This window comes from Peribacillus sp. SIMBA_075 (assembly GCF_046534585.1).
The window spans coordinates 1-115,343 of the sequence record NZ_JAWRYN010000005.1 but is presented as its reverse complement, the minus strand read 5'-3'; the positions used below and the strand labels follow the sequence as shown (position 1 = coordinate 115,343).

The window sequence follows — 115,343 nt, the reverse complement described above, 5'->3', positions numbered from 1 at the left end:
TAATGTCAAGGCTGCCTTTTCGGGAATCAAAGCAGCCTTCGCTAAAACAGGAAAAGATGTGCCTGTCATCATATCAGGTACGATCGAACCGATGGGCACGACACTCGCTGGCCAGTCCATAGAAGCTTTCTATTTATCGGTTGAACATATGAAGCCCGTGGCTGTCGGCCTGAATTGTGCAACAGGTCCGGAGTTCATGATAGACCATATCAGGACACTTGCAGATATAGCAAATAGCGCCATCAGTTGTTATCCGAATGCTGGGCTCCCGGATGAAGAGGGTCACTATCATGAGTCACCGACTTCCCTTGCGGAGAAAATGAAGCAATTTGCCGAAAAGGGATGGGTCAATATCATTGGGGGCTGTTGTGGTACGACACCAGAGCATATTAAAGAACTTTCCAGGGTCCTCGAAGGCATTCAGCCCCGTGCTATTACGACCTCAGCCCATGGTCATGCCGTATCAGGCATAGAGCCGCTCATTTATGATGATTCAATGCGCCCTTTATTCGTTGGTGAGAGAACGAATGTTATCGGATCTCGAAAATTCAAGGAGCTGATTCGTGGAAAGCATTACGAGCCAGCTGCTGAAATTGCACGTGCCCAGGTGAAAAAAGGTGCCCATGTCATTGATATCTGTCTTGCCGATCCTGATGGGGATGAACTTGGCGATATGAAGGAGTTCGTAGAAGAGGTCGTCAAAAAAGTGAAAGTCCCTTTGGTCATCGATACTACAGATGAAGCCGTACTTGAACAAGCATTAAAACATTCACAAGGAAAGTCCATCATTAATTCCATTAATCTTGAAGATGGTGAAGAACGCTTTGAAAAAATTGTACCATTCATCCATCAATATGGTGCTGCCGTTGTCGTAGGAACGATTGATGAAATTGGGATGGCCGTCGATGCTGAACGGAAATTGGAAGTGGCTACACGGTCGGTGGATTTGCTTGTCAATAAATATGGTCTAAACAAAAGTGACATCATTTTTGATCCGCTGGTATTTCCTGTAGGGACGGGAGATGAACAATATATCGGATCTGCTTTAGAAACGGTGAAAGGAATAAAGGCGATCAAAGAAAAGTATCCAGAATGCTTAACGATACTTGGCATTTCGAATGTTTCATTCGGTCTGCCAGCAAGGGGAAGGGAAATTCTAAATGCCGTTTTCCTTTACCATTGTACAAAAGCAGGTCTCGATTATGCTATCGTTAATACAGAAAAACTTGAACGTTTCGCTCTGATACCTGAAGAGGAAGTGAAATTGGCTGAGGCACTCCTGTTTGAGACATCTACAGAAACTTTAGGTATCTTTACCGAGTTCTATCGTGGTAAAAAAGCGGAGAAGAAGGATAATGGTGTTATCCTGCCATTGGACGAACGTTTAGGTAACTATATTATCGAAGGAACGAAAGAAGGATTAATTGATGATTTAAATAAAGCAATTGAGCGCGGTGATACCCCATTGGAAATCATCAATGGACCATTGATGGATGGGATGAGTGAAGTGGGTCGGTTATTTAACGACAACCAACTTATTGTCGCAGAAGTGCTTCAGAGTGCAGAGGCAATGAAGGCGGCTGTATCTCACCTTGAGCCGCTAATGGAAAACTCTGAAGATAGCGCTAAAAAAGGAAAGATCCTCTTAGCTACTGTCAAGGGGGATGTACATGATATCGGGAAAAACTTAGTGGATATCATCCTATCCAATAATGGCTATGAAGTCATTGATTTGGGTATCAAGGTCGCACCGCAACAAATCATTGAAGAGGTTCGAAAACATGAGCCAACCATCATTGGCCTATCTGGGTTACTGGTTAAATCAGCACAGCAAATGGTTTTAACCGCACAGGATTTAAGGCAGGCGGGAATAGATACCCCTATTTTAGTGGGAGGGGCAGCGCTATCCCGTAAATTCACCGATTTTAAAATATCACCAGAATATGAAGGACCTGTTTTATATTCCAAAGATGCGATGGATGGTTTAGCTGTAACGAATATTTTACATGACACTGACAAAAAAGTGGTGTATTTAAAAGAGTTAGTCGAGAAACGAGAAAAATCGAAAGTCAATGCCGCCATTGCTGCCACGATGGAAAAACCTGTTCGGAAGCAGTCCGCAGCTGCGCCTTTGAGTAATGTGCCTGTTCAAAAACCGCGTGATATCAAACGTCACGTCCTGAAAAACTATCCATTGGATGTAATCCAGCCATACATTAATAGGCAAATGCTGATTGGACATCATTTGGGCTTAAAAGGTAAGCTCGCCGAATTGCTAAAGCAGGGGAATGAAAAAGCAGTGCAGCTGAATGCGCTTGTTGATGAATTGATCGAATTCTTAAAGACGGAACCCGACTACGGCTTGCATGCAATTTATCAATTTTTCCCTGCTCAAAGTGAAGGAGACAAACTATTGGTTTACAACCCGGAAAATCACCTGGAGATATTGGAGACTTTTGACTTTCCTAGGCAAGATACCAATCCGCACCTTTGTTTAGCGGACTTCGCGAAACCGGTTTCCTCCGGACAAATGGATTATGTTGGTTTCTTCCTGGTAACCGCCGGAAAAGGGATCAGAAAATGGGCAGAAAAACTAAAGCTTGAAGGTGATTTCTTGAAAAATCACGCCCTTCAATCACTTGCTCTCGAAACGGCTGAAGGGTTTGCCGAAAGAATTCATCAATTAATGCGTGATGATTTAGGTATAAGCGATCCGATTGAAATGTCTATGAAAGAGCGGTTTGCCGCTAAGTACACCGGGCAAAGATTTTCATTTGGTTATCCAGCTTGTCCTAATCTGGAGGACCAGGAAAAGCTATTCCGCCTGTTACAACCTCAGGATATTGGCGTGGAATTGACTGAAGGATGCATGATGGAACCTGAGGCTTCCGTTTCAGCCATAGTTTTTGCACATCCGGAAGCACGTTACTTTAATGTCGATCGGTAAGCATATGGATAAGGCAGCGGTATTTTTTACCGCTGCCTTATTGCGCATGAAACCTCTTGAATGGTACATCTTAATGGTCAAAAGGAAGGGGATGCAGCATATGAAGAATCCGCTTAAATTATTTCTCACCATAGTATGTTCTTTCATTATTTTTTTGTTATTGACGGATGTGCTGGCCATTCATGTACATGCAATGGTTCCCGAAGAGATGGAACCGATCCTAAAAAGTAAGGAAAATCAGAAAGTCGCTTATTTGACTTTCGATGATGGACCTTCTTTGAATACGATGGAGATATTAGATATTTTGGACCGCTATCATGTTAAGGCCACATTCTTCGTTAAAGGTAACGAAGAACCATACGCAAAGGAATGCTATCAGGAAATGATTTCCCGAGGTCATGCGATTGCCCTTCATTCTTATACACATGATTATTCCATCGTTTATCGATCGACCGAGAGCTTCTTTCAAGATTTGAATAGGCTTGAAACCATGCTGCAAAAGGAGTTTGGGGTTAAAAGCCGTATTGTACGCCTTCCTGGCGGTTCCAATAATCGTCTTAGGCATCAGGCTGCAACTAAACCCATCATTAATGGAATCCTTCAACAACTAATGGAAAAAGGGTATATTTATTTCGATTGGACGATTGATTCGACAGATGGGATCAGTCCATCAATAAGTGAACAACAAATCATTACTTCCGTACAAAAAGGCACGAAAGATCAAAAGCAAGTTAATATCTTGCTGCATGATATCAATAGTATGAAAAATACAGTGAAGGCATTGCCTGATATTATTGAATATCTTAAAAAAGAAGGGTATACCTTTGATACTATTGACGAGACAACCCCAAAAATACAATTTAATTGATGAACACATTGTTTATGTTAAGTAATTTAAGGTATAAGATAAGAGATTAGATTACTTTTGCGAAAGGATTTATCGTTTCTATGATGCCATCATTGTTTTTATCACATGGAACACCTTTATTAGCTCTGGAAAAAAATGGCTACACCTCTTTTTTGAAGGATTATATGAAGGGTATGGAAAAACCAACTGCCATCGTTATTTTGTCAGCACATTGGGAAAGTGAAGATCAGATGATTTCAGCGGTAGGGAAGCATGAAGTCATTTATGATTTTGCAGGGTATCCTGAAGAAATATTTCAGATAACATATCCTGCTTCGGGGTGCTTGGAGCTGTCCGATCGAATTTTAACCTTATTGTCAAGGATAGGTGTATGGGGGCAACTTGATGAAAGGCGCCCCCTAGATCATGGAGCATGGGGGCTTTTGCACATTATGTATCCTGAAGCTGACATCCCGATCGTATCTATGTCCATTAATCCTGCACTTCCATTGGACAAGCAGTATGAAATCGGGAGAACATTGAGGGAATTAAAGGAAAGTAATGTTTTAATCATCGGGAGCGGTGGAATTGTCCATAATTTCACCCATATTCAGAAGGATATGCATGTTGCAGAGGGGTGGGCAATCAACTTTGAAAACTGGGTTGAAGAGAAAATCATGAAATGGGATTTGGAATCTTTGTTTAATTATGCAAAAATCGCTCCTTATAGTACAGATGCTGTGCCTTCCAAAGAGCATTTCATTCCATTGATCATCGCAATGGGAGCAGGAGATATCAACAAAAAATCGGCTCTCCTTCACAGAACATTTCAATATGGCAATCTGAGTTTAACAGCTTGGAAGTTTGATTGAATTGTAAGGGTTTTCAGTCTAGTTAAATATACCTGAAATATAAACGATATACAAAAATACAAAAATCTTTTTTTAGCGAAAAAAAGGCTTAAATGAGCAAAAAAGTCAATTTAAAGCGTAATTTGACGAATTAAACAAAAATATAGTTTAAAAAAGGTTGCATAAAGTTGTTTAACCTTTGGATATTTCGACAAAAACATGTTAATATAACATCTGAAAACGTTTTATCCTTTAAAATTTTATTATTCAATAACCAAAGTTGTTAATTATATATCATATTTTTGGGGAAAATTTAGAAGAAAGAATTTGGGGATAGATAAAACGAAATGCAAAAAATTATGAGAAAAATTTGGGGGTTTACAAAATGACCATCAAGGACGCTAAGGCATACGACCCATGGAAAACTTTTTCAGGTCCAAACCTTGGGTATGTCATGGAGCAATACGATCTATTTCAAGCCAACCCGGAAGAAGTAGATCCGGAACTGAAAAACTTTTTTGAAGTATCAGGTCCTCCTTCATTCGATGTATCGGCTGAAACAACAATCGGAAGTGCACCAACTGTACAAACTAGAGAAGTTCTTCCAATGAAGAAAATAATGTCTGCAGTTACGTTAGCAGAAAACATCCGTGCATACGGACATCTTGCAGCAAATATTTATCCTTTAAAAGAAGAAGCTCTAGATACGGAACAAATTCACTTTGAAAAATATGGATTGACCGCAGATGATTTAAGGAAAATACCGGCTGACTTAATTTGTCCAGAATCACCTGAAAACGTGAAAGACGGATACGAAGCCGTTCAATACCTAAAACAACTTTATACAAAAACGATAGCCTTTGAATTTCACCATGTTAATGACTTGGACGAAAAGCAATGGCTTACTGATATGGTCGAATCCGGAAAAATGTTCCCGGAAGTGGCTAAAGAGAAAAAAGAACTATTACTTAAGCGATTGAATGAAGTTGAAGGTTTCGAGAAATTCCTTCACCGCACATATGTGGGGCAAAAACGTTTCTCCATTGAAGGACTAGACGCCCTAGTGCCGATTTTAGATGAAATGATTTCACAAACTGTTCAAAATGGAACAGGGAATGTGAATATTGCCATGGCTCACCGGGGACGTTTGAATGTGCTTGCACACGTACTAGGAAAGCCATATGAGGTCATTTTCTCTGAATTCCAACATTCACCTAATAAAGATTTGGTTCCTTCCGAAGGTTCAACAGGCATTAACAACGGATGGACTGGTGATGTTAAATACCATTTAGGTCTGGATAAACAGATTACTAATGCTAACATACAAAAAGCAAGGGTTACACTTGCCAATAACCCAAGTCACTTGGAAGTAGTCGGTCCAATCGTGGAAGGGTATTCTCGTGCGGCACAAGAAGACCGTTCAGAAAAAGGATTCCCTGTCCAAGACATTTCCAAATCACTTGCAATCCTGATTCATGGTGATGCAGCATTCCCAGGTGAAGGTATTGTTCCTGAAACGTTTAACTTAAGCCGTTTACGCGGTTATCAAGTTGGCGGCGCTATCCATATCATCGCCAATAACATGATTGGTTTCACAACGGAAAGTGAAGATTCACGTTCAACTCTATATGCCAGTGATTTGGCAAAAGGCTTTGAAGTGCCAATCGTACATGTGAATGCAGATGATCCAGAGGCATGTATGGCTGCGGTGAACCTTGCAAACCTATATCGCGAAAAATACAATAAGGATTTCTTGATCGACCTGATCGGTTACAGACGTTTCGGCCATAACGAAATGGATGAGCCATTGGTGACTCAACCTGAAATGTATGCATTAATTCATAAGCACCAAACTGTCAAAGAGCTTTATGGGAAGAAACTCATTCAATCTGGTGAGTTCACTGAAGCTGAAGTTAAAGCAATTGCTGAGCAAGTGGATACAAGGCTTGCGGATGCATATGCGAAAATTTCCGGAAATAAACCGGAAGCTTCTAAGGAATGTAATCCTCCTGGGATTATTGAAAGAGGACTTCCAGCCATTGAAACGGCTGTTCCGAAACAAGAACTGGTTTCAATTAACGAAGAACTTGTTAAGTGGCCGGAAGGATTCACTCCTAATAAAAAGTTAGGTAAGATTTTATCACGTCGCTTGGATTCCTTTGGTGCTGACGGTAAAATTGATTGGGCTCATGCCGAGACATTGGCATTTGCATCCATATTGAGTGACGGTACTCCAATCCGTTTGACAGGACAAGACTCAGAGCGTGGAACATTCGCTCAACGTAATATCATGTTACATGACAGTGTTAATGGAAAAACATATTCACCACTTCACACACTTGAAACTGCTAAAGCTTCTTTCGCTGTTCATAACAGCCCGCTTACTGAAACGGCAGTCCTAGCTTATGAATATGGTTATAATGTATTTGCTCCAGAGGCACTAGTATTATGGGAAGGCCAATTCGGTGACTTCGCAAATACAGCACAAGTGATCTTTGACCAATTCATTGCGGCTGGCCGTGCAAAATGGGGTCAAAAATCAGGTCTTGTCATGCTGCTTCCACATGGTTATGAAGGACAAGGGCCAGAGCACTCAAGTGCACGCCTAGAACGTTTCCTTCAATTAGCGGCTGAAAACAACTGGACAGTTGCTAACTTAAGTTCGGCAGCTCAATACTTCCATATCCTTAGAAGACAAGCTAAGATTTTGGATCAAGAGCAAGTTCGTCCGCTTGTCATCATGACACCGAAGAGTATGCTTCGTAATCAAGTGATGGCTTCTACAGCTGAAGAATTCAGTGAAGGCTCTTTTGAATCATTCGTTGAAACTAAAGCTTTAGGCAAAAAACCTAAATCGGTTGAACGCATTGTTTTTGCATCAGGTAAATTGGCGGTTGAACTTCGTGAAAAAGCGGCAACTGAACAAAAAACGGACTGGTTGCAAATCATCAGTATCGAAGAAATTTATCCATTCCCGTTCACTGGCGTTCAAGAAGCTTTGAAAAAATATACAAATCTTAAAGAAATCTTCTGGGCTCAAGAAGAACCTAAGAACATGGGGGCTTGGACATTTGTTGAACCTCGCCTTAATGCAGCGGCTCCTGGGAATCTTTCAGTGACATATATAGGAAGGAAGCGCAGATCAAGCCCGGCTGAGGGAGATCCGCTTGTCCATAAAAATGAACAACAACGGATTATGACTCAAGCAATTACACGCAATAATGAGGGGGAGAAATAAAATGGCTGAAGTAAAAGTACCTGAATTAGCAGAATCAATTTCTGAAGGATCTATTGCGCAATGGTTAAAACAACCCGGTGATCATGTTGAAAAAGGCGAATATGTCCTTGAACTTGAAACGGATAAAGTAAACGTGGAAATCATTTCAGATTATACGGGTACTCTTTCGGAACAATTAGCAGAAGAAGGCGATACTGTCCAAGTTGGACAGGCTATCGCTATCGTTGATGAAAATGGGTCAGCTGCAGCAGCTCCAAAAGCGGAAGCTCCTAAGGCTGAAGTAGCCAAAGCAGAACCAGCTAAAGCGGAACAAGCTGCTCCTGTTAAAGAGGCTCCTAAAGCTGAAACGAAAGAAGCATCATCCAATCAACAAGTCATTGCTTCACCAGCTGCAAGGAAATTGGCTCGTGAAAAAGGAATTGACTTGACTCAAGTGCCTGTAGTCGATCCACTAGGTCGTGTACGTGTACAAGATGTTGAAGCAGCAAATAATGCACCTGTGACACCTGCTGCAGCTCCAACACAAGCTCCTGCAGCTAAACAAGCAGCAGCTCCTGTTGAAGTGAATGATGATCGCATTGAAGTGGTTAAGATGACTCGCCGTCGTCAAACCATTGCCAAACGTCTAGTTCAAGTACAATCCGAAGCAGCCATGCTTACTACTTTTAACGAAGTCGATCTTTCTGCAGTCATGGAATTGCGTAGCCGCCATAAAGATTCTTTCGTGAAAACAAATGATGTTAAACTTGGTTTCATGTCATTCTTCACTAAAGCGGTCATTGGCGCATTGAAAAAATATCCGTTATTGAATGCAGAAATCAAAGGCGACCATATCCTGAAAAAGAACTTTTATGATATCGGTGTAGCCGTATCCACTGATGAAGGTCTTGTCGTTCCGGTGGTAAGGGATGCTGACCGCAAAAGCTTTGCTGAAATCGAAAAGAACATTTCTGATTTGGCTGTTAAAGCGCGTAACAACAAACTGGGACTTTCAGATTTATCTGGTGGTACTTTTACCATCACAAACGGAGGGACTTTCGGTTCCCTATTATCTACACCAATCTTGAATGCCCCTCAAGTTGGGATTTTGGGCATGCATACAATTAAGACGCGTCCAATCGCTGTTGGAGATCAAATCGAAAACAGACCAATGATGTACCTTGCATTATCTTACGATCATCGTATCGTTGATGGAAAAGAAGCGGTTGGTTTCTTAGTAGCTATCAAAGATATGCTAGAAGATCCAGAACAACTTTTACTTCAAGGCTAATAAATCATGAAAACCCCCCATGTCATAATGACATGGGGGATTTTTTTTGTGAATGAGTTTAACTGAAAGGCATATTTTCATTGAAAAAAAGATAATGGGGTCATGCAAAGGGTTTGTCTCTGTTGTGAATGTTTTTGGAGGTATTTTTGAATGTATTTGAATATTTTTAAACGTTTGTGATTGATTATTCCTTTGTTTTCATATATGATGATGATATTAAAGTGAGGTGGGATTGATTGTTGACAACAGAAAGGCACCAGTTCATCTTATCGATCCTTAAAGAACAGGGAACGATTAAGCTTCAGGAGCTTGTAGATCAGTTACATGCTTCGGAGTCGACCATTCGGAGAGATTTAGTGCAACTCGAAGAAATGAAGCTCTTGAAACGCGTGCATGGCGGGGCCTCTTTACTTCAAAGAAAAGGCCTTGAACCAACGACTATAGAAAAGCAAAACAAAGCAATAGCTGAAAAACAACTGATTGCAAAGCTTGCGTCTTCATTCATAGAGAAAAATGATTGTATATATCTTGATGCAGGCACAACCACTGCAGAAATGATTCCTTACTTAAAGGATAAGAATATAACGGTCATGACAAATGGTCTTATGCATATTCCAAAACTTATTGAATTGGAAATCAAAACAGTCTTAGTGGGCGGAACGATTAAATTCTCGACAAATGCGGTTATAGGAAGTAATGCTGTACAATTTTTGAATGAATACCGTTTCGATAAATGTTTCTTGGGAATGAACGGCATCCATCAAGAATTGGGTTTCACAACACCAGATCCGGAAGAAGCTCTACTGAAGAAGATGGCATTACGACTCTCTAACGAATCCTACGTGCTTGCTGACAGTACAAAATTGAATGAAGCTACTTTCGCTAAGGTGGCAGATGTAAGCGATGCCATAATCCTTACTGACAGCAATGATGAAGAGGCTGTTGCTCAGCTCCATAAAAATCCAAAGGTAAAGGTAGTGACCATTTAATGATTTATACAGTGACACTTAACCCATCCATCGATTATCTGGTCGAGGTGGAGAGTTTTAAAATGGGCAAGGTGAATCGAACTAGTTATGATGCCAAATTCCCTGGAGGGAAAGGGATTAATGTTTCCCGGATGCTTAAAAGGCTTGGAAATAGTACGACAGCTTTAGGTTTCATAGGTGGACAAACAGGTGAATTTGTAAAAAGGTTTTTAAGACAGGAAGAGATTTTCACGGATTTTACAGAGATAACAGGAGATACAAGAATAAACATTAAATTGAAAACAGGGCTGGAGACTGAAATCAATAGCCAAGGGCCAGTTATTTCAAAAGGGGATTATCAACAATTATTTAGTCAGATTGAACAGTTGAAAAATAATGATATTCTCATTTTGTCAGGTAGCATCCCTCCAAGCGTCCCTTCGGATGTATACGAAGCTATGGCAAAGTCTTGTTCTGATAATGGCATTAAGGTGGTGGTGGATACGAGTGGGAGGGAATTACTGAGTGTCCTTCCGTATCGGCCATTTTTGATAAAGCCTAATCACCATGAATTGGGTGAACTTTTTTCTACTGAAATTAGAACGGTTGATGATGCTATCGAATACGGTTCTAAATTGGTTCAATCAGGAGCACAAAACGTTATCGTTTCAATGGCAGGACAGGGTGCTGTACTTTGCTCCGGTGGTGAGTCATATTCCGCTAATGTGCCAAAAGGGAAAGTCCTCAACTCAGTGGGTGCAGGTGATTCGATGGTGGCCGGTTTCATCGGGACATATGAAAAGACAGAGGATATTTTATCTGCTTTCCGATTCAGTCTTGCAGCAGGAAGTGCTACAGCCTTTTCATCAGATCTTGGTACATTGGATAAAATCGAAGAGTTATTACCGCAAATTGATATCAATCAACTAACAGGAGGCTGACTTTATGAAAATTACAGACTTGTTGAAATTGGATACAATCATAATCAATCTACAAAGTGCTACAAAGCAAGCTGTCATTGATGAACTGTCAGGGAAGTTAGCCGAGGCTGACAGGTTAAACGATGTGGAGGCTTTCAAAGCCGCTATCTTAAAACGTGAACAACAAAGCACAACAGGGATTGGTGAAGGGATAGCGATACCACATGCTAAAACAAATGCTGTAAGGACACCTGCCATCTGTTTCGGAAAATCGGTTAATGGAGTGGATTATGAATCGCTTGACGGTCAGCCAGCTCATCTGTTCTTTATGATTGCAGCAAGTGAAGGAGCGAATGCGGATCACTTGGAAACCCTTTCCCGGCTTTCTTCATTACTGATGGATGAAAAATTCAGAGACCGATTGATCTCGTCTTCTTCTGGTGAAGAAGTGTTAGAGATCATCAATCAAAAAGAGATGGAAGCAGATGAAGAAGAAAAAGAAGAGCAGCAATCAAGTGATGCTGCCAGCGGTAACAACAAAGGGAAAATCCTTGCCGTTACAGCTTGTCCAACAGGAATTGCCCATACTTATATGGCTGCTGATGCATTAAAGGCCAAAGCGAAGGAAATGGGAATCGATTTCAAAGTGGAAACAAATGGATCGACAGGAATCAAAAATGGTTTAACCGCTGCAGAAATTGATGAGGCGGATGCGATTATCGTTGCAGCGGATAAGCAGGTGGAAATGGATCGTTTTAATGGTAAACACGTCATTATTGTCCCTGTTGCCCATGGGATCCGGAAGACCGAGGAGCTGTTAACCAGAGCCATGAATCAGGATGCACCTGTTTACAAAGGAACTGGAAATGATAAAAGTGATGAGGGTGATTCAGCAAAAGGAGGATTGGGGATTTACAAGCACTTAATGAATGGGGTAAGTAATATGCTTCCATTTGTCGTCGGTGGCGGAATCTTGGTTGCGCTTTCTTTCTTTTTTGGGATCCAGGCAGCCGATCCGGCAAATCCTGATTATAATCCCATTGCCAAAGCATTAAGTGATATTGGCGGGGGAACTAGTGGTGCATTCTTCTTACTTGTCCCAGTCCTTGCTGGATTCATTGCTTCAAGTATAGCCGACCGTCCTGGTTTTGCTCCCGGTATGGTAGGGGGATTATTGGCAGCACAGGCTCATGCCGGTTTTCTTGGCGGACTAATCGCCGGTTTCCTTGCAGGTTATGTCGTCTTATTTTTACGAAAGCTGTTTTCTAGGTTACCGCATACACTAGAAGGCATTAAACCGGTTTTACTCTATCCTGTATTCGGCATGTTAATTACAGGCTTAATCATGATATTTGTTATAAATGGGCCAGTAACCGCAGTTAACACAGGCTTAACCAACTGGCTACAAGGTTTATCAGGTACGAATGCTATTTTGCTTGGATTGATTCTAGGAGGTATGATGGCTGTAGATATGGGTGGACCCCTGAATAAAGCAGCTTTCACTTTCGGACTTGCAGCTATTGAAGCTCATAGTTTCGGGCCTCATGCTGCCGTCATGGCAGGTGGAATGGTACCTCCGCTCGGGATTGCCTTTGCAACTACATTCTTTAAAAGCAAATTCAGTGAAACGGAAAGGAAATCTGGATTCACAAATTATTTCATGGGTGCTTCATTCATTACAGAAGGGGCCATTCCTTTTGCGGCGGCGGATCCATTGCGCGTTATCGTCAGCAGTGTAGTAGGGGCAGCGACAGCAGGAGCCCTGTCAATGGCTTTTGGTGTAACTCTGCCAGCACCACATGGAGGAATTTTTGTCATCCCCCTTGTCAACCATCCTTTTCTCTATTTGCTGGCCATTTTAATAGGGTCCCTCATTACCGCTTTAATGTTGGGATTCTGGAAAAAGAAACAACAATAATAAATAATGAAGAAAGCGGGTCCAATTTTATGGACCCGCTTTTATTATATCCATTCCAAAATTTCAATCCGATTGCCGAAGGGATCGGATATATAGATGCGGTTCGCCCCAGGTAACCTTTTATCTTCTGTAAAAGAAACACGATTAGTTATTAAATGTTGTTTAAAGTCTCTAAGATTTTCTACTTCAAGCGCTGGATGGGCTTTTCTCGCGGGAATGAACTGATCTTCCGTTCCAACATGAATTTTGATCGATCCTGATTCGAACCATACTCCGCCACTTGACTTTAAGGATGCAGGCTTATCCACTTCCCGAAACATTAGAATCTCTTTGAAAAACTTCCTTGATTGGTCCTCGGTATTTTTGGGAGATGCTAATTGGAAATGATCGATTGCTTTAAAAATGAAACCCACTTTTTTCTACCCCCTCTTGGCTACTTATATATCCAATATTAAAATAAAAAAATCAATAAAAATAGCTTATTTTTTAAATCGCTATCGATCGGTTTTGCTTATCGTTGGTTCTTGAATCGTGTATTAAAGCATAAATGTCATGTTTATGGGTAAAGGAGTTTTAAAAGGATAAAGGAGTGGACGTACATGCTGAAGAAAAACACCTTAAAAACAACTAAAAGGGATGATATGATTGATGTTACGGCAGAAGTGCAAGCATTCATCAATGAAAACGGGATACAACAGGGGTTAGCTCTTATATATTGTCCGCATACGACAGCAGGGATCACAATTAATGAAAATGCAGATCCCGATGTCAAAAAGGATATGCTAAGAAGATTGGATGAGCAATACCCATGGAATCATACATTGGATTTACATAAGGAAGGAAACACGGCTGCCCATTTGAAATCAAGTACGGTTGGTTCTTCACAACAGGTGATCATCCATAAGGGAAGTTTAATTCTTGGTACATAGCAAGGGATATACTTTTGTGAATTCGATGGTCCCAGAGATAGGCAATATTTTATTAAATTATGTGTCGACCGCTAAAACAGGGGGGGACATACTGGAATAAGTGGGGGGAAGAGGATTGGACGATGTTTGGATTAAAGGAAGAAAAGTAATATTGAGGAACGTTAAACAAGCCGATTTAAAACGTTTATGGAGCCTGAAATATGGAGAAGTCAATCCAGAATGGAAAAAGTGGGATGCACCTTACTATCCTATTGAACTCATGGATTACCATACGTATATCGATAAAGAAACGAAGCACAGAACCAATGATGGAAAAATGGGGGCTTACTCCGAGCTATTAATGGAAAAGAACGATCAAATAATAGGTTCTGTTGTATATTACTGGGAACATGAACCCTCTCGTTGGCTGGAAATAGGGATCACGATTTTTGAGCCAAAGTATTGGAATGGCGGGTATGGAACAGAAGCGTTAATGATGTTCATAGACTATTTATTCGAAAACTTGGAGATTGAACGGGTTGGACTGACGACATGGTCAGGTAATGAACGTATGATGGCTGTTGGGGAAAAGGTAGGCATGCAAATAGAGGGAAGAATGAGAAAATGCCGTTATTATGATGGTTATTATTATGATTCAATCAGAATGGGTATACTACGTGAGGAATGGAGTGGGAATCTTCAAAATTTCTAAGTTAATTGACCCGTGAAAAATTTTCCTTGATTTCCTTGGGAAAAATTTAGCACTGTTTTCTCCCATATGGTCTGTTATCCTAGGAAGATGCTTAACGAGGAGGTTACAAGATGAAATTATCAGTATTAATAACCGTGATAATGACTCTAAGTGTCATCGTACTTGGGATAGCTATTCCTAAGGGAACGACCAGTATGGCTTCTGATGGAGCAACCAAACATGTCATTAAACAAGGTGAATCGATATGGGATATTGCAAAGCGGTATGGTGTCCCAATCAAAAAGTTAAAAGAAGTCAATAATAATGTAAATAATGTTGCAGAACCTGGTAAAACATTGATTATTCCACATGTAATGAATGAAAAAGATAAAGAATTATTAGCAAGGCTTGTGCATGCAGAAGCCAAAGGGGAGCCTTATAGAGGAAAGGTCGAGGTGGCAGGAGTAGTTTTGAATCGCCTTGATAGCAAAGAATTCCCTGATACGGTCCGGGAAGTGATCTATCAAAAAAACCAATTCTCGCCCGTTGCTGATGGCAGTATAAACAAAGCAGCCGGAGATGATGCCAAGAAGGCTGTCAATGAAGCATTGGCAATTCATGGCTACACAAATGATGCCTTGTATTTTTGGAATCCCAGTATTTCGGACAGCAAATGGATGAAACAATTAGAGGTAATCAAAATCATTGGTGGCCACCATTTTGCCATATAAATTACATTTCAAGAACCGGTCTCACCAACTAGGGAGGCCGGTTTTTCATGTTTAAAACTAACTCTTAAATGATTTCAGCCCACATCTCGCGGGGATTCAGTTCATAAATGCTGTTTTCCCGGTACATGATGCTTCCGATAATGAGTTCACGTCTTATCGTTGCGTAATCATCATGGAATGACTGGATGAATTCATTCAATTCTTTTTCTGGATATTTACGTCCCTTTTCCAAAAGGCCTGCAATATGATGAAGAACGATCATTTTCTTCTTTCTTTGTGCTGGTATGGTTTTAAGTCGACCATCTTGTGTAAAGAAGTTTTCAAGGATCTTTTTATGCTCTAAAATCAGCTTTTGTTTATCCAATTTACTGGAGTCCCCCTTATTTGAAATGATTTTAGGTAATGCTGAAGAATAATGCTCTAGGACATCTTCATTCAAAAAATAATATACCGTATTTTTTTCTCTCCGATCCTTCACTAAATTAATGTCCTTCAATTTCGTTAAATGGTGTGAAATGGTTGGGGCAGTCAATTTTAATATTCCCGCAAGAGCCTGTCCGTGTTTTGGACCGTTTGCCAGAATGGATATAATCCTAATCCTGGTCACATCACCAAGCGTTTTATGGAAAGCGACCAACTTTTCTAATTGCACTTTTATCCCCCTAACTAATTAGATTATTATCTAATTAGATGATAATCTAATTAGTGGTGTTAATCAAGCTATATTCACTTTTCTATATTGCTTGGAAAATATGATGTATAATTTAGGAGAATGTTGAAAATTTTTATCTGGATTAAGGAGCTGTAATATGGCTAATACACATGTTTATACAAAAAAAGAAGAAGTGGTCAATGCGATAACCCATGGTGTTGGTGTTTTGTTGAGTATCGTCGCTCTTGTGTTTTTAATAATATTCTCAGTCCAAAAAGGATCGCCTTGGCATGTAGTCATTTCAGTCATTTATGGCGCTTCCATGCTTCTTTTATATGTCTCATCCACATTAGTGCATAGTTTTCCAGAGGGGAAAACAAAGGATATATTCGAAATCTTTGATCATTCAGCCATATATATATTCATTGCAGGAACATACACGCCCATCATGGTCCTTGTGATTCAAGGCTCACTAGGCTGGACACTGCTTGGAATAATTTGGGGAGTTGCAATCATCGGCGTCGTCTTCAAAGCTTTCTATGTTAAAAGGTTCCTATTCCTTTCGACGCTTCTTTATATTGCGATGGGGTGGATGATCGTCATCGTTTGGGGACCTCTTACAGCAGCGATGCCCTCAGAAGGTATCCAGTTACTGATAGCAGGGGGCTTGCTTTATACGTTTGGAGCTATCTTTTATGTATGGCGCGGTTTTCCGTTTCATCACGCCGTTTGGCATGTTTTTGTGCTTGGGGGTTCTGCCACCCATTTTTTTGCAGTATTGTTTTATATCCTTCCTCTGTGATCACTTCTAGTGATTCTTTACTTGATCGATCTTATGATACCTGAAAGATTCCTGTAGTTTTGAATGACCCCTTTTAGGTAATCAATAAGTATACAGATGATTAGGGAGGAATGGCTAATAATGAGAAAATCGATCAAAATATTATCTGTTCCGTTTGCCGCCATGCTTGTTTTGGCCGGGTGTGGGGGAGAAAACGATGAAGTGAAAAATCCACCGGTTCAGGAGAATGAAAATCAAACGGAAACAAATCCTGAAACAAGAACGGATAATAATGAAAAGGTGCCTTTCACTTTCAAGGATTTTCAATTAGAAGTTGATTATGTGGGAACTGATAACGAATACGAAGCTGAATATGATACCATGGGAGCCCAAACAGAAGCTTCAATCGAAGATAAATCAAACAAACATGAAGTTCACGGTGATGAAGCAATGAAAGAATTAATACCGATTTTAGATAAATTGACATTCACCAAAGATTCAACAGATGAACAAGTCATTCAAGAAGTGACAAGTGTTTTTGATTTGAAGGATGCCTATGAAGAATTCGATTTAGAGGTCGTTTTCGATGATGGTACGAAAAAAGAATATAAAGTGAATAATAAATAACTAAATCCATTTATTATATTATCTTAAGTTATAAATGGTAGCCTTTTCACGATTCTTCAATAGTTGTCAAATTGCGGTAACTATAGTAAAATGATTACGGTTAGCAAAGGGGATAACATACATTTGCTTTTCATATTCGGACTTATGGGGATAGGACCGTAATAAATACTTGTAAAAAAAGAGTCTTTTTCTAAGATTCTTTTTTTGTGCAAGTGATTGAAAATGATGGCTGAAAAAGTAACAAGATGAAAGAGAGGGTACCGCAAGCGGCACCCTCTCTTTCATTTACCCATTTGCATCATTGGGAAAGTGGTGTATTTTTTTTTGGGAGCATATTAGCTGATGCTAACCTTGAACGGATCGTAATCCCAAGCCAAGATGCAAGGAATGCTTTTAAAATGCCTACGATTATAAATGGGGCAAAACCGCTGGCAAATGCAACTGTCCATGATAATGAGCTCATATATTTCAACCAAATCGTACCGATGATCAACGTTATGAACATCCCGATTATATTTGCAAGGAAAGCCATTGCAACTGAGAAACGTGTTTTTTCCAATATCAGCCCGGTAATATAAACTGTCGGGATATAGGATAATAAATAACCGCCAGTCGGACCGAATATCTTAGCTAGTCCTCCAGACATTTCAGCGAACACTGGTACTCCTGCAGCTCCTATGAACAAGTATAATAAAACGGAAGAGGTTCCATAACGTGAACCTAGTATAGTGGCTGCCAGCCCAACAGCTAGAGTCTGTCCTGTAATCGGTACTAACGGCAGTGGAATTGTAATTTGGGCAAGGATCCCTATAAGTGCTGCAAATAAGGCTGTAACCATCATCATTCTTAATTTCTCGTGACTTTCCCTCATCGTACTTCCCCCTATTGTAAACCTGGTTATCAAACGAGTTAACATATAAAGAATTTTAATATGATAAGTAAACACTGTCAATGATATTATGAATTTTATTTTATAAGGGCCTAGTTGTTGCCCAGGTTCGTAAAACCCGGAAAAAAAATGAAACTTTCTGTAACGTCATTCGTATTAATGGTAAGTGAAGTAAATGGGGGGGATCATTGCCATATGTCTTTCAAAAGGTAGTTAAAACGCTTATCCTAGGTCTTAATAGTAGTAAGCGGTAAAGAAAAATCAAATTAAAAGGATGAAAGAGATGGAGTTATTTGGAGTTCCATTAGAAACAGTCTATTTATATGGATTAATTATATTCGGGGGGCTAACATTCCTATTTATCTTGTTTAATGATATATTTTCTGGCCTGGAATTACCGGATATATTAAATCCAACCCTCATTTTTAGTTTTTTGACCGTATTTTTTTCGTGTGGTTTTTTGCTTGAATCGCTTACAGGACTTAATGATGTGATGATTGCCGTGATTTCCCTGCTCATTTCATTTACAATCGTCACCCTATTGAATGTATTTGTGTTGATTCCCATCTCATCGGCGGAGGAAAGCTTAACGTTTCATGACAATGACCTGAGAGGCAGGGTTGGCAGGGTTCTGACATCAGTCCCGGTTGATGGGTTTGGGGAAGTCTTAATCGAAAGCATCAGCGGGAGCATTGCGAAGACTGCGGCCAGTTATAAGAATGAAGGAATTGTTTCGGATACAAAAGTCTTGATCATCGAAGTTAAAAATGGGGTTGTCTATGTCATGCCCCATGAGAATGAATAAGAGGTAGGAGGTCATTTATGTTTAGTTTAATTTGGATTGTTGTCGCCATTGTTGCATTTTTATTAATCGCACTTATTGCTGTGTTTGTTACGAAATACCGTACTGCTGGTCCTGATGAGGCCTTGATAGTGACTGGAAGTTACTTGGGCAGCAAGAATGTCCACATCGACGAATCAGGAAATAAAATAAAAATCGTCCGCGGTGGAGGTGCTTTCGTTTTGCCAGTGTTCCAACAAGCGGAACCATTGAGCTTGTTGTCAAGCAAACTTGAGGTCTCGACTCCTGAAGTATATACAGAACAAGGTGTTCCTGTCATGGCTGATGGTGTATCGATCATCAAGATTGGCGGTTCAATCACCGATATTGCCACAGCAGCAGAGCAATTCCTTGGTAAATCGAAAGATGACCGTGAACAGGAAGCGCGGGAAGTATTGGAAGGACATCTTCGCTCAATCCTTGGTTCGATGACAGTCGAGGAAATTTATAAAAACCGTGAAAAGTTTTCCCAGGAAGTACAGAGGGTAGCCTCGCAGGATTTGGCTAAAATGGGACTCATCATCGTATCGTTCACGATTAAAGATGTTCGTGACAAAAATGGATATCTTGAATCGCTAGGTAAGCCAAGGATTGCCCAAGTGAAAAGGGATGCCGATATAGCTACCGCCGATGCCGAGAAAGAAACGCGAATCAAGCGAGCCGAAGCTTCGAAGGAAGCCCAGCGTGCCGAACTTGAAAGGGCAACAGAAATAGCCGAAGCCGAAAAAATCAACAAGCTAAAGGTTGCGGAATTCCGTCGTGAGCAGGATATTGCCAAGGCACGGGCTGACCAAGCTTACGATCTTGAAACTGCGAGATCTAAACAGGATGTAACCGAACAGGAAATGCAAATCAGGATCATCGAACGGCAGAAGCAGATTGAGCTGGAAGAAAAAGAAATCCTTCGCCGTGAAAAGCAATATGATTCAGAAGTGAAGAAAAAGGCGGATGCCGATCGTTATGCGGTAGAGCAGGCAGCTTCCGCAAACAAAATGAAACAGATTACAGAAGCGGATGCCGATAAGTATAAAATTGAAGCCATGGCCAAAGCGGAAGCGGAACGTGTTCGAATGGACGGTCTTGCTAAAGCGGACGCCCAAAGGGCACAAGGTACGACAGAAGCGGAAATCATCAGGTTAAAAGGGGTAGCAGAAGCAGAAGCCAAGCAGAAAATAGCTGAAGCTTTTGAACAGTTCGGGCAAGCCGCCGTAATGGACATGATTTTGAAAATGCTGCCTGAATATGCAAAACAAGTTGCTAGCCCGCTTAGTAATATAGACAAAATCACTGTAGTGGACACAGGCGGAAGCGGTGCAAAGGGCGGGGCTAATAAAGTGACAGGATATGCAACGGATTTAATGGCAACATTGCAAGAGTCATTAAAGGCATCTTCGGGAATTGATGTCAAAGACTTGCTTGAGAATTTCTCAGGAAAACGAAATTTACCATTCACCCCCATCAGCCAGGAGAATGTCGAAGCGAGCATGAATATGGCAGCAAGCAAGGAAGAGTAACGGTGAAGAATAAATGAAGAAAGGTAAGGGCACAAATATGCTCTTACCTTTTTTTTTGAATAGGAGAATATTTTATTTCCTATACTAAAGGGACAAAAAGAACATTTAATTTTTATTATGATAAGGCTTCTTATGGAGCACCTATGGTTAGTGGAAAAGCGATTTTTCACCCTTGTCAAAAGCCAGTTGCTGTTCTCGAAAAAATAATTGCAACTCATACATATCCACCTATGATTATAAAAAAATTGAAATTTTATCCAAATCAGACGAGAATTTAATGCCGATTCACTTAAAATTCATTTTTTTTATGGATTTTTACCATTTCCCATCCAGCTCCAATTTACCTAAAATATCCCAATGCTCAAACCTTCACAAATTGTTCACAACAACAATGAAAACGCTTACGATTTTCATTGTATAATATACATATCCTAATTGATTTCATAGTATAGCACCACTTATCATACAATTTTAATAAATAATTGAATAGACAGAAGGGAGATAATCAGATGATCTTGAAATCGTTGAAAAAAAAGGGCATAACGACCATCATTTATTATAAAGAAGGAGTATTAAAAACATGCAAGGGTCAATTCCATAAACTTAACCTTAATGAACAAACCCTTTCCTTAAAAGATGAAAATCAAAAGATTTACTCTATTCGTTTATCTCGTATTATGGAAATCTATTAATTTAATTGCTTTCATTTAACATATTAAAATTACAAAACATTTATTAATCCCGAATCTTTAGTATATTACTAGAGGTTCTTTTTTCATATATGGAAAGCTGGTCAGTTTAGCATTCCTGTAGTTAGTAATTTTTCAGTTTTGAAAAAAATAGGGCCCCTCATTTCCAGATTGATAAAAGTTTTAATACTTTATAGATGGCAGTATCCTTCGTGCGGAATTCCTCAATATGGCGTTCGTAAGAAAGTATGGGTGCGATTAACTAAATGTATGGAGTGATTACATAAAAAATTAATATTTTTAAGTGATAATTTTGGGTTTTGTTTCCCCAGGAAATAATCGTCTTTAATGTATAGTTTTATATAATTACCCAAATCAAACCCAATTTATTTTACATGAGCAGAGTAGTTGGGTTTCGTTCTTATTTAATTCCAATCACTAATCTAGTTCCTACAGCTTCAGTAATAATGGATGTCAGATTATTAATTTTGAGATTACGTACGTTCAATAAAAGCCTAATTGCTTCCACTGAAGAAATTGGACTATCAAAGAATCGTTAAAATTAACGATACGGCGAAGACGCTTAATTGTTTCATTAAACTTTAAAGTGGTAAATAGATAGTATCAAACTAGCAGGGAGGTATTAAAATGAGAGTTCTGGTAATAGGAACAGAGGACATGACCGGAGAGCACGTTGTAAAACAGCTGGCAGACAGGCACCATAACCCGGTAGCACTGGTAGGGGCAGAAAATAAAGTTGAGGAAATGGTTAAACTTGGAGCACGAGATGTAGTTTCTTTGGAAAAAAGGGATTTTTCCAGTGCTTTTTCAGGCTGTGAAGCAGTGATCTACCTGAGTAGTGCCAGTCCCCGGACTGGGGAAGGCAAACCAATACTGGTGGACCATCAGTCAGTAATAGACTCAGTTGAGGCTGCTAAGAAACATGGGGTGAAGCGCTTTGTTCTGATGAACACCATGCGAGCAAAAGAAATGGAGAGCAAGAATTCTAGTACAAACGGTGTCAAGTACCACTCAGAAGAGCTATTAAGACAGGAAAAGCTTACATATACGGTCATACGGACAAGTATGCCTGTGGATAAGCCGGGAATAGGTAAAGTTGAAGCTGGACAATCAATTGTGCATGACAAAGGCGAGATACCAAAGGAGGATATTGCTTCTGTATTGGTCAAAGCGCTGGATACTAAAGAAGTATATAATAAAACGTTCCATGTAACTTCTGGAGAAATTCTGATTGATGAAGCACTCCAAAGATTATAGATTACTCGAGTAACTTGCACAAAAAATAAGAAGCAAAGGGTGATAAAATGTCCAAATTAAAACATTACCTTCCTACAGTTTTAAAAGGATCTGCCGTTTTAGGGACAGTTGCGGCCGCAGCGTACTTGTACCGAAAGGATGATACACAAAAGCAACATTCAATCCTGAGGAATTTCCCCCTAATAGGCCGAATTAGATACATGACAGAGCAAATAGGACCTGAACTTAGGCAATATTTATTTGAAAATAATAATGAAGGCACCCCTTTCTCAAGAAAGGAATTCGAGGATGTTGTAAAAGCAGGAAAATATAAGGAGCGTTTAATCGGATTTGGATCGGAACGTGACTTCAATGAGGCTGGATACTATATTCGAAATAGTATGTTTCCCAATCTTCGGGAAGAATTGAGAATAGATAATAGCCAAAAAATCAATACAAAGGTATATGAAGTAGATGAGGAAGGTCTATTGACCAGAAAGGAGAAGCGGGAAGATAGACAAATAGAACCGTACTTTTTACGAGACGAGGATGCTATCATAATCGGAGGGGACACATGCCGGAATCCCTTTAAATTAAAGGGGCTCGTAGGACAATCTGCAATGAGCTACGGTGCACTCGGTGAGAATGCCATCACTGCACTGTCGAGAGGATTAGGGCTTGCAGGAGGAACATGGATGAATACTGGTGAAGGTGGTCTTTCCAAATATCATCTCTCCGGAAATCCCGACATCATAATGCAAATCGGTCCGGGACTGTTTGGAGTAAGGACAGCAGGTGGGGAGTTCTCCTGGGAAGAATTCAAGAAGAAAAGTGAAATCGAGCAAGTAAAGGCATTTGAAATTAAGCTGGCACAAGGTGCCAAAATCAGAGGTGGGCATATTGAAGGGCAAAAGGTGACAGAAGAAATTGCCCAAATCCGCCTCGTGGAACCTGGCCAAACGATCAATAGCCCTAACCGGTTCTATGAATTCAAGAATTTTAATGAATTGTTCGAATTTGTGGAAAGAATGAGGGATGTAGGCGGAAAGCCCATCGGTATCAAAATTGTTGTGGGGGATCTTGATGCACTTGAGGAAATGACGAAAAACATGAGAGATACAGGTAAAGGGCCTGATTTTATCACGGTGGATGGCGGAGAAGGCGGAACTGGGGCAACCTATCAGGAGCTTGCAGATGCAGTCGGACTCCCAATTATGTCAGCCTTGCCACTTGTAGATGAGATGTTAAAAAAATATGGTGTACGTAACAGGGTCAAGCTGATTGCATCTGGCAAGCTGACTTCTCCAGATAAAGTGGCGGTCGCTTTAGCGATGGGGGCAGATTTAGTCAATATAGCCCGCGGTTTTATGATTAGCGTTGGCTGCATCATGGCTGAAATCTGCCATACAAACCATTGCCCTGCAGGAGTAGCCACAACTGATTCAAAGTTGCAGGATGGTCTGGTTATTGAGGAAAAACAATACCGAGTCGCCAATTACGTGATTTCCCTTCGCGAGGGGCTATTTAACCTTGCAGCTGCCGCAGGTATAGATACTCCGACCAAATTTGAACGAAAACACATCGTTCACAAGGATGAGTGGGGAAGAGTTTCCCCTGTCCGGGACATCACCCTAACTCCCGAAAAAGTGGAGAAGTTAAGAAATAAGGAAAAAGTGGAGAAATAGAAAGTTGTTTTTAAAAAAATGTTGAAGAAAAACGAAATTTGTAGCGATCATTGGTATGTTAATGATTGTAGGAAAAGGCGTGAGTGCATCCAGATCAGATGATATTATTGGAATTTCCTTTGGATTAATCGCAGCTGCATTTTATGCAGCGTTATTGCTTTTAAATAAATTTATTAAAAATATGGGAAAGTTAGAGCTGACCATCATTCAGCCTGGAACAACCACATTACTTCTAATGCCATATGTTTTCCTGACTGAAGGCTTTGGTATTTTTGAAGTATCAAGTTCTTCCACTCCTTTTATTTGAATTTTAGGGATCATCAATACAGGGATTGGATTTTGGTCATTTTTCCCTGGTATGGAAAAACCAAAAACGCAGAGTATAGCTATACTAAGTTATGTAGCTCCATTTGTAGCTATATTGATTTCTGCAATTATCTTGCTAAATCAAATGACAATCGTTCAAATGCTGGGTGGGATATTACTATTAGGCTCTACATTTGTTAGTGAAATTAGATCAGTCAACTTATCAAAACAATTAATGAAAACACCAGCTGAACGTTAAAAACAGTGGGAAGCATTCATTTCCCACTGTTTTATATTTTAGGCTCTTTTCGTAAAGATTGTTGTTTTTAAAACGAAACTATTTAAGGTTGATTGGAGCGGAAGTGCGAGACTCCTGCGGGAGCAGCGGGACAGGTGAGGCGTTTACGCCGAGGAGGCTCACCGCCCGCACCAAGGAAAGCGAGCATCTGGAGGGGAAATCAACCACAACTCACTACCTGGTAAATAGCAACATAGTATGTGAAAACAGCCATATTTTAAAATGTTTTTAGATAAAGGGTCTAATTTTTATGGATATTTCAATATTATTTTCAAATCCTTCTTTCTTTTCCACTCAACAGTTTAATGCGATTTTCTAACAAATACTTGCTTATTCGCAGGATTTCATAATCTTTGTTTTAGGGATAATGATAGCTCGATTGTATAACGGCCTTTAGTAAGGCAGATTTTAGAAAGGACTTGGAAAAGTTCAATATACCTACTCTTATTATTCACGGTGACTCTGATGCAACTGTACCTTTTGAGTTAAGTGGAAAACGTACATTTGATTCCATTCCTGGTAGTAAGCTCGCTCTAATAAAGGGTGGTCCGCATGGATTAAACGCAACTCACCCCAAAAAGCTGCTAACATTTCTAAAAGGTTAATATAGAAGAAACTCGTCAAAAAAGGAGCCTTTGCCCAAAGTGACAAAGGCTTACTTTTATATTTATTTCCCATTTCCGGGCAGCCAGTCAAACTTGAATTAACCGGGGTGGGATTTCTATGGCCCTCTCAGGTCTAATGATTGTCCTTATTTCATCTGCTGATCGCCAAAAGGTGGATTTTTATTGCAGACTGGCCTTTCATTTTGGCCATCCTTCCATGGGGGCTGCACTTGCAGCAGCTGTCCTTGTTACAGGAGGCATCGCCTTCGTTTGGCTCAGGGCTCCGCACTTTGCAAGAGCTCTGGTCGGATTTCGAAATCAGCTCTTCCTGCCGGTAGCGAATCTGATCCGCGCCTGGCTGCTGCTTCTGGCAGATACCATCGGAAGAAACATACTTGAACCCAAAGGTATACCTGCGGGGATTATGATCGCTTTAATAGAGAAGTAGGAGAAAAAGCACAATTTTTGTAAAAGCTGAAGATGTCTTCAGCTTTTTTGTTTGCCTCATCTTCTTCAAATCTCTGGCGCAGCGCAGATTGGAACATAATATAAGCCCGAACTGCGATATATAACGATACATGCACTTACACAAATCCTACTTAAGCATGATTGACTTGGTTTTTTGATTTGATATAGTTTTAGGATGCTAAAGTGAGAAGATAAGATCAGACTAAAAAAAGAGCCTTCTGCGAAAGGGGGTGCCTCCTGTGAAAAGTATACAAAGCCGTTTATTGATCATGCTGCTGATTTTCATCGTTCTGCCCTATTTCCTGTCCGTTTTTTTCATCTACACTTATACAAAAAACAGTGTGGAGCAGTATGAACTTGAAAACAGCCGGGAGCAGCTTCAGAAGAATGCGGATGAACTGGAGCAGTATTTTGACGACATGATTGATTTTCCATATATTCTGTACCGCAACCCAGATCTGTTTCGGATTTTTAATAATGGCTTCGAAGACTCCATTTATTTCAGCCCTATGACCATGAAAAAGAGTCTCGAAACCTTTTTTCTAATGAGAAAAGAATTCCGGCAAATCCGTTTCTATATTGCTAAAAACAATGAGTCATTTACTGTCTATAATGCAATGATCAGCACACACAGGTATCAGCCGAATTTTCTTAACCAGGACCCGATCAAACAGCTGTATACATCTGACTCACAATATTTGATTGAGCCGCCCCACACTCTTGAGAATTACAATAATGCAGCCATTGTTCCAAAATCGGACAAAACGATGGTGATGACTTTTCACCACAAAATTATAGACGTTCTTTCTAAAAAGTTTCTTGGGATGATTACAATCGACATTGATTTGGGCGAGTACGCCCGCATTTGCAATAACCTTGTCCAGGGAGACGAATCTTCTGTTTTGCTTATTGATTCAAAAGATCGCGTCATGTATGCGAACGATCGAGCCCTGATTGGAAAACCTCTTCCTACCGATGAAAAGCAACGTCTTGAGGGGAATAGGAGCCGGCATGATGACGATATTATCTTATCAAAGGAGTTATCAGGGTCACTGAACGGCTGGAAATTGATTAAGGTCATGTCGAGTAAGGCTTTATTTGAAGATGTCAGGAAAACCGCCTATACCAATATCCTTGTCGGCATCGGCGTAGGAATACTGGGTTTGCTGATGATATGCATTATCTCAAATAGGATTACCCGTCCCATTACGAGGCTGAGCAGCAAAGTCCGCTCCATTGAAGGCGGAAATATGAATGTCCCCTTTGATGATACCAAAAGCGATGAAATTGGCCATTTGGAGTCACACATGAAGGACATGATGAACCGGATCAATTCCCACATTGACCGAGAATATAAGCTTGAAATTGAAAACAGGAAGAACCAGTTCAGGGCGTTAAAATCACAGGTTAATCCTCATTTTTTGTTTAACGCTTTACAATCCATCGGCGCTGTTGCCCTCAGGTCGAATGCACCAAAGGTCTATCAATTGCTGACTTCGCTGTCCAAAATGATGCGCTACTCAATGCAGGCAGATCAATGGGTAAGGGTTCGGGATGAAGCTGAGTATACAAAAGCGTACCTCTCCCTTCAAACAGAGCGTTTTGGTGAAAATGTAAGTTACTCGGTCAATATCGATGAATCCATTTTGGACATGACAATTCCAAGTATGATTCTGCAGCCCCTAGCAGAGAATTACTTTAAACACACGTATGAGGAAGGTTACAGCAACGCTCATTTATCCATTAACGGGGAAAAACAAGGAAACGATCTGTGCTTTACTGTAGAGAATGATGGTCCGGGTCTGACGGAAGAAGAGCTTCAGACTCTACGGGAACATATCTATACACCCCCTTACGAAGGGACTTATTCGCATGAACATATAGGCCTGAAGAATATTCGTGACAGGCTGCTTCTAGGGTATGGACCAAGTGCAGAAATGAAAGTAGATTCTAATGACGGACAAGGGGTTTCCGTCAGCATGAGGATCCCGATAAAGACCGACCTTGGGAATGATAAAGACTTACTTCGGGAAAGGAGATGAACACGGTGAAAGCACTGATTGTCGATGATGAATTCAATGTGCGGGACGTCATACGCCATTTAGGCAAGTGGGAAACTTACGGCATCACCAAGCTATTGGAAGCGAAAAATGGCCATGAGGCAAAATCACTGATTGAGAAAGAACGCCCTGAGATTATCTTTACAGACGTGAAAATGCCCGGTATGGGCGGAATCGAACTGATTGAGTGGCTGGATTCCATTTCCTATCCGGGGAAAGTTATTTTCATTACTGGATATAACGATTATTCCTATATGCGGAAAGCCATTCAGCACAGCAGCTTTGATTACCTGCTGAAGCCGATTGAGTATGAGGCGTTCAATCATATTCTGGAAAAATCGGTACAAGCCTGGAAGGACGACTTTGAACATGCTGAAGTGCTGGAAGATGTGAAAAAACTGCGGAGAAACCAGTTAGCCACTGCGATATGTCTGGGGGACCGTTCAGATGCAATCAGCCTTGCCGAGTTTCTTCCTGAATCGGAGGGCTATAAGCTGACACTGCTCTCCTTTTACCAGATGCACAATCCGGATCTCTATATTCAAAAGCTTTCAGATGAACTTACGGACCGCAAATTAGGAAATGCGTTTTCTCTGCAGACGGATCTTAACCTCTGCCTTGTTATCACCATTCACAATCAATGGCTCTCCGTTGAGGAATGGATCAGCCAGGAGTTCGATATCCCTGTAAGGCTCGTAACTGAAGAGCAGGTCGAAACTTTATCGGATATCAGGACCTCGTTTCAGGCTCTGCAGAAAAAGCTCGAGGAACAAAACTTCCGATCCATCCACCGTCTGGATGAAATAGATGCCGCTCGCCGCATGGAAGACATGGTTTCCTATGTTGACATGTATTATATGGAGGATTTGAGTCTGGAAAAGCTGTCGAATGTTTTCTTCTTAAGCCGCGAGCATATCTCAAGAAAGTATAAGCAAGAAACCGGAATGACCCTGTCCAAATACATCACGGAGCTTAGAATCAGACAGGCAAAGTCGTGGCTGCAACAAAAAGACAAAAGCATTTACTCCATCTCGACCATGCTTGGCTATCAAGATGAAATCTACTTTTCAAAGCTATTTAAAAAGGTCGTCGGCCTGACGCCTTTTGAGTTCAGGAATAAGAACGATCAACATGAATCTAAAGGGGTGACATGATGAAAAACAGGTTTTTATCCCTTTTGTTAATCGGAGCCGTCAGCCTGTCTCTTTCTGCTTGTCAGGACGAAGCCCCACCAGAAAAAACGGAAAAGATAGAGCGGAAAATCACGCTGGATTTAAGGAATCCGAAAGTGGAAATCTCCACTCAATTTGAAGAAATGACGCGTGCTTATGAACGGGAAAATCCTCACGTCAATATCAGGGTACATACTGTTGGAGGCGCAATGGATGACCTCGCCGACCTAAAAGCCGAAATGGCGACCGGCACTGGTCCGGATATCTTTACAAACAGCGGCTATGAAAATGCCAAGCTATGGCGGAACTATCTGGAGGATCTCTCAGGGGAGCCCTGGATTAATCAAGCATACAAAGAAGCCCTGACGCCGGTCACATTGGACGGGAAAATTTACGGAATGCCGGTTAACCTTGAAGGGTATGGCTTTATCTATAATAAGGATCTATTTAAACAAGCCGGCATTACTGAACAGCCCGCCACTCTTTCTGAACTGACAGCAGCTGCCGAAAAGCTGCAGAATGCAGGCATTACTCCCTTTGCAACAGGCTACTATGAAGACTGGGAATTGGGCGACCATCTAATGAATGTTGCTTTTGCCCAGCAAAAGGATACTGATGCTTTTATAAGAAATTTAAATAACGGAACGGAAAAAATCAGTACCAATCAAACATTCAAGGATCTCCTTGCACTGCTGGATCTCACCATAAAGTACGGAAATGATAATCCACTGTCAACGGACTATACAATGGAAGTGAATCTGTTTACCTCCGAAAAAGCAGCCATCATTCAGCAAGGCAACTGGATTCAGCCGATGATCGATCAAGCTTCGCCTGACATGAACCTTGGTTTTATGCCGATTCCGATTAATGACCGACCTTTAAAGGAAGCCCTTGTCGTCGGCGTTCCAAATTATTGGGCCGTAAATAAACAGTCCATTCCTGAAAAGAAAAAAGAAGCCAAGAAGTTTTTAAATTGGATGGTGATGTCAGAACAAGGAAAACGGTTCATGACGGAAGAATTCAAATTCATTCCTGCGTTTAAGAACATTAAAACTGATGATATAGGGCCGCTCGCAGAAGAAACTCTTCGAAATTACAAAGATGGAAACACCGTCCCATCTAACTGGTCTCACTTCCCTGTTGAAATTAGAGAGGAATTCGGAGCCGCGACTCAGCTCTATGTCGGGAAACAGCTGAACCGCCATCAGCTGCTCAATGAATATCAGAAGTCCTGGGAGAGGTTTTCGAAGGAATAGCCTCTTGCCGGGGCTTTTTTTGCCTTCCGCAATTACGATATCAATATACGACTAAATTCCAATCAATATGTGGCATACCTCTCTTTTCAGGAATCGCCTATAATTCTATTGTACTAGCAAACACATAAAACGAGGAGGAAGACTTATGAACTTTAGCAGGCTTGCCAAACAGGCAACAGCAGGAATACTCAGTACTGGCATTCTATTAAGCGGTACTGTTACCCAATCATTTGCAGCTTCAAAGGATCCGGCAGATTACAAGGAAACGTACGATACTTCACAAATCACTCGATCAGCTATGAAAGATATGATTAATCAGCACGGTGATACTAGATATGCCGTTCCTAAGTTTGACGAATCCACAATTAAAAACATCCCTTCTGCAAAAAAAGTAACGAAATCAGGCGAAACCATTGATTTAGATGTGTGGGATACATGGCCATTGCAAAACGCTGACGGGACTGTTGCAGAGTACAAAGGATATCATATCGTTTTTGGATTAGCAGGCGATCCTAAAAACGCGAGCGATACGTTCATCTACATATTCTACAAAAAAGTGGGCGACAACTCCCTTGATGCTTGGAAGAATGCTGGAAGAGTATTTGATGACAATGATAAAAACGTTCCAAATGATCCTTACCTAAAAGAGCAAGCCGAAGAGTGGTCAGGTTCTGCAACCTTCACTGAGGACGGGGAAGTTCGCTTATTCTATACAAACCGGGAACCGTATATACCTGAGTCAGGAAACTATGGTAAACAAACCTTGACAACCGCTCAAGTAAACCTCTCAGAGCCAGATTCTGAAACATTAGAAGTGGATGGTGTTGAGGATTACAAATCCATCTATGAAGGCAAAGACAGCAAGTACTATCAAACTGTAGATAAATTTGTAGAGGACGGAAATTCCGCTGATAATCATACCTTCAGAGACCCTCACTATGTAGAAGACAACGGCCGCAAATACCTTGTATTTGAAGCAAATACGGGTACAGAATATGGCTACCAAGGCGAAGAATCGCTATACAATCGAGCTTATTATGGCAACAGCAATAATTTCTTCCAAGGTGAAAAAAACAAACTTTTGCAAAGCCCTAAAAAAGAATTAGCTGAACTTGCAAACGGTGCAATTGGAATTATTGAAGTAAACGACGATTATACATTGAAAAAAGAAATGAAGCCATTGATTGTTTCAAATACGGTCACAGATGAAATCGAACGTCCAAACATCTTTAAAAAGGACGGCAAGTGGTATTTATTCACAAGTTCAAGAGGATCAAAAATGACCATTGATGGAATCGGTAATCAAGATATTTACATGTTAGGCTACACGTCAAATTCCTTAACTGGCCCATATAAGCCATTAAATAAAACGGGCATCGTCCTGCATCAGGATCTAGATCCATATGACATCACTTGGAACTATGCACACTATGCGATCCCGCAGGCTGACAGTGATAATGTTGTAGTGACTAGCTACATGACAAACAGAGGTTATTTTGAAGACAATAAATCTACCTTTGCCCCAAGCTTCCAGCTTAACATTAAAGGGGAAAAAACATCAGTAGTAAAAGACAGTATTCTTGAACAAGGCCAGATTACGGTTAAGTAATTACCAGTGAAAAGAAAAAGAAAAAGAAAATGTCAGGAAAACTTGGCATTTTCTTTTTTCTATTTTAAAAGAGGAAAGTGGTGAGTTTAAGTGAACAAAAAGAAATATAAGATGGTTGGATTATTCGTTCTTGGATTATGGATGGTTATTAGCACAGGAATTTTGATTCATTCATTTTATAAAACAAACGAAGCTAATCAGCCAAATAAGGTAGAAAAGCACTCTTACCGGGCTGCCTATCATTTTACTTCTCCTGATCATTGGAAAAACGATCCACAGAAGCCCGTTTACTATGAAGGAAATTATCATTATTTTTACCTCTATAATGGAGATTACCCGGATGGCAATGGTACAGAATGGCGACATGCCACCTCTAAAGATTTGATTCACTGGAATGATGAAGGAATTGCCATTCCAAAATATACGAATCAAAATGGGGATCCATGGACAGGGTCAGTCGTTATAGACACGGAAAATACAGCTGGGTTTGGAAAAGGGGCTTTTGTGGCGATCGCAACACAACCTTCTAAGGATGGCCAGAAACAAGAACAATTTCTATGGTACAGCACGGACAAAGGAAATACGTTTACCTCTTACAGTGACGAGCCTATTATGAAAAATCCAGGAACGAAGGATTTTAGAGATCCAAAAATCATCTGGGATAATACAAATCAAAAATGGGTCATGACCTTGGCCGAAGGATCAAAAATAGGTTTTTATGAGTCTAATAACCTGAAAGATTGGCGCTATACGAGCAGCTTTTCCACTAAGAACATTGGAGTTTTAGAGTGCCCTGACCTTTACCAGATCCGCGCTGATGACGGGACAGTAAAGTGGGTGCTGGGCGTCAGTGCAAACGGAAAAGCAGCAGGGAAACCCAACACCTATGCATACTGGACAGGAACGTTTAATGGAACGGAATTTCTTCTAGATAACCATGAACCCCAATGGCTAGACTACGGTTTCGATTGGTATGGCGGAGTATCGTTTGAAGATGGCAAGGCAAGTGACAAATTAGACAAACGCTATGCCCTCGCTTGGATGAATAACTGGGCCTACGCCAACAATACGCCGACATTAAAAGAAGGGTTTAACGGAATGGATTCGATCGTCCGTCAAATTGAACTAAAGCGTGAAGGAGAGAACAAGTATTATCTTTCTTCACAACCTTCAGAAGCATTAAAAGAATTGACAAGCTCAACGAATTCTTTTGATAAAATCGAAGTGGATGGCTCGGAAACACTTGATGTTAAAGGAGATGCCTATCAAATAGAGGCAGATCTCTCATGGTCGGATTTTAAGACTGCAGGATTTAGGCTCAGGGAGTCAGATGATCAAAAACGCCACGTTGACGTAGGCATTTCTGCAGAAGGAAATTACTCTTATGTCAATCGGGTATTCACAGATCAACCTGACGAAACGAATCAGCTGGTTGAAAGTACTGCACCATTTGATGTCAGTAAGAAGAAGGTTCATTTAAAGATTCTCGTCGATAAAACGAGTATTGAAGTTTTTGTGGATGATGGAAAGGTTGCTTATTCAAACTTAATATTCCCTCATGCTGAAGATAAAGGAATTACTCTCTTCTCCGAGGGCGGCAAAACGATCTTTAAGAATATGAAGGTTACACATTTTGATCCGATTAATTGAACCTCATCTTGGCAGATACCTTTCATATGAGTACACATACATTCTTTTATAAGAAATGACTCCTTCAAATATGTACATTTACTAAAAGGGTACCACCACATCGCCATCAAGCTAAGCGCGCAAGAGATAATATAAAAGTGTGTTCTCTTTAATTTGCTAAGGTAACACTAAAAATGCTCATGACAAAAAAACCATCAAATAGTTTTTTTAAAAAAATATTAGGCAGCTTTAAGTTTTTGTGACAGACGTAGAAAAACTTTTGATAATTCTTTGGCGTCCTTTTATAATCCTTGATAAAACAATAAATAATGGTCTTTTATCATATAGATGGATTTATATTCACTTAACTCCTTCTTTTTCTTATCTAAAAGTAACTGACGCATTCTAAACATCGTAGATGAACAGAGTAAAATGCTAATAAGTTGCCCATACAAGTGACACTCTAAGCGTTCCCTCTTAATCTCTATGCACTTGTCAATTTGAAAGAAAGAATTTCAATCTGCCAACGTAACGAATACAGTTCATGAATATGTTCCGTTAGAACGTCTTCTAAAGAAAGATTTGTAATAATATGTTCATTCCACTTAATCGTTTGCTTCGGTCTTTATAGGTAATGCCCTTCTTCTTTTCTTTTTTTGCTTGTTCTTTCAATCTTTTCTCTGTTTGTACCTCAGTTAGTTTATTAATAATCACTCGGGCGGGTAGTTTTTGAACCCTGTACAGAGAATGTGTGAAGTATTAGAAATCCCAAGAAGCAGCCATTATCAGTCTCTTCAACTTGTCGTATCCAATCGCGAACAGGAAAACAAAGAATTAACGAATAAAATGAATCTCATTTACCTGGAAAGCAAGGGACGATATGGTGCTCCTAAGATACATCAAATCCTATTAACCAAAGGATTTTCCCTCAGTCTAAAGCGTGTTCAACGCTTAATGAGCAAGGCGAGTATTCGTTCTATCACGAAGAAAAAATACCGTCCTTAGCCATCTAAAGAAAAAGTTATTCAGTTAGATAATTTGCTTAAACGAGACTTTACCACCCAAACCATTAATGAGAAATGGGTAGCTGATATTACGTATATCCACACGTTAAAAGACGGATGGTGTTATTTAGCTTCTGTATTGGATCTTCATTCAAAGAAAATAGTTGGGTATTCCTTTTCACGTTCTATGACGACAGAACTGGTCATAAAAGCTTTCGATAACGCTACTCTTCACAAAAGCCCTCGGAGGGCTTAGTTCTTCATACGGATCTTGGCTCACAATATACAAGCAGTGAGTTTACTCAACATACCCAGAATCATCATATTAAGCAATCCTTTGGTAAGAAAGGTTGCCCGTACGATAGTGCCTGTATTGAATCCTTTCATGCGATATTAAAAAAGGAAGAAGTCAACCACGTCCAGTATCTAGATTACCAAACAGCTAAATTAGCGATATTCCAATTTATAGAAGGTTGGTATAACCGAAAAAGAATTCACAGCAGCTTAGGATATAAAACTCCACAAGCTATTGAAGACCAAATTAGAAATGCAGCTTAAGATTTAATTTTTTTGTGTCCAAAATATTGACTCAAATCCATTCTTTAGCTAATTGTTGTAGAGAAGATGGAGATAAGTAGTTTTGAAGTTCTTGAGAAAAGAGATTCATTTCGTCTGAAACAGAAAAACTCATAGAAAACGCCATTCTTCCTGTATATTTCTACAAAAAGAATAGCGTTTTTTCGTTATGATGATACAAATTCACCTTAGCTTGTTGGCGGTACCCCTAATATAGTTCTCACATGTCACTGCAAAATTCTATATACTAAAATTAATTAAACTAAAATACACGAAGAACCTTTAAATAGAAGTTTAATACGAGGAGGAGATATCATGCTTATTACGGAACGGCATCAATTAATTTTAAAGCTGTTAAAAGAAAAGGGGAATGTTAAGATTCATGAGCTAGTAGAATTAACAAATACTTCAGAATCTACTTTGCGTCGTGATCTAGATCAATTAGAAAAGCAGAACTACTTAAAACGAGTACATGGTGGAGCTTCACTATTACATAGTAAACGAGACGAACCAAGTGTGTTTGAGAAAATAACGCAGAACCTTGAGGAAAAAGCTAAGATAGCAAAATATGCGGCAGAACTAATTTTGGACGGCGACTGTGTTTATCTTGATGCTGGAACAACAACGTATCAGATGATCAAACATTTAAGGCAAAAAGATATCGTTGTCATTACAAACGGAATTGATCATTTAGATGCATTACTTGAAAATGAAATATGTACATATTTTATTGGTGGATTTGTTAAAAGGATTACTAAAGCAACAGTTGGACGTTATGCATACGAAAGTATAAAAAAATACAGATTTGATAAGTGTTTCATGGGTGCGAACGCTATTCATTATAATTTTGGATTGACTACCCCAGATCCAGAAGAGGCGCAAATAAAAGAAAGAGCCATTTTCTTGTCACGTGAGGCCTTTGTATTAGCAGATCATACAAAATTTGGAGAAGTATCATTTTCTAAGTTTGCAGATTTAAATCAAACAAAAGTTATTACGAATGAAGAAAGTACAATAACGTTAGGAAAATATAAGGAGAAAACGGAGATAATTATTGTGAGGGATTAAAAACTAAATTTGCTATCGTTGAAGGAAAGCTGGTATTCAAACTGTCTGATTCAGACAGTTTGAATACCAGCTTTTTTGAAAATTCTGAAATTATTTTATTGGAAATTTCCCCCTTTGTTTTATCAATATAATAAAGAATGCTTGATTCATTGTAATGTGATCAATTAACAATGAGGGAAAATCTGCTCCATCTATTAAACATTCCATTTGAGAGTTTAATATTTTATGTTATCAATATATTTTTTGCAATAATTGGTACCATTGACAATTACAAACAGCTTTAATATAATCAAAATCAATCAAAACCAACCAAATTCATTCATTTGTAATTATAATGTGTAATGGGTAATTATATTGTTTTACAAGGGATGAAAGCGTTATCAATAAATAGTCAATGTGAAAAAACTATCAAAATCAACCATATCTCCATTATTTCAACCAAAAATATTCATTTAAGGAGGTGATCTAGTTTAAGAGATTGAGAGCGGTAACAATTTCTCGTTCTGTAGCTAATTATTTTCATCTTCAAAAACTAGGGGGATTAATATGAAAAAATATGTAAAAATTCTAGGAATACTAGTTTTGACTTTTGTAATTGCCGCGATGACGGCATGTAGCGGGGCTAGTGAATCATCAAATGGATCAACAGATGGTAACGAAGGACAAAAAGGTAACAAACAATTAACGATCGGTGTAGCGGTGGGGAGTTTAGCAAACCCTTTCTTCGTCTCCATGGCTAAAGGTGCTGAAGAAGCAGGAAAAGAATTAGGTGCTGAAGTTCTAGTTGAAAGCGCTGAATATGATCTAGCAAAACAAGCAGCTCAAATTGAAAACTTTATTACGAAAAAGGTAGATATCATTCTTTTAAATGCTGTTGATACAAAAGGAATTGCGGCGGCTGTTCAACAGGCCAAAGCTGCTGATATTCCAGTAGTTGCTGTAGATACTAATGCTGAAGGTGGTGTCGATGCAACTGTTACTTCAGACAACTATCAAGCTGGTAAACTGGCCGGAGAATATGTGATTGAAAAATTAGGTGGAAAAGGAAAAATAGTTATTATTGATGGACCTCCTGTTTCGGCTGTATCTGATCGTATTCAAGGATTTGAAGATGCAATAAAGGATTCCAAAATTAAAGTTATCGCGAAGCAAAATGGAGAAGGGAATCGCGAAAAGGCATTAACGGTGATGGAAAGTATTTTACAAGCTAATTCATCAGGCTCTATTGACGCGGTATTTGCGATTAATGATCCAGCAGCAATTGGTGTTGAAATTGCTCAAGAGCAAGCGAATCGTAAAAATGAATTTTTCATTGTCGGTGTGGACGGTGCTCCTGAAGCCACAGAAGCAATGGCAAAGGAAGGAAGTACAATTGCTGCAACTTCAGCTCAGTCACCTAGTAACATGATCAAAAAAGCTGTTGAAATCGGGATGAAAGTGAAAAATGGTGAAGAAGTTGAGGAGCTTATTAAAGTTCCAGTTGAGATTGTAACTCAAGATACATTAGATTCTTACCAAGGTTGGTAAGCTTCTTTCAATAAATAGGCTGATAAGGATTCCTCCTTTAATCAGCCTATTCAAATCAATATAAGGGGTGAGATAAAGGTATGGCTGTCAATGAAATGTCGCTTAAAGGCCAACAAATTCTAAAAAAGCCAGTGTTGAATATGGATGGGATTAGTAAAACGTTCTCAAGTGTAACCGTATTGAACAATGTGAGAATGGAACTTTATCCAGGTGAAGTACATGCATTAATGGGAGAGAATGGCGCTGGAAAGTCAACTTTCATGAAAATCCTCGCAGGCATTCATACACCTGATGACAATGGTGGGAAAATCTACTTGAAAGGTCAACCAATTTTATGGAAGGATCCTACTGATGCAAGGAACAAAGGAATTAGTGTTATTCATCAGGAGTTAAACCTTTCTCCTAATTTAACAATAAGTGAAAATATCTTAATGGGTTCGAATTTTCCTAGAAATGGTTTAGGAATGGTGAAATGGGATGAGGTCCATGAACGTGCCCAAGAGGTGTTAGATTCAATGGGGTCGAATTTAAATCCACGCCAATTGGTTTCGACCTTAAGTGTTGCTAAACAACAAATGGTCGAGATTGCCCGAGCATTATCCTTTAATGCAGAGGTACTCATAATGGATGAACCAACCGCCTCTTTAACAGATAAAGAAATAAAAAAGCTGTTTGAAATTATTGATGATTTGAAAAAGCAGGGAGTTGCTATTGTATATATCTCTCACAGAATGGAAGAAATCTTTAAAATTTCTAATAGGTTCACTGTATTACGTGACGGCGAATGGATTGCAAGTGGGCCGATTGAAGAGACAAATCCTGATCATCTCGTAAAGCTGATGGTAGGAAGGGATTTAAAGGACTTGTTTAATCGGTCAAAAGCTTTTGGCACAAAAAATCCAAAGGAAGTTTCACCTGTACTTGAATTGAAAAATGTTTCTGATAACACAATTGTAAAGAATGTATCTTTAAAAATTTACCCAGGTGAAATTGTTGGTTTAGCGGGGCTTGTTGGTGCAGGCAGAACAGAATTGGTTAGGGCTATTTTCGGTTTGTCCGAGTTGAAAAGTGGCGAAATATTGGTTGATGGTCAATCTGTTAAAATCAAATCCTCAATAGATGCTATTGCTAATAGGATTGCACATGTACCTGAAAGCAGGAAAGAACAAGGGTTATTTTTATCAATGTCCGTAAAAGAGAACATCATAATGGCTGAATTGAAAAAACACGCTAAAGCAGGAATTGTTAATTGGAAGCAAGCAAATGAAAGCGCTAACCAATATATTGTAGACTTAAATATAAAAATAGCTTCCCCAGAACAGCAAGTATCAAACTTAAGTGGTGGGAACCAACAAAAGGTAGTGATCGCTAGGTGGCTATCAATTGCACCAAAGGTATTACTGCTTGATGAGCCAACACGAGGTGTTGATATAGGTGCCAAGACTGAAATCCACAAGATTGTTTCAAAGCTTGCAGATGAAGGATTGGCCGTTTTAATGATATCCTCTGAACTTCCTGAAGTATTGGGGGTAAGTGATCGAATACTTGTCATGAGTGAAGGAAGGTTAACAGGCGAGCTTTCGAAGGAAGAAGCTACACAGGAAACAATTATGCGTTTAGCTACCAAAGGGGGGAGAGAGAAATGAGAGGGAATACGCAAACTATTACACATTCACAACGCCTAAATATAGGAAATGTCCTTTATTCTTTATGGAATAGGCTTGGCATGATCATGATTTTATTATTATTGTGTGTAGTACTTTCATTTACAGCACCAAATTTTTTAGATACAGCCAATTTATTGAATGTATTAAAACAAGTTTCCATTATTGCTATTTTAGCTGCTGGGATGACAATCGTTATTTTAACTGGTGGTATTGATTTATCAGTTGGTGCAACAGTTGCTCTATCTGGCGTTATCTCAGTCATGGTCTCTTCTGCAGGAGTTAATCCTTTTATTGCGATGTTATCAGGCGTACTAGTAGGGTATGCAGTAGGACTGATTAATGGTTTTCTTACAGCCAAAGCAAAGTTACCAGCATTTATTGTTACACTAGGCAGCTTCACATATGTTCGTGGACTCGCTTATGTCATTAGTGGCGGTTATCCAATTGTTTTACAAAACGAAACATTTAAATTCATCGGTGGTGGAAGTATTTTCGGAATCCCCACTCCTATTTATATCATGTCTTTAGTATATGTTGTGATGTTTTTTGTTCTTAAATATACGATGTTTGGTCGTCATATTTATGCGATTGGTGGCAATGAAGAGGCAGCTCGGTTAACTGGAATTAAGGTTGAAAAGTCTTTAATCAATGTGTATTCGATCAGTGGTTTACTAGCTGGTTTAGGAGGAGTCGTTTTAGCGGGAAGGTTGTTTTCTGGACAGCCAACTGCTGGTCAAATGTATGAATTAGACGCAATTGCTGCTGTTATTCTAGGAGGAACAAGTTTAACAGGTGGAAAAGGGAAAATAATAGGAACAATTATTGGGGTTTTAATTATGGGGGTAATCAGTAATGGGTTAACTCTAATGGATGTCAACTATTATTGGCAGTTAGTTGTAAAAGGTGGAGTCATTGTGGCAGCCGTTCTATTAGATCGATTGCGCGGAAATAGTCCAGCATAACGATCACATGTCATTTTAGATTTTAAAAAAGGGATGTGAAATAAAGGTGAAGAGGATTATTAGTACTCTACTAATATGTTCAACTGTCACTTGTTTACCATTTAATAGTGCATATGCAGAAAATCCAGGGTATTATAATGAACCATACCGTAATCAATTTCATTTTTCTCCTGAAGCTAACTGGATGAATGATCCGAATGGTATGGTTTTTTATAAAGGTGAATATCATTTGTTTTATCAATATCATCCGTATGGAACGACATGGGGACCGATGCATTGGGGGCATGCTGTCAGTAAAGATCTTGTTAATTGGGAGCATTTGCCGATTGCTTTATCGCCGGATGAAAACGGCCAGATTTTCTCGGGGAGTGCTGTTATTGATTGGAACAATACAGCTGGCTTTGGAAAAGAAGCAATGGTTGCCATCTTTACGCATTCAGGGGATAAGCAAGTCCAAAGTATAGCGTATAGCCTAGATGAAGGAAGAACTTGGGAAAAGTATAAAGGGAATCCCGTAATGCCAGACCCTCCTTTACAAGATTGGCGCGATCCTAAAGTATTTTGGCATGAAGAATCAAACCAATGGGTTATGTCGTTAGCGGCTAAGGATAAGATCATGTTTTATACCTCACCTAATTTAAAAGAGTGGGAGTATGCAAGTGAATTCGGCGAAGATGGTGGAATACAAGCAAATAGCTTAGACAGAACTTCTTATGCCATGTCATCCCAGACAGGTGAATCATTTAGCTATGAGGGAGATATTACGCTTAAAGAGAAGAATGGGAGAGAAGGGGCAGGCGGTTTAGTTTTTCGGTCAGATAGGAGTGCGAAGAACGGCTATGTTGCGAGCTTAGATGCCAAAAACGATGTCATAACATTAAGTAAGAATGTAGATGGAACAAATGAGGAAATTGCGAGAAAACCTTTTACCCTCAAAACTTCAACTACCTACCATGTGAAGGTTGAAACAGAGGGGGATCAAATTCAAGTCTCTGTAAACGATCAATCTGTTATAAAAAAAACAGATATAGAATTCGATTATGGATACTATGGATTGTCAGCGTGGAATTCAACGGCTGCCTTTCGAAATGTGGAGTTCAAGAATACATCTGACTTTGAAACCAATTTATCAAAATGGACCGATGTAAACGGTAGCTGGGAGAACACGATGGATGGAAAAAGTGGAACCTCTACGGAGGATGCTTTTGTAATTAGTGGTCAAACAGGGGATAACTTTTTTTATGAAGCAAACATTGAGATATCTGGGGAAAAAGGTGGAAACGGAGCTGGCTCGCTCGTTTTTCGTGCAGATCCTAATGCAACAAACGGTTATATGGCGAATATCGATGCTTTAAACGATACAATAAAAATCATGAAAATCGAAAATGGAGACATATCCATTCTAGCTGAAAAAACAATAAATCTAGATACAGATAAAAGGTACCATTTAAAAGCAAGCACCCATGGAAAAAATATTAAAATTTCTTTAGATGGCAATCTCATTCATGATGTAAATGATTCAACTTTTTCATCAGGGCATTTTGGCTTAAATGTTTGGAATTCATCCACGTTATTCCAAGATGTTCAAGTTGGTAAGAACATCATGACAAATGAGAAGGAAATTATTAATCATGATTTTGAGACAGGTGATCTAACTGGGTGGAGTACAATCGAAGGTAATGCTTTCACAAAAGATCATGTGACAAATGTATCATCATACTGGGGAGGGGATTTCGGCCACCAAGGAAACTACCACTTATGGGGGTTTACTGATCTTCAAAAGGGGGAGGACGCAACAGGAGAACTGCTCTCCTCATATTTTAAACTAGATGGCTCTGGAGAAATCAACTTACTGTTGGGCGGTGGTAATGATATCAACACCCGCTATGTTTCGTTAGTGAGAGCCTCTGATGATCAAGAATTAATTCGACAAGCCAATACCAAATTTAAAGAAGAAAAATATCAAAAATACGTCTGGGATGCTTCTAAATACATTGGAGAAGTGTTATATATTAAAGCTGTAGACCAAGCTACAGGTGGTTGGGGTCATTTAAACATGGATGATGTTAATGTTTATAATGAAGGGGCCATGCCAAATGAAGTAGACCAAGTTGCCAAAGAGCCTGAGAAAGACGATTCGAAAGAAAGCGGCATCCTTACAGACTGGTCTGCTGTTTCTGGAGAGTGGATACCTTCTACTCATGGTAGTAACGAAGGGGTTTGGGAATGTCCTACTCTCATCGAATTACCAATTGATGGTGACCCTTCAAAAACAAAATGGGTACTACAGGTAAGCATTAATGATGGCGCTCCTGCAGGCGGGTCAGGTATGCAATATTTTGTAGGTACCTTTGACGGGAAAACGTTTAAAAATGAAAACCCTTCCAATCAAGTGTTATGGACTGACTACGGGGCAGATTATTATGCCGCAGTAGATTGGAGCGGAATTGAGGGTAAGAATGGCGAAAAATATTGGATTGGCTGGATGAGTAATTGGCAATATGCAAATAATACACCAACTTCGACTTGGAGAAGTTCAACGACATTACCAAGAAAGATGGAGCTAACTCAGACAGAAGAAGGTTTACGTTTAAAACAAACACCAGTTTCTTTAAAAACCATTCGAGATAAGAGTGAAAAAATTTCATATAAAAATAAAGTCATATCTGGTGAAAGTAATCTCCTATCTAAACTATCAGAAGATACATTTGAAATGATAGCTGAGTTTGATGTAGATGATATAAAAGCAACTGAATTCGGCTTTCAAGTTCGTAAAGGAGCAACTGAATATACGACTATTGGCTATGATGTTGCCACCAAACAGTTATTCGTAGACCGTTCAAGTTCAGGAAGCTTTGATTATGGGAACAATGTAGTCGGTAAGCATGACGGACCGTTAAATGCATTAAATGGGACTGTGAAAATGCATATTTTCATTGACCGATCTGCTGTAGAAGTGTTTGGAAACAAAGGTGAAACGGTTATTTCTGATCAAATTTTCCCGGATCCATCAAGTAAAGGATTACAAATTTATAGCAAGGGTGGAGAAGTTACATTAAAGTCTTTGAAAATATACCCTTTAAAGAGTATATGGAAAAGATAAAGACTAAATTTCAAGCCTATTAAAGAGGGGTTGATAGTAAGAGTTTATGAAGGCTGTCGAAAATGATCGATAGCCTTTCATTTTACCTAAATCACAAGAATGGAGAGTGTAATGTAAATGAATAAAACAAACCGCGCAGTCATATGCGTTGGGGAGCTTTTGATCGATTTTTATTGTACAGATATTGATGTTAATTTAATGGAAGGTAATCATTTTCTAAAGAAAGCAGGGGGTGCACCAGCGAATGTCGCAGCTGCTATTTCAAAGCTAGGTGGGGAAGCGAGTCTTATTGGAAAAGTAGGAAATGACCCATTTGGATTATTTTTAATAGAAACGATGAAAGAGGTGGGGGTTGATACATCGATGATTGTTACTGACGATTTAGCACCAACTACTTTAGCATTTGTTTCTTTACAAGCAAATGGTGAAAGGGATTTTGTATTCAATAGAGGAGCGGATCGAAATTTAACAGAGGATAACTTATACCTAGATAGATTAAGTGGTGCAAAGATCGTTCACTTTGGATCTGCAACTGCATTTCTGGAAAACCCTTTTAAAACAACTTATTTAAAGGCAATGGAATTTGCACAAAATAGGGGGATATTTCTATCGTTTGACCCTAACTTCCGACATGATTTATGGAAAAATAGAGTGGCTGAATTTATTAGTTTAGCCAGAAAGGGTATATCAATGGCTGACTTTGTAAAAGTTAGCGAAGTAGAGCTTGAACTAATCACGGGAAAAAGGGATAAATATGATGGAATAGCAATGCTCCATCATTTAGGGGCAAAAATAGTGGCTGTTACCCTTGGATGGGAAGGCACTCTTCTTTCAAATGGAAGTGGAATGAGTGTAATAAACAGCGTCGAAGTAAATTCAATTGACTCAACTGGTGCTGGTGATGCATTTGTCGGTGCTGCTTTATTTCAATTTGCAAATCTTGAGTCCTATGACACAATTCTTAGTGATTTTAGTAAACTTAAAGAGATCATTCTTTTTGCAAATAAAGTAGGTGCCGTCGTGTGTACGAAGGTAGGAGCGATTTCTTCTCTACCAAACGAAGAGGATATATATAAGATTTAGTCTTCATCGTATTGTTTCGGAATGTGAAAAAATCGCGGTACACCTGGCTTAGGGAGTCTAGGTGCATCGCGATTTTTAGTTTATATAAGCGGTTGTTCAAGAAGGAACTAGTCTTTACACATTTAATGAGAAGTGGCGAAACAAATTACAAGACCTATTCGGCAAAAACCAATGACTGTAAAGTCTGTCATCTCAGAGTGGAATGCTTCGGGAAAACAGCGACCATAAGAACCATATCACGCCCCATCGCCCATGAACTATAGAAAACATGAAAAGGACAAAAACAAGTGGTTACAAACTGGTTCAAAAACTAAGAAGAATCTGGTGTGAAGGCTCATTTGGCACCATGAAAATAAAGCACAATTTATATAAGACATATAAGAGGGGCATTCAAAAAATCCATGAACAATGCCTCTTTTCGGCGTTGGCATTAAACTTAAAACGAATGATAAAAGTAATGAACTAGCTACAAAAAAGTGAAGAAAAATAATAAATAAACAGCAATTAACGATAAAAGTCAAAATGGGGAAGGAGCAAAAGCTCACCCCCCATTTTGTCAACAGCCCCCTTATCCGGGTGAGTATGGACGGGGGTTTCTATGAGTAAGAATATATACTGAATTTCAGATTAAAGAACTTGAAAAGAATCCAAATATCATTAGTGCTTCCGAGCGATCTATTTCCTATAGTCCGGAATTTAAAACAAAAGCTGTTAAGGAATATAAAAAGGGGAAAGCCCCCTCTCAAATTTTCATTGACCAGGGAATTAATCTCGAAATAATTGGAAAGAAACAACCCAAACGTTGTCTACAGCGCTGGCGTAGTACCTTTGAAAGGTTTGGTGAGGAAGGCTTCCTTACGGAACGCCGTGGAAAAGGAAGTACATCACGCCCCACTTCTAAGCCACAGTCTGCAGAGGACCAACTTAGGAAGGCAGAGGCGAGAATCAGATTCCTTGAAGCAGAAAATGACTTCCTTAAAAAACTGGAAGAGCTAGAAAGGGAGGCTCTGAAAAAGAAATGATTTTAACTGCTGCTGAGAAGTTCGTTGTTTAGAATTTGAAAAATTAAAGGTGGCAAGACAATTTGAAAAAATGGGAAAATGTAGCGTTTGGTAGTTCAATTTTTATTGTACTAACTTTCCTTCCTCTGTACCTTGATAAAATTGGTATTTCCCTTTGACTTAAATCAGTAAGTACTGTACTTTTTGGTGTTTTTTGAATGGTTTTCGCTAATAAAAGGCATGATCAGTTTATCTGGCCTTATATACTTAACAAATATGTTCGTCATAGTCTGTTTTCAAGTAATTCATCATCGTTTGTTTTTGGTGGGAATAATGAAAACAATTGAAGTAAAAGGAAAAGTCGTCAAAAAAGAGTGGGTTTTTATCATCGAAGCCATAAGTATGTAAAAAATCCGAAATTATTTTTTCTTGATCCACTAAGTCGAACAATCCGGATACATAAAATTGATAACTGAATTTATTATATAAAAAAAGGTATCCTGTATCCTCAAAGATATTTTTCACTAAATGACCATCCAATTTTAACTCACTCCTTTCTTACCAATATACCTTGTTATCCATTAAATTATTCAGTGTTCATATTTCGGGGAATATCAGTATATTTATTGCAGACTGTTTTTTATACCTTTAATGCATTAAAGGCTGGAAACAACTGTAGGAAAGATCGCAAACGAAAAAAGCACATCCCATAAGGATGTGCCGCATATAACAAACTTCTTATTTATACATTTCTGCCACTTGTTTTTGCAATTGGCTATTTTCAAGGTACTCATCATAACTAATTTGCTTATCGATTGTTCCTTTTGGTGTAAGTTCAATGATACGGTTCGCCACAGTTTGGATGAACTGATGATCATGAGAGGAGAAGATCATCGATCCTTTAAAGCTGATCAAACCGTTGTTCAGCGCCGTAATCGACTCTAAGTCTAGATGGTTAGTAGGTTCATCAAGCATAAGGACGTTCGAACCGCTTAACATCATTTTAGAAAGCATACAGCGGACTTTTTCGCCCCCTGAAAGGACACTTGCCTTTTTGGTGACTTCATCACCAGAGAATAACATTCTGCCCAAGAAACCGCGCAGGAAGCTCTCGCTCTGGTCATTAGGAGAATATTGACGGAGCCAATCGACTAGTGTTAAATCGACACCTTCAAAGAATTCGGCATTATCCTTAGGGAAATATGCCTGAGAGGTCGTAACGCCCCATTTGAATGAGCCGCTATCCGGTTCAATTTCACCTGCCAAGATTTTGAACATGGTTGTTTTAGCAATCTCATCTTTACCGACAAATGCAATCTTGTCGCCTTTATTCATCGTGAAGCTGACGTTATCCAATATTTTTATGCCATCGATCGTTTTCGAGATTCCATCTACACGAAGCAGGTCGTTCCCGATTTCACGCTCAGGTGTAAAGCCGACATATGGATAGCGGCGCGAAGAAGGCTGTATGTCATCCAAGCTGATTTTGTCCAATAATTTCTTACGGGATGTCGCCTGGCTCGATTTGGATGCATTGGCACTGAAACGGGCGATGAAATTTTGAAGCTCTTTGATTTTTTCTTCTTTTTTCTTATTGGCATCTTGAGTCAGTTTAAGGGCAAGCTGGCTTGATTCATACCAGAAGTCATAGTTCCCGATATAAACCTTGATTTTACCGAAATCGAGATCCGCGATATGTGTACAAACTTTGTTAAGGAAGTACCGGTCATGGGAAACTACGATAACAGTGTTTTCGAAGTTGATTAAGAACTCTTCCAGCCATTTGATCGCTTTTAAGTCCAAGTGGTTGGTAGGCTCATCCAGTAAAAGAACATCCGGTTTACCGAACAGTGCCTGGGCAAGCAATACTTTAACTTTGTCCCCACCGTTCAATTCGGCCATTTTCTTTGTATGAAGGTCTTCTGCAATGCCAAGGCCCTTTAAGAGGATGGAAGCTTCAGGTTCAGCTTCCCAGCCGTTTAATTCGGCAAATTCACCTTCAAGTTCGGCGGCTTTCATTCCATCTTCGTCCGTGAAGTTTTCCTTCATATAGATGGCATCTTTTTCTTGCATGACTTCGTATAATCTTTCATGTCCCATAATGACAACTTTAAGGACTTCTTCTTCTTCAAAAGCGAAGTGATCTTGTTTTAGAACGGCAAGGCGTTCGCCAGGCCCCATATGGACATCACCGGATTGTGCTTCAACTTCACCGGAAAGGATTTTTAAGAACGTCGATTTACCCGCCCCATTTGCACCAATCAGACCGTAGCAGTTACCAGGCGTGAATTTTATATTAACATCTTCAAACAGTTTACGATCGCCATATCGTAAACCAACATTATTTACAGTAATCATTTATTTACATTCCTCCAAAATCTTTTGTTTCAACGTTTCCAACACTTTGTTGCACTAGTTTTACGCTGATTCACTCAAACAGCAGTTTATATCCATTAATTTATTAAATGCCGTTCATTAAATTGTATCTTATTTCGTAGGAAAATTAAAGTTAGATTAGCAAAAACAAACGTTTATAAGCAAAAATTACTCAGGAGTTTAATATTGAAGAACAAGTATTGGCTGTAATGTAAGTTCTATTTTTTTGTAGAAAAAAATTATGAGTATAAAGGCTCATTACATATTAACCTTATAATTGGTAATATAGGTAACTGTAACTAATGCAAAAGGAGGGGGATATATGAGCGATTCAGTAGGGTTTTGGAAACGTTTTTTAGCAGGATTTTTGGATTTCTTAATAGTATCTGCACCAGTAGCGATAATTTTCGGGTTAATTACCAGTGATTGGGAAAACGAAAACTTTTCAACGTTTGTCAACTTTCTTTACTTGCTGATTGCCCCGATAATATGGTATGGCTATACAGTGGGTAAAAGGATATTGGGTATACGCATAGTAAGGGTGGACGGTAAAAAATTAGGCATAGGCACAATGCTAATGAGGAATTTTGTTGCTACTTTAGTTTATGCCGTTACATTAGGGATAGGGTATATTGTCAGTGCATTCATGGTTGGATTAAGAAAAGATCATAGATCCATACATGATTTCATAGCTGGTACATACGTGACATCAAATAAACCATAAAGATTGATAAGCAGTTTAATAGCTGCTTTTTTTAATGCGAAATTACAAATTCAAACGGATATGATTTTTCATGGGAAACCCTTGAATGAACTCTAGATGTATTTTCATTCAATATAAAACAGGGCAAAGGAATTTACTGATTGTATTGGTGGGGAATTACATAATGAGGAATAAATATTACATTGGAAACCACGTTAGAATATCTAATGGCAGTTAAGGTGTTTTTTAAGGTCATGAATACGATCATTTAGCACACATGTCAGTGGAGTAATCGGGTGTTGTTCATACATTGTAAATGTAAAGGAACAGAAAAGCACTTTACCTATATGGTCAAGTGCTTTGGTTATTCAGAACTTCTCTATTTTGATTAATGATGATTTTATTCCTTAAAATCATTTCCTTATTATTAAGTCCAACATTCACTTCTTTGGTATTATTCACCTTTTCTAGCAGTGATACTACAGATATTTCTAATAATTCAGGGATAGACATATTTGTTTTAGATGATAAAATTTCAAGTTCATGGATTAATTTAGGGGATAGTATTGGTTGTCTCTCATTTATTTCCATGACGGTACCCACTTTCGTAAGAAAATTATTTAATTGTAATCTAAGTATATAACATGAGATTCCAATGAAACATTAAATTATCGTTATTTATGTTAAGAATTGATGACCTTTGTGGAAGAAAGGTCTAGCTGGGCACTTCCCCTATTAGGGGAAGTGCTTTTTTGTGTTGACTAATTACTTGGTAAGGTCATTTCCCTGAAAATCATGATTGGCCCATTAAGCATTAAACCTTAATGCACGATCAGGGATCGCCTGATTGATGGGTCTAATATCTTTTTGATATACAATAAATACACTGCATATCATAATGAATAAGAGAAGAGAATTGTCCAGAGGAAGAAATGAAAATAAACTTCCTACTTCCAGAATGGAAATGACATTTTTAGAGATGTAATAATTAAATATGTCTATTTCGTATTTTCTGAAAAGCATTCAGATTTTCCTTCTAAAAAAGTTAATTTCAACTATATAATTCTATGTGTCCACATTTGTCAACCATTGGGTTTTCTGATAGTATAAATGTCCATTTCATCTTAGCATCGGTTTTTAAAAATAAACGAGGAAGGGAGAGTGGTTATATTGGGAAGTCACCCTGATTTTGAACTGGAACGACAGCGGCTGGATTTTACCAAACGTTACATAGATGTAGTCATCAAAACATCAGAAACAAGCAAAGATCAATTTCAGCGGAATATGCAAGAAGCTTTTGGTGATGCCGATTGGTCTGAATCCGGCTTATATTCTCAATTGTTGACGACAGCCAACTTTTTTGAAATGTCCAAAGCTGAACTTGAAAGTTTACGTAAAGCAAGTAAAAAGCCCTACTTTGCAAGAGTGGATTTTGAAAGGAATGATGGTGAAAGAGGGGAAGTGCTTTATTTCGGAAAAACGTCCCTTTATCAGAGGGAAAGCCAGGAACAGATCATCGTAGATTGGCGTTCACCAATTGCAAACCTTTACTATGAGGGACGGATTGGTGAAATTGAATATGAGGCGGAAGGGGAAACGTTTAGCGGGAACATCACTTTAAAGAGACAATTAATGATTGAAGAAGGTGTCTTGGAAGAGGTAAGGGACATTGATCTAACAACGACGGATGAATTGTTGCAGGAATCTCTCTCTAAAAGTTCCAGCAATCGGTTGACAGATATCATTACAACGATCCAGGAAGAACAAAATAAAATCATTCGTGCAGATTTGAATAAACCTATCATTGTTCAGGGCGCAGCGGGCAGTGGTAAAACGACAATTGCTTTACATAGGATTTCTTATTTCATTTACCACTATAAAGACTTGTTCGATCCGCGACAATTAATGATTCTTGCCCCCAGCCGGGTGTTCATTGATTACATATCTGAAGCATTACCTGAATTAGGTGTTGAAAAAGTAAAACAATTCACATTTTCCGAATATGTGCAGGCAGCGATAGGAAAGCAAGTGAAGCTTGTGCCTGATGATAAACTAACTCGAATGCTGGAAAAGGATGATGAAGAAATAAAGTCCGCTGTCTGGATATCAGGTCTAAAGGGCTCCCCCGTATTTAAATATATTTTGGACGAATATGTAAAGGATATTTTCAGGGGTTTTCATCCGGATGCAGATTTCTATTGTGATAAATATCGCCTCTATTCCGCTAAGAAGTTCATTAGATTATTGGAAGAGGATTATTGGTATTTACCGTTATACGGCAGGCTGGACAAACTGAAGGCCATTTTACAAAATGAAGTTAAATTGAAAAAGAAAATAATGCTTGATCGTGTTCTTGATTTTTATGAGGCTAAAATTGAGAAGGCTCTCATTAAGAATATAGATCCAGACATACGCAAGGAATTTGTTACAAAATGCCTCGATAAAAAAGAGGAAAGGATCGGACAGATCCAAAAAGCGATCCGTTCTTCTGTAAAAGGCTATTTTAAGCAATTCAAAAATAAAGATCTTCTACATTACTATCAGGAATTATATCAAGATCCGGAGCGGTTGGCCTCGTATAGTAATGGTAAACTTACTTTTGAAGATGCAAGTGCTTTATGTGAGTATAATCATAAATTATTTTCTGATAAAAGCTATGAGATGGAGGACTTAGGTGCATTATTATATCTTCAGGAGCGGCTTTTTGGTGTCGACAAAGAAAATAAAGCAAAAAATGTCGTCATTGATGAGGCTCAGGATTATAGTTTCATGCAGTTACAGGCACTCAAAACAGCAGTGGATACGGATATGTTCACACTAGTAGGTGACCTGGCACAAGGCATCCATTCATACCGGGGGTTACAAACATGGGATGAGGTCCACCATCGTATTTTCCCGCGGGCGACGTACACTGAATTACAAAAAAGCTATAGAACCACTGTTGAAATAATGAAACAAGCTAACCGGGTTCTTCAGTTGTTAACCTACGATTTCCCGGAAGTTGAACCTGTAGTCCGTCATGGCAGGGATCCGGAATTCATTTCCATTGAAAAGAAAGGGTGGGAAGAAGAGCTAATCGAACTTATTGAAAGCCTTAAAGGAGAGGGATTTAAAACGTTTGCCGTTATTGCCAAAACGATGAAAGATTGCAAACTGGCAAACGAGAAACTAGGTGCATTCCATCAAAGCTTTCATTTAATAGATGAAGCGGGAAACATTCCTAAAGATAAAACATTAATTGTTCCTTCATATCAAGCTAAAGGCCTGGAATTCGATGTCGTATTTGCAATATCCCTGGAAGAAGCGTATCGCCGTGAAAATGAGCTTGATATTAAACTGCTATACGTAACAATGACAAGACCATTGCACCGACTTTATTTTTTGGGTAATGAGAAAAATGCTTTCTTAATTGAGACATGAGAGGTGGAAGATGGGATGTAACCATCCTCCGGGTACGCTCACAAATGCAAAAGGATATCCTTAATATCTTGCCATCCAAAACCGACCTCGATGAGCTCGATGCCAGCCATTTTAACAGTTTTTTCAGCTATTACTTGACCGCCGAGCGCCTTGTAAAAACCGCATGAAGGATTATCCTTTAATGCCCAGATTATTAAATTCTTATGTTCCATTTTAATAAGTTCATGTATGACCGCTTTTATCATTTTTCGGCCGAATCCCTTCCGTTGATACTCTTTTAAAATATAGACGGCATATACTTCACCTTGAATATGCGGATCATTCGTTTGTTCAGGTCCGCCCGCAGCGAAACCGATGATTTCCCCATGGGCATTTTCCGCAACAAAAGTGGCATTATGCAGCATCTTTAAATTTCTTAACCAGTTTTTCCTTCTGGCTTCCAGATTCAAGGAAGACAAGTATTGATCCGGGAGGATGCCTTTATAAGTCGTTTGCCAGCTGTTTATATGTACATTTGCTATTCCATTTACATCTTCTTCTATGGCTCTCCTGATTTTCATTAAAGACACCTTCTGGTTTTAGTATTTTTTTCTAGAATATCATGGAAAAAGTGAATAAGCATTTAATTTATGTTTATAACTTCATGATAAAGGATAAGAAATAAAAGAGAGATTCAAGCAGATGAAGGGAAGGATGAGAATGATGAAATTGAAAGTTGGTTTTTATTTTCCGGGAGGCAAAGAAATAGAGCATGAGGTAGAAGGAGATGACTCAACTCAAATGATTTCAAATATTCAAAAGCACCGTTATTATAATTTGGTTAAAGGCGATTGCCATTATGTCATAGATACGGAAAAAGCAGCTTATTTTTCTGTAACCGAAATATTCGATTGAGAATAAACTGCATTGGACTTTTGTTCCATTGCGGTTTATTCTTTTTGGTGTAAGGAACCGGAAAAGGGGTTAATGGACAATGAAAATCAATTTTACCAAGAAACAGTTTGAAACATTATTCAAAATGGTTCAGTACGGATATTGGGTTGCTTCCGATACTGAAAATAATAAAGAATTCAGTGAGGTTGAACAGTATCTCAATTCCTTTGCCAAAGATTTCGGCATGGAAGGAGTCCAGTTTTTGAAGGAATACGAAATATATGATTTAAGCAGGGAATTGGAGGATCAACTTCATGAAGTCATAGATGAATATGAAGAAGGAGTATTCAGGGATAAGCTTGCCTATCATTTGGCAAGAAAAGAGTTTGCCGAAGAATCGCAAAACCATGAATATAATCAGGAGGAAGCCTTTAAACGTATCCTGGAGCTCGAAGAAAAATATCATATTCATATTGAAGAACAAGGGTTACGGAAATTAAAGATAGAAGTATAAAAAGAGAGAGGGCACAATTTGTCCTCTCTCTTCTAATTCTGAAAAAAATAAATTCTGTGTTCTTCACGAATGGGCATCACCCATATCGCAGAGGTTTTATTCACCTGAATTTTGGCCTAATCTTTCAACTGTGTATTGGTAAAATGCCATTAGGTCATTTTGTGACGCAAAACCTGCTTGTGCAGTCTGTTCGCTCCCTCCGCCTTTCCCATTATACGAACTGAGTTCAGCTTTAAAATATTTTCCGCAATGTAAGGGGAAGGACCCACTGTGCGAAAGAATCACCTTTTGCTCCTTACGTGATGCTAATAATACGGTAACCTTTTCCTTTTTTACAATCGTACCTGCAAGGTAAAGCAGATCTTTCATTGGGCTATCTTCGAATATATGAGAGATGAATCCCTCTGCATTTTCTGCAATCAAAGAGTCAGCAAGAAAGTTTGCATTTTCAAGTTTTAAGTTTTCATTTACCGATAGTAGCTTGTTATAGTCATTCTCCAGTTTCTCCACCCTATTCAATATCTCTGTACGTCCGGTATTGAATTTATTCGATAAGGCTGAAAGAATACCAAGACTTTCGGAAAATTCGTTCAATGCCCTGAAGCCGCACTTAAAATAGAGGCGGGTATTATCTTTCTGCTTCTCCGTTTTGAAAATCTTTATTAAGCCTATCTCACCGGTTCGAGCTACATGGGTTCCGCCGCAAGGGTTATACTCAATCCCTTCTATTTCAACAATACGGATATTTTCGGACACAGTAGGCATTTTAACGACAGGAAGTGTCTGTAATTGCTCCTTTGTCACGTAATATGCATGTATTTCGCGATTCTCAATAATATATTGATTAGCCTGCTTTTCAACTGCCGCCGTATGTACTTCAGTCCATTTAAATTCGGACGTTATATCGATCGTTAAATAATCCTTTCCAAGATGAAAGCTGACCGTATTCGAGTCAAACAGTTCGACACAGACTGCAGAGAGTAAATGCTGGCCGCTATGCTGTTGCATATGATCGAAGCGGCGGGGCCAATCCAGCTCACAGTGAACTATCTCTGAACTTGGCCGTCTCTCAGTCTTATGAAGGATCTTCCCATCATTGCTTTTTATAATATCCAGAACAGTGATTCCTTCTATTTTGCCAGTATCTGAAGGCTGTCCGCCCCCTTCTGGATAAAAAGCGGTTTCTTCAAGAGTGATGTAGTAAAAGCCATTTTCTTCAACGGACTCCCGGATATTGGTATCCCATTCGGAAGTCATGGTGGACGTGTAATACAATTTTTTTGTCATGAATGTTTTCTTTTTCCTTTCAGTTAATCAATAAATTATATCACCGAAATACCTAAGTATGAAATTATGGGAGTAAAAGCTTAACCGGCTAATTATGACTAAGGTTTTGGGACAATTTTGGTTTATCGTGATATTGCAAAAGAAGATGAAGTGGATCAAATGAAGTCCGAATTTGTCAGTACAGTTAGTCATGAATTAAGAACACCGCTTGCAAGCGTCCATGGTTTTACCGAATTGATGCTGACAAACCCATGAAATCCGAAAGACAGACAAAATATGTACAGACAATCTACAATGAAGCAAGAAGACTTACCGCACTTATCAATGATTTCCTGGGTGTTCAAAGGATGGAGTCCGGTAAACAGATATATGAAAAAAATGTAGAAATCATACCATTAATTCAAAAAGTAATTGAACATTTAGAAATAAATACAGTACAACATGATATCCGACTCAAAATCGAAACCAAGGATATAATGATCTTAGGTGATCACTTAAAAATTGAACAAGGCTTTTTCAACCTTTTTTAGCAATTCAATCAAATATTCGCCGGATGGGGGCAGGGTCTCTATCCGTGCATATAGCTGGGACGATATGCTTTTCATTGATATCAAGGATGAGGGGCTTGGCATCCCAAAAGAATCACTGCCGCATTTATTCCAGAAATTTTATAGGGTCGATAATTCAGATCGCCGGATGATTGGGGGAACTGGCCTTGGATTAGCCATTGTTGATGAAGTCATAAAGTCACACGGCGGATATGTTACGGTGTTTTCCCAATTACGGACATGGAAGTACATTTACCATATCATTGCTAGAGTAACCCAGAAAGAAGTGGGTCTCAACAATGATGGACAGTCATGAAAACTGAGCTATGATATTATGGTCATTGAAGATGATAATAACTTTGGCGGAACTGCTCAAATATGATTTGATGGAAAGTGGCTTCCAAGTTAGCTATTTTAATAGTGGAAGAAAGGCATTTCAAAAGCTAAAAACCTCACCTCCGGATGCCATTGTACTAGATATCCTTCTTGAAGAGGGAGAAATGGACGGCTGGGCAATCCTGAGGGAGTTAAAGGATCTAGTGACTAGAATGAGCTTCCCGTTTTTGTAACGACGGACTTGATGAAAGGGAAAAGGGTATTTCATTGGGATTTAAGGGTTTTTTAGTTAAACCATATAAACCGAGGCAATTATCCAAAGTAATTATGCATACCTTGTTCAGTAATGGTAACAAAGGCAGATTCTGGTCCCTGTGATGCCTTCCACGAAGATGACATGGGTTAAAAAATAAAAAACCGTAATGGGTATACAGAACAACAAAAAAATGATAAATTCAAATATGTTGGAAAAATAAATAATTGGGTACAATTGTAGGTAAAGGTAAGTTACAGGAGGATTTATATACATGCAAAAAATTCAGGCCGGTTTGGCTGTAGAGTTAGAAGTGGAACGTAAGGCTGATTTCGGATGGTTTTTAACTGATGGTTCAGAAGATGTCTTACTTCATCATAGTGAAATGAATGAAGGAACGGAACTTGAGCTTGGTGATGAAGTTACTGTGTTCATCTACCACGATAAACAAGCAAGGCTAACAGCCACAATGAAGATTCCCGAAATTCAGATTGATCAGTATGGTTGGGCGGAAGTTGTCAATGTGAAAAGGAAACTTGGTGTTTTTGTGAACATCGGCCTTTCCAAAGATATACTTGTATCCCTTGATGACCTACCGAATATTGATCGTTTATGGCCTGAGATTGGTGATCGTCTATATGTATCCCTTAAGACAGATCGCAATGACCGCCTGTTTGGTAAACTTGCTACGGAAGATGTAATCCAGGAGATTGCTGTAAAAGCTCCTTTAAAAGGAGTCCGTAACACCACTGTTAAGGGAAATGTCTATCGTTTGCTTATGGTTGGGTCTTTCTTTGTTTCCGAAGAAGGATATCGCTGCTTCATTCACGAAAGTGAACGCAAGGAGGAGCCACGTCTTGGTGAATTAGTTGAAGGGCGCGTCATTGATAGTAAAGAAGATGGAACGCTAAACGTTTCTTTATTTCCCTTTAAACAAGATTTAATGGGGGAAGATGCTGATGTCATTTTCACTTATTTAATGAATCGTGGCGGTGCTATGCCTTATGGTGACAAAACACCACCTGATGATATCCAGTTTCACTTCGGTTTAAGCAAGGGAGCGTTCAAACGTGCTCTCGGCAAACTGATGAAAGAAGAGAAGATTTACCAGGAAGACGGATGGACATATTCTTCAGACCGTAAATGACAAAAAGGCAGCGGAAGCTTTTCCGTTGCCTTTTCTATTTGAATTTTATTAAAAAAACTTTTTTTTCCCTTTGTCCTCTTTTAGGATTTCTACAGCTTCCCTGAACCTCATGGAATGTACAATCTCTCTTTCCCTTAAAAATCTTAGTGAATCATTGATATCCGGGTCATCTGAGATGTCAATCAACCATTGATAGGTTGCACGAGCTTTCTCTTCAGCGGCAATATCTTCATATAAATCAGCAATAGGATCGCCTTTAGCTTGGATATATGTGGCTGTCCATGGATCGCCTGCTGCATTTTGATAGAAAAGTGCACCATCATGATTCGCATAATGTTCGCCAAGACCTGCTGCAACCATCTGCTGTGGTGTGGCGTCCTTTGTAAGCTTATAAACCATGGTGGCAATCATTTCTAGGTGAGCGAATTCTTCTGTTCCGATATCCGTAAGTAATCCGATGACTTTATCGGGTATTGTATATCGTTGATTTAAGTAACGGAGTGCTGCAGCCAATTCACCATCAGCCCCTCCGTATTGTTCTATTAAATATTTTGCCAATCTAGGATTACAGTCTCTTACTTTAACTGGATATTGCAGTTTCTTTTCATACACCCACATAGATATCTCTCCTTATACCTGCCAGGGCCAAGGGCCTTGGCCCCATTCCCATTTATTTTCACCGCCTGGACTGTTTCCAAAACCCAATAAGGGACCGTATTTAGGCTCAAAAACCGATTTCAATTGTTTGGAATATTCATGAAATTGATTGAATTGCTGTAATGCTTGCTGGTCATTAGGATGTGTATCCAAATAATGAGTCAACTCGACAAGTACGAAATCCGCAGCCTGTATTTGTTCAAGCAGCTGATAATATTCATCATCCAGTTTCTTATTCATTTACGTCTCCCTTTCCCGATATGGATTATCATAGAAATCATAAAAGAACTTCCAAAGTGTACCGTATTTCAAAGCTTCCTCCGGTGTGAACTGCTCCAAATTCGGCGGTTGAAAATTAATATACAAATTAGGAGGTGTCCTGAAATACTTTCTCCCAATAGGCGGGCACGGATCGAATTTACTATGGAAAGGTTTGTATGATTTAACTAAGGTAAAAGTCTTTTCGCGAGTCAAAAAAATACCTCCTTTGTATAGATGTAGCCTCTAATTATTATGCTTGGGTAATACATAATATGACTCCATTAGTATGATGTGGGAGATAACTGGGAAAAGATGTGTTTTCAGAATATTAAAACACCTTGTTATAGTCCCGTTATCTTCCTGTGATGTTTGTCATCTATTCTTTATCTGTTTGTTCTTTGTATAGAAAAAAACTATGTTAAGATTGAACTCGTTAGCTTATAAAGCAGCTCACAAGGAGGTAACAACATATGAAAAAATCAATCTTATCGTTAGCGGCAGCGGCTGCAATATCCGGTGCTTTCACAATTCCGGTTCATGCAGAAGATGTCAAAGTGAAAGATGGAGACACATTATGGGGGATATCTCAAACATATAAAGTATCAATAGAAGATATTAAGTCTTGGAACGATTTGTCTTCAGACATGATTTATGCCGGAGGAACCTTACATATTTCTCAAGAAGAGCATTATAAAGTCAAGTCAGGAGACACATTATCGGAAATTGCAGACAAATATGATGTAGCAGTAAATGATATTAAATCCTGGAACGGTTTAAATTCAGATACAATCCATCCTGATCAAGAATTGGTCATTAAACCAGCGGCTAACAAAGTCGAAGCGGCGAGTGTTGGGCCTGAGCAAAAATCAGAGCAAGCTGCACCAGCAGAACAATCAAAGCCAGCAGAACAATCAAAGCCAGTTGAACAATCAAAGCCAGAAGAACAATCAAAGCCAGTTGAACAATCAAAGCCAGAAGAACAATCAAAGCCAGTTGAACAGTCAAAGCCAGAAGAACAATCAAAGCCAGCAGAACAATCGGAACCAGCTGTAACAAACAATGAATCCAAGGATCAAGCAGGAATTAAAAAAGAGATAACTGTTAGAGCAACTGCCTATACGGCTGATTGTCAAGGCTGCAGCGGTACAACAGCCACAGGGGTCGACTTGAAAGCTAATCCAGATGCTAAAGTAATTTCCGTGGACCCTTCAGTCATTCCACTTGGATCGAAAGTTTATATAGAGGGTTATGGCTACGCAACGGCAGCAGATACGGGCAGTGCTATCAAAGGAAATAGAGTGGACATTTTTATACCTAACGAAAAGGATGCCGTGAATTGGGGCGTTAAAAACGTTAAATTGCAAGTCTTGAATTAATTCATCCATGCAAAACATGTTTATATATCGAAAAGAGTAGACACGGAGATTTAATGTGTCTACTCTTTTTGTCCTTTTGGTTCACGGGAAAAGCAGGTACAATGAAAGAAATAGATCCTTACCGATCCTTACAAGGTAAATAGGAGGAGTAGTAAATTGATGGAAAAAGCACGTGAATATTTACAGGAATATTTTGGTTATGAGTCATTCCGAAAAGGTCAGGAACAGATTATCGAACAGGTGTTGGGAGGAATAAACACAGCGGGAATCATGCCTACTGGCGGAGGTAAATCAATATGTTACCAAATCCCGGCCCTCTTGTTACCTGGTGTAACACTCGTGATATCCCCACTTATTTCCTTGATGAAGGACCAAGTAGATGCCCTCGAACAAAACGGGATTGATGCCACATTTCTTAATAGCTCCATTTCGGGGTTAGAATCATCCAATAGAATGAACGATATTAAGCAAGGAAGATATAAGTTGGTTTATGTGGCACCGGAACGTTTGGAAAATGCTGCATTTCAACAGGATTTATTTAATGTGGACATTTCATTGGTGGCCATTGATGAAGCCCATTGCATATCTCAATGGGGCCATGACTTCAGACCAAGCTATTTAAAAATCAAGACCTTATTGAAAAACATGCCATCAGCTCCTACTGTACTGGCATTAACGGCAACAGCCACACCGCATGTAACCGATGATATTTGTCAGTCGCTCGGAATATCAGGGCAGCATACAATATCAACGGGATTTTCAAGAGATAACTTGTTCTTTTCCGTTGTGAAAGAAGAAAACCGCGGACGTTTTTTAATGCGCTATATAGAGAAAAACAAGAATGAGTCGGGTATCATATATGCAGCCACTAGGAAAGAAGTCGATTCGTTGCATGCCAAGCTTAATAAAGCCGGATTCAAGACAGGTCGATACCATGCTGGCATGAATGAACAAGACCGTTCGGAACAGCAAGACCAATTCATTCGTGATGACGTTCCTTTAATGGTAGCGACATCTGCATTTGGGATGGGAATCGATAAGTCTAATGTCAGATACGTCATTCATTACCAAACTCCAAAGAACATGGAGAGTTATTATCAGGAAGCAGGTCGTGCAGGAAGGGATGGTTTGGAGAGTGAATGCATCCTTTTGTATTCCCCCCAGGATATGCAGATTCAGCGTTTTCTGATTGATCAATCAAACCCTTCCCAGGAGTGGCAATCACAGGAATTGAAGAAGTTGAACAAAATGAAGGATTATTGTTTTACTGAAGGGTGTTTGCAAGCCTTCATTCTTCAATACTTTGGAGAGGAAAATCCTGAGGATTGCGGTCATTGTGAAAATTGTACAGATAAACGTGACTCTATTGAAGTAACTACACAAGCACAGATGGTCCTTTCATGCATGTTGCGAATGGGTGAGCGATTCGGTAAAACGATGATCTCCCAAGTGCTTACGGGATCACGAAATAAGAAAATTGAAGAGTTCGGCTTTCAGAAGCTTTCCACCTATGGAATCATCAATAATCAATCTGCAAAGGATGTAGGTGATTTCATTGATTTCCTTACAGCAAAACAGTATATCGAAATGACCGGGGGCCAATTTCCAGTCCTTAAAGTGACCAATGCTGGAAGGGAAGTGCTGTTGGGACAGAAAAAGGTCCTGCGTAAGGAAATAAAAAAAGTAAGCAGCATCAGTGTAGATCATGGGTTATTCAATGAGTTGAGACAGTTAAGAAAAGAATTGGCAGGTAAGGAAAATGTACCACCATTCATTATTTTTTCCGATGCATCTTTGAAGGATATGGCCGTCAAACTGCCGAAAACAGAGCAGGAATTCCTAGAAGTAAAAGGGGTGGGCACCCAGAAGTTCGAACGCTTCGGCGCCGTGTTCCTAGAAGGAATTTCCCATTATGTACAGGCACATCCTGAATTAGAAACGAATAAAATGGTTACAAAGGAAGCAGTAAAGAGAAGCAATACTCCATCACATTTAGAAAGCTATCGCTTATATCAGGAAGGCAAATCAATCAAGGAAATCGGGACAATGAGAGGTCTGTCTTCCATTTCAATTGAAAATCATTTATTAAAGTGTGCAGAGGAACATTTGGATATCAAATGGGAAGGGATTTTCTCGGATAAAGAGTATGACCTTGTATTGGAAACTGCGAAACAATTGGATTCTGAAAAACTAAAACCGCTAAAAGAAGCCTTACCTGAGCACTTTTCCTACTTTATGATTAAAGCGATCTTGGTTAAAGCAGGATTGGAAAACGCATAGGTGATTAGGCTTTTGGAATATTTTTTCAATGAATAAATAAGAATTTGGTTTAATGCGTATACTAGGAATGATAAAAAGGTGGGATTTCGCGCCTTTAATCAGAGTCTTTATATAAAAAAGAGGAGGTTGCTCATGTATTTTGGTAAAAAGAATTCAGAGGAACCAGAAATCGTTATGGAAGATACGATAGTATATGCGTGCGGATCAGCAGATTGTAATGGTTGGATGAGAAAAGATTTTGCATCGGAAAACTATGATTGCCCAATGTGCGGTAGTCAATTAGTCGAGGAAGTCAGGGAACTCCCAAAAATTGAAAATGAGTATAATGCATTTAAATAAAAGAGGTGAATTATGCCTCTTTATTTTTTTTGCTTGAAAGAAATATGCCAGAGTGAGTATAATCTGGTTTAATGCTTTACATATATAAATATATATGATAAGATATAATTTCAGTGTTGTTAAGAAAACGCTGGAGGGTAATTTAAAGTAACATTTTTATTAATAAAATAATTTTCCATCATTTTCATGATGGAGTAGAAACAAGTTAAACACATCTAGAAAAATGAAATACATCTTATTACCAAGTATTTTCCTCGATCCATTTCTGTTCTTCATTAACTTACTTCTATGTACCATTTATCTTTTGGAATTTAATTTTCCCAATTGGAATTACGGACGGTTTTAATTAATAAACATGTACTTACAAGCTTTTATCTGATTCTCGCAGGCACGGTCTAGGAACCGTATGGATGGGAGAGAGGCAGGGCTTTCATTGTTTTAGGTTTTGGCACTAAAATTACTCTCATGCTCGATTCGCTTTGAATTGTTTATCCGATCGAGCAGGAAGAACCATATGGAATGGATTCTTGAACAGCGCAGCCTCTATTATCTTGAAGGGTAAGTCAGGGGCTGTGTTTCATTTAATGAGATTTAAGGAATCATTTCTACTTTAGAATCTTTACTCAAATATAAAAAGCATATATATGATATAATGGTTACTGAGATATTAAAAATTCATGTCGTAATCTTAAGTTCTTCCCACTCGGAAAATTTGGGTGTAGTGAACAATAATCAATGGTTAAGCGAATGGGTATTTACTCACTATTTAGATTAATCGCCATCTATTCTTCTTTTATCTTTATGGCTTGTGATCTGTTATGCATGACGAAGTCAATTCAATTCTAAGGAGTGAGATACATGTATAGAAGAAATAATACGGAAGAAATCATTCCTGAAGAAACAAAGGTGTGGGAATGTACATCAGAAGATTGCAAAGGTTGGATTCGCGATAACTTTACAAGTAATGATGAACACGTTTGTCCGTTATGTAGCAGCGAGATGAAACCCGGCACCAGAATGCTTCAAGCAATCAACAATCCAAGAAACTATTAAGACTGTATAAAAAAAGCTGAAGGGGATTATCCCTTCAGCTTTTTTTATCTTTTTGCCAATTGTTTGAAGCAAAAAGCAGGTGAATGATTAGTGAATATCTTTTTTCTTGAATCGGCCGCCCCGAACTTCCGCGATATCCCCTACGGCAAGAAATGCAGAAGGGTCAAAGCTTTTGACTATATCTTTAAGTTTAGCTTCCTCAAGCCTGTTTATTACACAAAAGATGACTTTTTTATCATCACCAGAATAAGCACCTTCGCCAGCTAAAAATGTTACGCCGCGTCCAAGGCGATTCATTATGGCGTCGCCGATATCACCAAATTCATCACTGATAATCCAAACAAATTTGGACTCATCCAAACCAGCGATGACGATATCCATCGTTTTATAAGCTACGAAGTAAGCTATGATCGAATACATGGCGCGATCCCATGAGAAAACGAAGCCTGCACTGCCAAGGATGAATAAATTAAAAAACATGACGATCTCCCCAACGGAAAAAGGGATCTTCTTGCTAGCGAGTATAGCAAGTATTTCTGTACCATCCAATGAGCCGCCATATCGAATGACCATTCCAACACCAATGCCAAGAATCATTCCGCCAAAAGCGGATGCTAGGAGGATATCTTGAGTGAAAGCTGGTACGTGATGAAGCAATGCAGTGGTAATAGAAAGGACTAAAATCCCATACAGAGTAGATAATGCGAAGGTTTTTCCAATTTGTTTATAACCGATAAAAAAGAAAGGAAGATTCAAAACGAAAAGAAAAATACCAAGTTTCCATCCCGTAATGTAAGACAACATAATCGATATTCCCGTTATGCCTCCGTCGATTACGTTATTCGGCACTAAAAAAATCTCGAGGCCGACAGCCATTAAAACGGCACCGATCGTAATTAAAAGTCCTCTTTGTAATATTTGTCTCAGTGTTAATTTTTTATGCTGGGTCTTCTTGTGCATAATTTCTGTTGTACTTGCACCTGCCAGGTCTGACATAATCATGCCCCCCCACTCCCTTCTCTCTATATACGTTCTATTTAATTATAAACCTATAGGTATAATTAAATAAAGAAATTAACATTCTTAATTAATATATTTCTGAATAATTCTTTTTGTTATTCTTGAGTATGTCATGCGATGATGAAGCAGGTTGTGAATGCTTGTCATTATCATGTATTTTTATTTTACTCTATACAAAAGAATAGTATTTCTCATTTTATTGAATTTATGAAAAAAACTCCATTTTCATGTGATGTGTGGGACACCAAAGATTTAGTGTGTAAATATATAGGAATAAGGAAATAAAAAACCTTGGAGGTACTATGAATTTCCATTACAATATAGGAGAATAGAACGGTAGAGGTGATCAAGAAAAAAATGGGACAATCAATTGTGGCATCAAATCCTGTCCTCTTTATGATTGCGGTACTTTTGTTAATAATGGCGTGTTATACGGCGTTGGATTTACTGACATCGTTACTGACGACCGAGAAATATAATCGCCTATTGTATATAGGGAGCAGCTGCTCTATGGGAGTGGCTATTTGGATGCTTAACTTTGTTGTCATATTAACCCTTGATAATTCTGGGGTGGCAGCATTCAACTTTTTTACAATAATTTTTTCATTAGTTTTAGCGATTGCTCTCGCAGGGGTTGGGTTATTGGCGATATCATATAAAACACAAATACTGCAAATCGTTTTTTGCGGTTTCATGTTCACTATGGCAATATTGTCCAATTATATTATGGGAACGTCTTCTTTAAACCACTCTTTGCAATTTAGCATATTGTTGGTCGCCAGTACGCTTTTCAGTGTCTTTAGTTTATTTGTAGCAGCCCTGGCAATATTATTTTATTTTAATAAATTAAGTCAATCCTCACTAAAGCCAGTCAGTACCCTCATGATGAGCGGGGCAATCATTGAAGGGTACTATCTTTTTTTGAGAGTGTTACCGATGGATGGTAAAAATGTAACAGGTGAATTTGTTCCGCTCACTCCTTTTATGCTTTATCTAACTTGCTTTATCTCATTGTTCATCCTTGCCAGCTTGATTGCTTCAAGCACGATCGTAGGCCGGAGGTTGGCAAGAAGTGATAATACTGTGAGCGATATCCGTTATGCTTTAGATCTATCGGCGATCGTCGCCATCACGGATGCAAAAGGAATCATTACATATGTTAACGAAAAATTCCTGGAAATATCTCAATATGAAGAACATGAACTAATAGGGAAAAACCATTCCATCATCAATTCGGGTTATCATGCAAAAGAATTTTTCACTGACTTATGGCTAACGATCAGCCAGGGCAAAACATGGAATGGTGAAATATGCAATCGGGCTAAAGATGGTGATGTTTATTGGGTGGAAACAACAATCGTTCCTTTTATGAAAAGGGGCAAACCCTATCAATACATTTCCATCCGTTCGGATATTACCAGTCGTAAAAAAGCAGAAAATGCTTTAAAGGGTTCAATCAAGGAACTAAAGGATATGCATTATGCCATCAACCAATCCTCGATAGTGGCGATTACCGATGATAAAGGGGTCATTATTGAAGTAAATGAAAAGTTCTCGGAGGTTTCCGGCTACAAGAAAACTGAATTGATCGGCCATACTCATAATTTGGTTAATTCCGGATTCCACCCAAAGGAATTCTTTGATGAAATGTGGAAGACCATCCATCAACGCAAGGTTTGGAAAGGTGAAATTAGAAACAGGGCGAAAGATGGCAGTTTTTATTGGGTCGATACAACAATTGTTCCATTTTTCAGCGAAGAAGGTAAGCCATTTCAATTTTTGGCACTTAGACATGATATAACTGAGCGTAAACAATCGGAAGAAATGCTCCATCGGCAGGATAAATTGGCTGCCGTCGGTCAGCTTGCTGCTGGTGTTGCACATGAAATACGGAATCCGCTGACCTCCATGAAAGGGTATACAGAATTTTTGCAATTAGATGAAACAGATGAAAATAAACAAGAATATCTAGAAATTATTATGGATGAAATCAATCGTGTGAATGAGATAGTTGAAGAATTCTTACAATTGGCCAAACCACAGTCGTTGATATTGGAAACGAAGAATATTATACCAATCATTCAAAACGTGTTATCTTTGACGGAGTTTGATGCAAGAAAGAAGAAAGTCGCACTGGTTTGGGATTGTTTTTACGAAAAAATCCTCGTACAATGTGATGAGAATCGTTTAAAACAAGTCATATTGAACTTCATTAAAAATGGTATGGAAGCCATGCCTGACGGCGGGGTCATAAAAGTCATTACTGAGCTTAAAGAGGATAAAGTGCATATCTCCATAAGAGACACAGGAATCGGGATACCGCCAGAGCAGCTTAAGAGATTGGGAGAGCCATTTTTCACAACGAAAAAATCCGGTAATGGGTTAGGTCTCATGATCAGCTTTAAAATAATAGAAAGCCACTTGGGAAATGTCTTTGTCGAAAGCGAGGTTAATAGGGGTACAGCCTTTAATATTGTGCTCCCTGCGAAATAAGCCTTTTCTTAGAAGGCAATGAAAAAGTTGCAGGGATATAATGAAATGCAGAATTTGTGGAGTTATATGGTGGTTTAGTAGATACAGCATGGGGGAAACTGGATTTGGAAAAACAAAAGCATGCTAATATTTTTAGCTTGAAGGTATTTTACCTATTTTCATTTTTTGCAGTGGGAAGTTTAACACCGCTATTAAGCGTTTATTTAGCCAATGAGGTAGGTTTGTCTGGTATTGAAATAGGTATGATCATGTCTGTTGGACCGATAGTGATGATCGTTTTTCAACCCTTTTGGGGAATTGTCTGTGATTGGAGCGGAAAACCAGCAAAAATACTTGCAATTACATCGTTGCTTGCTGGGGTATTAGGGTTAGGTTACTTGCTGTTTGAGCACTATTTACTTATAGTATCCGTCGCAATTGCCCTGGCTATCTTTCAAAGCGCCATTATACCAGTTTCAGACAGCATCACTCTTCAATATACAACAAGAATTAAATCGAATTATGGGAAAATCCGTTTATTCGGTTCACTCGGTTACGGTGTGGCCGTGTTTGTAATGGGAAAGTTATCGGAATCCTTCATTGGTCCTTCCGTTATATTTTATGCCTTTTTCTTCGGTCTATTGATCGCAGCTAGTCTTGCTCTTCGTTTGCCTGAAGAGGCTCCTGGAGAAAAGGGAAAACTTTTCGGTGGAATGAAAGAATTGATCACCATGAAACGTTTCCTTATCTTTCTTGCTATAACGTTCTTGATTTTTGGTCCAAACCTTGCAAATAATGTTTACTATGGTTTGTTTGTAGAGGCAAGAGGCGGGACATATACAGGAATTGGCATTGCGTTCCTTTTAGCTGTATTGTCGGAAATTCCATTTATGAGAATGGCAGGTACCTGGATTCATAAAATGGGCCTGCTGCCAATAACCTTATTGGCTGGAACGGCTTCATTGGTTCGCTGGGTTTTGTATTTTACAGAACCAAGTTTGGCTACCGTATATGTAACTTCGATCATTCAAGGGTTTTCACTTGGCCTATTCATTCCTGCGGCATTACAATATATTCGGGAAGTCGTCCCGGCCCGCATAACAGTTACAGCAATAACGCTCTATTCCGCTATTGGCAATGGATTGGGAAACTGGTTCAGTACCTTCAGCGGCGGGATAATCTTGGATAAATCAGGGATATACGCAGTGTATTTATTTTACGGTTTACTTACACTGATTGGGATGCTGCTCACGGTATGGCTCATGAGGTTAGATAAAAACCTAAAAGTAATGAAGAAAACCACTGGTATATTAGAAAAATAATAGTATTAAATTTTTCCCTTATTGAAAGCAAGAGGCCTTTTCATCTTAAATGGTGAAGAGGTCTTTTTTGCTCGTCCATGAGAGGGAGGCCTCAGTTCCCAATTGTCAGAATTAATTGTTATTTTCTGAATATGAAGTATAATCTAATTATAAATTAGAAAAGGTGGTCTACTAGGGATTATGGATAAGTTAGCGAAAATAAGTAAGGCAGCTGGAAACTCTTTTGCCATTTGGGTTCTCCTATTTGCTGTGTTAGCAATGATTTTTCCGGATGCATTTAAATGGATTGCTCCATACATATCCATTTTACTTGGAATAATAATGTTTGGGATGGGACTCACTCTCTCGTTTAGTGATTTTAAAGCTGTATTGAAGCAGCCGATATCCGTTTTTATCGGTGTGGCTGCACAATTCATCATCATGCCTGGTGTGGCATATCTCCTAGCAACTAGCTTGGAACTTTCACCTGAAGTGGCTGTCGGAGTGATCCTTGTTGGATGTTGTCCGGGAGGTACAGCGTCAAATGTAATGACATTTTTAGCTAAAGGAAATACGGCATTATCAGTGGCGGTCACTTCTGTATCCACTTTGCTTGCACCGTTTTTAACGCCGGCACTAACCTATTTACTTGCTAGTAAATGGCTGCCGGTTTCAGGAAAAGATATGCTATTTTCTATCTTCCAGATCGTTTTGGTCCCTATTTTATTAGGGCTCCTTGTAAAATTCATTTTTAAAGAGAAAGTAAGTCAGGGAACTAAAGCACTTCCATTGATATCCGTTGTGACAATCGTGGCAGTCGTCGCTGCAGTTGTCAGTTCAAATAAAGACAAGATACTTGAATCAGGGCTGGCTATATTCGGGGTGGTTGTGCTGCATAATTCATTTGGATTATTACTTGGATTTCTTGCAGCTAAAGTGTTAAAACTTCCATACGAAGATCAAAAAGCGATTTCAATTGAAGTGGGCATGCAAAACTCAGGTTTAGGTGCTGCATTAGCCACAGCTCACTTTTCGCCACTGGCGGCCGTCCCGAGCGCAATCTTCAGTGTTTGGCATAATATATCCGGTCCTTTGCTTGCGACCTACTGGTCAAAAAGAGCACACAAAATCAAAGGGAGTTCCATGACGGGGCAGGAATCATTGAAACAGTAATACAAAAAAAGGCAGAATGGGACAAATGAATCCCGTTCTGCCTTTTTTAATGATAGAAGTGGTAGGGTACCGTTTAAAGAAAGATAGGATGTTAACATCAGGAGATGGGCTACCTGGATTTTTGGTATCAAGAGCAATCAGTTTTTTATTTTTGGAAATAATATGATTTAATGGAAGGTAGAGAATGAATGGAAGGATGAGTGTTTTTGAGCAAATCAAAAGTATTGGCCGCTACCATTGTATCAGCTCTTATCGGACTGTTTTTTTTATTATGCCTAGGATGGGCAATTATTGACCATTATGGAAAAAGGACTTCTGATATGGAAACAATAGAGGAATCCCCCATTAAAAATGATCTGCCTGATGATTTTACGGTTGTGGCGTTAGGTGATTCATTGACGCGTGGTACAGGTGATGAAACAGGCAAAGGCTACGTCGGACTTGTTGTGGAAGAGTTGGAGAGTGAATATAATAAAAAACCGCTCATCCATAACCTGGGAATTAATGGACAGGTATCTAAAGAATTGGCGCAGCAAGTCAAACAACCGGAAGTGAAGCGCCAAATCCAAGCGGCTGATGTTATTTTAGTTACGATCGGCGGAAACGATTTATTTCAAAAAGGCCAGACCCTGCTTGATTATGATAGTGAAGCCACATCTGATTTGAAAAGGAATTATTTGAAGAATTTACATGGTATTTTTAAAGATATCAATAATGTCAATGATACAGCTACCATATTATTGCTTGGCCTGTATAATCCATTTATAGAGTTGGATGAGGACTTTGATACTAACCGCATCGTACGGGACTGGAATAATGAAACGGCAGAAGTCGTGGCTCTTTATAAGAATGCAATTTTCGTCCCAACATTTGATATATTTCAATTGTCGGTAAATGAGTATTTGTATTCAGATAAATTTCACCCTAATCAGAAGGGTTATCGTTTGATTGCTGATAGGGTTGCTCCTTTAATAAAATGGGAGGATGAGGATCGATGAAACAGGTGACATTGTCTGTCAAGGGCTTGAAAAAAAGGATTGGCAAAAGGGAAATTATTAAAGGAATAGATTTTGAGCTGAATGAAGGTGAGGTTTTTGGCTTTTTAGGACCGAATGGAGCCGGTAAAACGACAACGATCCGCATGTTGGTCGGTTTGATTAAGCCATCCTCCGGTTCCATCCATATATGCGGGTATGATGTTCGTCAGGAATTTACGAAGGCAATGAAGCAAATGGGCTGCATTGTTGAAAATCCAGAGTTATATCCATTTTTGAGCGGGTGGAATAATTTGCTCCACTTTGCAAGGATGTTACCTGAAGTTGATGAAAAAAGAATGATCGAGGTTGTAGAACTCGTCGGTCTGCAAGCGAGAATTCATGATAAAGTGAAGACCTATTCCTTAGGTATGAGGCAGCGTCTAGGAATCGCGCAGGCAATGCTTAATAGTCCTAAGCTGTTGATTTTGGATGAACCCACTAACGGTCTAGATCCTGCTGGAATCCGTGAAATGCGACAATTCATTAGAAAGTTAGCTGAAGAAGAAGGCATGAGTGTTCTAGTTTCTTCTCACTTATTAGGTGAAATACAACAGCTTTGTGACCGCGTCGCAATTATTAAAAGTGGGGAAATTATCAAAACGGATACAGTGGAACGCCTATTATCCACGCAAGAACGGATGATTTGGAGGGTAGAACCTTTACAAAAGGGAGTGGAAATCCTTAGTGGTTTCACCGATATTACCTTAGATCAAAAATATATCATTACAGCTTATGATGAATTCGAAACCCCCGAATGGAATGCTGCACTTAACCAAGCAGGGGTGAAGGTACATGAAATGAACCGAAAGCTTCCGGGACTGGAAGAGTTATTTTTACAAGTGACCGGTGTCGGAGGTGGAAATATTGAATAACTTGATCCAAAATGAAATGATGAAGTTGTTGGCAAAGAAACGGTTAATCATAATAGGTATCATCGTCGGAATTTTAGTGTTGATGTTCACGTATGCACAATACAAACAAGTGGAAGAGCAGCGGGAGAAGCTGGGAACTGATGATTGGCGTGCAGCTCTTCAGCAACAGATCATTGATACTCAAAATCGGTTGGGTTCAAATAGGATGTTGGATGAGTGGCGTGAACAGCTGGAAGTAAGTCTCAAACAGCAGCAATATTACCTGGATCATGACATTAACCCGACAGAGCCAGGAGCCGCTACTTTTACTCGCATGTTTTTGGAAAATGCAATTGATTTGTTCATTCCGCTGTTGATCATGATAGTGGCAAGTGATTTGGTTTCTTCCGAAAATAGTCAAGGCACGATCAAGCTTCTGCTGACACGGCCAGTTGAGCGCTGGAAAATTTTATTGAGCAAATATGTAACATTAATTTTGTCAGTTTCGATTATCGTGGCGATGACAGCCTTTTTGGCGTATTTTTTATCGGGGATCGTTTTTGGGTATCAAGGTTGGGGGGCACCCGTAATAACCGGATTCGAATTAAAGGGTGCTGATGTGGATGTCAGTCAAGTAAGGCTAGTGGAACAATGGAAATTCCTTATGATGGATTTGGGGCTTGTCTGGCTGGTTGCAGTAGTGGTAGGTACCCTTTCTTTCATGCTTTCGGTTTTGGTGCGAAGCACCCCTGCAGGCATGGGCATTATGCTGGCTGCATTGATTTCCGGAGCTATATTGAACAATATGGTTTCATCATGGGTGTCAGCGAAATATTTTTTTATGGTGAATTTGAAATTGACCGCCTATATTAGCGGGACGGCTCCTCCGATAGAAGGGATGACCTTATTATCCTCCGTCATTACATTGCTCGTTTGGTGGGTGCTTGCTTTACTTATTTCTTTTACAGTTTTTACACGCAGGGATGTTTACTGAAAGACAGCCTATATAAATTATAGGTTGTTTTTTATTTTCTTTTACAGGGTATCCTTAAAAAAACAGTAAGTTTTATTAGGAGGTCTATAATGGATGATAATCATTTGAATGAAAAATTTCTGCCAATGACTTCAGTTTCCAGTGGAGATGTTCAGATTGTAAAAGAGGATATATACTGTCTGCCCGTACAAATCGTTAATGTAATTTTTATAGGGTCCCCCAAAGATGAAAAATGGGTATTGATAGATGCAGGAATGCCACGTTCAGCAGAGATGATAAAGAGAGCTGCCGAAGAAATATACGGACCACATCATCCACCTGCGGCCATCATTTTGACACATGGACATTTCGATCATGTTGGTGCATTGATTGAGTTAATGGAATATTGGGAAGCTCCTGTTTATGCCCACATTAAAGAAATGCCTTATTTAACGGGACAGGAAAATTATCCTGAGCCAGATTATACTGTCGAAGGGGGGATGGTTGCTAAGATTTCTTGGATGTTTCCGAATGAGGGAATCAACCTGGATGAAAAAGTTCAACCCCTGCCTGATGATCACAGTGTTCCCGAGCTTGGCGATTGGAAATGGGTTCACACCCCGGGCCATTCAAAAGGACATATTTCACTATTTCGGGAAAGTGACCGAAGTCTGATAGCTGGAGATGCTTTTGTGAATGTCAGGCAAGATTCACTATACAAGGTCATCACTCAGGAGAAAGAAATAGCAGGGCCGCCACGGTATTTGACAACCGATTGGGAGTCTGCCAAGGAATCGGTAAGGTTATTGGATAGTCTGAATCCTGCTGTAGCAGTAACGGGGCACGGGTATCCTATTGAAGGGGAAGAATTGGAAAGGGGATTATCAAAGTTGGCAAAGGAATTCGATTCTTTAGCTAAACCGGATCATGGGAAATATGTGGAATGAAATGTGTTAGGGTTTGATGAATAATTTCTCTTGAGCAGTCAACAATAAACAAGCAACTAATGAAAAATGGAGGTAATATCCGTGACTACATTAAGAGATATTATGACAACAGACGTGGATTGTTGCACTGTGGAAGATAATATATATGAAGCAGCAGTCAAAATGAAGGATGATGATGTTGGAGTCATTCCTGTATTGGAGAATAACAAATTAATTGGTGTCATTACAGACAGGGATATCGTTATCCGCTGTGTTGCCGAGAAAAAGCCGAATTCGACTAGAATTACCGATGTTATTTCCACGAATCTTGTAACAGGCACCCCTGATATGTCAGTGGATGAAGCTGAGGAGTTAATGGGGAATGAACAAATCAGAAGGCTCCCTATAATTGAAAATGACCAGCTGGTCGGAGTCGTGGCGTTGGGTGATCTTGCTGTGCATCATCAGACAAATTCAATTGCGGGAAATGCTTTAAGTTCAATTTCCGAGGACAGAGATCAAATCCAACATTAAAAACAAAAACTCTGTTAGCGAAAGGCTAACAGAGTTTTGTTTTTAAAAATATTTATTGAACCATCCTTTTATTTCTTCTACATGTTGCAGACGCATTTTTGGAGATCCGCTTCGGGATACTTCATGAGTCTCATCTGGGAAGGAAACAAGTACCGCTTCTTTTTTTTGCCGTTTTAAAGCGACAAAAAATTGCTCGCTCTGTTCAATGGGACATCGGAAATCCTTTTCACCGTGAAGTAAAAGTAAAGGGGTATTCACATTGGAAACATATTTTAAAGGTGAGTGCTGCCACAATTTTTCAGCAGAGTTAACGATATCGCCGCCTACTTCCCATTCAGTAAAATAATAGCCAATGTCGCTGACGCCATAAAAGCTAATCCAGTTACTAATGCAGCGCTGAGTAACAGCGGCCTTGAAACGGTTGGTATGACCGATGATCCAATTTGTCATGAACCCGCCATAGCTGCCGCCGGATACTCCCAAATTTTCATGCTCTATAAAATCATACGTCGCTAAAACATGGTCAACGCCCGCCATTAAGTCCTGATAATCCATGCCTCCATAATCCCCTCGGCAGGCATTTACGAAGTCCTGACCATAACCCACACTCCCACGTGGGTTAGTGAACAAAATAGTATACCCTTCATTAGCCAAGGTCTGAAATTCGTGAACATAGGTATTGGCATACATCATATGCGGACCGCCATGGATTTCTAAAATGAGTGGATATTTTTGATTTCCATTAAAATTGGTCGGTCTCATGATCCAGCCGTGTATGGTAAGTCCATCAACAGATGGAAAAGTAATGGGTTCGGCTATGGACAAATGTTTATCCTTTAAAAAATCTTCATTAATAAAACTAATTTGTTCTTTATCCCCATTTGTAAGGTTATAAACAAAGAGATCACCGGGATGAACGGGGGTACTAATGGCCACGACCGCACGATGGCTTTCGGGATCTATAGTCAGGCCGTATATATGCTGCGGATCAAGTATAGATGGATACATGGCTCCTTCAATCGAACCATAATATACGCCAGTATTTCCATAATCGCTTATTAAAAAGTAAAAGCCTTGGCTATCGTTTGTCCATAAAATACCAGGGTCGACTGCTCCGACTTGGAAATCACCGATTGCAGAATCCCCAATTTGGACGTCCCATCCATCGGTTAAGCACTGAATGGATTGATCGAATATGGAGTATAACCAGATATTTGAAAAGGTGGCACCGGCAAATTCTTTATAATGGCCAATGAATGAAAGGTATTCACCATTTGGAGACCATTTCGGATCTCTAAAGAAACCTGTACTATCCGTTAACTTACGTGAAGAATTCGTTTCTAGTTCCATGATGAAAATATCAGAAAAAAGTTCATCATCACTCTTTTCTGCATCCCCGCTTATGAATGCAATGTGCTGACCGTCAGGGGACCACGCATTCGGGTGATGATCAATATTATTTTCCGTCAGCAATATGGCTTCGTCATTTAAAATCTCCACGATGACAAGCTGCTGAAATAACTGATCAAAATAGCCTCTCCCATCCCATTTATACTTAATCCGGTCATATCTATGAACATCTTTGGAAAAATCATTTTCCTTAACCGCATTGAGGCATTCCCCCTCTTTTAACCCTGTAGAAAGCAACAACTTGGTGGAACAAGGAGACCATATAGGTTTTGTTACACCGTTAACGAAATGGGTCAATTGGCGTGCTTCCCCTCCAATGCTCCCAATAATGTGCACTTGTTTTTTTCCAGATCTGTCCGATATAAAGGCGATATGCTTTCCGTCGGGGGACCATGCAGGTGATGTATCACGATTATCCCCAAACGTCCATTGCTTTGTTTCATTCGTAATCAGGCTGAACATAAACAGATTGGAAATGTATTTTTCTGTTTTTTCATCAATTCTGGTTTGGACATACACCGCCATGCTGCCATCCGGCGATAGCTTTGGATCGGTTACTGATTTCAAGTGAAATAAGTCTCTTGCTGTTATACCTATTTTGTTCATCCTTTTCACCCTTTCATTCTCATTGTTATGTATTTCGCTAAAGAGAAATATAAATCCTTTAGTAAATGGTAAACGCGTAGTGTTTATTTATCAAGAAAGAATGAAATGAAAAAATCCGGCCTTTTATCAGGACGGATTATCATGCTATATAGGCAAAGAACATAGAATTACTTATGCGTATGCCCTGTATGTGGGCGATGCGGCGATATTTGAAAATTATGTTCTTCCATCATTTTATAATGTTTTTCAAAATGTGAAAACATTTTATCGGCGTCTTCTTTTGATAGCGCACCATATTCAACATATTTTTCGATCAACTTCTTTTTGTCCGCAAGTATTTGCTTGTGTATCTTTGCGATTTCCGATTTTTGAACCTCAGTGAATTGTACACTTTCCGGTTTTGCTTTAGTTTCATGTGCAGACGGGTAATCCATGTTAACTAAGAATAGGGAACAGGCTGTTAAACAGATGATTAAAAACTTTTTCATGGATGAACGACTCCTTCTTTTGTTTTTGCCTTTTCTTATAAAAGATCTGCAGAACCATAAAAACTTGAAAGGCCTTCCTTATGGTGAATGTTTTCAATATGGAAGATTCCTCATTCATTATTATCTTTTACAGATTTTACAGTTTTATGTAATTTTTTTTGGTTTACCCACAAAAGGGTTTGTTGCAGAAAGATAAGGGTAATTTAAATGTAAGTTAAACATTCTGAGGAAACTTCTCATTAAGAAAGATCCATTATGAGAAGGGAAGGAAGGGGGATTATAATGCTTTGGACAATTATTGGCGTAATAATATTATTATGGGTTCTTGGTTTAGTCTTTAAAGTGGCTGCAGGCTTTATACATATCCTGCTTATCATCGCGGTCATTCTCATTTTGGTTAAAGTTTTTAAAGGTAGGAAGCGAACGTAGATTAGATGTGAAACGAAGTCTTACACAGAAGATTTTTATAAATACGATTGCAAAGGGCGGCCTGGTGAACAGGTCGCCCTTTTAAATTCCCGTAGGTGTTAATCATAAGGAAGTGGCTGGCCCAACAGTCTCTTATGAATCCAAATCGCGGCTTGGGTCCCATCCCCCATCGAAATAGTGACTTGTTCGGAATGGGCAACAAGGTCACCGCCGGCCCAAACTCCTTTAATATTCGTTTCTTTAGTGCGGGGATGAATCACGACATGATTGTTTTCGTTTACATGTACACCTAGTTGTAAGGCGAGGCCATTATTAAGTTTGTTCCCTTTAAACGCCGTGAATGCCTTTTCGGCTTCAATTATTTTACCAGATACTAATTGTATTGCGGTTAACTGCTGTTTGGCATCTACTAGAACCTCTTCGACTTCTTCTTCGAATACGGGAATTTGATTTTCCTTTAACTTTTCCCTATACTTTTCATCAATTTTTGATTTCAAGTGATTGACGTAAATGATATCCTTTGACCAATATAATAAAGTAAGGGCCATTCCTGCACCTGCATTTCCGCCTCCAAGGACCACGGTTTGTTTATCCATGATCTCATACCCATCACAGTCAGGGCATATATATGTGGATGTCCCAAGGGTTGTATAGATGTTTTTGATTGGAGGGATGTTATCGGTAATACCGGTACCTAGAAAAATCATTTTTGCTTGATATTCCATGCCCTTCTTTGTGTGGATAAAAAACTTGTCCCGCTTTTTTTCAAGAGATGTCACTGTATCTTCCAAAAATTCAACATTGAATTTTTCTGCGTGCTGTCTGCCCAGAGTCCTTAATTGGTGCCCGCTTACCCCATCTGGCCATCCAAGAATGTTATGGTAAGCCTTGGCTATGGAAGAACGGCCTTGAGCAGAATCAATGACAATAATATCATGTTTATATCTTCCGAGCTGAATGGCTGCCTGAATACCAGCTATACCACCACCAACAATAATGCAATCTGCTTGCTTCATGAATACACCGCCCATACAATTTTGGAATAAACCTAGTGTTATTCTAACTGTAAAAAATATACCACTTGTCGCAGGCACCTAAACAAATGCTAGATATAAAAAAAGGGAAAGTCCGCCAGCTGGCGAACTTTCCCCGATTTCTTCTAATGCCTATTTTATTGGTTCTGTATTGGTTCGAGCCATTCTTGTGCCCAGTTTTGAATTTCTTTCATTACCGGTGCAAGGGCCTTGCCTTTTTCAGTTAAAGAATATTCAATCCGGACTGGTGTCTCTGGATATACGTCCCTTTTTACAATACCTTCAATTTCCAAGTCCTTTAAACGTTCAGAAAGAATCCTGCCGCTGATCGGGAAGGCAGATTCAATATTACAAAACCGTTGAGGGCCATTAAGCAATTGATTGACAATCAATCCAGTCCAGCGTTTACTCAAGATTTGCATTCCTTTTTCAAATCGTGGACAAAGTGTCGTATTATTCATCATATCACCCCATTATTATTATATTATAATGCATTTACCTCTTATGTAACAACTTTACCGAATATTATTTAGTTACTAGAGATGTTATAGTATAAGAAATTTATGAACTTACTTTAAGTATCATGAATAAAATTTTCGCCTCAGAATTGCCACATTTTAAAAGAAATGCTCTTTTAAAACTGCGTTCCTTTAGAGATACTATGAAAAATATGTTACTTTATTATTGAAGTCAAAGAGTTGAAAATGGAAGGATCCGTGGGAAAAATGAGTGATTTACTTCAAGAGGCCGAATCCTTTATCAGGACAAGTTACCCGGAATTATTGAAAACGAAAGAGGACATAAATGCCAGGATCGAACAAATCAAAAAGGAATTAAATGAAACAGGCAGATATGAACATACATATGAAGAATTGGTTTATGGTGCTAAATTAGCTTGGCGTAATAGTAATCGATGCATCGGGCGCTTTTTTTGGGAGTCGCTGAGGGTGATTGATAAAAGGATGATTCAAAGCGAGGAAGAAATAGTATCGGCTCTCTTTGAGCATATCGAATACGCTACGAATAATGGAAACATCAGGCCTTTGATTACAATTTTCAAACAGAAAGATCATGATGTAAAAGTGGATATTTGGAATCATCAGCTTATTCGTTATGCAGGATATGAGACAGAGCATGGTGTAATTGGCGATTCAAGTTCAATAGAATTCACAAAGCAATGCATGGCATTAGGATGGGAAGGGAAATTTGGACCTTTCAATCTTTTACCCCTTGTAGTCCAGTTGGACGGAAAAACCCCTGAATTTCATGAAATTCCTGAAAGTCTAGTTAAGGAAGTTCCAATCACCCACCCTGAGTTTACATGGTTTCAAGATCTTCAAATCAAATGGTATGCAGTTCCAATCATATCTGGTATGAGGCTAGAAATTGGCGGTATTACTTATTCAGCTGCACCATTTAATGGGTGGTACATGGGAACGGAGATTGGCGGCAGAAACCTTGCTGATGAAGATCGCTACAATATGCTTCCAGCAATAGGGGAGAGGATGGGCTTGGATATTAAACGTGATTCAAATTTATGGAAAGATCGAGCCTTGATCGAACTGAATGATGCAGTCCTCCATTCGTTTAAAAAACATGGGGTCAGCATTGTTGATCACCATACGGCAGCAAAACAATTCAAGAAATTCGAAGAAAAGGAAACTTCATGTGACCGAAAAGTAACGGGTGACTGGACCTGGTTAATTCCACCGGTGTCTCCAGCTACGACACACGTATTTCATCAGCCGTATAACAATGAAATAATGAAACCTAATTTCTTTTATCAAAAGCCTCCATATAAATAAAGGTTTACATCAACGGGCATTGGGTATATATATATTAATCCAATAATAAGGGGGAAGGTAATGATGGCATTAGGAAGAAACGTAGTATTACTAGGAGTCGGAGTTGCCGGAGTCTCATTTTTTTCAAATAAAACGAACAGAGGAAAAGTGAAGGACATGTGGTCCAGTGCAAAAGATAAAACATTAAGTTTTTGGAATAGGAAGGCTTCAGAGCTGGATCCTGTAATTGAAAAGGCAGGTCACCCCGATCCATATGATCATGAAGATAATAAAATGGTAGATGAAGGCGCCATGTATGGTGTTCACTATTATAATAATGCTAAGCATGGATAACGTAATAAAAAATCGCTTGGAGATTCCAAGCGATTTTTTATGGCTTTATTTGATCTTTTTTTAAATCGTTAAATTCAGATGATTGCGAATTTTAAACGGGGTGTTCAAGGTGGTAAATTCGTTATTGTGCTTTAAAAGAATAAGGATTAAGATTAAAGAATCGAAAGGAAGTGGATACGAGTGAGCAGCAGTTCTTATGATCCTGAACCCAGTAAGCAAGAGGAAGCCAATATGATGCTAGAAGTCGAGACTGTTATTCTCCCTGAGTATCTGCTCGAAGAAGGTAAATAAGGCTTTCTCTATAGAAGAGGAGGTCATCAAATGATTGAAATCTACAAGACGAATGAAAACCGGCACCTAAACAATATCGAGGAAATGACAAAAGGTTCCTGGGTGAATATTGTCGCGCCGACAGAGGCCGAAATAGATTATATATGCACGACTTTGAAGTTACCGATTAATTTCATGAAAGATCCGCTGGACGATGAGGAAAGGCCCCGCATAGAAAAAGAAGATGATAATGTTTTAATTATTGTCGACTTCCCATATTTGACTCGGGACGAAGCCGATTTACCCATCTTTGAAACGATTCCCATAGGGATGATCTTTACCAAAGACTGTTTTATTACAGTATCTTTGAAAGAAACCCCAATTTTAGCGAATTTCAAAAACAATAAGATTAAAGGATTTTTCACCAATAAGAAAACAAGGTTTGCTTTACAAATATTATTTGAAATTTCATCCTATTATTTACGGTACCTTAAACAGATTAACAAGATGACTAATGAAGCGGAACGTGAATTGCATCAGTCAATGAAAAATAAAGAACTATATACTTTTTTGGCTTTGGAAAAAAGCCTGGTTTATTTTACTACATCATTGAAATCCAATCGGGTAGTACTTGATAAGATCCTCCGTTTTAATTATTTGAAAATGTATGAAGAAGATAAAGAATTGCTTGAGGACGTAATCATCGAAAATGCACAGGCAATCGAAATGGCAGAAGTGTATCTCTCGATTCTTAGCGGGATGATGGATGCATTCGCTTCGATTATTTCGAATAATGTCAATAATGCCATGAAGTTTCTAACCTCAGTGACAATTATTTTAACGCTTCCGACGATGGTGGCAAGTTTTTACGGAATGAATGTGGAACTGCCATTTGAACATAATCAGTTTGCTTTCATCTTTACATTATTAATTGCCATCACTTTAGCGGGGACGACGGCATTCATTTTTTGGAAGAAGAAATATTTTTAAGAGAAACCGGCTTATTAAGCCGGTTTTGTTTTATTCCTCAAAAAAATCAGCAAATCCATCACTGTTGATTCTATCGGAATAGGGGTTCTCATCATTTACATTCTTTGCATCCAAATTTGTTTCGATGACTAAACGGGGACTCTGTGATGGCTCCCTGATGATACGGTCGTTCAGCTCTTTAAAATCCGGTGCATTCTTATTGCCGGGTTTGTTTGGTTCCAATAAAACCACCTCCATTAGTATCTTTGCAATAAATGATGTGGTGTATTCATGAATATTCTTTGGTTTGGGAAAGATAAAAGGAATGAGGAGGAGATCATGATGACCAAATGGAACGAACAAGCCGCTCCCAATAATAATTTAAAGGTAAGTGATTTTAACCAGGATGAAGCAGAAAAAGCAAAAGTGGGTTCAAAAACCATTGATGGGGATCAATTGAATGATTTAAAAATCCAACGGGAAATCAGGAAACAAAATATATAAGAAAAGAGCTTCCTGGGTGCGGTACAATTAACATTGGATTATGCAGTGGAAAAACGCTTGGCGGTTAAACCAAGCGTTTTTTGTCCAAAATGAAAGCGGAATTCCATGATGGGATTCATTTTGATCATGAACGCTTTTGCTTTTTAAGTGAAGATGGTTGAGTGAAGGACCCGGTTTCTTTTGTAGTGGTACCTTGCCCCTCAACCTGAGAAGAACCTAAACGGGTTTGTGATGCATCTTTCTTGTGTTTTCCATTCATGTTTATCACCTCGATATTACTTTCCCTATTTCCTTTGCATCCTATACATATATTGAAGGTGAAAAGGACAGGTTAGAAAGAAGAGGAGGTGTGTGTTGATGTCAAAAATCGGTGTTGAAGAATCATTAACGAATATTCAGGAAGCACTTCGTGAAAAAGGTTTTGATGTTGTGGAGATTAAACAAGAAGCTGACGCAAAAAACGTGGATTGTTGTGTGGTAACAGGATTGGATACTAATGTGATGGGAATTAGTGATACTTCATTAAAAGCGTCTATCATTGAGGCAAATGGTTTATCGGCTGATGAAGTGTGCCGCGAGGTTGAAAATAAAGTGAACGCAATTCAATAGTTCAAAAAGTGCCTAACCTTTACCGGTTTAGGCACTTTTTTCCTGTTTAAGGATGTTGTGCAATGGAAATTGCCGCGTTCAATTCCACAGCTACATTACCTTTGATCGCTCTTGAAATCATACAAGAAGCTTCAGCTTTTTCAGCAAGCTTCCTCGCCTTTTCAGCCGCTTTTTCAGATGTATCCGGTGCTAATACAAGTGTAGGGCGATGAATGATCTTCTTGTAGGTGAATACACCATTCGTAACATCCACTATGGCTTCCGATTGCATGGTCAAGCTGGCCTTTTTTATATGGGCTCGCTCTAACATGGCAGCAAAGGTAATGATATAGCAGGTCGAGGCCGCTCCAAGCAGCATTTCATCGGGATTTGTGCCGATCCCTGGCCCCTCCATTTCCATAGGGATACTTATCTGTGTTTGAAGATTCCCTGATTGAATCATGCCGATATCATTTCTGCCGCCGGGCCATTCTGCGGTTAAATGAAAGTGATGTATGGTCATTTTAAAACCTCCTTACTATTCTCTAGTGTAAACGATTAAATAGTTCAAGTATTCGATTTTGCTCAATCGGCCGAATAAAGTGCCCGTTCGGTCTAATTATCACCGATTGGGACATAAAAACCTGCCGAATAATCTAAAGGAATCGGCCCATTAAAAGCTTGGTAAAACAAAAGGCAGAGGCATTAGGCTATTTTAAGCACAATATTGGATAGGCTTTTCTATAATGATATAGATAGTTCTATATAAATAATAATTCATTACGGAAGGGCTGAAAAGTTGACTACATTGAGCAATATGTTCGATTTGACTAATAAAACGGCAATCATTACCGGAGGCGGAAGAGGATTGGGCAAACAGATTGCTATGGCTTTGGGTGAGGCTGGCGCTAATATAGCCATTGCTTCACGAAATCTTCCTGTATGTAAGGAAGTATGTGAACACTTGCAATCAATGGGTGTTAATGCCATTGCCTTTGAATGTGATATAACGAATGAGAGTGACATTGATCGTGTGGTACAGGAAACGGTTGCTCAATTCGGTACGATTGATATTCTCGTCAATAATAGCGGCACGTCCTGGTCAGGTCCATTTGTGGATCTTCCCAAGGATAAGTGGGAAAAAGTATTGAATGTAAATGTTACAGGTACATTCTTGTTTTCACAGGCTGTAGCGAAGGTTATGATACAGCAAAATTCCGGAAAAATCATTAATATCGCATCCGTGACAGGTCTTGGCGGTACGTTTCCTGAGGTATTGGATACCATAGCTTATAACACCAGTAAGGGTGCCGTCATTACAATGACTAAAGATTTAGGAGTTAAACTTGCAAGATACGGCATCCAGGTCAATGCGATAGCACCTGGATTTTTCCCGACCAAAATCACAAAGGGAATTCTTGAGAAATCCAATTATGACATACTAGGTAATACTCCGGCTCGCAGGTTTGGCAATGAAGATGATTTAAAGGGAGCCGCCGTATTTTTAGCCTCACAGGCTTCTGACTATATGGTTGGTCATGTTTTGATCGTTGACGGGGGAACATCGGCATTAGCATAAATGGAGGAGAAAGGAAGGAAAGATATATATGGCTAAGGAATCAAATTTTTATGAAGGGCTTAAACTACTAGGAGTACAAAAAGAGCAAGAGCTGAATCAAAAATTTCAAAATCTGCTGAATAACCGGGAATTAATTGAAACAGTAAGCGACAATGCACAATTGCAGATTCCAAAAATAAATAGGATGCAGGAAGCCTCAGAAAGAATGTCCATCATCATGAATTACCCAACAAAAAAAGATGTAGCGAGTCTTGCAAAATTAGTCATCCAGCTCGAAGAAAAAATTGATAGGTTAGAAGAGTTACTTATGGATAGGGACGGGAATGTCAGAGGGAATTCTTCATTTCGTAATAAACGGAATCCTTATTCATCGCGTAAAAAGTTAAAGAAATCAGGATGGGAATCCAATGAAATAGAAGGGAGTAAAAAAAGGTTAGTGGATTTTATGAATGAGTCCTTATTATTAAGTGCCCAGTTGCCTAAATTCGATTCATTTGGACAGGGGAATTCAAATGTCTAAACGGAAAGTGCAGAAACATCAGTCCGAACCCATATCTAAATGGAAGCATTTTTTGGATATTCCCAATCAGCCTATGCCTGAAGTGGGTCTGACGTCGAAAAAAGAGGTGTGGAAAAAAAACAAATCAACGCTCTGGTATTATCCGTCGGCACAAAAAAAATATGATGTGCCGGTTTTTCTTATATATTCACTAATCAATACTCCATTGATTCTTGATTTGTCCCCAGGGAATAGTTTAATAGAATCTTTTGTAAATGAAGGTTTTGATGTATATTTGCTTGATTTCGGAAGCCCGGGTTTTGAGGATGGCGAGATATCGATCGAAGATTATATCGTCGATTATATTCAAAAAGGAGTGCAGCGTGCATTACGTCACTCTGGAGCATCAGAAATTACAGTTATGGGGTTTTGTCTCGGCGGTACGTTAGCAGCGATATATGCTGCCATTGCCGACGAGCCGATCAAGAATTTGATCCTCTCCGTTACACCGGTAGATTTCAGCGCCTCAGAATTTTTTGATCAATGGCAGGAAGCAGTAAAAGAAGGGACCGTGGATTTTGACGAGACGATTGATATTTATCAAACGATCCCAGCAAGTGCAGTTAAATATGGAATCCGTTTAATTACATCTCCTATATATATATCACCCTATTTATCTTTATTGAATAAAGCGGATGATGCTGAATACGTTCAAAATTGGCGCCGTTTCAACGCGTGGACCAATGGGCATGTGCCATTATCAGGAGCAGCTGCAAAACAAATAACGAAGGATCTTTTGATGAAAAATCGCTTGGTTAATGGTGGTTTTAAGGTTAGGGGGAAAAAGGCGAAACTTTCGAAAATTGATGCTAGTGTTTTGGTCACAGCAAATAAGTATGATCGTTTGGTCCCTCAGGAGATGATTTATCCGGTAATGGAGCATCTAACATGTAAGGATAAGACATACAGACTATTGAAAAGTGGACATGCTGCTAAACAATATTCCGGTGGACTCCCATATTATTTGAAGGAATGGCTGCCAGGGCGTTCTTCACCAATTAAATAAGTTACTGGGGGAAGTGAAATGTACGTATTGAACGACAGTGAGTATATTAAAATCATGCCGGTTTTGGCGTATATAGGCTTTGCATCACTGATATTTTCAAAATTCTTTGCAACATTACCGGATTATTAAAGTGATAAATGAAAGGGCTGGCTCGGCAAATAGAGCCAGCCCGTTAATGTATTATCGCTACTATTTTACCCGTTCTTCAAGAGGTGAAAATTCTTTACCCCCAGGTTCTGCAGTGGGTTTTCCAAAGGGCATATGTACGATGGGTTTCCAATCCCGAGGAATATCCCATGACTTCTTCACTTCTTATCGATTAAGGGATTATAATGCTGAAGGCTTGCACAAAACCCCTCGATTTCCAATGAAGTCCATACGCAAATTGTAAAATGCCAGATGTTTGGTTCGACCAAATCGGAAAGTTATCGGCATACGTTTTGAATTGTTCTTGAAGCCCATCATATGGCTTGGTCTTAAAAGAATAAAACCATACCAAAACCATTTTTAAATGACTTCTTTTTTTCTACCGTTTTTCCAAAATATCACACCTCCATTAATTATACCGACTTATTTTGACCTGGTTTTAATATTTTATTATAAGTGAATGCGGGTGAAATATTTAAATGAAAGAAAGGTTGACAAATAAATCACTATCATTTATCTTTAAATCAAGATATTTTTATTAAAAGTAATTTACCTCTAGTTGGATATCTCGAATTCGAGATATTATTTTCGGATAATTCATCTCCGTAAGGGGAGATTTATAAAGATAGGAGTGGTACAGATGGAATTAAAAGGATTACATCATGTTTCAGCGATTACAGCTAAAGCGGGAAACAACTTTGAATTCTATACGAGAGTGTTAGGGATGCGATTAATTAAAAAAACGGTGAATCAAGATGATGTTCGTGTGTATCACTTATTTTATGGAGATCAAATTGGGTCACCGGGTACAGAACTGACGTTTTTTGAAATTCCCAATGCTGCCCGCACTCACGAAGGAAACAATAGCATTTCAGAAATTTCTTTAAGGGTTAGGGATGATAGAGCACTTGAATATTGGAAAAAACGGTTTGTAGAATGCAATGTTGAGCATGATGAAATATCGACCCGTTTTAAAAGAAAGGTGCTTTCTTTTAAAGATCCTGAGGGGCAAAGGCTTCTTCTGGTTTCCGATCAGGGTAGTAACGGAATTCAAGTAGGTGTACCATGGGATGGAAGCCCGGTACCGCAAGAGTTTTCCATCATTGGATTAGGACCAGTAAAACTCACTGTACCCAATATTGACCAGACACAAAGCGTACTAACGGAGGTGTTGGGATTCCGGAAATCAGGAACATACCCATCTTCTTTAAGGGGGCAAAATCCGATTGTCGTTTACGAGACAGGTGAGGGGGGAACAGGAGCGGAAATCCATATCGAAGAGAGGAAGGACATCCCTCGAGAACGATTGGGGAGGGGCGGAGTGCACCATGTTGCCTTTCGGGTGGATAATGAAGGGGAACTGAGAAAATGGATAGAAAAAATTAGTGAATCGAATTTTGTGAACTCGGGTTATGTAGACCGCTTTTATTTTCGTTCCCTCTATTTCAGGGAGCCGAATGGCATATTATTTGAACTAGCGACAGATGGGCCTGGTTTTACTGTGGATGAAGCAGAGCAGCACCTAGGTGAAAACCTTGCCTTACCACCTTTTTTAGAATCGAAAAGACAGGATATTGAATCGAATTTAAAACCGCTGAATACAAAATCAACAAATTAATCACCGGGAAAGGAAGTAATCGGCATGCAAAAGAAAACCGCGGGAATACATCATATAACAGCAATTGTAGGCAATCCTCAAGAGAATGTGGATTTTTATGCTGGGGTATTGGGAATGCGCATGGTCAAGAAAACCGTCAATTTTGATGACCCAGGAACCTATCATTTATATTTTGGGGATGAATCAGGTTCACCAGGGACCATCATCACTTTCTTTCCTTGGCCTGCGGCATACCAAGGGAAAATTGGCTCTGGACAAGTGGGGATTACAACATATGCGGTTCCGGAAGGTTCAATGGATTTCTGGGAAATGCGGTTGAACAGGTTTAATATAGTATTCGAGAAAGTTTCACGTTTTGGAGAGGAATATCTAGAATTTCAAGATCCCCATGGTTTGCAACTTGAACTGGTTGAGCGTAAAGAAGGGAAAAATAGCGAGTGGTCATTCGGCGGTGTACCAGCTTCCAAGGCGGTCAAGGGATTCGGCGGTGCCGTATTATTGACGTCAAAACCGATCAAAACGATGGAACTATTAGAGAAAGTGATGGGCCTGCAAAAAATTGGGGAAGAGGGCGATTACATCCGCTTCAAATCCACATCGGACATCGGAAATTTGATAGATGTTAAAAAAACGGTTTTGCCAAATGGGAACATCGGAGTGGGAACTGTCCATCATCTTGCATGGCGTGCAATCGATAATGAAGATCATAAAGAATGGAGGGAGCATATCGCCAACCATGGCTATGGTGTGACACCCTTTACAGACCGTCAATACTTCGATGCCATTTATTTCAAGGAAGATGGAGGTATACTTTTTGAAGTTGCCACAGATCCACCTGGCTTCGCTCATGATGAAACGAAGGAAACGATGGGTAGTAAATTAATGCTGCCGCCATGGCTTGAAGAAAAAAGGGGAATCATGGAGAAAACGTTACTGCCGGCAGTGCCGAGAGTACTTGAGGAGGATAAATGATGAAGCATATTTTTCAAAAAGGAAGTAATCCAGAAGCGCCATTGCTTTTGCTTTTACATGGCACTGGAGGAACGGAAACAGATCTCTTGCCATTAGCGGAAATGGTTTCACCGGGATCATCCGTATTGAGCGTACGGGGAAATGTACTTGAAAACGGAATGCCCCGTTTTTTCCGCCGGTTATCCGAAGGGGTTTTTGATGAAGAAGATTTGATCTTTCGTACGAAGGAGCTTTATGACTTCTTGGAATCAGCGTCCAAAAAATATGACTTCGACCGTGAAAGAGTGGTAGCATTAGGTTATTCCAATGGTGCAAATATAGCGGCAAGTTTGCTGTTCCATTTCGAAGGGGCACTACAAGGGGCGATTCTTCATCATCCCATGGTGCCTAGACGAGGGATTGCTTTGCCGTCCCTTTCGGGTATACCTGTATTTATTGCTGCAGGTAAAAACGATCCGATTTGCCCGACAGCAGAAACTGATGAACTTAATCAACTTTTACTGCAAGCTGGTGCTACAGTTGATGTTCAATGGGAAAATTACGGTCATCAGTTAACACGTTCAGAGGTTGAGGCAGCGGGTTCATGGTTTCAAAAGAACTTTTTATAAGAATGAGAGGGAATGAAGATGATTTCTGTTAATCCTGAAAGTCTTACTGAACGGGATAATTATAAGTTTTTGACTGGAAGCATTATACCGAGACCTATAGCCTTGGTTACGACACAATCCGAAACCGGTACAATCAATATAGCGCCGTTCAGCTTTTTTAACATAGTCAGCTCAAATCCTCCAATGATTTCCATTTCTGTTCAACGGAAAGAAGGAGTTTCAAAGGACACGGCTCGAAATGCAATTCAAACAGGTGAATTCGTTGTTCATATCACTGATGAGAATAATGTGGCTGATGCAAATCGAACGGCGAAGGAACTCCCATCTGACGAAAGTGAATTGGGTCTTACCAATTTCACGCCGGCTGTCAGTGATAAGGTATCCGTACCAGGATTGCAAGAAGCAAAGGTACGCTTTGAGTGCATATTAGAGCATGCGATACCATTGGCAGGTTCCCAGAAGAAACCCGGTTGTGATTTATTGATAGGGAAAATAGTCTGCTATCATATAGAGCAAGATATTTACCATAATGGCCGAATAGACCAGAATGGGCTAAAACCTGTAGCAAGATTAGCGGGTCATACCTATACAAAACTAGGAGAATTATTTGAATTGGAACGTCCTTAAGAATTGTGGCGACACCTTTAAAAAGATGTCGTCTTTTTTTCTATCTTCCGTTATCTCCAAGTCTTGAGCGACTTGCCCGCAAAAAAGCAAGTCTTTACAATTCAAAACAAATACTTGACAATTTTTTCATAGATTGATAAAGTAATAAAAAATAAATTTCTTATCCAGAGAGGTGGAGGGACTGGCCCTATGAAACCTCAGCAACAGGTCTGCTACGACACTGTGCTAATTCCAGGGGGTGAAACCCTGATAGATGAGACCCTACGTTTTTATTTGTCAGTAACGCACTCTTTTTAGAGTGCGTTTTCGTTTTTTCTGGATGCAGGATGAAGGGGAGTATGAATGGAGAACAAAATGAAGCATGAATTTCAACGGGAAATGAAAGCACGGCATTTAATCATGCTATCGCTTGGGGGGGTGATTGGAACTGGTTTATTCTTAAGTACGGGTTATACGATTCAACAGGCTGGCCCGTTTGGCACTATCCTTTCGTATCTGATAGGGGCACTAGTGGTTTATCTGGTCATGCTATGTTTAGGTGAACTGGCAGTACATATGCCCGAGACAGGTGCGTTTCATAGCTATGCAGCCAAATACATTGGACCTGGGACAGGGTATACAGTAGCCTGGTTGTATTGGCTAACCTGGACTGTTGCACTAGGTTCGGAATTCACGGCCGCTGGATTGTTGATGCAAAGATGGTATCCATCAATCAATGTCTGGATTTGGAGTGCTCTATTTGCCATTTTGGTTTTTGTATTAAATGCGCTGACTGTCAAGTTTTTCGCTGAATCTGAATTTTGGTTTGCGTCAATAAAGGTAATTGCGATCGTGATATTTATTATTTTGGGAGTTGCTGCAATGGTAGGTTTTATACCAATGACTAACTCTCAATCAGCACCGCTATTTTCCAATTTTATAAGTGCAGGGTTATTTCCTAATGGTGCTTTTGCCATTATCATGACGATGCTTGCAGTGAATTTTGCATTTTCTGGAACTGAATTAATCGGAATTGCAGCTGGAGAAACTGTGAATCCAGAAAAAACGATACCAAAGGCAATTCGACTGACATTGTGGAGATTGATTATCTTTTTTGTAGGAACCATCGTTGTATTATCCGCATTATTGCCTATTTCGGATGCAGGCGTATTAGAGAGCCCCTTTGTGGCCGTTCTTGAACGAATTGGAGTGCCATATGCAGCGGATATTATGAACTTTGTTATTTTAACTGCCATTTTGTCTGCTGCAAACTCAGGTCTATATGCCTCTTCCAGAATGCTTTGGTCACTTGCAGATAAGAAAACCATATCACCAATATTCGCAATATTAACAAAACGAGGTGTTCCGATATATGCGGTCATTTTCAGTATGTTGGGCGGTGGTTTAGCCCTATTCTCTAGTGTTATTGCACCGGATACTGTATATATAGTGCTTGTGTCCATTTCGGGTCTGGCCGTGGTTGTAGTTTGGATGAGTATTAGCGCTTCACAGTTCCTATTTCGGAGACGATTTATAAAAGAAGGAAATTCAGTAAATGACTTGGCTTATCGTACACCATTATATCCGCTTGTACCAATCATTTCTTTCATGCTTTGTCTTGCTTCTTGTATAGGAATTGCATTTGATCCTACACAAAGGATTGCGCTTTATTGTGGTATTCCATTTATTTTGTTTTGCTATGGAAGTTATTATGTAACACAAACTTCAAAGAAAAGAGGCGTAGATCTTGAAGAATAAAATTAACCCAATTGACGCTATTTTACGAGAACATCCAGTCATGATTCTGGACGGAGCTTTAGCTACAGAGCTTGAGCGGTATGGGTGTGATTTGGACGATCCGCTGTGGTCTGCCCGTGTATTACTTGAAAATCCAGAGGTGATTTATCGGGTTCACACTGACTATTTCCGTGCAGGAGCGGACTGTGCGATAACTGCAAGCTACCAAGCTACTGTTGAAGGTTTCTCCCTGCGTGGAATACAAGAAAAAGAGGCCCTGAAGTTAATTCAGAAAACGGTGTTTCTCGCAAGAAAAGCGAGAGATGATTTTTGGAAGGAAGAGACGCAAACGAATAGACCTAAGCCATTGGTTTCTGCATCAGTAGGACCCTATGGGGCTTACCTCGCTGATGGTTCAGAATATGTAGGAAACTATGGTGTTTCAGATGAAACTTTAGCAGAATTTCATCGAATAAGAATATCAGCTTTGATTGAAGCAGGTGCTGACCTTTTAGCATTTGAAACGATTCCATCCCTGCAAGAAGCAAAAGTATTGAATTCATTATTGAAAGATTATCCAGAAGTATATGCTTGGCTATCCTTTTCCTTGAAAAATGAGAAAGCAATAAGTGACGGTACATTGCTGGAGGATTGTGCAAAGTTCTTTGAGGACAGTGAGCAAATTGCAGCAATCGGTATTAACTGTGCACCAGTATCAGTTGTCACGGACGCCATCAAGGTGTTAAGTGCGAACACAAAAAAACCAATTATAGTTTATCCGAATTCTGGTGAAACCTATGATCCACAAACTAAAACATGGCATGGTCAAGAATCATGTAACACGCTCGAACAAAAATCTGAAGAATGGCACCATGCTGGGGCACGTTTAATCGGAGGATGCTGCAGAACGGCACCCCATCATATTGAAGAGATTTCCAGAAAGTGGCGACCTTCCGAAGTGGTATCCTCATAGCTTTATTCCTATATCAACTGTTTTTAATAATCATTATATAAAAAACAGGGCTTTGTAAAGTGGTATTGTTGTTTTCAACTATAAAATTTGGGAACGTCCGATTTGGACGTTCCCGTTCTTATTCCATTAAAGCCCCCCTATAATGGAATAACTGTAAAGCTAATGAAGCTTTTTTAAAAGCTGCGTTTCGCTGCCCAAGCACCTTGCATTTTACTAAGGAATACAATTTGCCCAATATGATATGCGTCGTGCATTGCTAAACTCTTTAGTTCAAGCACTAATGAATTATCTCCTGGAATCTGTCTATACAAATCTTCATGTTCTGATTTTGCTAGTATTTTTCCAAGTTCACGATGAACATAAAAGTATTCTTGTTTTGTTTCCTTCCAATTTTCTAACGTCTCAGTAGGTAATCGAAATGTAGAGTCATTATTTTCTGCCTGTGGTTCATTCGCTGTTTCACCAAGAAATCGCATCAGATATCTCTTTTCAAAGAAAAGTAAATGACAAACTAATTCCCAAATGGAATTCATTGCCCCATCAGCTGGTTTCCAAATTGCCTGTTCAAAAGTGATGTCCTCTAGCACTTTTTCAAGTGGTGGAAACCAGTCTTCTTCATCTAAGCAGCTTGCCCATTGTTGTAACAAAAGTGTCTTTACATCCATTTTCTATTCCCTCCAATTTAATCCCTTTAATAGATATTCCCTTTGGTCAAAATTCATTTGCGGCGTGTTGTAGAAAGCTCACTAATTAAGGTGTCATGCCAATTCCTTGTTCAATTAAACTGGCCCTTTAACGGAACAATGAACGTTCTGTCATTCGGAAAATTCTGGTAATGTCAGTTTATCATAAGTTGTGTTAACTGAGAAAGAACAACTGTCTAAAACCATTTTGGTTATCGTAAAGTTATCTTTTAGATGTTTGATGGTGTCTAAGAATTGGAACCAGCTCAAATAATGGTCTAGATACATCATTCAAACGCTCCATCCAGCTCTTTAAACGGCTGTGATAACTATTTACATTCTGGATGTGATAAATCCCTTTAACTCGCTCCAACCATTTGCTTTTATAGCGATTGACGCTCAATTCCTTTTTCTTTGGCATAAGTCATAAACGCCCGCCAAGCAAATAGCTTGGAACCTAACGCTTCGTCCAAAATTTTTTTATAATAACCCTTTTCCTATTGTTTTGGAAAACGTTCTCTTTTGGCGGTCTCTGGCTATAAGAACGCATACTTGGTCCGTACTTATTCCTCTAAACTCCGAACTACCACCGCGTAAATTTGGTTTTCCAACTTGGATATTCCGTTTGCCTTTCTCGGAATAGAGGAAATAGGTTTCATTCTTTTCTACTATGCCATCGAAAAGTTCAAAATCCATCTGTTTCAATGCAGTTAGAATTTTATGCCTCCAATAAAAAGCGTCACATAATGAGCAACAATGGGTTTAGCTGATTTCCGAAGGGAATACCCTTCAATCATACATTCGATGAACTGAAGCCATTTACTAGGCATATGAGTTCTGTGAAGAGGAGTGTTCGTCATATCGTGAATGTTTCACCGCACTCTTTGCAGCGGTATCTTTGACGAATCAATGGTATTGATTGTAGTTATTACCTGATATTTACCGAAGCGAATGACATTAGTGGATTGACAATGGGTGCAGGTGTAGCCGTCTTTGTGTTTTTGTTCTGATACATCAGTGAATACAGACTCTGTTTCTCCCGCACTCCCTATGAAGAACTCCTTCAATCGCTGCTGTTCTCTTTGGCTTAGATTTTTGATTAGGTTAATTATGTCCGCTTACCGCCATTAAAACTCACTCGCTCTCAGTAATTTTAGTTCAATGAAGAACGAATGTTCGATCGAATCGAATAACAACATTATTCTTTAACAAAGCCAAAAACAAAAAGAACAGGAAGCGTCTTTATCAGGCGGTACCTGTTCTTTTTGGTCTCTTTTTTCAGGTTCAGTAATATGTAAAGAGACCGGGACCAGCCGCCTTGCTTATTTTTGTCTAGTGCCTTTAAAAAAAGGCGTGTAAGATCGGGATATAAATAATCGCTAAGATATGCTGTTCGGGTCCTGACCGGGTTTGCTGTGAGTTTACGATGGGAGCCGTTTTCGACAAATATTGATGGTCCAGTCGTCAACTCACTGACACTGGGGCTTACTTGATTTTGCAGCCATGTTTTGGATTCACATGTTCATTTTAAGTCGAAATGCTTTGTGACAACGTTGAAAAACATCCTTTATGTAAGTCGGGCCAGCATGAGCAGTTATTAACGAAAAAGTAAAAAGTGAAATTAAATCATATTTTTTTTTTGCTTGGGAAAACTAAACAAACAAGAATAGGAAGGAGAGAATGAGTATGAGTCGTGGTAAAAATTTTAATCATAAAGAAAAAGGTCACCCTGGAAATTTACCTAATAATAGAATAAGCGAAGAGAAGGAACACAGCCGACAGTATGAACAGATTGAGGATATTGTCACACATGAAGCTTTTAAAAATCGGGAAAAAGAAGACGAGATGCCTTAAACAGGGAAGCAGAATGTAGGTGGGGACATTATTAAAAGTGAGATTAAGCAACTTCCGATGCCGTTAAAAATTCACTTTTAAAGATTTCATTGCTATGTTATGGGGGAAACCATGAGCTTTGCTATGGTTTTTTCTTTCATTGCAAATAAATAAAAAGGAAAAGCCGGAGTATTAAACCGATATTTCTTATGTTTATATGTCTTTCCGTTCCATTTTATATCGATATGAAATTGGATGATCTGATCTTTGAATAAGACGACTTTCTTCTATTAATTAATAAAAACTAAATTTTATTGAAGAGCTACAAACCTGTAAGTAATTTTTACTCATTCTTAATTGCGGTGAGAGTCACAAACGTGAAAACTCAACATTAATCATAACAAGGACGACTTACCTGATTTTTTTTTAGTAATGGAGTTCATGAACTTAATAGCCTCCTTCTCCCGGAAGTTCCCAACTATAAGGGAGATAGTGAAAACAATTCCAAACCTTCAAAAATACTAATGACATGAATAACTTTAAGGAACGCTGATGCTGTATGGCCGGTACCTTTTTAATGCTACAGAATATGATAGTCTATACTCAGGTTTCGTTTATTTGCTGCCGAGATTTATATCAGAAGTCCAACTTATCAGATTTCAGCACAATGTCTTGTTGCTTCATTTTGTTTATTGCGATTTACTTCCAATTCTCGCTTAGATCTAATAAAAGCAATAAATTGAATCATTTCTTCTTCAGAAAGAGAGGTTCCATCGACAGCTAGCTCCATGTTTGGGAAATCCGTTAATTCCATGACTTGATTGGACTCTGTGGCATTTCCAGACTGAAAAACTGGATAATCTACTCTACCTAGAATGTAATCGGTGGATGTTTCATATAAGCCGGCTAATAAATTAATTGTTTCTAATGAAGGGCGGCGGTGCCCCGATTCGTAACCTGCATAGGTACTCTTAGCGATTCCGAGTCTATCAGCCGTATATTGCAAAGACCACCTTTTGCCCTTCCTTAATGCAGTTAATCTATTTAAAATCATCTTTATTACTCTCCTTTTATATATAAAACTATTATAACATCATATTACAATGAAGTGTACGCGTAATGAATAACTTACGCTTGATTTCACAGTGGAACATGACTATAATTACATATGTTGTACGCGTAATAGACATTCACAAAGTACATCCTTTCTGAGATGCTTAGAATGATTGGTAAACAGGGAGGCTCTATAGGGGGTAGTATATTGGAGAAGTTGAAGTCAAAAATTAAGAAGTTGATGTTGATTACTACCGGTGGTACAATTGCTTCGTTAGAAGGGAAAAATGGACTGGTACCGGAGATGAAGGCTGACGAAATTTTAGGCCACCTACCGGGATTAGATTTACAATGTCAGATTGATAGTAAGCCTTTGATGAATATTGATAGTACGAATATGCAGCCCGAGGATTGGACAGAAATGGCAAAATCCATCCATGAGTACTACCATGATTACGATGGCTTTGTCATCACCCATGGAACAGATACAATGGCTTACACTTCAGCTGCACTCTCATATATGTTACAAAATTTAGGGAAACCGATAATTATTACTGGTTCTCAAATCCCGATCGCCTTTAAAAAGACGGATGCCAAAAGAAATATCTCTGATGCGATTCGGTTTGCTTGTGAAGATATCGGAGGAGTATATGTAGTTTTTGATGGTAGAGTCATCCAGGGTACTAGGGCCATTAAATTGAGAACGAAAAGCTATGATTCTTTTGAAAGTATTAATTATCCTTATATTGCTTCTATATATGAAGATAAAATTGAGTATCTTAAGCCAGTTCATTCACTAAAGAATAAGGAACCTAAGTTAGATGGATCCCTTTGTACTGATGTTGCTTTAGTTAAGCTGCATCCCGGAATTAAGCCGGAATTCTTTGATTTTCTGAAAAATCAATATCGGGGAATTGTTATTGAAAGTTATGGAAGCGGCGGTATTCCATTTCAAGGAAGAAATATTTTAGAGAAATTGAATGAGTTGGTCGAATGTGGAATATCCGTTGTCATTACTACCCAATGTTTAGAAGAAGGGGAGGATATGGATATATACGAAGTGGGACGAAAAGTAAATAAGAATGTCATCATTCGTTCGAGAAATATGAATACAGAAGCCATCGTTCCTAAGTTGATGTGGGTATTAGCAAAAACACAGGAACCCAAAAAGGTGAAGGAAATGATGGAAACACCGATTGCAGAGGACATTACATTCTAGAACATACAAAGGGGCAAGAGGAAATGTTAATAGATGAAAAAACATACCGAATTGAAAAAGACTTTCTTGGGGAAAAGGAAATTCCAGCAGATGTTTATTATGGGATACAAACTTTACGAGCTGTAGAAAATTTTCCGATTACAGGTTACAAAGTTAATGAAGAAATGATTCGTGCACTTGCTATGATTAAAAAAGCAGCCGCTTTAGCGAATATGGACACGAAACGGTTATATGAAGGTATTGGAAGCGCTATCGTTAAAGCTTCAGATGAAGTGATTGATGGAAAGTGGCATGAATATTTCATCGTTGACCCAATTCAAGGCGGCGCGGGTACATCGATGAATATGAACATCAATGAAATCGTTGCCAACCGTGCGTTAGAACTTATGGGACACAACAAAGGTGATTATGCACATGTTAGTCCAAACAGTCACGTTAACATGTCGCAATCAACAAATGACGTATTTCCAACTGCCATTCATTTATCAACACTAAGACTATTAGAGCAATTGATACAAACAATGACAAAGATGAGTACGGTCCTAAAGAATAAAGCAAAACAATTTGATCATGTTATCAAAATGGGACGCACACATCTTCAGGATGCAGTGCCAATTCGTCTCGGTCAAGAATTTGAGGCCTATAGTCGCGTATTAGAGCGGGATATCAAAAGAATTAGTCAATCACGTCAACATTTATATGAAGTGAATATGGGAGCAACCGCAGTTGGAACGGGATTAAATGCAGATCCGCGCTACATTGAAAATGTTGTTAAGTATTTAGCTGAAATCAGTGAATTGCCACTTGTAGGAGCAGAACATTTAGTAGATGCAACACAAAATACGGATGCCTATACTGAAGTGTCAGCTTCATTGAAAGTATGCATGATGAATATGTCTAAAATTGCTAATGATTTACGTTTGATGGCTTCAGGACCAAGAGCGGGATTAGGAGAAATCACACTTCCAGCACGTCAACCAGGTTCATCGATTATGCCCGGAAAAGTAAATCCGGTAATGCCAGAATTAATTAATCAAGTTGCTTTCCAAGTGATCGGGAACGATAATACAATATGCTTAGCTTCAGAAGCAGGGCAATTAGAATTGAACGTAATGGAGCCAGTGCTTGTATTCAATTTACTACAATCTATTAGCATAATGAATAATGCATTCAATGTCTTTACAGATTATTGTTTAGAAGGTATTGAAGCGAATGAGCAACATTTAAAAGATTATGTTGAACAAAGTGTTGGTGTGATTACAGCAGTCAACCCGCACCTTGGTTATGAAGTGGTTTCACGTATTGCGCGTGAAGCGATTTTAAAGGGGAAATCAGTTCGTGAACTTTGTTTACAGTATGATGTGTTAACAGAAGAAGAACTGGATTTGATTTTAAATCCTTATGAGATGACAAAGCCTGGTATAGCGGGAGCGTCTCTTTTCAATCGGGAATAACCAGTAAAAGATAATATTAATCTATATAATGATGGAATAACTATGCCTTTCGGACCATTGGTTTAAAGGCATAGTTATTTATTTGTAAATAATATTCTAATGTGAAATTTTCACTCAGTCATCCTCGGTAATGCAATCGTCAAAGGTGTCATTAAGCCACCGTTAAATCGTTTGTTCCCCTCTTGAAACGAAATAGCTGCTTACGGCTAGGCCCGGCTCTCCAATTGTTTACACTTCCTTCCTTCTTTCTGTATTTGTTTAAATCGAATTCTTCGCCCAGTTTCCAAATGGCAAATAATTGTTTATTCCAAAAAAATATCACCTTTTTTGAAAATATAAACGTCCTTGGAGGTGGTATTATCAACTATGATTTGGCTGCCCACACCGGATCTCTTGATTAGGCAGATTATGGGTCCCGATAATCCATTTATACTGAGTACATAACACGATACAAAAAGGATGGTTTCCATTTCAGAGGGGCGATTCTTTGAAATGGTGAAGATATCTTTTATTAAGGCTCTTTTCGTAAAGATTGTTATTTTTAAAACGAAACTATTTAAGGTTGATTGGAGAGGAAAGCGAGCATCTGGAGGGGAAATTAACCACAACTCACTACCTGGTAAATAGCAACAAAGTATGTAAAACAGCCTTTATTAAAGTTATGAGCTGATAGTGTACTATCTTTAAAGAGTTTTTTTAAAGACAAATACGACAGTAATATTGTGAAAATTTGTTTCGGAATCTAATTTGCTATCCGGTCTAATCTTTATTGTTCAGCCATATGTTAAAAAGATGTAAGTAAAATGATTAAGGGGGAAGTGCTTTGTCAGAAGGATTGCATAGTATCATTTTACCGGTTCCGATAAGAACAGTATGGGGTTTTGTTAGTAGCATAGATCGTTGGGCACCTCTTGTCCCAGGGTATATCAATCATGAGATGATAAATGATGGGACACTTATATGGGAGTTTAAAAGCGATTTGGGACTAATGAAAAAGAAAATTAAACTTGAAGTGAATATATTGGAATGGAACGAACCCGATAAGGTAACATTTAAACTTAAGGGGCTAAATGAAAAATTTGAGGGCCATGGCTATTTTTTAGCAGAACAGTACGGCAGTGGACAGACTAAAATGACTGGCTGCCTGGCGATAACGGCAAAAGGTGCTAAAGCCCCGATTGTCAATGCTTTGTTAAAAACCTACGTTCCCCAAATGATAATCGAGTTTTCTGAGGCTATTGCACAAAGTCTGCTTGTACAAAAATAGAAATTACATATGGATTTAGGAATATTGATCATTGGCACTTGACAATTATACCTAAGTGGTATGTATTATAAATTGTAAGATTTTTATTCAAGCTTCACTTCAAACTGAACGGGTTTTATGATGAAGTCTGGATAGGATTCAAAAGTAATTGGCAGGTAGGAGGCAGACCTCACATGGAATATGATAAGCAGATGAAGAATAGAGTGAAGCGAATTGAAGGGCAGCTTCGTGGGATATTGAAAATGATGGAGGAAAACAAAGATTGTAGAGATGTGGTAACGCAGTTATCTGCCACTAGATCCGCAATCGACAGGACAATTGGGGTAATTGTAAGTTCCAATCTTGTAGATTGCGTTCGGGAGGCTAATGAAACCGGAGAAAAGAATCCCGAGGAACTAGTCAAGGAAGCTGTGAATTTATTGGTGAAAAGCCGGTAAGTCAATTTACATTTATGTTAATGTTGAGTTGGGATTATTAAGAGAATGATTATAAAACAATCTGTTCATACTGGGGAATATTGGTGGGGAAGTGGATTTTTTTATTAAATGGGTCTCTACAGGAGGAGGCCTATTTTTGTGAATTCTCTGTTTTCCTTTTATAATAAGCAAATCCTTTGATATAAAGAATTTGCATGTTATCCTTAAGGGGATAAAAATTGAGTGAGGGTATGCTATGGAATTTACGCATGTTACATCGGTTTTGCTCGGCCTTGTTATCATTCTTAATATATTATTTGCCACGATTGTCATATTTTTCGAAAGAAGGGAAGCGAGCACGACCTGGGCTTGGTTATTGGTGTTATATTTTCTGCCTGTAGTTGGTTTTATTTTATATCTTCTTTTTGGAACGAGTTTAAGGCACGCCCATTTGTTCCAATGGGAGGACAAGAAGAAGGTCGGGATTGAAGAAATCCTTGATAAACAGATGGAAGAGCTTTCTACAAATCATTTTCCCTTTCGAAATGCTTCTTCGAGTAATTATCGTGATTTGATTTATATGCACCTCCGGAACAATGATGCCGTTCTTACGGAAGATAATCAAGTCGATATTTTTACGGAAGGAAAAAAGAAGTTTGACCAGCTTTTTCAAGATATTGAAGAGGCTGAAAACCATATACATATACAATATTACATCATCCAAAGGGACGGCCTTGGTAAGCGATTCATTGAGGCTTTGACTAAAAAAGCTAATGAAGGCGTCAAAGTGCGAATTCTTTATGACGAGTTGGGATCTAGGGGAATGACTAAAAGTTTCTTCAGGGAATTTAGGCAGGCAGGAGGACGAGTGGAGGCATTCTTTCCATCCAAGTTAAAATTTATAAATTTACGTTTGAATTTCCGTAATCATCGAAAGCTTGTCATCATAGATGGAAAGGTAGGGTATGTTGGCGGCTTTAATGTAGGGGATGAATATTTAGGGCTTAACCCAAAATTCGGTTATTGGCGTGATACACACCTTCGAATAAGGGGTTCAGCTGTAAAAGCCATTCAAACCCGTTTTATCCTGGATTGGAATCAGGCATCAAAGCACCATGATATAACATATCAGCCTCATTATTTCCCTACTTTAGAGCCTCAAGGCAATATAGATTTGCAAATTGTGACAAGTGGGCCGGATTCTGAATGGGAACAAATTAAAAATGGCTATATTAAAATAATTTCTTCAGCAAAGAAATCGATTCTCATTCAAACACCTTACTTCATACCGGATGCAAGTTTATTGGATGCACTCAGGATTGCCAGCTTGTCTGGATTGGATGTAAAAATCATGATTCCGAATAAACCGGATCACCTTTTCGTTTATTGGGCTACAACTTTCAATGCAGGGCAATTATTAAGAGCGGGAGCTAAAATATACATCTATGATAACGGCTTTATACATGCGAAGATGATTGTCGTGGATGAAGAGGTCTCTTCGGTGGGGACAGCTAACATTGATGTCCGAAGTTTTAAATTGAATTTTGAAGTCAATGCCTTCATTTATGATGAAGGAATGGCCGAAACACTGACAAGCATTTTTTATAAGGATATCCAAGTCTGCAGGCAGCTTACAATTGAAGAGTTTGAAAAGCGATCAAGATGGATTCGTTTTAAGGAGTCCATTGCAAGACTGGTATCGCCCATTTTATAATTTAAAAAGAAGCGGCCCATTACTATGTGGGCCGCTTCTTTTGGTACAATAGAAAATGATCTATTAAAGGGGGAAATGCCGTGAAAACTTTTATTATCACAGGAGCTTCTAAAGGTTTAGGTGCTGCCATTGCCAAGCGATGTATGCGGACGAGTGATCATTGCATTTTAGTTTCCCGTACAGCCCATCCTGAAATGGAGAGGCTGGCTGGAGAATTCGGGACGAAACTTACATTCATTTCGATGGACTTGAATGAGACTGATAAGTTACCTTCCTTAATCATTGAGATTCTTGCTGCTGTCGATGAAAAAAGTGACATTTACTTCATTAATAATGCAGGTGTCATAGAACCGATAAAGCCGGTAGGGAACCTTGGTCAGGTAAATTTGGAAACAAGCATGCGGGTGAATTTCATGGCACCCATCGTATTGACCGATGAATTTGTTAAACTAACCCGGGACTGGAATAGAAAGAAGGTAGTGGTTAACATATCTTCAGGTGCAGCAAAAAAACCCTATCATGGCTGGGCTGCCTACTGCAGTACTAAGGCAGGGCTAGAAATGTTCACGCGGGTTGCAGGGTCGGAACAGGGTAAATTACCTTTCCCTACGTCTCTCATATCTTTTTCACCAGGTGTAATGGATACGGAGATGCAGGGAACAATCCGGTCAGCGGACGAACGGGACTTTTCCAATCGAGACAAATTCCATGAATATAAAGAGAAGGGTATGTTAAGGAGTCCCGAATTTGTGGCAGAAAAACTATTGCAGCTAATTGAAGTGGAAGATTTGGAGAATGGGAAGTTTTACGATATTAAGAATTTACTTTGATGTATGTAAGAATGGGTAAAACGGAAAATCAATTGATGGCTCATATTGAGGGGTGTCCTTTTGGACATCCTCTTTTTTATTAAGCATTCCTTTATTCCACTTCGTAAAAACCCCATCATTTAAATATCGCATGGGATACCATCATTATGGAAATGAGATAATTCGTTCTATCTATTAACCTGAATAACATAAACTTTTTGGAGGGGGTTTGGAGGGTTTTGAATGACGATCATTGTTGTGAAAAAAGGTGACAGTCTTTGGGAAATCGCCACGAAAAATAAAGTTGACCCATCGAGGATAATTGAAGTCAACGGATTGGAATCAGCAGCTTTGGTTCCTGGTCTGGCATTGTATATACCTAATCAAAATGTGGTGAATCGAAGGTATCTTATTAAAAATCAGGATAACCTTTCTGAAATAGGCAGTCGTTTTGGAACAAGTGCTGCGGCAATCATGAAGGCCAATCCAGGAATTGTTGCGAGCTCGCTAAAGGTTGGCACAGAAATTTCGATTCCGTCTCCTTTCAAAAATCAATTGATTACGCTGGGGTTTGCCTTCCCGACTTCTAGTGGGGTAGTATTTGAAACACTTGAGGAGAATGGTGATAAATTATCCTACTTAGCCATTGTAGCCTATTCCTTTACCGAGGAAGGCTTTGCATTCATTGACGGTGATGACCTCCCCCTAATCGCGAAATGCAAGCAAGCCGGGGTGACGCCGCTATTGATGATCCGGAATTTCCAAAAGGGGGATTTTAATGCTGACTTGGCTGGTGATGTTCTCACTAATTCAGGATTCAGAGCGAATTTAATCAATAGTATGCTGAATTTCGTAAGGGAGAAAGGCTATGGGGGTGTCAGTATGGATATCGAATTCATCCCTCCTGCACGACGTTCAGATTATGTGCTTTTTTTAAAACAATTAAAGGCGGGGTTGAACGAACTGATCCTCCATGTGAACGTACATGCAAAAACAGCAGATAATCCCGATAATCGAATTGTAGGCGGTCATGATTATCGGGGGATTGGAGAGGCAGCCGACCTAGTTGCCGTGATGACCATTGATTATGGGTATCCAACTGGCCCGCCTGAACCAATTTCCCCTCTTTGGTGGATGGGCGAGGTTATCCGTTATGCTTTGGCGAATATACCAGGAAGTAAATTACAGTCTGCATTTCCTATGTATGGATACGATTGGATAGTGCCTAGCCATGAGACTAAGGCTTTATCAGCGCAAAATGCCCAAAATCTAGCGATTGCAACTAGTTCTGAAATCACTTTCGATACTTCCGCGGCATCACCTACCTATTCTTATAGAAGAGAGAATTCGAAACATGTCGTTTGGTTAGAAGATATTCGTTCGATAAGCGCTAAATATGAATTGATTGATGCATATGAACTGATAGGGGCTACTTATTGGCAGATTGGTTTGCAATTCCCTCAGAATTGGGCGTTTATGGAACAGAATATCTTGATAATAAAATAAAACGAATTTGGGAATAGAGGAGGAGAATTTATTTTTTTGTCTGTTTATTTGTGTGACTTTCATCAGGACCAAGACAATCACACCGGGATTTTAATGTGATTCTATCGTGTTCGTGGCCTTCTAATCGCTAAAAAGAAAGGGAGCCATGGAAAATGAACGGCACCTCCAATTTGTTAGATGTTGTCTAACAATTGGAGGTGCCATGAAAAAAAGAAACCAAGAAAACACTGCCATCTAAAGGCTCTCAAGAAGCACTTCTTGCCGAATGATAACACTTACGTACAGAGAATGACTATCTAAAAAAGTCGAATGCCTTAGTTCAAGAAAAGAAAGCCCTACAAAGAAAGACATAGCGAAAGTAGTCCATGAACTAAGGAAACAAATTGATTTAAATCTGCTTCAATCGATTTCTAACATGGCACGGGCAAACGCCTTCGGTCGTGAGGATAAAAACACAGAAATTAAATCCCTGCCCAGGCTGCCTAATTAAATAAAGTGTCAACTTTTTGGGTTAACTTCAAAAACCAAGGCTCCTTTTTCTTTAACGGTGTATCGAAAGGAATGATGGATCGGCTAGGCATATTAGATCTTGACAGTGGTTGATCACGTTTCTTTCCCATGTAAGTCCTTCCTTTTAAAAATCGCATAAAGAAAGGCGAGGAAAATCAGGGTGGAAGAAAATCGGAACGTTGTTTCGACACTATATGTTTCTGTTATATAGCCTAACAGCAAGACAGAACCGGCAAATGTAAGATTGATGACCGCTCCCCAAACCGCATAAATTTTCGCAAGCGTCTTTTCCGAAGCATGGTCTTGGAATAGCTTGGTGTAAATCACTTCCCGGATTTGTTCAGGGAGACCATACAGACATGCCAGCAGCAATGCGAATGCTGGAATACTGGTAGATCCAAAAAGAAGGATCAGCATTGCACTGAGAAATAGTCCGAAAATGATGAAGAATCCTATATGCTTTTCTAGTAACTTGGCAAAACGGATGACGATCAATCCACTGAAAATCATGCCGATAAAGTAGCTTGTGTTAATGTATCCCCACCACTCCTCACCTAATTGCAAGTTCTCATCAACGTATACATAAATAACGGCAGCTACCCAAACGCTTGAAGCTAACGTTGTGATAAAATCAATGGAAATGAGTGTACGGATAGTTGGGAGATGGCGAATCGCTATCCATCCGGATTTAATCGAATCCCGGTTTGACGGACGAACGGTGTTCGTTGTTTGTTCTGAGACTTCAATTTTTACTGTATAGAGGGTTGAAACGGCAAACAGTATGACCGTAAGCCAGATAATGATACTGCTGTTCGTACTTATTAATAAGACGGAACCGAGAGGCCATCCTGCTACAAAGATGGTCTGGGTGATCATATTCAAGAAACCATTCGCCTTCATCCATTCTTCTTTTGGAACTAATTGAGGAACCAAAGCTGCGCTAACCGGGGCAGCGACTCCATCCAATAATGAAATCATGGCAATGAAGAATATGACGGCAACAGCAAAACCATGATTGAAATTTGTTATATAGATTCCTAAGACAACGAGTAAGATGGTCTTCCACCATTGAGATTGTACAAGGATTCCTTTTAAAGGAAACCTGTCGATGACAAGGGGGGCAAGCAGACTACTGATAAACCGAAAAATCGTTGTAGTGAAAGGGAGCAGACTCAAATAAAAGGCCGATCCCGTTAAGGTATATAATAGTGAAATCAACCCGACTACATAAAATATATCCCCTAGATTTGCAAACGCCTGACTGATCCAAAGGCGTCGAAACGATTTGTTTTTCATGAGTACCATCCTTTTACGAGAATAAAGTCCATTGATAATTAGAATGGTTTTTTATTTACACAGGATTCACTCCTTCATTTAATAGATTGAAAGAGCCGGGTTGGGTTGTTTTGTATAGATGATTTTACCATAATATGAATATATAGGTTCTGAAATGCTTGCTGATTATTGAATATAGAATTATACTCCTTAATATATGTTAAAAAAGGAGAAAAATTTTATGATTCGACGCTTTGCTACATATTACCTGCCGCATAAGCGGTTATTCATTATTGACTTCTTCAGTGCAGTGGTCGTTGCGGTACTTGAACTTGCATTTCCGCTCGCAGTTCAGTGGTTTATCGATACACTGCTGCCTGGCGATGATTGGTCGGCAATTGTTTCAGTAAGTGCCGGTTTGTTCCTTCTCTATATCATTAGTACCTTCTTACAGTTCATCGTAGGGTATTGGGGTCACAAATTGGGTATCAATATTGAGACTGATATGCGTGAAGAATTATTTGAACATGTGCAAAAACAATCTTTTGGTTTTTTTGATAACACGAAAACCGGCCATATCATGAGCCGTATAACCAATGATCTGTTCGATATTGGTGAACTTGCTCACCATGGTCCCGAAGATTTATTCATCGCCTTCATGACTTTTATAGGTGCATTTTGGATTATGCTGACAATCAATGTGAAACTGGCACTCATATCCGTATGTATATTACCGTTCCTCGTTTTATTGATTGTCATTAGTAATTTAAAGATGAATAAAGCCTGGAGAAAAATGTATACGGAAGTTGCTGATGTAAATGCCCGTGTAGAAGATAGCGTTTCAGGAGTGAGGGTTGTCCAATCCTTTACTAATGAAACATATGAAATGAATAGATTTTCTACTAATAATCGCAGATTCCGTAAAGCGAAACTTCTTGGATATAAGGTAATGTCCTTTAGCTTATCAGGCATTTACATGATGACGAGGTTTATGACCCTTGCCGTGTTGGTGATGGGAGCTTGGCTAACTTTTCATGGGCAGCTCTCTTATGGTGAACTGGTTGCATTCGTCTTATATGTTAACGTATTATTTAAGCCAATCGACAAAATCAGTGCGTTGATGGAACTCTATCCAAAAGGGATGGCCGGCTTTAAGCGTTTTACGGAACTTCTTGATGTCGCGCCTGATGTCGTGGATAAAAAGGATGCAATAGCGGTTTCTTCCCTTTTGGGGGATATTTCCTTTAAAGACGTATCTTTCAACTATGAAGAAAAAAAATCCGTTTTAAAAGGTATTGATCTTACTATTAAAGCGGGTGATACCATCGCTTTTGTCGGGCCATCTGGAGCAGGGAAAACCACAATATGTTCATTGATCCCACGATTTTATGACGTTAATGCCGGTTCGATTTCCATTGATGGAATTGATATTCGTGAGATGACGAAAAAGTCATTGCGGTCACAAATTGGCATTGTCCAGCAAGATGTTTTCCTATTTACAGGAACTGTTAAAGAAAACATTGCGTACGGAATGCTTAATGCATCAGATGAACAAATTGTGGAAGCCGCAAGGAAGGCCCATTTAGAGAATTTCATTGAAGGACTTCCAAAAGGCTATGAGACTCAAATAGGTGAACGTGGTTTGAAATTATCGGGGGGACAGAAACAACGGATTGCAATAGCAAGGATGTTTTTGAAGAATCCGCCAATATTAATTCTCGATGAGGCAACCTCTGCACTCGATACTGAGACGGAACGAATAATTCAGAAGGCCCTTACTGAACTTGCCGAAAACAGAACAACGTTAATCATCGCACACCGATTGGCAACCATTCGTAATGCTGACAAAATCGTAGTTGTTACGGAAGAAGGAATTGTTGAAGAAGGCGGTCATGATGACTTACTTAAACAGGGGGGGATTTTTTCCAATCTACATCAATTACAATACCAAAAATGATAAAAAGCTATATGTCCTTACGAGGATATATAGCTTTTTTAATAGAATGGAATGGTGTTCAATCAATCATGATTTGGATAAAACACAATTTTAAATTGATATTACAAAAGGAATCCAACAAATTACAGCTCCCTTTTAATGAAGAAATCGAAAAATGGTAGAAACTTTGCCATTATTTCTATTTTCCCAAAAAAGAAAAATAGAAATTCCGTTTCGTCTTTTAACACTCAAGGTTGCGAGGGGATGGGAAGTATTAGCAGGTTAAACGTTCGAATTGAGGCGAAATCTAATAGGTTCGCCTATATCAATAGGATTGGCAGTGCATACAATAAAGGGGAGACGGAGAGGCCATAAACCAGAAAAAAGTAAGGAGTGTAAATCGTGAAAGTAATGACTATTTTAGGGACTCGACCTGAAATCATCAGATTAAGTCTAATAATCAAGAAATTAGATCAGTATGCCGATTCACATATTTTAGTGCACACCGGACAAAATTTCACCACATCCTTAAGCGAAATATTCTTTCAACAGCTACAGGTAAGAACCCCTGATTATGTCTTGTTGAAACAGCAGCAAACCCTCGGGGAACAGTTAGCGGCCATTTATAAGAATTTAGAAACTATCATATTAAATGAAAAGCCTGACAAAGTATTGGTGTTGGGGGATACGAACTCTGGGCTCAGCTCCATCTTAGCAGAGCGGATGGGTATCCCCGTCATTCATATGGAAGCAGGAAACCGTTGCTTTGACCTGGAAGTGCCAGAGGAGAAAAATCGAAAGATCATTGATGCTGTATCAAGCTTGAATTTACCTTACACTCCTCAAAGTAAAGAGAATCTTTTGAATGAAGGTATCCCCAGTAAAAGAATCTATTTATCGGGAAACCCCATTTTCGAGGTTTTGAACTATTACAACAATGAGATCGAGCAAAGTGTAATTTTGGACAAATTGAATCTCGATAAGGAGGATTATTTCCTCGTTACAGCCCATCGTGCCGAAAATGTTGACTATGAAGATCGATTGATCGAAATTATGAAGGGCATTAATTTGGTCGCCGAAACCTATCAAAAAAGAATCGTATGCAGTTTACATCCCCGGACAAAATCCCGCATAGAACTCAGCCCCAAATTAGAAGTGCACCCATTAATTGAATTCCATGAGCCATTTGGGTTCTTTGACTTCGTAAAGCTTGAAAAAAATGCTTTTTGTGTGCTGACCGATAGTGGAACCGTTCAAGAGGAATGCTGCTTGTTCCATGTACCGACCGTGACGATTCGAAAAACAACGGAAAGGCCAGAAACAATTGAGTCGGGCAGCAATATGTTATCGGGAATTAACGCTAAACAAATTGTCAATTGTGTGAAGGTTATGGTTAACCAGCAAAAGAACTGGACTTTTCCAGAAGGCTACAACCATAAAAATGTTTCGGATAAAGTGCTTAAAATAATACTGGGAGGCCATGAAATTGATTAAGAATCGAACAATCTTGGTAACAGGCGGTACAGGCTCATGGGGATATGAATTGGTTAAGCAGCTATTGGACTTTGAACCGAATGAAATACGGATTTTTTCAAGAAATGAGTCCAATCAATTTACAATGAAACAAGAGTTTGATAATAATCCTAAATTGCATTTCATAATCGGAGATGTAAAAGAGAAGGAAGCTTTATTGGAAGCATGCCAAGGTGTTGATTATATTTTCCATTTGGCAGCGTTAAAGCATGTTCCTGTATGTGAAGATCAACCTATTGAAGCTTTAAAGACGAACGTAATTGGAACCCAGAATGTTATAGAAGCCGCTATAAGCTGTAATGTGCATTCAGTTGTGAACATTTCTACAGACAAGGCCTCGAATCCATCCAATTTTTATGGTCTATCAAAGGCAATGGCGGAAAGACTGATCATACACGCTAATACATTAAACACAAAAACAAGATTTGTTTGTATCAGGGGTGGAAATGTTTTAGGAACGAACGGAAGTGTCATCCATGTATTTAAAAAGCAAATCAAAGAAAAGGGAAAAATAGGTATCACGGACTTAAATATGACAAGGTTCTTTTTAACCATTGAAGATGCAATTAAATTGGTATTTAAGGCAACCTTTGAAAGCATTGGCGGAGAAATATTCGTGATGAAAATGCCATCCTGTAAAATTATTGACCTTGCTCAAGCATTGATCGATTCTTCTGATGTGGAAAACGTTGACGTGGATATCCTAGGTATTAGGCCTGGAGAAAAATTGCATGAACTCCTCCTCTCCGAATACGAAAGTAAAACAACGATTACTTTTGATGATGAGTACTTTGTTATTCTTCCTACAAACCAATCAGAAGAATTAAAGGAACATTATTCAAAATATAAACCTGTAAACTTATTGAACTACAATTCCAGCAAAGAATTGATGAGTAAAGACGAAATCAAAGAGATTTTACAAAAAGGCAGGTTTATTTAAATGAAAGTACTAATCCTTGGCGGAAAAGGGATGGCAGGACACGTAATTACAGCTTATTTTCAACAAAATCCACAGTATATAGTGTTCTATACATCAAGGGATCCTGAAGATAAGGATAGTATCTACCTGGATATTACGATCCCAACAAAGTTGGAGGAAATCATTGAATCTATAAAGCCTGATATTATTGTTAACTGTATTGGTATATTAAATGATCATGCGAGCAATAATCCGAAGCTGGCCTTTCAGGTAAATAGCTTACTGCCACATGAGTTGGTCAAATTAACTGAACGGAACAATGGTAAATTAATTCATATTAGTACAGATTGCGTGTTTTCAGGAACGAAAGGAAATTATACGGAGGGTGACATTCCTGACGGTACTTCTTTTTATGCTCAATCAAAACAACTGGGAGAAATCATTAGCGATAAACATTTAACTATTCGTACCTCAATTATCGGTCCAGAGTTAAAAGAAGATGGCATAGGGTTGTTTCAATGGTTTATGAAGCAAAGAAATCAAATTATTGGTTATGAGAAAGTGCTGTGGAATGGAGTGACAACACTTGAGCTGGCTAAAGCCATTGAAGCATTGATTGAGAATAACGTAACAGGCTTATATCATTTAGGTTCTGAGAATAAAGTGTCAAAATATAATCTATTGAAATTAATCAAGAGGACCTTTAATAAAACTGATATTGAGATTTTACCTGACTCACATATCGTACTGGATCGAACAATAAAAAATACAAGGAACGATTTTTATTATCATATTCCCACTTATGAACATATGCTGAAAGAATTAAAAAGTTGGATGGAAAAGTAATGAGCCAGATGCCTAAATTATTAATTACGGGGGCAAGCGGGTTTACTGGTCAGCATGCGTGTAATCACTTTGTAAACGCAGGTTTTGCTGTTACTGCTGTTTCTAGAAAGGGTTTCGGAAATGGTCAAGTTGAGACAGAGCTTTGTGATCTAACAAACAAGGAAAATGTAGGTAAGTTAATAAAGAAAGTGAAACCCGATTATCTTCTTCATTTAGCAGGGCAAAACCATGTAGGAAAATCATGGATTGATCCTGTTTCTTCTCTGGAAGCAAACTCCATGTCAACCCTTTATTTAATTGAAGCACTAAGGCAAGAAAATCCAGCCTGTAAAGTGGTTATAGTCGGTTCAGCCCTGCAATTTGACCCTCAAAATATTTCAACTCTAACACACCCTTATAGTTTAAGTAAAACACTTCAGGTACTTATTGCCCAATCATGGGGAGTACTTTACAACATGAATGTCGTTATAGCTAAGCCCTCAAACTTGATAGGCCCCGGAATATCAAATGGTGTTTGTTCCATATTTGCAAAAAAGATAGTCGATATGGAAGAAAATAAAGCTGAAAAAGTACTTGAAGTAAGTAATCTGCAAGCAAAACGGGATTTTGTGGATGTAAGAGATGCGGTAATTGCTTATGAAATACTTTTAACCCAGGGGAAACCAGGGGAAATCTATGATATTGCTTCAGGGCATAGCCACTCTTTAGGAGAAGTGATTACCGGTTTTAGAAACTTAACAACGATTGACTTTGAAATAAAGTCTAAAAAAGTAAAGGATCAGGAAGAAGGCAGGGTTGAAATTTCAGCAGTGGAAATCGCGAAATTAGGTTGGAAACCAGTTCGTTCATTGAAGTCATCCTTAGAGGATATTCTTTATTATTATCGTAAAAATAAGCCCTGAATTCAAAGACAGATAAAAACATTCTAAACACTTGAGGAGTGGATTAAAAATGAGAGATGTAGGTATTGTAATGCCAGTTTATAAGCAAGATCCAAATTATCTTGAATTAGCACTACGTTCGGTACTACAACAAACCTACGGAAACTTTTACTTAGTAATTGTATCGGATGGAGCTCCATCCGATACAGTTGAAGTAATCCAAAAGGTAACTAAAGGGGATGAAAGAGTTCACCTTATTTTGAAAGAAAAAAATGAGGGAGTGGCAAAGACATTAAATATTGGATTTGATCATTTTATGCAGTTAGATGAGGTAAAATATTTTACTTGGGTTTCCAGTGATAATTTCTATTACCCAACTTATGTAGAAAAACTAAGAAATGCTTTAAATACTGCTCCAGATAATGTTGGCTTGGCCTATAGTAGCTTCCGGCATATCGATGAAAATGGTGATTTCTTGAAAGAACCAAATTTCGAGAAGTTTTATAAGTATCAGGATCAACCTAAAGAATCCCTTCTAGATTTTTGTTTCATTGGAACATCATTTATGTATAAAAAAGAAATTGCAGCCATGATTGAAGGATACAAACTCGAACCTGTTGAGGATTATGAGTATTGGCTCCGGCTAACAGATCATTGTGAAATTGTTTATATACCTGAGGCCTTAATGCATTATCGAACCAATTCACCTTTGAGTGTTTCCGCTCAACTGAGGAATTCAAAAGAAGAGCATCGCAGATGGAGATATGCTTTTAATCTTGCTAGGCAGGAAGCGAGAAATCGAAGGAAGGTTCCTTTTTTGCTAACGATTATTTACCCAGTGCTGGATGGGAAGGAAGGAACTATAGAAAAATTAGAACAACTTTTAGAACAAACATTTAGTAATTTTAAATTAATCATTATCGATAGGAGCTTTGATAAATCTGCTATTAATGTACTTCAGCATATTGAAGACCCGAGAATAAAATTTTTAAACGTACCGGGTATTACTGAGAGGGAATCTATCATAGAGGGGATGAAAGAAGCCGATACACCTTTTGCATTAATATATGGAAAAGGGAATTTCCCTTCCTCTCCATCAATGCTAAGTAACTTTATTATCCAAGTAATTCAACTACAAGTAAATGATTTTGCCATGGTTGATCATAATGACTTTAATGCAGGTAAACGATTAATTATTAGTAAAGAAGCACCTGTTTTTGGAAATCTTTATAAAACGGAAAAGCTAAAGGAGATCTTGTCAATATAGTGTTCTTTTAATTAAATTGAGGGTGGGATCAATGAGTGAAAATCATACTTCGTTTTTACCTAATGTATTAGTCAACTCTTTACCAAAAAGCGGAACCCACTTGCTGTTACAAATTATACTAGGAATACCTGGCATGGAAATAACGCCTGCATGGGTCATTGAGGATAAAGATTTGGATATGATAAAGCCAGGATCCGTTGGACCAGCACATCTGGTGTATTCTTCTGAACGAGCGCTATTATTAAAACATAAGAATTTGAAAGTAATATTTATTAGCAGGGATTTAAGAGACGTTGTTGTATCACTTGTTCACTTTATCATGTTAAACAAATGGGGAAACCACCTATGGACCCCTTATCTAACAAGCTTAAAGACACATGAAGAAAGGCTGCTTACAATGATAAAAGGTGTGAGCTTATCAAATGAACAATATGAAGAGTTTGGTATTACAGAAATTCCTAATATAAGGCAATTTGCTCAGGATAAATTAGGGTGGTGTAAAGAGCTTGGAATTTGTTCCATATCCTTTGAGGAACTTGTAATCGATAAAGAATCACAACAAAAAGCAATAATGAAGATCATAGAGTTTTTGTGGGATGATCTTAAACTATTAAGAATAAGTAAGATGGAATTATTACAGAGGATAAGGGGAAATATCAAACCTGAAAGTTCAGGAACATTTAGAAAAGGAAAAATTGGTGATTGGAAAGAAGAATTTAATGAAATTCATAAGGAAGCTTTTAAAGAAATTGCGGGAGACATTCTTATTCAATTAGGATACGAAAAAGATAATGACTGGTAAATATCATTTTGTTTATTACTAAATAAGTAGGATAAAAATTTGAAACGGTATGGACTTGTTTTTTCATTGTGGCAGACTCATTCAGAGTGAAATTATTTACACATAGCAAATGTGTTTCCGGTAGTTCAGTGAATAATGACCGAAAAACTCTAGGAAGCTTATGTTCTTAACCAATTTGAATATAAAGCTTCCGATTTTGAGTGTATAAATAAAAGGAATTCAATTGTTACTGAATTGTGGGAATGTTCCGCGTGTCGTACTAGAAGACTAAAAAGAATATTAATTCAGTGGGTACAAAAATAGGCGTAGGGATCTGAAAAATACATAACGAATCTTTGCTAGTTCAAATATATTGATTATTAGTACGGGTTAAAGTTCATAGTTAATAAAACAAGTTAATGTTGCTCCTACGAGGGTAAGCAGTTTTCCTTGGATGAATGTGAGGAAATGTTCCTTAGTAAGGCAATACATTTTCAGTCATCATAATCAAAAGAGAGGTTAAAGCTAAAATTCAAAAAGATACATTTGGATTGTCAACACTAAATCAAACAACTTTTTTAAGGGATAACTTTTTAAATTCTAGAGGGCTTACGTAGCCTAAAGTTCCATGAATTCGTAGCTTGTTAAACCAGTTCACATAGTCTCCAAATTCGAGTGTAAGCTGAGCTAAGCTTGCGAATGTTGTTTGATTGGCGAACTCAGTCTTAATGATTAAGGTCGCTTCCGCGACAGCGTTATCATAAGGGCAACCTTTCATACTTAGTGAACGACCAATCTCAAATATGGTTAATGTTTCGTCAATCAGCTTGTTTTTAAACTCATTCCCTCGATCTGTGTGGAAGAGCTGAATATCACGGAGGTTCCCTTTGATAGATGCAAACGCTCTTGCCACAAGCTTGGCGTCCTTGTTAGGTCCTGTGCTAAATCCAATAATTTCACGATTAAAGAGATCGACAAAGACACATATGTAATGCCATTTATTTTTGACTTTGACATATGTTAAATCGCTGACCACTACTTTTTTTTCTTCTTCTTGTAGAAATTCCCGATTTAATTCATTAGCCTTGACTGATTCGTTACATGCGGTCTTTTGCGGTTTGTACTGAGCGACTGTATAAGAGGAAACAAGCCCCTGTTCTTTCATGATCCGGCCAATTCGCCTTCTGGAGACCGTAAGGCCTCTTTTCTTTAATTCAACCTTAATCTTACGTGTTCCGTACGCCTTACGGTTTTTATCAAAAATGTCTAAAATGGCGTTTGTGACATCGTCTTCTGAGGTTCGTTCTTTTGCTTCGTAGTAATAGGTGCTCCGTGAAAGCTCTAGGACGCCACACATTGCTGATACCGAGTATTTATCTTTGTTCCGTTTAATGACATTTACTTTCGTCCTAGTATCAGCGCGGCTTGCTTTAAAATATCATTCTCCATCTGTACCTTCTTCAGTTCTTTTCGTAGTTTAATAAGTTCTTGTTCCTCAGGAAAACGGTTATCTTTTTCTTTAAAAGAACCTGTGTTTTCACTCTGTTGTATCCACCGGTCTAAAAGAAGAAGGAGTAAGTTCATATTCTTCAATAAGAGCCTTTCGGTTTTTCCCATTTTGGTAGAGTTGAATGATCTGTTGATTAAATTCGGAAGTGAACGTACGGCGTTCTCGCTTGGTCATTTTGAGTGCTCCCTTATCTGTAGTGAGTTAAGTGTATCTGCCCTTAAAACTTCTGTCCAGATAAGTGTAGACGATTCACCTTTTTCTTATGGCACTAACGGGGCAGGTTAGCATTCCTGTAGTTCGTTATTTTTCAGCTTTGAAAAAAATAGGGCTCCTCAGTAAGATATGAGTAAGACATCACTCTA

103 protein-coding genes, 10 pseudogenes and 1 riboswitch (1 of these 114 running past the window's edge) are annotated in these 115,343 nt (G+C 39.0%); of the genes and pseudogenes, 87 read left to right on the top strand and 26 right to left on the bottom strand.

The features are described from left to right. The 8 genes from metH to SB775_RS06345 form a co-directional block, all read left to right on the top strand. Positions 1–2,947: the 3' portion of a methionine synthase gene (gene metH / locus SB775_RS06380; protein WP_061463554.1), read on the top strand. It extends 503 nt beyond the left edge of the window; the window shows 2,947 of its 3,450 coding nt (coding positions 504–3,450); its start codon lies beyond the left edge, outside the window; the stop codon is at positions 2,945–2,947. Next, positions 2,934–3,815, top strand: coding sequence for a polysaccharide deacetylase family protein (locus tag SB775_RS06375; RefSeq protein ID WP_061463553.1), 882 nt, complete (start codon positions 2,934–2,936; stop codon positions 3,813–3,815). Before metH ends, SB775_RS06375 begins: the two co-directional genes overlap by 14 nt. An 80-nt stretch (positions 3,816–3,895) precedes the next feature. Next, on the top strand, positions 3,896–4,666 hold the full coding sequence (locus SB775_RS06370) for a dioxygenase family protein (RefSeq protein ID WP_410860916.1): 771 nt from the start codon (positions 3,896–3,898) through the stop codon (positions 4,664–4,666). 364 nt (positions 4,667–5,030) lie between these two features. After that, entirely contained in the window at positions 5,031–7,883 is a 2,853-nt protein-coding gene (locus tag SB775_RS06365) for a 2-oxoglutarate dehydrogenase E1 component (RefSeq protein ID WP_089364858.1), read from the top strand. A gap of 1 nt (position 7,884) precedes the next feature. Next, the gene (gene odhB / locus SB775_RS06360; RefSeq protein WP_410860915.1) at positions 7,885–9,153 is read left to right on the top strand and encodes a 2-oxoglutarate dehydrogenase complex dihydrolipoyllysine-residue succinyltransferase; all 1,269 of its coding nucleotides are present in this window, start codon (positions 7,885–7,887) and stop codon (positions 9,151–9,153) included. Positions 9,154–9,389: 236 nt separating this feature from the next. Beyond that, positions 9,390–10,142 (top strand): DeoR/GlpR family DNA-binding transcription regulator, encoded by a 753-nt coding sequence (locus SB775_RS06355; RefSeq protein WP_410860914.1) that lies wholly within the window; start codon positions 9,390–9,392, stop codon positions 10,140–10,142. Next, complete coding sequence (pfkB, locus tag SB775_RS06350; protein ID WP_284470481.1) at positions 10,142–11,062, top strand: 1-phosphofructokinase; 921 nt, start codon at positions 10,142–10,144, stop codon at positions 11,060–11,062. The genes SB775_RS06355 and pfkB overlap by 1 nt, the downstream gene beginning before the upstream one ends. Positions 11,063–11,066: 4 nt before the next feature. Beyond that, the gene (locus SB775_RS06345; protein ID WP_410860913.1) at positions 11,067–12,959 is read left to right on the top strand and encodes a PTS fructose transporter subunit IIABC; all 1,893 of its coding nucleotides are present in this window, start codon (positions 11,067–11,069) and stop codon (positions 12,957–12,959) included. Positions 12,960–13,003: 44 nt separating this feature from the next. Here SB775_RS06345 and SB775_RS06340 read toward each other — a convergent pair whose 3' ends face one another. Beyond that, positions 13,004–13,372: a VOC family protein gene (locus SB775_RS06340; protein ID WP_061463546.1), complete on the bottom strand. Its 369-nt coding sequence runs from the start codon at positions 13,370–13,372 to the stop codon at positions 13,004–13,006. 186 nt (positions 13,373–13,558) lie between these two features. Between SB775_RS06340 and SB775_RS06335 the strand changes: the two are divergent. From SB775_RS06335 to SB775_RS06325, 3 genes and pseudogenes are all read left to right on the top strand, one after another. Further along, positions 13,559–13,963: pseudogene (locus tag SB775_RS06335) on the top strand (secondary thiamine-phosphate synthase enzyme YjbQ). A gap of 40 nt (positions 13,964–14,003) precedes the next feature. Further along, on the top strand, positions 14,004–14,579 hold the full coding sequence (locus SB775_RS06330) for a GNAT family N-acetyltransferase (protein WP_410860912.1): 576 nt from the start codon (positions 14,004–14,006) through the stop codon (positions 14,577–14,579). 110 nt (positions 14,580–14,689) lie between these two features. Further along, entirely contained in the window at positions 14,690–15,289 is a 600-nt protein-coding gene (locus SB775_RS06325; protein WP_089364851.1) for a cell wall hydrolase, read from the top strand. 64 nt (positions 15,290–15,353) lie between these two features. Here the strand turns inward: SB775_RS06325 and SB775_RS06320 are convergent, their stop codons facing one another. Then, complete coding sequence (locus SB775_RS06320; protein ID WP_089364850.1) at positions 15,354–15,941, bottom strand: DUF2087 domain-containing protein; 588 nt, start codon at positions 15,939–15,941, stop codon at positions 15,354–15,356. 157 nt (positions 15,942–16,098) lie between these two features. Here SB775_RS06320 and trhA point away from each other — a divergent pair, with 157 nt between their 5' ends. Next, entirely contained in the window at positions 16,099–16,743 is a 645-nt protein-coding gene (gene trhA / locus SB775_RS06315; protein WP_061463542.1) for a PAQR family membrane homeostasis protein TrhA, read from the top strand. A gap of 120 nt (positions 16,744–16,863) precedes the next feature. After that, complete coding sequence (locus SB775_RS06310; RefSeq protein WP_410860909.1) at positions 16,864–17,349, top strand: YusW family protein; 486 nt, start codon at positions 16,864–16,866, stop codon at positions 17,347–17,349. 298 nt (positions 17,350–17,647) lie between these two features. On the opposite strand, the gene SB775_RS06305 is transcribed toward SB775_RS06310, so the two are convergent. Beyond that, on the bottom strand, positions 17,648–18,220 hold the full coding sequence (locus SB775_RS06305; protein ID WP_061463539.1) for a biotin transporter BioY: 573 nt from the start codon (positions 18,218–18,220) through the stop codon (positions 17,648–17,650). A 301-nt stretch (positions 18,221–18,521) separates the two neighbouring features. On the opposite strand from SB775_RS06305, the gene SB775_RS06300 reads away from it, so the two are divergent. The 13 genes and pseudogenes from SB775_RS06300 to SB775_RS06240 all read left to right on the top strand — a co-directional run bounded on the left by SB775_RS06300 (position 18,522) and on the right by SB775_RS06240 (position 33,648). Continuing rightward, positions 18,522–19,043: an NfeD family membrane protein gene (locus SB775_RS06300; protein ID WP_410860908.1), complete on the top strand. Its 522-nt coding sequence runs from the start codon at positions 18,522–18,524 to the stop codon at positions 19,041–19,043. A gap of 17 nt (positions 19,044–19,060) precedes the next feature. Then, positions 19,061–20,593, top strand: a complete 1,533-nt coding sequence (gene floT, locus SB775_RS06295; RefSeq protein WP_410860907.1) for a flotillin lipid rafts scaffold protein FloT — start codon at positions 19,061–19,063, stop codon at positions 20,591–20,593. A gap of 509 nt (positions 20,594–21,102) precedes the next feature. Continuing rightward, the gene (locus SB775_RS06290) at positions 21,103–21,285 is read left to right on the top strand and encodes a YolD-like family protein (protein ID WP_410860906.1); all 183 of its coding nucleotides are present in this window, start codon (positions 21,103–21,105) and stop codon (positions 21,283–21,285) included. A gap of 645 nt (positions 21,286–21,930) precedes the next feature. Then, positions 21,931–22,560 (top strand): NAD(P)H-binding protein, encoded by a 630-nt coding sequence (locus SB775_RS06285; RefSeq protein WP_410860905.1) that lies wholly within the window; start codon positions 21,931–21,933, stop codon positions 22,558–22,560. 47 nt (positions 22,561–22,607) lie between these two features. Then, positions 22,608–24,224, top strand: coding sequence for an FMN-binding glutamate synthase family protein (locus tag SB775_RS06280; protein WP_410860903.1), 1,617 nt, complete (start codon positions 22,608–22,610; stop codon positions 24,222–24,224). 40 nt (positions 24,225–24,264) lie between these two features. Continuing rightward, a pseudogene (locus tag SB775_RS06275) lies at positions 24,265–24,789 on the top strand (EamA family transporter); the annotation flags it as partial. A gap of 413 nt (positions 24,790–25,202) precedes the next feature. Beyond that, positions 25,203–25,433: pseudogene (locus tag SB775_RS06270) on the top strand (alpha/beta fold hydrolase); the annotation flags it as partial. Positions 25,434–25,513: 80 nt separating this feature from the next. Next, positions 25,514–25,881: pseudogene (locus tag SB775_RS06265) on the top strand (iron chelate uptake ABC transporter family permease subunit); the annotation flags it as partial. Between the two features lie 259 nt (positions 25,882–26,140). Further along, positions 26,141–27,943, top strand: coding sequence for a cache domain-containing sensor histidine kinase (locus tag SB775_RS06260; RefSeq protein ID WP_410860901.1), 1,803 nt, complete (start codon positions 26,141–26,143; stop codon positions 27,941–27,943). A gap of 5 nt (positions 27,944–27,948) precedes the next feature. Next, positions 27,949–29,115: a response regulator gene (locus SB775_RS06255; protein ID WP_410860899.1), complete on the top strand. Its 1,167-nt coding sequence runs from the start codon at positions 27,949–27,951 to the stop codon at positions 29,113–29,115. Next, the gene (locus SB775_RS06250) at positions 29,115–30,389 is read left to right on the top strand and encodes an ABC transporter substrate-binding protein (protein ID WP_410860897.1); all 1,275 of its coding nucleotides are present in this window, start codon (positions 29,115–29,117) and stop codon (positions 30,387–30,389) included. Before SB775_RS06255 ends, SB775_RS06250 begins: the two co-directional genes overlap by 1 nt. 145 nt (positions 30,390–30,534) lie before the next feature. After that, positions 30,535–31,998 carry a glycoside hydrolase family 68 protein gene (locus SB775_RS06245; protein ID WP_410860896.1) on the top strand — a complete coding sequence of 488 codons (1,464 nt, stop codon included), beginning with the start codon at positions 30,535–30,537 and terminating at the stop codon, positions 31,996–31,998. A gap of 141 nt (positions 31,999–32,139) precedes the next feature. Beyond that, positions 32,140–33,648 (top strand): glycoside hydrolase family 32 protein, encoded by a 1,509-nt coding sequence (locus SB775_RS06240; protein WP_410860970.1) that lies wholly within the window; start codon positions 32,140–32,142, stop codon positions 33,646–33,648. Positions 33,649–33,932: 284 nt separating this feature from the next. Here the strand turns inward: SB775_RS06240 and SB775_RS06235 are convergent. Continuing rightward, positions 33,933–34,359, bottom strand: a pseudogene (locus tag SB775_RS06235) (transposase); the annotation flags it as partial. Between the two features lie 6 nt (positions 34,360–34,365). Between SB775_RS06235 and SB775_RS06230 the strand changes: the two are divergent. The 10 genes and pseudogenes from SB775_RS06230 to SB775_RS06185 form a co-directional block, all read left to right on the top strand. Then, positions 34,366–35,189 (top strand): annotated as a pseudogene (locus SB775_RS06230) (IS3 family transposase); the annotation flags it as partial. 333 nt (positions 35,190–35,522) lie between these two features. Next, positions 35,523–36,275, top strand: coding sequence for a DeoR/GlpR family DNA-binding transcription regulator (locus SB775_RS06225; RefSeq protein WP_410860895.1), 753 nt, complete (start codon positions 35,523–35,525; stop codon positions 36,273–36,275). A gap of 546 nt (positions 36,276–36,821) precedes the next feature. Further along, positions 36,822–37,802 (top strand): ABC transporter substrate-binding protein, encoded by a 981-nt coding sequence (locus SB775_RS06220; RefSeq protein WP_410860894.1) that lies wholly within the window; start codon positions 36,822–36,824, stop codon positions 37,800–37,802. 80 nt (positions 37,803–37,882) lie between these two features. Beyond that, entirely contained in the window at positions 37,883–39,448 is a 1,566-nt protein-coding gene (locus SB775_RS06215) for a sugar ABC transporter ATP-binding protein (RefSeq protein WP_410860893.1), read from the top strand. Between the two features lie 80 nt (positions 39,449–39,528). Continuing rightward, on the top strand, positions 39,529–40,431 hold the full coding sequence (locus SB775_RS06210; protein WP_410860968.1) for an ABC transporter permease: 903 nt from the start codon (positions 39,529–39,531) through the stop codon (positions 40,429–40,431). A 73-nt stretch (positions 40,432–40,504) separates the two neighbouring features. Continuing rightward, positions 40,505–41,521: pseudogene (locus tag SB775_RS06205) on the top strand (glycoside hydrolase family 32 protein); the annotation flags it as partial. A 78-nt stretch (positions 41,522–41,599) separates the two neighbouring features. Further along, positions 41,600–43,534 carry a glycoside hydrolase family 32 protein gene (locus tag SB775_RS06200; RefSeq protein WP_410860967.1) on the top strand — a complete coding sequence of 645 codons (1,935 nt, stop codon included), beginning with the start codon at positions 41,600–41,602 and terminating at the stop codon, positions 43,532–43,534. A gap of 117 nt (positions 43,535–43,651) precedes the next feature. Next, entirely contained in the window at positions 43,652–44,617 is a 966-nt protein-coding gene (locus SB775_RS06195; protein WP_410860891.1) for a carbohydrate kinase family protein, read from the top strand. 268 nt (positions 44,618–44,885) lie between these two features. After that, positions 44,886–45,083, top strand: a complete 198-nt coding sequence (locus SB775_RS06190; RefSeq protein WP_353957977.1) for a transposase — start codon at positions 44,886–44,888, stop codon at positions 45,081–45,083. 142 nt (positions 45,084–45,225) lie between these two features. Further along, a complete protein-coding gene (locus tag SB775_RS06185) occupies positions 45,226–45,639 on the top strand; it encodes an HTH domain-containing protein (RefSeq protein ID WP_410860966.1) in 414 nt (137 codons plus the stop codon). Positions 45,640–45,885: 246 nt separating this feature from the next. Here the strand turns inward: SB775_RS06185 and SB775_RS06180 are convergent, their stop codons facing one another. Beyond that, entirely contained in the window at positions 45,886–46,158 is a 273-nt protein-coding gene (locus SB775_RS06180; protein WP_317776965.1) for a hypothetical protein, read from the bottom strand. A 198-nt stretch (positions 46,159–46,356) separates the two neighbouring features. Beyond that, a complete protein-coding gene (locus tag SB775_RS06175) occupies positions 46,357–47,976 on the bottom strand; it encodes an ABC-F family ATP-binding cassette domain-containing protein (RefSeq protein WP_061463500.1) in 1,620 nt (539 codons plus the stop codon). A 340-nt stretch (positions 47,977–48,316) separates the two neighbouring features. Here SB775_RS06175 and SB775_RS06170 point away from each other — a divergent pair, with 340 nt between their 5' ends. Continuing rightward, positions 48,317–48,718 carry an RDD family protein gene (locus SB775_RS06170; protein ID WP_410860890.1) on the top strand — a complete coding sequence of 134 codons (402 nt, stop codon included), beginning with the start codon at positions 48,317–48,319 and terminating at the stop codon, positions 48,716–48,718. Between the two features lie 330 nt (positions 48,719–49,048). On the opposite strand, the gene SB775_RS06165 is transcribed toward SB775_RS06170, so the two are convergent. After that, positions 49,049–49,288: a hypothetical protein gene (locus SB775_RS06165; protein WP_061463498.1), complete on the bottom strand. Its 240-nt coding sequence runs from the start codon at positions 49,286–49,288 to the stop codon at positions 49,049–49,051. 570 nt (positions 49,289–49,858) lie between these two features. On the opposite strand from SB775_RS06165, the gene SB775_RS06160 reads away from it, so the two are divergent. Continuing rightward, complete coding sequence (locus SB775_RS06160; RefSeq protein ID WP_410860889.1) at positions 49,859–52,117, top strand: HelD family protein; 2,259 nt, start codon at positions 49,859–49,861, stop codon at positions 52,115–52,117. Between the two features lie 38 nt (positions 52,118–52,155). On the opposite strand, the gene SB775_RS06155 is transcribed toward SB775_RS06160, so the two are convergent. Next, positions 52,156–52,677: a GNAT family N-acetyltransferase gene (locus SB775_RS06155; protein WP_410860888.1), complete on the bottom strand. Its 522-nt coding sequence runs from the start codon at positions 52,675–52,677 to the stop codon at positions 52,156–52,158. Positions 52,678–52,816: 139 nt separating this feature from the next. On the opposite strand from SB775_RS06155, the gene SB775_RS06150 reads away from it, so the two are divergent. Then, entirely contained in the window at positions 52,817–53,011 is a 195-nt protein-coding gene (locus SB775_RS06150) for a hypothetical protein (protein WP_061463495.1), read from the top strand. A 79-nt stretch (positions 53,012–53,090) separates the two neighbouring features. Further along, the gene (locus tag SB775_RS06145) at positions 53,091–53,504 is read left to right on the top strand and encodes a hypothetical protein (RefSeq protein WP_061463494.1); all 414 of its coding nucleotides are present in this window, start codon (positions 53,091–53,093) and stop codon (positions 53,502–53,504) included. Between the two features lie 96 nt (positions 53,505–53,600). Here the strand turns inward: SB775_RS06145 and SB775_RS06140 are convergent, their stop codons facing one another. After that, positions 53,601–54,791, bottom strand: coding sequence for an alanyl-tRNA editing protein (locus SB775_RS06140; protein ID WP_410860887.1), 1,191 nt, complete (start codon positions 54,789–54,791; stop codon positions 53,601–53,603). A gap of 117 nt (positions 54,792–54,908) precedes the next feature. Between SB775_RS06140 and SB775_RS06135 the strand changes: the two genes are divergently transcribed. The 5 genes from SB775_RS06135 to SB775_RS06115 all read left to right on the top strand — a co-directional run bounded on the left by SB775_RS06135 (position 54,909) and on the right by SB775_RS06115 (position 57,075). Continuing rightward, positions 54,909–55,046, top strand: a complete 138-nt coding sequence (locus SB775_RS06135; RefSeq protein WP_410860886.1) for a histidine kinase dimerization/phospho-acceptor domain-containing protein — start codon at positions 54,909–54,911, stop codon at positions 55,044–55,046. Continuing rightward, positions 55,043–55,321, top strand: coding sequence for a histidine kinase (locus tag SB775_RS06130; protein ID WP_410860884.1), 279 nt, complete (start codon positions 55,043–55,045; stop codon positions 55,319–55,321). Before SB775_RS06135 ends, SB775_RS06130 begins: the two co-directional genes overlap by 4 nt. After that, complete coding sequence (locus SB775_RS06125; RefSeq protein WP_410860883.1) at positions 55,293–55,655, top strand: sensor histidine kinase; 363 nt, start codon at positions 55,293–55,295, stop codon at positions 55,653–55,655. The genes SB775_RS06130 and SB775_RS06125 overlap by 29 nt, the downstream gene beginning before the upstream one ends. A 43-nt stretch (positions 55,656–55,698) precedes the next feature. Continuing rightward, positions 55,699–55,908 carry a response regulator gene (locus SB775_RS06120; RefSeq protein ID WP_410860882.1) on the top strand — a complete coding sequence of 70 codons (210 nt, stop codon included), beginning with the start codon at positions 55,699–55,701 and terminating at the stop codon, positions 55,906–55,908. A 294-nt stretch (positions 55,909–56,202) separates the two neighbouring features. Beyond that, positions 56,203–57,075, top strand: a complete 873-nt coding sequence (locus tag SB775_RS06115) for a CvfB family protein (protein ID WP_410860881.1) — start codon at positions 56,203–56,205, stop codon at positions 57,073–57,075. A 48-nt stretch (positions 57,076–57,123) separates the two neighbouring features. On the opposite strand, the gene SB775_RS06110 is transcribed toward SB775_RS06115, so the two are convergent. Genes SB775_RS06110 through SB775_RS06100 form a run of 3 tightly spaced genes read right to left on the bottom strand, consistent with a single transcriptional unit; the run spans position 57,124 to position 58,206 of the window. Further along, entirely contained in the window at positions 57,124–57,693 is a 570-nt protein-coding gene (locus tag SB775_RS06110; protein WP_061463490.1) for a manganese catalase family protein, read from the bottom strand. A gap of 12 nt (positions 57,694–57,705) precedes the next feature. Beyond that, positions 57,706–57,972 carry a spore coat protein CotJB gene (locus SB775_RS06105; protein ID WP_061463489.1) on the bottom strand — a complete coding sequence of 89 codons (267 nt, stop codon included), beginning with the start codon at positions 57,970–57,972 and terminating at the stop codon, positions 57,706–57,708. After that, the gene (locus SB775_RS06100) at positions 57,973–58,206 is read right to left on the bottom strand and encodes a spore coat associated protein CotJA (protein ID WP_061463488.1); all 234 of its coding nucleotides are present in this window, start codon (positions 58,204–58,206) and stop codon (positions 57,973–57,975) included. A gap of 257 nt (positions 58,207–58,463) precedes the next feature. Here SB775_RS06100 and SB775_RS06095 point away from each other — a divergent pair, with 257 nt between their 5' ends. The 4 genes from SB775_RS06095 (at position 58,464) to SB775_RS06080 (ending at position 63,041) form a co-directional block, all read left to right on the top strand. Further along, positions 58,464–59,369 (top strand): LysM peptidoglycan-binding domain-containing protein, encoded by a 906-nt coding sequence (locus SB775_RS06095; protein WP_410860879.1) that lies wholly within the window; start codon positions 58,464–58,466, stop codon positions 59,367–59,369. Positions 59,370–59,525: 156 nt separating this feature from the next. Continuing rightward, the gene (recQ, locus tag SB775_RS06090; RefSeq protein WP_410860878.1) at positions 59,526–61,649 is read left to right on the top strand and encodes a DNA helicase RecQ; all 2,124 of its coding nucleotides are present in this window, start codon (positions 59,526–59,528) and stop codon (positions 61,647–61,649) included. A 132-nt stretch (positions 61,650–61,781) separates the two neighbouring features. After that, positions 61,782–61,988, top strand: coding sequence for a cold-inducible protein YdjO-related protein (locus SB775_RS06085; protein ID WP_061463486.1), 207 nt, complete (start codon positions 61,782–61,784; stop codon positions 61,986–61,988). Positions 61,989–62,846: 858 nt separating this feature from the next. Continuing rightward, complete coding sequence (locus SB775_RS06080; protein WP_034307294.1) at positions 62,847–63,041, top strand: cold-shock protein; 195 nt, start codon at positions 62,847–62,849, stop codon at positions 63,039–63,041. Between the two features lie 87 nt (positions 63,042–63,128). Here SB775_RS06080 and SB775_RS06075 read toward each other — a convergent pair whose 3' ends face one another. Beyond that, entirely contained in the window at positions 63,129–64,037 is a 909-nt protein-coding gene (locus tag SB775_RS06075) for a YitT family protein (RefSeq protein WP_061463485.1), read from the bottom strand. 381 nt (positions 64,038–64,418) lie between these two features. On the opposite strand from SB775_RS06075, the gene SB775_RS06070 reads away from it, so the two are divergent. The 8 genes from SB775_RS06070 (at position 64,419) to SB775_RS06035 (ending at position 73,328) form a co-directional block, all read left to right on the top strand. Continuing rightward, the gene (locus SB775_RS06070) at positions 64,419–66,554 is read left to right on the top strand and encodes a PAS domain S-box protein (protein WP_410860875.1); all 2,136 of its coding nucleotides are present in this window, start codon (positions 64,419–64,421) and stop codon (positions 66,552–66,554) included. A gap of 104 nt (positions 66,555–66,658) precedes the next feature. After that, positions 66,659–67,855 carry an MFS transporter gene (locus tag SB775_RS06065; RefSeq protein ID WP_410860874.1) on the top strand — a complete coding sequence of 399 codons (1,197 nt, stop codon included), beginning with the start codon at positions 66,659–66,661 and terminating at the stop codon, positions 67,853–67,855. Positions 67,856–68,035: 180 nt separating this feature from the next. After that, positions 68,036–69,007 (top strand): bile acid:sodium symporter family protein, encoded by a 972-nt coding sequence (locus SB775_RS06060; protein WP_410860873.1) that lies wholly within the window; start codon positions 68,036–68,038, stop codon positions 69,005–69,007. A gap of 206 nt (positions 69,008–69,213) precedes the next feature. After that, positions 69,214–70,005, top strand: coding sequence for a GDSL-type esterase/lipase family protein (locus SB775_RS06055; protein ID WP_410860872.1), 792 nt, complete (start codon positions 69,214–69,216; stop codon positions 70,003–70,005). Next, the gene (locus SB775_RS06050; protein ID WP_410860871.1) at positions 70,002–70,916 is read left to right on the top strand and encodes an ABC transporter ATP-binding protein; all 915 of its coding nucleotides are present in this window, start codon (positions 70,002–70,004) and stop codon (positions 70,914–70,916) included. Before SB775_RS06055 ends, SB775_RS06050 begins: the two co-directional genes overlap by 4 nt. Next, a complete protein-coding gene (locus SB775_RS06045) occupies positions 70,909–71,889 on the top strand; it encodes an ABC transporter permease (protein ID WP_410860870.1) in 981 nt (326 codons plus the stop codon). Before SB775_RS06050 ends, SB775_RS06045 begins: the two co-directional genes overlap by 8 nt. Before the next feature lie 89 nt (positions 71,890–71,978). After that, positions 71,979–72,815 carry an MBL fold metallo-hydrolase gene (locus SB775_RS06040; protein WP_089364330.1) on the top strand — a complete coding sequence of 279 codons (837 nt, stop codon included), beginning with the start codon at positions 71,979–71,981 and terminating at the stop codon, positions 72,813–72,815. An 81-nt stretch (positions 72,816–72,896) separates the two neighbouring features. Next, positions 72,897–73,328, top strand: coding sequence for a CBS domain-containing protein (locus SB775_RS06035; RefSeq protein ID WP_089364329.1), 432 nt, complete (start codon positions 72,897–72,899; stop codon positions 73,326–73,328). Between the two features lie 42 nt (positions 73,329–73,370). Here the strand turns inward: SB775_RS06035 and SB775_RS06030 are convergent, their stop codons facing one another. Then, positions 73,371–75,344, bottom strand: coding sequence for a S9 family peptidase (locus tag SB775_RS06030; RefSeq protein WP_410860868.1), 1,974 nt, complete (start codon positions 75,342–75,344; stop codon positions 73,371–73,373). A gap of 167 nt (positions 75,345–75,511) precedes the next feature. Further along, the gene (locus tag SB775_RS06025) at positions 75,512–75,832 is read right to left on the bottom strand and encodes a YckD family protein (RefSeq protein ID WP_089364327.1); all 321 of its coding nucleotides are present in this window, start codon (positions 75,830–75,832) and stop codon (positions 75,512–75,514) included. A gap of 282 nt (positions 75,833–76,114) precedes the next feature. Here SB775_RS06025 and SB775_RS06020 point away from each other — a divergent pair, with 282 nt between their 5' ends. After that, the gene (locus SB775_RS06020; RefSeq protein WP_125161371.1) at positions 76,115–76,261 is read left to right on the top strand and encodes a lmo0937 family membrane protein; all 147 of its coding nucleotides are present in this window, start codon (positions 76,115–76,117) and stop codon (positions 76,259–76,261) included. Positions 76,262–76,359: 98 nt separating this feature from the next. On the opposite strand, the gene SB775_RS06015 is transcribed toward SB775_RS06020, so the two are convergent. Together SB775_RS06015 and catR are read right to left on the bottom strand one after the other, a co-directional pair. Continuing rightward, complete coding sequence (locus SB775_RS06015) at positions 76,360–77,277, bottom strand: NAD(P)/FAD-dependent oxidoreductase (RefSeq protein ID WP_410860866.1); 918 nt, start codon at positions 77,275–77,277, stop codon at positions 76,360–76,362. A 155-nt stretch (positions 77,278–77,432) separates the two neighbouring features. Next, complete coding sequence (gene catR / locus SB775_RS06010; RefSeq protein ID WP_061463475.1) at positions 77,433–77,756, bottom strand: catDE operon transcriptional regulator CatR; 324 nt, start codon at positions 77,754–77,756, stop codon at positions 77,433–77,435. Positions 77,757–77,999: 243 nt separating this feature from the next. Here catR and SB775_RS06005 point away from each other — a divergent pair, with 243 nt between their 5' ends. The 3 genes from SB775_RS06005 (at position 78,000) to SB775_RS05995 (ending at position 80,693) form a co-directional block, all read left to right on the top strand. Further along, positions 78,000–79,100 carry a nitric oxide synthase oxygenase gene (locus SB775_RS06005; protein ID WP_410860864.1) on the top strand — a complete coding sequence of 367 codons (1,101 nt, stop codon included), beginning with the start codon at positions 78,000–78,002 and terminating at the stop codon, positions 79,098–79,100. Between the two features lie 60 nt (positions 79,101–79,160). Continuing rightward, positions 79,161–79,433: a hypothetical protein gene (locus SB775_RS06000; protein WP_089364324.1), complete on the top strand. Its 273-nt coding sequence runs from the start codon at positions 79,161–79,163 to the stop codon at positions 79,431–79,433. 321 nt (positions 79,434–79,754) lie between these two features. Then, positions 79,755–80,693, top strand: a complete 939-nt coding sequence (locus tag SB775_RS05995; RefSeq protein WP_089364323.1) for a magnesium transporter CorA family protein — start codon at positions 79,755–79,757, stop codon at positions 80,691–80,693. A 30-nt stretch (positions 80,694–80,723) separates the two neighbouring features. On the opposite strand, the gene SB775_RS05990 is transcribed toward SB775_RS05995, so the two are convergent. Next, positions 80,724–80,915 (bottom strand): hypothetical protein, encoded by a 192-nt coding sequence (locus tag SB775_RS05990; protein ID WP_410860862.1) that lies wholly within the window; start codon positions 80,913–80,915, stop codon positions 80,724–80,726. A gap of 96 nt (positions 80,916–81,011) precedes the next feature. On the opposite strand from SB775_RS05990, the gene SB775_RS05985 reads away from it, so the two are divergent. Beyond that, positions 81,012–81,176 (top strand): hypothetical protein, encoded by a 165-nt coding sequence (locus SB775_RS05985; protein WP_176431950.1) that lies wholly within the window; start codon positions 81,012–81,014, stop codon positions 81,174–81,176. A gap of 124 nt (positions 81,177–81,300) precedes the next feature. On the opposite strand, the gene SB775_RS05980 is transcribed toward SB775_RS05985, so the two are convergent. Then, positions 81,301–81,435 carry a YuzL family protein gene (locus SB775_RS05980; protein ID WP_089363323.1) on the bottom strand — a complete coding sequence of 45 codons (135 nt, stop codon included), beginning with the start codon at positions 81,433–81,435 and terminating at the stop codon, positions 81,301–81,303. Between the two features lie 98 nt (positions 81,436–81,533). Here SB775_RS05980 and SB775_RS05975 point away from each other — a divergent pair, with 98 nt between their 5' ends. After that, positions 81,534–81,785 (top strand): YkuS family protein, encoded by a 252-nt coding sequence (locus tag SB775_RS05975; RefSeq protein WP_061463471.1) that lies wholly within the window; start codon positions 81,534–81,536, stop codon positions 81,783–81,785. 46 nt (positions 81,786–81,831) lie between these two features. On the opposite strand, the gene SB775_RS05970 is transcribed toward SB775_RS05975, so the two are convergent. Next, complete coding sequence (locus tag SB775_RS05970) at positions 81,832–82,287, bottom strand: OsmC family protein (RefSeq protein WP_410860860.1); 456 nt, start codon at positions 82,285–82,287, stop codon at positions 81,832–81,834. Between the two features lie 294 nt (positions 82,288–82,581). On the opposite strand from SB775_RS05970, the gene SB775_RS05965 reads away from it, so the two are divergent. The 3 genes from SB775_RS05965 to SB775_RS05955 are packed head-to-tail and all read left to right on the top strand — an operon-like array spanning position 82,582 to position 84,908. Further along, a complete protein-coding gene (locus SB775_RS05965; RefSeq protein ID WP_410860965.1) occupies positions 82,582–83,343 on the top strand; it encodes an SDR family oxidoreductase in 762 nt (253 codons plus the stop codon). 28 nt (positions 83,344–83,371) lie between these two features. Further along, positions 83,372–83,863: a hypothetical protein gene (locus SB775_RS05960; protein WP_410860859.1), complete on the top strand. Its 492-nt coding sequence runs from the start codon at positions 83,372–83,374 to the stop codon at positions 83,861–83,863. Then, a complete protein-coding gene (locus tag SB775_RS05955; protein ID WP_410860858.1) occupies positions 83,856–84,908 on the top strand; it encodes an alpha/beta fold hydrolase in 1,053 nt (350 codons plus the stop codon). Before SB775_RS05960 ends, SB775_RS05955 begins: the two co-directional genes overlap by 8 nt. A 189-nt stretch (positions 84,909–85,097) precedes the next feature. Here the strand turns inward: SB775_RS05955 and SB775_RS05950 are convergent. Beyond that, positions 85,098–85,450: pseudogene (locus SB775_RS05950) on the bottom strand (nitroreductase family protein); the annotation flags it as partial. A 245-nt stretch (positions 85,451–85,695) separates the two neighbouring features. Between SB775_RS05950 and SB775_RS05945 the strand changes: the two are divergent. The 6 genes from SB775_RS05945 to mmuM all read left to right on the top strand — a co-directional run bounded on the left by SB775_RS05945 (position 85,696) and on the right by mmuM (position 91,569). Then, positions 85,696–86,673, top strand: coding sequence for a ring-cleaving dioxygenase (locus tag SB775_RS05945; RefSeq protein WP_410860856.1), 978 nt, complete (start codon positions 85,696–85,698; stop codon positions 86,671–86,673). 24 nt (positions 86,674–86,697) lie between these two features. Next, positions 86,698–87,645: a ring-cleaving dioxygenase gene (locus SB775_RS05940; protein ID WP_410860854.1), complete on the top strand. Its 948-nt coding sequence runs from the start codon at positions 86,698–86,700 to the stop codon at positions 87,643–87,645. Then, positions 87,645–88,253 (top strand): alpha/beta hydrolase, encoded by a 609-nt coding sequence (locus tag SB775_RS05935; protein ID WP_410860853.1) that lies wholly within the window; start codon positions 87,645–87,647, stop codon positions 88,251–88,253. Before SB775_RS05940 ends, SB775_RS05935 begins: the two co-directional genes overlap by 1 nt. An 18-nt stretch (positions 88,254–88,271) precedes the next feature. Next, entirely contained in the window at positions 88,272–88,880 is a 609-nt protein-coding gene (locus tag SB775_RS05930; protein ID WP_089363330.1) for a flavin reductase family protein, read from the top strand. Between the two features lie 157 nt (positions 88,881–89,037). Then, positions 89,038–89,140: riboswitch (SAM riboswitch) on the top strand. 82 nt (positions 89,141–89,222) lie between these two features. Then, positions 89,223–90,617, top strand: coding sequence for an S-methylmethionine permease (mmuP, locus tag SB775_RS05925; RefSeq protein ID WP_410860851.1), 1,395 nt, complete (start codon positions 89,223–89,225; stop codon positions 90,615–90,617). Then, a complete protein-coding gene (gene mmuM, locus SB775_RS05920) occupies positions 90,607–91,569 on the top strand; it encodes a homocysteine S-methyltransferase (protein WP_410860849.1) in 963 nt (320 codons plus the stop codon). The genes mmuP and mmuM overlap by 11 nt, the downstream gene beginning before the upstream one ends. Before the next feature lie 173 nt (positions 91,570–91,742). Here the strand turns inward: mmuM and SB775_RS05915 are convergent, their stop codons facing one another. Further along, positions 91,743–92,234 (bottom strand): DinB family protein, encoded by a 492-nt coding sequence (locus SB775_RS05915; protein ID WP_098372726.1) that lies wholly within the window; start codon positions 92,232–92,234, stop codon positions 91,743–91,745. A gap of 150 nt (positions 92,235–92,384) precedes the next feature. Beyond that, positions 92,385–93,364 (bottom strand): annotated as a pseudogene (locus SB775_RS05910) (IS1595 family transposase). 574 nt (positions 93,365–93,938) lie between these two features. Here SB775_RS05910 and SB775_RS05905 point away from each other — a divergent pair. Next, entirely contained in the window at positions 93,939–94,106 is a 168-nt protein-coding gene (locus tag SB775_RS05905) for a hypothetical protein (protein WP_162878727.1), read from the top strand. A gap of 631 nt (positions 94,107–94,737) precedes the next feature. On the opposite strand, the gene SB775_RS05900 is transcribed toward SB775_RS05905, so the two are convergent. Next, entirely contained in the window at positions 94,738–95,139 is a 402-nt protein-coding gene (locus tag SB775_RS05900; RefSeq protein WP_410860847.1) for a helix-turn-helix domain-containing protein, read from the bottom strand. A 228-nt stretch (positions 95,140–95,367) separates the two neighbouring features. On the opposite strand from SB775_RS05900, the gene SB775_RS05895 reads away from it, so the two are divergent. From SB775_RS05895 to SB775_RS05865, 7 genes are all read left to right on the top strand, one after another. Further along, positions 95,368–96,357 (top strand): asparaginase, encoded by a 990-nt coding sequence (locus SB775_RS05895; protein ID WP_410860964.1) that lies wholly within the window; start codon positions 95,368–95,370, stop codon positions 96,355–96,357. Positions 96,358–96,380: 23 nt separating this feature from the next. After that, positions 96,381–97,811, top strand: coding sequence for an aspartate ammonia-lyase (gene aspA / locus SB775_RS05890; protein WP_061463460.1), 1,431 nt, complete (start codon positions 96,381–96,383; stop codon positions 97,809–97,811). 823 nt (positions 97,812–98,634) lie between these two features. Next, positions 98,635–99,078: an SRPBCC family protein gene (locus tag SB775_RS05885; protein ID WP_410860846.1), complete on the top strand. Its 444-nt coding sequence runs from the start codon at positions 98,635–98,637 to the stop codon at positions 99,076–99,078. Between the two features lie 173 nt (positions 99,079–99,251). Then, positions 99,252–99,515 carry a metal-sensitive transcriptional regulator gene (locus SB775_RS05880; RefSeq protein ID WP_061463458.1) on the top strand — a complete coding sequence of 88 codons (264 nt, stop codon included), beginning with the start codon at positions 99,252–99,254 and terminating at the stop codon, positions 99,513–99,515. Positions 99,516–99,750: 235 nt separating this feature from the next. Further along, positions 99,751–101,208 (top strand): cardiolipin synthase, encoded by a 1,458-nt coding sequence (gene cls, locus SB775_RS05875; RefSeq protein WP_061463457.1) that lies wholly within the window; start codon positions 99,751–99,753, stop codon positions 101,206–101,208. Positions 101,209–101,288: 80 nt separating this feature from the next. Continuing rightward, the gene (locus SB775_RS05870) at positions 101,289–102,038 is read left to right on the top strand and encodes a (S)-benzoin forming benzil reductase (RefSeq protein ID WP_410860844.1); all 750 of its coding nucleotides are present in this window, start codon (positions 101,289–101,291) and stop codon (positions 102,036–102,038) included. A gap of 222 nt (positions 102,039–102,260) precedes the next feature. Next, a complete protein-coding gene (locus SB775_RS05865; RefSeq protein ID WP_410860843.1) occupies positions 102,261–103,523 on the top strand; it encodes a glycosyl hydrolase family 18 protein in 1,263 nt (420 codons plus the stop codon). A gap of 603 nt (positions 103,524–104,126) precedes the next feature. Here the strand turns inward: SB775_RS05865 and SB775_RS05860 are convergent. Next, positions 104,127–105,329, bottom strand: coding sequence for an MFS transporter (locus tag SB775_RS05860; protein WP_410860841.1), 1,203 nt, complete (start codon positions 105,327–105,329; stop codon positions 104,127–104,129). 220 nt (positions 105,330–105,549) lie between these two features. Here SB775_RS05860 and SB775_RS05855 point away from each other — a divergent pair, with 220 nt between their 5' ends. The 7 genes from SB775_RS05855 to SB775_RS05825 all read left to right on the top strand — a co-directional run bounded on the left by SB775_RS05855 (position 105,550) and on the right by SB775_RS05825 (position 113,492). Further along, positions 105,550–107,265 (top strand): ABC transporter ATP-binding protein, encoded by a 1,716-nt coding sequence (locus SB775_RS05855; RefSeq protein ID WP_410860840.1) that lies wholly within the window; start codon positions 105,550–105,552, stop codon positions 107,263–107,265. 381 nt (positions 107,266–107,646) lie between these two features. After that, a complete protein-coding gene (wecB, locus tag SB775_RS05850) occupies positions 107,647–108,738 on the top strand; it encodes a non-hydrolyzing UDP-N-acetylglucosamine 2-epimerase (protein ID WP_410860839.1) in 1,092 nt (363 codons plus the stop codon). Then, positions 108,731–109,717, top strand: a complete 987-nt coding sequence (locus SB775_RS05845; protein ID WP_061463450.1) for a polysaccharide biosynthesis protein — start codon at positions 108,731–108,733, stop codon at positions 109,715–109,717. Before wecB ends, SB775_RS05845 begins: the two co-directional genes overlap by 8 nt. Beyond that, on the top strand, positions 109,718–110,542 hold the full coding sequence (locus SB775_RS05840; RefSeq protein WP_410860837.1) for a dTDP-4-dehydrorhamnose reductase family protein: 825 nt from the start codon (positions 109,718–109,720) through the stop codon (positions 110,540–110,542). Beyond that, positions 110,542–111,444 (top strand): NAD-dependent epimerase/dehydratase family protein, encoded by a 903-nt coding sequence (locus tag SB775_RS05835; protein ID WP_410860836.1) that lies wholly within the window; start codon positions 110,542–110,544, stop codon positions 111,442–111,444. The genes SB775_RS05840 and SB775_RS05835 overlap by 1 nt, the downstream gene beginning before the upstream one ends. A gap of 49 nt (positions 111,445–111,493) precedes the next feature. Further along, the gene (locus SB775_RS05830) at positions 111,494–112,690 is read left to right on the top strand and encodes a glycosyltransferase family 2 protein (protein WP_410860834.1); all 1,197 of its coding nucleotides are present in this window, start codon (positions 111,494–111,496) and stop codon (positions 112,688–112,690) included. Between the two features lie 31 nt (positions 112,691–112,721). Continuing rightward, positions 112,722–113,492 (top strand): sulfotransferase domain-containing protein, encoded by a 771-nt coding sequence (locus tag SB775_RS05825; protein WP_410860833.1) that lies wholly within the window; start codon positions 112,722–112,724, stop codon positions 113,490–113,492. Positions 113,493–114,036: 544 nt separating this feature from the next. On the opposite strand, the pseudogene SB775_RS05820 reads toward SB775_RS05825, so the two are convergent. Beyond that, positions 114,037–115,155: pseudogene (locus tag SB775_RS05820) on the bottom strand (IS3 family transposase). Positions 115,156–115,343: the final 188 nt, after the last annotated feature.

What these genes read in the sequence shown, in the direction of transcription:
- SB775_RS06375 (WP_061463553.1), top strand. Translation starts at nt 2,934, where the DNA reads ATGTCGATCGGTAAGCATATGGATAAGGCAGCGGTATTTTTTACCGCT.
- SB775_RS06370 (WP_410860916.1), top strand. Translation starts at nt 3,896, where the DNA reads ATGATGCCATCATTGTTTTTATCACATGGAACACCTTTATTAGCTCTG.
- SB775_RS06365 (WP_089364858.1), top strand. Translation starts at nt 5,031, where the DNA reads ATGACCATCAAGGACGCTAAGGCATACGACCCATGGAAAACTTTTTCA.
- odhB (WP_410860915.1), top strand. Translation starts at nt 7,885, where the DNA reads ATGGCTGAAGTAAAAGTACCTGAATTAGCAGAATCAATTTCTGAAGGA.
- pfkB (WP_284470481.1), top strand. Translation starts at nt 10,142, where the DNA reads ATGATTTATACAGTGACACTTAACCCATCCATCGATTATCTGGTCGAG.
- SB775_RS06345 (WP_410860913.1), top strand. Translation starts at nt 11,067, where the DNA reads ATGAAAATTACAGACTTGTTGAAATTGGATACAATCATAATCAATCTA.
- SB775_RS06325 (WP_089364851.1), top strand. Translation starts at nt 14,690, where the DNA reads ATGAAATTATCAGTATTAATAACCGTGATAATGACTCTAAGTGTCATC.
- trhA (WP_061463542.1), top strand. Translation starts at nt 16,099, where the DNA reads ATGGCTAATACACATGTTTATACAAAAAAAGAAGAAGTGGTCAATGCG.
- SB775_RS06310 (WP_410860909.1), top strand. Translation starts at nt 16,864, where the DNA reads ATGAGAAAATCGATCAAAATATTATCTGTTCCGTTTGCCGCCATGCTT.
- SB775_RS06305 (WP_061463539.1), bottom strand. Translation starts at nt 18,220, where the DNA reads ATGAGGGAAAGTCACGAGAAATTAAGAATGATGATGGTTACAGCCTTA.
- SB775_RS06300 (WP_410860908.1), top strand. Translation starts at nt 18,522, where the DNA reads ATGGAGTTATTTGGAGTTCCATTAGAAACAGTCTATTTATATGGATTA.
- floT (WP_410860907.1), top strand. Translation starts at nt 19,061, where the DNA reads ATGTTTAGTTTAATTTGGATTGTTGTCGCCATTGTTGCATTTTTATTA.
- SB775_RS06290 (WP_410860906.1), top strand. Translation starts at nt 21,103, where the DNA reads ATGATCTTGAAATCGTTGAAAAAAAAGGGCATAACGACCATCATTTAT.
- SB775_RS06285 (WP_410860905.1), top strand. Translation starts at nt 21,931, where the DNA reads ATGAGAGTTCTGGTAATAGGAACAGAGGACATGACCGGAGAGCACGTT.
- SB775_RS06280 (WP_410860903.1), top strand. Translation starts at nt 22,608, where the DNA reads ATGTCCAAATTAAAACATTACCTTCCTACAGTTTTAAAAGGATCTGCC.
- SB775_RS06250 (WP_410860897.1), top strand. Translation starts at nt 29,115, where the DNA reads ATGAAAAACAGGTTTTTATCCCTTTTGTTAATCGGAGCCGTCAGCCTG.
- SB775_RS06245 (WP_410860896.1), top strand. Translation starts at nt 30,535, where the DNA reads ATGAACTTTAGCAGGCTTGCCAAACAGGCAACAGCAGGAATACTCAGT.
- SB775_RS06240 (WP_410860970.1), top strand. Translation starts at nt 32,140, where the DNA reads ATGGTTATTAGCACAGGAATTTTGATTCATTCATTTTATAAAACAAAC.
- SB775_RS06225 (WP_410860895.1), top strand. Translation starts at nt 35,523, where the DNA reads ATGCTTATTACGGAACGGCATCAATTAATTTTAAAGCTGTTAAAAGAA.
- SB775_RS06220 (WP_410860894.1), top strand. Translation starts at nt 36,822, where the DNA reads ATGAAAAAATATGTAAAAATTCTAGGAATACTAGTTTTGACTTTTGTA.
- SB775_RS06215 (WP_410860893.1), top strand. Translation starts at nt 37,883, where the DNA reads ATGGCTGTCAATGAAATGTCGCTTAAAGGCCAACAAATTCTAAAAAAG.
- SB775_RS06210 (WP_410860968.1), top strand. Translation starts at nt 39,529, where the DNA reads ATGATCATGATTTTATTATTATTGTGTGTAGTACTTTCATTTACAGCA.
- SB775_RS06200 (WP_410860967.1), top strand. Translation starts at nt 41,600, where the DNA reads ATGGATGGAAAAAGTGGAACCTCTACGGAGGATGCTTTTGTAATTAGT.
- SB775_RS06195 (WP_410860891.1), top strand. Translation starts at nt 43,652, where the DNA reads ATGAATAAAACAAACCGCGCAGTCATATGCGTTGGGGAGCTTTTGATC.
- SB775_RS06190 (WP_353957977.1), top strand. Translation starts at nt 44,886, where the DNA reads ATGAAAAGGACAAAAACAAGTGGTTACAAACTGGTTCAAAAACTAAGA.
- SB775_RS06175 (WP_061463500.1), bottom strand. Translation starts at nt 47,976, where the DNA reads ATGATTACTGTAAATAATGTTGGTTTACGATATGGCGATCGTAAACTG.
- SB775_RS06170 (WP_410860890.1), top strand. Translation starts at nt 48,317, where the DNA reads ATGAGCGATTCAGTAGGGTTTTGGAAACGTTTTTTAGCAGGATTTTTG.
- SB775_RS06165 (WP_061463498.1), bottom strand. Translation starts at nt 49,288, where the DNA reads ATGGAAATAAATGAGAGACAACCAATACTATCCCCTAAATTAATCCAT.
- SB775_RS06155 (WP_410860888.1), bottom strand. Translation starts at nt 52,677, where the DNA reads ATGAAAATCAGGAGAGCCATAGAAGAAGATGTAAATGGAATAGCAAAT.
- SB775_RS06150 (WP_061463495.1), top strand. Translation starts at nt 52,817, where the DNA reads ATGATGAAATTGAAAGTTGGTTTTTATTTTCCGGGAGGCAAAGAAATA.
- SB775_RS06145 (WP_061463494.1), top strand. Translation starts at nt 53,091, where the DNA reads ATGAAAATCAATTTTACCAAGAAACAGTTTGAAACATTATTCAAAATG.
- SB775_RS06140 (WP_410860887.1), bottom strand. Translation starts at nt 54,791, where the DNA reads ATGACAAAAAAATTGTATTACACGTCCACCATGACTTCCGAATGGGAT.
- SB775_RS06130 (WP_410860884.1), top strand. Translation starts at nt 55,043, where the DNA reads ATGAAATCCGAAAGACAGACAAAATATGTACAGACAATCTACAATGAA.
- SB775_RS06115 (WP_410860881.1), top strand. Translation starts at nt 56,203, where the DNA reads ATGCAAAAAATTCAGGCCGGTTTGGCTGTAGAGTTAGAAGTGGAACGT.
- SB775_RS06110 (WP_061463490.1), bottom strand. Translation starts at nt 57,693, where the DNA reads ATGTGGGTGTATGAAAAGAAACTGCAATATCCAGTTAAAGTAAGAGAC.
- SB775_RS06105 (WP_061463489.1), bottom strand. Translation starts at nt 57,972, where the DNA reads ATGAATAAGAAACTGGATGATGAATATTATCAGCTGCTTGAACAAATA.
- SB775_RS06095 (WP_410860879.1), top strand. Translation starts at nt 58,464, where the DNA reads ATGAAAAAATCAATCTTATCGTTAGCGGCAGCGGCTGCAATATCCGGT.
- SB775_RS06085 (WP_061463486.1), top strand. Translation starts at nt 61,782, where the DNA reads ATGTATTTTGGTAAAAAGAATTCAGAGGAACCAGAAATCGTTATGGAA.
- SB775_RS06080 (WP_034307294.1), top strand. Translation starts at nt 62,847, where the DNA reads ATGTATAGAAGAAATAATACGGAAGAAATCATTCCTGAAGAAACAAAG.
- SB775_RS06075 (WP_061463485.1), bottom strand. Translation starts at nt 64,037, where the DNA reads ATGTCAGACCTGGCAGGTGCAAGTACAACAGAAATTATGCACAAGAAG.
- SB775_RS06070 (WP_410860875.1), top strand. Translation starts at nt 64,419, where the DNA reads ATGGGACAATCAATTGTGGCATCAAATCCTGTCCTCTTTATGATTGCG.
- SB775_RS06060 (WP_410860873.1), top strand. Translation starts at nt 68,036, where the DNA reads ATGGATAAGTTAGCGAAAATAAGTAAGGCAGCTGGAAACTCTTTTGCC.
- SB775_RS06050 (WP_410860871.1), top strand. Translation starts at nt 70,002, where the DNA reads ATGAAACAGGTGACATTGTCTGTCAAGGGCTTGAAAAAAAGGATTGGC.
- SB775_RS06040 (WP_089364330.1), top strand. Translation starts at nt 71,979, where the DNA reads ATGGATGATAATCATTTGAATGAAAAATTTCTGCCAATGACTTCAGTT.
- SB775_RS06030 (WP_410860868.1), bottom strand. Translation starts at nt 75,344, where the DNA reads ATGAACAAAATAGGTATAACAGCAAGAGACTTATTTCACTTGAAATCA.
- SB775_RS06025 (WP_089364327.1), bottom strand. Translation starts at nt 75,832, where the DNA reads ATGAAAAAGTTTTTAATCATCTGTTTAACAGCCTGTTCCCTATTCTTA.
- SB775_RS06020 (WP_125161371.1), top strand. Translation starts at nt 76,115, where the DNA reads ATGCTTTGGACAATTATTGGCGTAATAATATTATTATGGGTTCTTGGT.
- SB775_RS06015 (WP_410860866.1), bottom strand. Translation starts at nt 77,277, where the DNA reads ATGAAGCAAGCAGATTGCATTATTGTTGGTGGTGGTATAGCTGGTATT.
- catR (WP_061463475.1), bottom strand. Translation starts at nt 77,756, where the DNA reads ATGAATAATACGACACTTTGTCCACGATTTGAAAAAGGAATGCAAATC.
- SB775_RS06005 (WP_410860864.1), top strand. Translation starts at nt 78,000, where the DNA reads ATGGAAGGATCCGTGGGAAAAATGAGTGATTTACTTCAAGAGGCCGAA.
- SB775_RS06000 (WP_089364324.1), top strand. Translation starts at nt 79,161, where the DNA reads ATGATGGCATTAGGAAGAAACGTAGTATTACTAGGAGTCGGAGTTGCC.
- SB775_RS05995 (WP_089364323.1), top strand. Translation starts at nt 79,755, where the DNA reads ATGATTGAAATCTACAAGACGAATGAAAACCGGCACCTAAACAATATC.
- SB775_RS05985 (WP_176431950.1), top strand. Translation starts at nt 81,012, where the DNA reads ATGATGACCAAATGGAACGAACAAGCCGCTCCCAATAATAATTTAAAG.
- SB775_RS05980 (WP_089363323.1), bottom strand. Translation starts at nt 81,435, where the DNA reads ATGAATGGAAAACACAAGAAAGATGCATCACAAACCCGTTTAGGTTCT.
- SB775_RS05975 (WP_061463471.1), top strand. Translation starts at nt 81,534, where the DNA reads ATGTCAAAAATCGGTGTTGAAGAATCATTAACGAATATTCAGGAAGCA.
- SB775_RS05970 (WP_410860860.1), bottom strand. Translation starts at nt 82,287, where the DNA reads ATGACCATACATCACTTTCATTTAACCGCAGAATGGCCCGGCGGCAGA.
- SB775_RS05965 (WP_410860965.1), top strand. Translation starts at nt 82,582, where the DNA reads ATGTTCGATTTGACTAATAAAACGGCAATCATTACCGGAGGCGGAAGA.
- SB775_RS05960 (WP_410860859.1), top strand. Translation starts at nt 83,372, where the DNA reads ATGGCTAAGGAATCAAATTTTTATGAAGGGCTTAAACTACTAGGAGTA.
- SB775_RS05955 (WP_410860858.1), top strand. Translation starts at nt 83,856, where the DNA reads ATGTCTAAACGGAAAGTGCAGAAACATCAGTCCGAACCCATATCTAAA.
- SB775_RS05945 (WP_410860856.1), top strand. Translation starts at nt 85,696, where the DNA reads ATGGAATTAAAAGGATTACATCATGTTTCAGCGATTACAGCTAAAGCG.
- SB775_RS05940 (WP_410860854.1), top strand. Translation starts at nt 86,698, where the DNA reads ATGCAAAAGAAAACCGCGGGAATACATCATATAACAGCAATTGTAGGC.
- SB775_RS05935 (WP_410860853.1), top strand. Translation starts at nt 87,645, where the DNA reads ATGAAGCATATTTTTCAAAAAGGAAGTAATCCAGAAGCGCCATTGCTT.
- SB775_RS05930 (WP_089363330.1), top strand. Translation starts at nt 88,272, where the DNA reads ATGATTTCTGTTAATCCTGAAAGTCTTACTGAACGGGATAATTATAAG.
- mmuP (WP_410860851.1), top strand. Translation starts at nt 89,223, where the DNA reads ATGGAGAACAAAATGAAGCATGAATTTCAACGGGAAATGAAAGCACGG.
- SB775_RS05915 (WP_098372726.1), bottom strand. Translation starts at nt 92,234, where the DNA reads ATGGATGTAAAGACACTTTTGTTACAACAATGGGCAAGCTGCTTAGAT.
- SB775_RS05905 (WP_162878727.1), top strand. Translation starts at nt 93,939, where the DNA reads ATGAGTCGTGGTAAAAATTTTAATCATAAAGAAAAAGGTCACCCTGGA.
- SB775_RS05900 (WP_410860847.1), bottom strand. Translation starts at nt 95,139, where the DNA reads ATGATTTTAAATAGATTAACTGCATTAAGGAAGGGCAAAAGGTGGTCT.
- aspA (WP_061463460.1), top strand. Translation starts at nt 96,381, where the DNA reads ATGTTAATAGATGAAAAAACATACCGAATTGAAAAAGACTTTCTTGGG.
- SB775_RS05880 (WP_061463458.1), top strand. Translation starts at nt 99,252, where the DNA reads ATGGAATATGATAAGCAGATGAAGAATAGAGTGAAGCGAATTGAAGGG.
- cls (WP_061463457.1), top strand. Translation starts at nt 99,751, where the DNA reads ATGGAATTTACGCATGTTACATCGGTTTTGCTCGGCCTTGTTATCATT.
- SB775_RS05865 (WP_410860843.1), top strand. Translation starts at nt 102,261, where the DNA reads ATGACGATCATTGTTGTGAAAAAAGGTGACAGTCTTTGGGAAATCGCC.
- SB775_RS05860 (WP_410860841.1), bottom strand. Translation starts at nt 105,329, where the DNA reads ATGAAAAACAAATCGTTTCGACGCCTTTGGATCAGTCAGGCGTTTGCA.
- SB775_RS05855 (WP_410860840.1), top strand. Translation starts at nt 105,550, where the DNA reads ATGATTCGACGCTTTGCTACATATTACCTGCCGCATAAGCGGTTATTC.
- SB775_RS05840 (WP_410860837.1), top strand. Translation starts at nt 109,718, where the DNA reads ATGAAAGTACTAATCCTTGGCGGAAAAGGGATGGCAGGACACGTAATT.
- SB775_RS05835 (WP_410860836.1), top strand. Translation starts at nt 110,542, where the DNA reads ATGAGCCAGATGCCTAAATTATTAATTACGGGGGCAAGCGGGTTTACT.
- SB775_RS05830 (WP_410860834.1), top strand. Translation starts at nt 111,494, where the DNA reads ATGAGAGATGTAGGTATTGTAATGCCAGTTTATAAGCAAGATCCAAAT.
- SB775_RS05825 (WP_410860833.1), top strand. Translation starts at nt 112,722, where the DNA reads ATGAGTGAAAATCATACTTCGTTTTTACCTAATGTATTAGTCAACTCT.